The sequence below is a fragment of the uncultured Pseudoteredinibacter sp. genome (assembly GCF_947502065.1).
GTDB lineage: Bacteria > Pseudomonadota > Gammaproteobacteria > Pseudomonadales > Cellvibrionaceae > Pseudoteredinibacter.
Map to the genome: position 1 here is coordinate 288357 of NZ_CANMYE010000005.1, position 103244 is coordinate 391600.

The following is a 103244-nucleotide window of genomic DNA, read 5'->3' on the forward strand; positions in this document are numbered from 1 at the left end:
GCGGCGATAATGGGGCAACCCCGACATATGGGATGCTAAATGTCTTGCGCTTATTTTGGCCCAGCTTGGGTGGGGTAGCTCTTTGAAGTAACTGTTGAGTGGGGCATCCAAATTCAGTTTGCCTTGGGCCACAAGGCGGGCAAGTGCAGTGGCTGTTAGAGCCTTTGAGGTGCTGCCAATACGCATGCTGGTTGCTGTGCTCATTGCCACTTTATCTTCGATATCGGCCCAGCCTACACTTGCTGACCAAGCCATTTTGCCATCGATCGCCACGGCTGCGGTGTAACCCGGGGCAGAGACGGCTTTTTGTTGCGCCTTTAGCGCTTTTAGAGCGGCGGTATCAAGCGTGGCAAAGCGAGGCTGGTGTACATTGCTGGTAGCAGGTTGATCTTTTGGCCAATCAATATAGTTGAAGGCCAACATTGGTGCCTTACCGCGATGGGATAAACCTTGGTATACCGGTAGGGCGGTATAGATAAAGGCTGTAATCAGAATGGCAACAAGGCCGAGAATCAGTTTTTTCACGTAATGCTCCAGCGAAGAAAAGCGCTTATTTCACTGGATTTAGGGCTTCACTGCTTTGCAGAATTGAAAATACCCGCAAATTTTTAAAATTGATCACGATATTGTTTGGGGGTAAGACCCATTTGAGCCTTAAAGGCCCGATTGAAAGGTGCGATAGAGCCATAGCCAGCTTCTAAGGCGATGCTTAAAACAGGCAAGCTATTGCTAGGGTCACTTAGCTGTTGGCAAACCCAGGGGATGCGATAGCTGTTTAGGTATTGAGAGAAGTTGTTATAGCCCAGCTCCTGATTGATTAAGCGGCGCAGTTGATGGGCGGGTAATTGCATTTGTTCGGCCAGCTTGCCAATACTGAGCTCGGCTTGCAAAAAAGCGTCCTGCTCCATGAGCTGTTTTAGCTTATCCAGTTGTTGCTTGTTGGCCTGTTCTGACTTGTGCTTGGCATCGCGCTTTTGCTGGTCAGGGTTGCTATCAGGGCCGCTATCTTCTTCATCTTCTTCATCTTCTTCATCTTCTTCGTAGCTGATTTTTTTGAGGCTGTTTGGCTTGGGGGCAAACATAACAAAGGCACAAATGCCTTGAGTGATGATAAAGATAAACAGCGCGTTCGATAGGCTAAATTGCCATGAGTTGCGAATATCGCGATCCATAAATTCAAAGCTCACCAAGCCCGCCATATACAGCGAGCAAAATGCCACCAGCAATATACGGGTGCGACGGCGGTGGTTATCGAGATCATCTAGAAAGTCGCGCAGGCAGAGATAAACCAAAGCCAGTAGCAAGACGATCCCTAAGCCGTGGTTAACATCATGTAAGACGTGCTTGCCTTCGAAACCTAAAAACAATATGCATAGGGCAATAAACCAAGCGGCAGTTGCGAGTAAAACGCTTTTGGGTAGTTGCTGTAGTGTAAAGCCTGCATCTAGCTGCCTTAAGGTATACCACAGGGCCATAAATGGAACGATATCGGTTAACAGCAATAAAACATTGCGACTAAAGCCATAGTGGTGATTTTCGATGGGGGCGGTAAGGGCAATATAGGCGATTATTGAAAGGCACAAGCCAAGCTTTTCCGGTGCTTTAAGGCCATATTGCTTAATAAGATAAAGGAGCAATAAACACAGCTGCCCGATGGCGGCAAAGCGCAGGGCGAGATCAAGTAGTTGGACAGCGGATACCGAAATGGTCATTGCATTTTCTTTGTTTGGTGAGCTCGGATTGTCTCATATGTTCAAGGTGAGCACATGCCATTTGCAAGCTTGGTGAAAGCAGGCCTTCCAGCTCCCTGAGGTTTCTGTGCTTTATCAGCCGCTAGATTGTCAGATTAGTCTATGCTGAAAATATAGCTGCTTTTTCAGGGTAGCTTTGCGTGTAGTTCTCGTTGTGCTTATAGGCATAGCCTTGGTTGTGGTATTGAGTGTAGTGAAATGTTGAAGCTTGTAAGTGTATTAGGCCTCTTCTGTGTATCGCTTTTCACATTCGCCGAAAAGGTGAGTTTGGTGCAATTTAATATCGAATATCCGCCACTTCAGCAAAACATTAATGGCAAGTTAGATGGCCCGGACCTGCAGCTAAGTATCGAAGCCTTTCGGCGAATGCCGAGTTTTGAGCTGGAAGTGGTACAAATGTCCATAGCTCGGGCGATGAGGGATTATCGTCTGGGAAAACTGGATTTATTTTTTAATTACAGCAATAAAGAGTTTCAGGATTACTCGCTGTATCCAGATTATCCCTTACGCTGGGCTGAGTATCGTTTGCTGGTTTTGGCGGGAAAGGGTTTTAAATATGAGTCTTTGCTAGATCTGCGAGGCAAGCGAATAGGTTTAATCAATGTGGTTCCATTAGGAGAGGAGCTACAAGCAGCAAAAGATAAAAACTATATCGAAGTCAGTAGAATTGCCAGTCATCGCCAAGTGTTGGAGATGTTAAAGCGCGGGCGAGTAGACGCTATATTTATGTATACCGATGTTGCATTGCACTACGCCGATGAAGTGGGGGTGGAGATTGAGGTGATGAATCCTGGTCCATACTCTCGACGAGGCTTTTATCCGTCAATTAGCTTGCGCTCTCCCATAAGGAATCATGCTTTACTGCAAAAAGAACTATCGGAAGCTTTGGGATCAATGTATCGAGATGGCACGCATAAAGCTATTCTGCGGCGTTTTGGTGTTGCCAGTGTTGTTAAAGTTGGTGGGAAAGAAGATTAGCCGTGTCGCATAAGTATGACACGGCTAACGTTTTAAGTCGGTTTTAAGTAAAAGCGATTACTTAAAACAATACACGACAGCGCATAGTGCCTTCGATGCTCTTAAGCTGTTGCAGGGCAACGTCGCTGTATTCGGCATCGATATCGACAACCACATAACCTACCGATTCATTGGTCTGCAGGTACTGGCCGAGAATGTTGATATTGTTTTCAGAAAATACCGAGTTAATAGCCGACATCACACCCGGCACGTTTTTGTGAACGTGCAATAGGCGGTGTACATCCGAATGTGCTGGCAGCGCAACTTCCGGGAAGTTTACGGCGGTGATGGTGGTACCGTTATCCGAGTACTTCACTAATTTCTCGGCAACTTCTAGGCCGATGTTTTCCTGGGCTTCTTGGGTAGAGCCGCCGATGTGTGGTGTCAGTAAGGCGTTATCAATGCCGCGCAATGGGCTTTGGAATTCGTCATCGTTACCACGTGGCTCTACTGGGAACACGTCAATCGCTGTGCCGCCAACTTTGCCAGCCTTAAGGGCTTCAGCAAGAGCTTCGATATCTACCACGGTACCGCGTGAGGCGTTCAGCAATATGGCTTTATCTTTCATCTGGGCAATTTCTTCTGCGCCCATCATCATTTTGGTAGATGCGGTTTCAGGCACGTGCAAACTAACAATATCAGAGCGATTCAATAGCTCATTTAGATTGCGAACCTGGCTGGCATTACCCAAAGGCAGCTTGGTAACCACATCAAAGAAGATAACCTTCATGCCCAGGGATTCGGCCAGTACACTCACCTGGGTACCGATAGAACCGTAACCGATAATGCCTAGGGTCTTGCCACGAATCTCATAGGAATCTACGGCTGATTTCATCCAGCCACCACGGTGACAAACCGCGTTTTTCTCTGGAATGCCGCGCAATAACAAAATAGCTTCGGCGATCACCAGCTCGGCAACTGAGCGAGTATTGGAGTAGGGTGCGTTAAACACCACCACGCCTAGCTCTTCAGCGGCTTTTAAATCGACCTGATTGGTGCCAATACAAAAGCAGCCTACAGCGATTAGCTTAGGCGCCGCTTCTAGCACCTTGCGGGTCAGCTGGGTACGCGAGCGAATGCCAACAAAATGGGCATCGGCTAACTTTTCGATCAGCTCGGCTTCGGGCAGGGAAGTCTTGAGATATTCGATATTGGTGTAGCCCGCCGCCGTTAGGGTATCAATGGCGGATTGGTGAACACCTTCTAGGAGCAGGAATTTAATCTTGCTTTTTTCCAGGGAAATACTGGCCATGGGAAACTCGTTACTTGCTATGGGTCGTCTTTTGGGCTCTTTACGCATGCGTCGGCCCTGTTTTAAGGCGCGCTATGATAGCATATGCAGCCCGTGGTGCTATTGATTTGGAGTTCTAAGCTTATGGCCGTTGAAATTACGCTGGATGGTCAGCCTTTCGCCCCTTGTGTTGACCGAGGTGTTGGTAAAATAGTCTGTGTTGGACGCAATTACGCGGCGCATGCGGCCGAGCTCAATAATCCTGTGCCCGACGAGCCTATCTTGTTTATGAAGCCACCCACGGCGGTGAGCCGCATCAGCCCGTATTTCAGCATTCCGGTGAATCGCGGTAGTTGTCATATCGAAACCGAAATCGCCATTTTGATCGGTGCCGAGATCGCCCGCGCTACTGATTTTCAGGCCAATATCGCCATCGCTGGTGTGGGGATCGGCTTGGATTTAACGCTTAGGGATGTGCAAAGTGAGCTAAAAGAGAAGGGCCTGCCTTGGGAGAAGTCCAAAGCCTTTGATGGCAGCTGCCCGGTTTCAGGTTTTGTCAGCCCCGAAAAGGATGAAGACTGGTCCGCCATTGAGCTGCGTATGACGCGCAATCACCTGCTACAACAAGAAGGCCGCAGCAGTGACATGCTTACTGGCATTCTGCCGTTGATTGGTCATATCACCGAGCACTTTACCCTAATGCCGGGCGATATCGTACTAACCGGCACCCCCGCAGGTGTCGGCCCCATCGAGCCAGGCGATCAGCTGCAGTTTGAGCTAAAGACCCAAAGCAACAATATCGACTTAGCTGCAGAAGTGGTGGCTAGGACTTATTAAGCGCGGGTTTTGCCGGGGCTCCAGCTACGGTGCCCCGAACCCGGGGTCAGATCCCGTCTAGATTATGCCGCAAAAAGCCATCAGCCCCCGCTTTCTTAAAAGAAGTGGGATCTGACCCCTAAATGGGTTGGCTATGTTTCAGGGAGAGTGCCTTCGATCCGGGGTCAGACCCCGTCTCGATTAGGTCGCTAAGAGTTATCAGCTTCCGCTTTCTTAAATAATGTGGGGTCTGACCCCTTTTTAGTGGTGCGAGATCGAATTCCAGCTATCAGCTACCCGCAGCAAAATAACCCTGCTCGGTGATAATCGCGCTCAGAGGGATATCCCAGCTTTCAATCGGCAGCTGTTCTACCTCTTGCAGGCTGTGGGCTACCCCAATCAAGGTCGGTTTGCTAAGGCTATGCGCTTTAAAGGCAAAGGCGCGATCATAAAAGCCGCCGCCCATACCTAAGCGGCCGCCATCTCGGCTAAAGCCCACCAGGGGCAGTAAGACCAAATCCAATTGCTCGGGTGATATCAATATCGCCTTATTGCTGGGCTCGGCAATACCATAGCGATTATTCTGCAGCTCACTGTCTTGCCGGTAGCCGCGAAACTCCATTTGGCTTGCGCTGGTTACTCTTGGTAGATAGCACTGTTTGCCTTGTCCCCAGATCAACTCGATGCAGGGGCTTAAATCTAACTCGCCATCGCTGGCTAGGTAAGCGGCGATATTCTGGCTTTCGGCAAGCTCGGGCAGCTGCGCAAAATGCAGACTTAGCTTTTCGGCTGCGGCTTGCTGTTGTTGGGCACTCAGCGATTGACGCTGTTGGCGCAAATGCTGGCGTAGCTGTTTTCGTAAAGTAGTTTTATCGGCTGTCATGGCGGGAGTGTGCGATAGCTGTCTAGGAAAGACAATAGCAGGATAAGGCCCCAGGGCGCCGCGGTCGACTTGGCCTTGAACCCGACGGTTCAAGGTGGGAATTTCTGCGCTGTATTAGGCTTTCCATCGTGTGGACATGCACACCAACAGCGGCGAGAAAAACCCGGTTTCTTCATTATCGGCTCGAGGACTCGTCAACAGGGCGAACACCTCAGGGTTAAGCGAAGTATAGCCCAAGGGAATGGCCATACACAGGGCTTTTTGACTAAGCTTTAGAATTAAAACGCTTGTATGGGGCTATTTTATACAAATTGTTTATGGGCGAATCGAGGCGGGGAATTATTGCCCAGAGCAGCCAGCGGATGCTGGCCGGGAAAATTATTTCAGTGCTTTATCAAGCTTCTCTGCAAGACGATTAAGCAGCTCTTCATCCAAGCCAGCTTCGGCATCCGCATGACGCGTTTGCAGACTTAGTAATTCGTGGCTTAGGTTCAAGGCAACCATCACCGCGATACGCTCAAGACCAATCACATTGCCGTTGGTGCGTACATCGCGCATTCTGGCATCCAAGTTGCGGGCAGCCTGCATTAAAGCGTCGCGCTCTTCGGGCGGACAGGCGACCTGATACTCTTTGTCGAGTATTTTGACAAACTCTGTTGGGGTTGTGTTGCTCACTGTCCGCTCTCCTTGGGCCGACATCGGTTGGGCACTCATGACCAATATCTTTTACCTGTCTTAAACTCTATGTGTTAGACGCTTAATTAGCGCCAGCTTCCAACTCTTTTAACCGGCCAATCATGGCCTCGACCCGGGTGCGGGCCAGCTCATTCTTTTCAATCAGGCGCGATTTATCGCTTTGCCACTGCTGGCGTTCCTGCTTTAGGACGTCATTTTCCTGCTGTAACAAATGACAGCGCTGGATGAGCAAGTCCAGTTTCTCTTCCAATTGTTTTAGGTCTGTCATAGCTATAATTGGCCTAGTTGAACATGGCTACTATATTGCGCCCGTGGCAGCGGGTCAATCAGTTAAAGCAGTTTGTTAACAGTTTAGTCTATCTTCATAAACTGGCGCACTTTTTTGCGATCAAGTGCCCTGTTATCGGCTTAGTAATCACTAGCCCTGTAAGCCGCAAATCACTTGCCGCGCCGACAAGCGTGCTAGAATGACGCCGTTTTTTAATCGGTATTAGAGAGTTTATGTCCCAGTTATTGAGTTTTGATGAATATTGCGACCTATTGGCCCCCGTTGGCGCCTTAAACAGCCCAGCGGAATTGCACGGCATGCTATGTGGCCAGCTAAGTGGTGGCGCTCGCCCGGGTTTGGCTAAATGGCAGGCCATGGCTTTAGAGTTTCTTGATTTGGTCGATCTCGATGCTGAGCTAATTAGTGCACAATTGCGCCAAGCGATTGCCCAGATGTATACCGGTACGCTGCTGGCCCTAGAAGATGAGGCCATGGGCTTTAGCCTAATACTGCCCGATGAAGATACCGATATGGGCCAGCGTTTGCAGGCCTTGGCCCAGTGGTGCCACGGCTTTCTAACGGGCTTTGGCAGCTCGGGACTATCGGGTGATCAGAGCTTTAGCCCAGAATCGGCCGAAGCGCTGCGCGATTTCGCCGCGATTGTACAAATCGGTACCGATGAAGAAGATAATGAGCAATCTGAAGCCGATCTTTTTGAGGTCAGTGAGTATGTTCGAATCGCAGCGATCAATCTTTTTCTAGAATTTTCACCAGCAAGCCAGAATGAGCAAGCCAAGCCTGGGCCTGGCGGTATGATTCATTAACGCTGTGCTTTGTTTAGGTGATGCGCCTTGTTAAGAGCGCGCACTAAACCTAGCTTATCGAAACAGTAATCAGCCCCAGCTAATAAAGTAGAAGGAAGTTATGGCAATTAGCCTAGAGGAATATGGCCGTCGTCGTCAGCGTTTAATGGAGCTGATGGAGCCTGATAGTATCGCAATCATCGCGGCGGCCAGTGAGCAGCTGCGTTCTAACGATACCTATTTTCCGTTTCGACAAAACAGCGATTTTTATTATCTGAGTGGCTTTAATGAGCCGGATGCGGTGTTGGCCTTAATCCCAGGGCGCAGCCAGGGCGAATTTGTCATGTTTTGCCGCGATAAGCATCCTGAAAAAGAAATATGGGATGGCTTTCGCTATGGTCCAGAAGGTGTGTGCAAGCATTTTGAAGCCGATGATGCTTTTCCGATTGATGATATCGACGATATTTTGCCGGGCCTAATAGAAGGGCGCACGCGTATTTATTACGCCATGGGGCGCGATACTAATTTTGATCGTCATGTTATGGATTGGGTGAACACCATCCGCTGTAGTCAATCATCAGGTGCAACTCCGCCTGGAGAGTTTCAAGAGCTTGATCATTTATTGCATGAGCTGCGGCTATACAAAAGTGCGGCAGAAATTAAAGTCATGCAAAAAGCCGCTAGCATATCGGCCGAGGCTCATCGCGAAGCCATGATGGCCTGTCGCCCGGAGATGTTTGAGTATCAACTAGAAGCTGTATTGCATCACCGCTTTGCCCAGGAGGGCGCTCGCTTTCCGGCTTATACCAGTATTGTAGGCAGCGGTGCCAATGCCTGTGTTTTGCACTATGTGGAAAACCAGAAAAAAATGAAAGCTGGTGAGTTGGTGCTAATTGATGCGGGTTGCGAATTTCAAAATTACGCCGCCGATATTACCCGCACCTTTCCAGTAAGTGGCTGCTTTAGCCCAGAGCAGCAAGCCATTTACGAAATTGTATTGGCCGCCAATGAAGCCGCCATTGCTGAGGCCAAACCGGGAAATCATTGGGATAAGCCCCATGAGGTTTCGGTAGAAATTATTACCCAAGGTTTATTGGATTTAGGCTTGCTACAAGGCGAGCTAAGCGAGCTCATAGAAACCGCTGCTTATCGTCGCTTTTATATGCATCGCGTTGGCCATTGGTTAGGTTTGGATGTGCACGATGTGGGCGACTACCGCGTTGATGATCAGTGGCGTTTGCTAGAGCCCGGCATGGTGATGACGATCGAGCCTGGTATTTATATATCGCCAAGCGATCAACAAGTTGATGAAAAATGGCGCGGCATTGGCGTGCGAATTGAAGACGATGTGGCGATCACTAAAAATCACTGCACCGTTTTAAGTGCCGATGCGCCAAAATCCATAATGGATATTGAAGCCTTAATGGCAGGGCATATGTTGTAGATGGCAGCTTATCGGCTGACAAGAAGAGAAAAATGGCAACACAAGACAATCAAGCAGAGCCTAAAAAACAATACGATATTGTGATCGTTGGTGGTGGCATGGTGGGCATAAGCCAGGCTTTGCTGCTATCAGCGCAAAACCCACATTGGAAGATCGCTTTGATCGAGCGTTTTGCTTTTTCAAAAAGCAGCGCTGAAGCACTTTATCAGCCCAGCTTTGATGCCCGCGCCACCGCTTTATCCTTAGGTACCGTACAGGTCTTTCAAGCTTTAGGTTTATGGTCGCAATTGGCCGAGCACCACACTGCCATTAAAACGGTTCATGTTTCTGATCGTGGGCACATCGCCGGCACAGAAATTTGCCACCAAAAACAAGGCGTAAATCTATTGGGCGCAGTAGTCGAAAACGCCTGGTTGGGCCGGGTGCTTTTGTCGGCGCTGCGCGCGCAAAGCAATATTGAAGTGCTTGATAACTGCGAAGTGAATAGCGCTCAAATGCTAGTCGATGGAGCACTGCTAACAGTAAGTCCTAATCAGCTTGAAAACGACAAGCAAGCCGAAAATAAAAGCCAGCAAGAAAATGACAAAGCTATAAGTATTCACTGCCAATTACTCTGTCTGGCCGATGGGGGTGATTCTGCATTAGCAAAGCAGTTGGGTCTGTATCGCCAGGTGCAAGATTATCAACAGGCCGCCATTATCGCCACGGTGGAGGCCAGCAAAGCGCATCAAGGCGTGGCTTATGAGCGCTTTACCGATCAAGGCCCAATGGCGCTATTGCCCTTAGGTGAAAGTGATAGCGCCAAGCGCTGCGCATTAGTGTGGACATTGCCCGAAAATGATTTAGAGGCGACACTGGCTTTAAGCGATGTAGAGATATTAGAAAAATTACAACAGCGCTTTGGCTATCGCCTGGGTAAGTTTTGCAAAATTGGCAAACGCCAAAGTTACCCCTTGCAGCTGCAAATGATTAATGAGCAGCTGCGCAGCTCATTGGTAGTATTAGGCAATGCGGCTCATTATTTACATCCGGTAGCTGGGCAAGGTTTTAATTTAGCACTGCGCGATTGTGTGGCATTAGCGGAAGCTTTAAAGCAGGCTAACGAGCAACAACAATCGCTGGGTGATTTATCGGTATTGCAGCGCTATTTACAAATGCAGCAGCAAGATCAAGATTTAACCGTGAATTTTAGCGATCAAATAGTCAAAGTATTTAGCAGCCAGCAACTGCCAAAACAGCTATTTCGCAGCGCAGGTTTTATCGCCTTGGCATTGTTTCCAGAAGCAAAAGAGTTTTTAGCAAAGCAAACCATGGGTTTGGCGGGGCGCTTATCAAAGCTTAATGCGATAAATAAAGGAGTGGCCTAAATGAGCGACGTTTACGATATCGCGATTGTTGGTGCAGGCCTAGTTGGCAGTACCGCAGCGGCCGCATTGGCCGAAGCTGTTCCCTCATTAAAACTGATCATGCTAGATGCCGGGCCAGCACCAGTAACGTTGGCTAAACACAAAGCCGCCACAGGCGTTGACGATTTTGATCCCCGTGTTGTGGCTCTTACTCGCGATTCTCAAACGCTACTGCACAGCATAGGTGCCTGGCAGCGTGTTGCCGAAAAGCGCCTGTGCCCCTACAGCGACATGGAAGTGTGGGATGCCGATGGCACAGCGCGCATAAATTTTGATAGCAGTGAAATACAAGAACCAAATCTTGGCCACATCGTAGAAAACAAACTACTGGTATCCGCCCTAGCTGAGCAGCTCGCAACATACAGCAATGTTGAAACTTGGAACGGCTGCACAGTAAGCAATGTAATTGAACATGAAGGGCAGCAAATCCTAGTTGTGAACAAAAGGCCGCTTGATGATAAAGCAAGCAATAAAGATCAAGCGCAGCCAGTAGAGGTGAAAACAAAACTGATCCTAGCCTGCGATGGAGCGCAATCACCACTGCGTCAAATTAAAAACATCGCCACCCGCGAATGGGATTATGGGCACGATGCAATCGTAACTACTGTAGAAACCAGTAAGCCGCACCAGGGCTGTGCCAGGCAGCGTTTTATTTCCACCGGCCCATTGGCGTATTTACCACTGGCCAGAGATAAGGCTGCACAAAGCAATAATGAACACTATTGCTCGATCGTTTGGTCCTGCCTGCCCGAGCGCGCCGAAGAGCTAATGGCGCTAGATGGCGATAGCTTTGCTAAGGCCCTAGGCGAAGCGCTGGAGTTAGAGCTAGGCGAAGTAAAGGCGGTAGCTAAGCGCTTTAGAATTCCGCTGCGCCAGCGCCACGCCAAAAAATACATCCAAGCTGGCTTTGCCCTAGCCGGTGATGCCGCCCACACTATTCACCCGCTAGCAGGCCAAGGGGTAAACCTAGGCTTAAAAGACGTTGCTGCATTTGTAGAGCAAATACAATACGCCAGCAAGCGCGGAGTGCCACTAAACAATTACTCCATTCTAAGGCGTTACCAACGCCAGCGCATGGGCGATAACCTAAGCATGATGGCCACCATGGAGGGCTTTAAGCGATTATTCGGCAGTAATGACATTAGCGTACGCTGGCTGCGCAACGAAGGCATGCGCAGCTTAAATAATGTATCCATGTTAAAGAACAAAATCGTCAGGCAAGCAATGGGCTTGTAAGCAAGCCAAAAGGGGCTTTAACAATTCTTAAGGGCAGTGCCTGAAAAAATACGTTATAAAGTAAGGCACTAAAGATCTGTACAAAATAATACTGAGGTGCCCACCATGAACACACTAACTCGAATTGCCTTGTTAATACTGTGCTTCTTCGCTGCTATCGCCTGTTATGTATTCGGCATTCCAGCCGGTGGTGCCGTATTTCTAGTGCTGGGTATCGTCTTTGAAGGCCTATTCTGGATGGGGCTCTTCTCAGGAAAGAAAAAAGCCTAAAGCAATATGCCAAAGGCCTTTTACCGTCAGTGAAAGGCTTTTGAGGAAGTTCAACTGGGTTTTTTCCTTACTTCACCTTCACACATTCCTGTAAATCTCTTTACGCTACTATTTTGCTCAAGCATTTTCCGTCCTCCTCCAGCGGCTTGAGCGCAATCTATTGGCTTATTGGGGCTTCTCTTTAGTCGCAGTATTTATGCTTTTCCCCCTTGGTGTAGGTAAGAGCTTGATCGTTTTTAGATCAAGGCTGTAATCTTATACAGGTATAATAAATTTCGGCCGAAATACAGCCATTCCGCATAATTCGGGAATTAACAATTCATAAAAGACAAATGCTATACAAAACAAAAACCTACGCGCAAAAAACGTCTTCCACAAAAAAGTTGCTCACGAGAAAAAGCAAAATTAAGGCCAATAAATAAAGCTCTAAGCGCCAGGTCTCGTGATTTTGGTATGAATTTTTAAGGCTTGTAAAAACAATTTAAAAACAATAAATTAGAGTTTTAGACAAAGGAATGCAGCCAGGTATTTAAACGGACACCATCCTATTATTTCTGATATCCCCGAATTATTAAGACGCGTCCGCTTTTTGGTTTTATTTACACCTGTCTGTTGAGTAAGCTGTTGCGGTGTACCGTAACGAATAATTTTTCTACTGCAGTGTAACATGGAAACTTACAATTACTGTATATTTAAACAGTATATGTAAATTCGTTTTAATCGCAAGAAAAACTAATAAGGAAATTGACGTTGCGACTCACAATCCTTACCGTAAAGCCCCTAAGGGGGCCCGTAAAACCGGCTGGATTTTTACAGGGACACCTTAGGGGCTTTACGGTTAGGCCCGCAAAATCAAAACTTTTTTTAATTATTCGTTACTGGATAAAGTCGCTAAATCAAATGAATCATTTTGTTTTAAAAGACAAACAAAACGAGCTTTATCGCGACCACGCAACAAGACCCAGCTCAAGACGTCGCAAAAAACCGCGACGCATGAGTGGTAGGCGTTATGTGTCATCCGAGAATAAAGCAAACGAGATAATATGAGCGATTTTAAACTCACGAAAGAACAGGCGTTTTTAGCAATGTACTCATTTCTAGATGAGTACTACCAGCTTACTCAGTCTGACGACGTTGGAGGTTTACTCGGTAGCTTGTCATTGTTTCTTGACGGAGGCTTTGCAGATCCTGGAGTGCAGGAAGAGTGGAACGAAGCTGTTGAAAAGGCAATGAATGGTAAAGTCTATGCTGATCTGCAAATTGCAAACACATAACAAGAGCATGTTGTCGCCCTTCGGGCTGGGACGGCTTACACTGCGCTTCAGCCGCCCCAAATGCGGGCGTTATGTCTTCTAGGGGGTTAAGAAATGATTAATGCTGATCTATTCAAGAAATACATACAAGATCCAGGCTTAAAGTCTCACTATATCGATGGAATGGATAGCAAGAATTTTGCCGGAAGCATAGTTCCCAAGGAAATTATAGACAAAGGTTATGTCGATAAAAGAACAAAGCTGCAAAAGTACTTTATTGAACACCAGCTAGAATTAGAGAAAATGAAACTCAAGGAGCAATATAAAAATGAACGCTTGGCTATGATTTTGTCTGTAGTATTGGTGTTAGTAACAATACTAACCGTTTTTCTCGCGCCAGAAGGAAAAGAGATAATATCATATTGGGTAGGTGGAGCATTAATTTTGGTTATTGCAGGTATTCTGGGGTATACAAAATTATCAATACGATCAGGTGAAACAAAAATAGCAGCAAATAAAGCATAACAAGCCGCAGCTATTGCTCCCGTTGGTCGCTGGGATAGCCAAAACGCTGCGCTTTTTTGTCGTCCCCTGTGCGAGGCGTTAAAGTCTCTAAGTATCGAGAAATATATGAAGCTAAAAACAATAATCACTCTAATAAAGAGCAGCTTACTTTACATTGCCTCATTCGTGGTCTTGGGGATAGTTCTCTTTGTTATCGCTGCTCAGATTGAGACGGATCACAAAGTGATCTCTACAATATTAAACTCTTGTGGCGCAACGCTGATTACTATTGGCGTTCTATCTTCTTGGATTGAGATCCTAAATGCAGGAAAACTCATAGATATGATTAGCCTATTTGGGGATCATAAAGATGAAGGGATAGTTAGGCTGTTTCCTATTAAAAATCCTGAATATAAAGAGTTAAGGTCATCTCTACTTCAAACTTGCAAAAGCTACAAGGCTACATCCCTAGTTGGTCGCCAATATATCGATGGACCAAAAGAAGTAGAAGAGACTATTGAGCTCGCCAGAAGATGTAGCGAGTTTGAGTTGCTGTTTATGGATTCTTCGACTGAAGGTTACAAATACCGTTACGCACACCAAGAGAAAGAAACTCCAAATGTAATTGGTCGAAGTGAAGAGAAGCAGGGGGAAATAAGGAGGGCCCAAGACCAGATTAAAGAGAGTATAAAGGGTGAGGCGAAAAAGAGCGTCAAGCATTACAAAACATTGTCACCTTTTAACTTCGAGATGATTGATGATTTTCTTTTTGTATCGTTTTATGGCAACAAGGCAGTTGAGGCTAGCTCACCCATCCTTCTTCTCAAGAAAAGCAAAGGTAGTAAGTCTTTTCAATATTTCATTAATCAATATGATTATCTTGCTAGGGAATCTACGTAGACACCCCAGCTTTAACAAGCGCATGCCAGTCGGACTGGTTCTCCGCTGCGCTCCAAACCAGCCATAAAAATGCGGGCGTTAGGCAACCGAGTTACCCAAAACTAGTAGACACCCTGTATAATTGAAATCTATATGAAGGTGCTCAAATGGCACGTAAGAAAAGGGCTCAAGCCTACACCGAAGAATTTAGAAGAGAAGCGCTAATACAGAGTTTTTGTGCCAAAGTGAAGGCTCAGCCCAAGAAGATAATGTGGTCATGCTCTGGCTCGAAGGTGTACCACTGAATGAGAACCAAATATCATCTTTCTTCAAAGAGCTAGCAGCTTGGGAAACAAAGCAAGGGTTCAAGTTTAGAATTTATATGGCTTATAAATGCTTGTCTGCATTTGTAAATTAATTAAGCTTGCCACAGTGTGCAAGTCACACCATACAAGGCGTGGCAGCAAGGTTGCTTCGAGCCGGGGGAGGGCGTTCAAGGATATGAAACGAAAATGAATTCATTAGTTATACTTTTTATATGCAAGCTTTTGTCTTTAATAGGGGCAGTTTTAAATACGGTTGGGTTTCTAACCTTTTTCTTTTGGGAGTCTCTTGAATCCTATCGCTGGGAGATGATTGCCGGAGGTTTGATACTTATCGTTATTTCGGAGCTGGTGGCTTATTTGCTCGCAAAAAAGATGGCGAATACCCCTGAGTTAGAGGAAGATGATTAATCTATAGCTGTAAAGTCTTCTCATTGAGATCTCAGGGCAATATACCTAGCTTGATCAAGCCGGAAACTGGATTATTGCTATTGCCCTGCTTGCAGACAGTACTTTCTACGGTCTTACTGGTCTAAGTTGCAAGGCTTTTTTAAAACAAGCTATACAACTTATACAAGCCAAGACAAGAAACCAAAACCACCACAAAGCCGCCTAGGCAGTTGGCTAGTGTGCCGTTTTTATAGCTACCCAGTAATTTCTCTTGGTTCATGGCGAGCAATAAAAAGATCGCAATTAATGGCAGTAGTAATCCATTGGCCGCTTGGGCAAAAATAATTGCTGCTAGTGGTTTGGTGCCGGCGATAGCGAATATGGCACCGGTTAGCAATACCACAAACCATACGGCGCGAAAGCGCAGATTGTTAAACTCCGTCGACCAGCCCAATGCGCCACATACGGCAAAAGCGGCGGCTAGTGGCGCGGCAATGGCGCTGGTTAAACCTGCGGCCAGCATGCCAATGGCAAAGCAATATTTTGCGGCAGGGCCCAGTAAGGGTTCTAGTTGTTGGGCTAGTTGCGCGGCTTGAAAGCTATCGCTTTGGCCAAAGAAGGCTGTTGCAGAAGTGGCGATAATCGCTAAAGTTATCAAGCCACCAAAGCCAATGGATAGCCCGGTATCCCAGCGGCTATTGCTCAGTGCTGCGTCTATATCTTGCTCGCCAGATTCCTGAAAGGATTTGCTGACGCTGCTGGCGTGCAAGAATAAATTGTAGGGCACTACGGTGGTGCCAATCAGAGCGATTACCAATAGTACGCTGCCATCTGGAATGCTAGGGGTAAACAGGCCCTTTAATATGCCAGCCCAATCTGGGCCGACCCAAATTAAAGTTAGCAAGAAAACAAAGCTCATTAAAACGACTAATGCAATGAGCGATTTTTCTATAAGCTTGTATTGCCCGCTGGCTAGCAAGGCAAAAGCCAACAAGGCAATAATGGCAGCGGCGGCTTGGTTGGAAAGTTCAATCGCGCTATTAATGCCCAGCGCGGCACCAGCGATATTGCCGGTTTGATAGGCCGCATTGCCAAGGCCAATCGCAGCTACAATAAGAAATATACTCAGGTTTTTTAGCTCAGGGCTTTTAAAGCTAGAGCGCACCGCCTCGGCTAGGCCTTTGCCAGTTACCAGGCCTAATCTCGCCGCCATCTCTTGCAATACGATGGTAGCGAATACGGAAAACAGCAATGCCCATAATAAGGCAAAGCCAAAACCTGCACCGGCCTTGCTGGCGGTGGCTACCGTACCAGGGCCGATAAAGGCAGCGGCGACTAATAAGCCGGGTCCGAATTTTTTCATAAGCTGATGTAACCTTATTATTTTCTATTGCTCACGCCTTGGGTGGACTCTGAGATTCTTTCAGTGGGAATTTTGCACGAGTCGAATTATCCCCACAGAGTATTGACTGGCTATGTGACCATATTCAGCAGAATGTGGCAAACAAAAATGGCACCCTCTGTAGGAAAGACCGTTTTATAGCCTGAGTGCACCTATAGATATAGTTCCTAATAAAAGGGGTTGCTAGAGTTTGCGAGCAGTACAAAGGAACAGCTTCTACGGATTGTCACTATGAATAAGAATAAAATCGCTTTTGCGGCACTGCTCTTACTTTCTTTCAATGCTGATGCGCAGATTGTTATCGGGCCACCCGGAGGAGCCGCGGCCGCTGAGGGCATTCCTACGATAAGCACGCCCATTCTTTTATGCTTGGGTGCATTTCTGGCCTATATGGCGCATCGATTTAAGCTTCAAGGTAAAGGTAATTTACCTACTGTGTTATGGCTTGTTGGGGCAATTAGCTGCTTTTCTACAGTTGCTGGTATCACCTTGGTTGAGAAAAGCCAGGCTGGTATGTCTGGTGCTGATATCAGAATCAGCACGCAAACTGAGAATAGCTACCCGATTGAAGATGGCGAGTTTAACTATTATGAAAACAATAGTGGTATCGAGCTTGAGGTGAAAAGTATTCAGTATCCGGGTTCATGTCGTAACTTGGAAGACCCTGAGCAAGAATCAGAAAATGAATTTCGTTGCGCGGCCGCATTGCGCCTTGGTGATAATCAAGCTTGCCATATTATCTGTTAGTTGAATAAAACTAAGCTGCCTAATGGCCTTGCTTAGGTTAAACCGAAAAACATAAAGAGTAGGCTTTATGTTTTTCGGAATGCTCTTGCGAGAACTATCTTATTAGATGCAATCGATATAGCAGGTGTTACCGTCAGGAATTAAGGTATTAGCTGAACACTGTTGAAAATTTGTCGGGTCTGGGGTGCGGGCATTGTCAGGGCAGCTTCCAGGTAACTGAATACTTTTAATTTCTAAAGTGATGCCGCTGTCATTTTGGTATTCATTGTTAGTGTTATTAATGATGGTATGGCTGGCCTCCGTGCGGGCATTGATAGCGATAAAGTTGCCACTGGCTTGACTGCTTTCGATTAAGCTGATTCCGCTGCCTGCGCCAAACAGAATTAGGGATCCAGCTGCTAGCAAACCAACATGCAGTTGCGCACGCCCCTTGGCTTTAAAGCGATAGGCTACATAGCCGAGTAAGCCACCCAAAAGCAACAGCAGTGGAGCGCCAAAAATGGGGACTTCTTGCGGGCTTGGCGGGCCAATAACAATCTGTGCATGGCTGGCCTGGCTAAACAGGAAAAGAGCAGCAATGCTGCCTAAAGCTCGAAGTTTCATAACTCACCTTATGATTTTAGTTTTTGCCCAGCCTTGCTGGGTGCATATATTGAATTTGGAATTGCTACACTAACTACAGAGTTACAGGCAATCGATACGACAGCGTTCGCTAGCCGGAATTAGAACCCCGACTGCGCATTGTTGTACGCCTGGAAGGCTGGGTATGGGGTTGTTGGGGCAGTTGCTGCTCGGCAAGTTTATGCTTTTAACTTCAAGCGTGATGCCGGTATCGTTTCTGTAATCGTTAAGATCACTTGGCAGAATGTTGTAGCTATTGTCACCTTGTAGAGTGATGACCACAAAGTTTCCAGTCGTCGCTTCAGAGTACTGCACGAACCCGATTCCGCCGCCTAAGGACAGCAACGCTGTGGCTCCAGCTAGCAATAAGCCGCTTTTTAGTCGGCTAAGCTTTGGTCCGCGAAAGCGATAAGCAATATAGCCTAAGAGGCCGCCCAGAAGGATTAATAGTGGGGCTCCCATGATGGGCACTTCTTGGGCAGCCGGGGCGCCAATGACAATTTGGGCTGAGGCGAGCTGTGAAAACAGGCTAAGACATAGAATAGAAAAGCACAGGGAAAGAATGCGCATCTGCAGAACCTCTAAGACATTAGTGTTAGTTATTGTTGTTATTTTGGACTCTAACAGATGATCTGAAGGCTGTCGATACAGGTGACATTAGAAGTCGTGAGGCCTGGCTTTCTTCTGGCTCTCTTAGGTATTCCAGCCCTAATTGACGGCTGTCCAAATCGTCCTTGGGTAGTCTTTTCGCCGTTCTAAACAGGTGGTCATAGATGGACAAAATAGTTCCGTAATTGCTGTCGGTATAATGCCGCTCACTGAGGTGATGCACTCGGTGGAAGTTGGGGGTTGCGATAACGCTTGCCAGGATCTTATCTAGCCAATCGGGTAGTAGGGTGTTGGAATGATTAAAGGCGATGAGCAGCATTCGAATAACCGGGTGCCATACCGCTACCATAATAGGTACGCCAATAATGACCATAAACGGAGCCCCTAAAAAGCTATTCACGATAAGCTCTAGGGGGTGATGGCGATGTGCGGTGGTGGCATCAATTTTGGTATCAGAATGATGAGTGGCATGCAGGCGCCATAGCAGCGGAATGCGATGAGCAAACCTGTGCAGCATGTAGTCAATTAACTCATAGGCTAAAACACCAGGAATAAAATAATAAATCCAGTGCCTGTCGGTTTTGCTTAACGGCGCTGCCCAGCTAAACGCTTCTTGCAGCCATTGCCCAATGGCTTGGCTAAAAGGAAGTAAAACCGGCTCCAAAGCGTAAACAACTAGCAAGGTGTTTAGTGTGGCTAGGAATAAATTCCCTGGCCAACGTTGCTGGATATTTTGAGTACTGCCAGATCTTTTGTTGATATCGTCCCAAAGCAAAAACAACATCATGCTGATGATGGTGCCAGCGATAATGACTAGCTTGGAATTGTGAAAAAGAAAATCAGACAAGGCTGGCTCCGCAACAGGTAGTACTAATGGCCTTAATGGCTGTTGTTGCGGAAGAATACCGATTTTAGCCAGCCAAGGGTACTGTTATCACGCATTACCCAGCGGTCGAGGTCTTGTTGATTTTGTTGGTAAAAGTCGCCGTCTTGAAACATCAGCTCGCGTTTCAGCATGCGGCGATTAGGGTTGAGCGTTTTTATTACCTTGGCGGGGTTACCACCAACCACCACGTTATCGGGCACGTCTTTTACCACAACTGAGCCTGCGGCAACCACAGAGTTTTCTCCAATGGTGACCCCTTTGCCCACTTTAGCGCCGTGGCCAATCCAAACATTGTCTTTCAATACAATGGGCTTGCTGCAGCGAAATGGACGTAGACGATTGTATAGGCCGTGCCAGTCACTATCCGCAATATAGCAATCGGCTGCGAACATACAGTTATCGCCGATGGTAATGGAAACCGCCGAGGTAATGGTTGTGCCAGGGGACAGCAGGCAGTAATTACCTATTTTGATTTCACCATCAAGGTTCTTACCACTCCATGAGGTTAGGCGTACAGGGTTGTAACTAGAACTGATAATGTGCGGGTAATCTCCAACGTGAATATTGCGGCCAAACACTTCCACAGTTCTGGGTTTTAAAATAGCAGCGCCTTTGCCAAGGTGATCGAACTGCGGGCGCAGAAACCTTTCAATCCACCAAGCTTCAAATCGGCTGACGATATTTTTTAACCAAAAGGGGCGATGTTCTTGTCTCACGGTGTTTTTCCAGTTTTTTATATGTCTTAAGCATATCAGTTTGGCTGGCGTTGGTATGTGGTGTATTTGCACAAATTCAGCGCGTATAAGCTGTTTTTTTGAGCGTTCCTGCGATCTACTGGTGCGCAAATTGCGGGCCTTAGCGCTGTGATCCGCAAGGATTATGAGTTGGCTAATTGGCATACATCTTGAAATATAGCTTACAGAATATGTAAGAAAAGGTGTCCAATGAAGTACTTAAATCGTCGCGCTGTAAAACATGCTGACTTAAACCCTGCGGCCAAATTATTTGGTGGTGCATTATTAGCTTGGATTGATGAAGAGGCGGGAATCTACGCAAGTTGCCAGTTAAGCACTAAGCGATTAGTTACCAAGTATATGTCCGAGATTAATTTTTTATCATCGGCAGTTTTGGGTGATATTGTTGAAATCGGGATTGAAACAGTGGCGGTGGGGCGAACGTCGATTACTCTAGCCTGTGAGGTAAGAAATAAAGAAAGCAAGCAGGGGATTATTCGGGTGGAGCAGATTGTGATGGTGGCTGTAGATGCCCAAGGAAAACCTTGGGCTCATGAGCTCAATCAAATGCAATCTTAGTCGCAATCAATTTGGCAGCTACCGCTTGCTGCGATGCGAAGGCCTACGGTGCAAGTTGCTGGGCAGCTGTGGCTGCCTATAGATTTCACTTCCAAAGTGATGCCGCTATTGTTGGTATAAACATTGGTTACACCGGAATCAATGGGGTATGAGGTGTCATTAGTGTTGGTCATGAAGTGCTGACCTGTTGGGACGCCGGCTTCTACATCAGAAACAAATTGTAGGCCGCCAATACCGCCACATACGCCAATTGCGAGCAGTGCGCCTAATACACGATTTTTATTACTGCTTAACAATCCAAATTTATAAGCCAGCAATGTTAAAAATCCGCCTAAAGCGATCAGCAAGGGGGCGCCAAAAACAGGCACTTCTTGCGCAGCTACTGGGCCAATAACGATTTGGGCATTGGCGGCATGGGTAGCCAAAGACAAGCTAATTAAAGCAACAAGTTTAAAAAGACCACTGCGATACATCAAAGAATCCTCCTGGATTTCTTTTTCAGGTTAGTTTTATTGGAATTTAAGTGCTTACTTCGAAGATATTTCCAGGTCGAAGAGCGGTAGGAATACTGGCACGTAAAGCATTATTAGTCCAGTGCATGAATTGGCGTTTTTGGACATTGCTTTACCTCGGCTTTCGCTATTAAATGCCTAGCTTCGTAAAGCGGTTAGGCTATTTTTAGGAGCAGGCATGAGCATTGAGCTACCCATCGATATTGATCAAATTAAGGGCTTTTTAGCCGAAGATGAAGGGGAGGCGCTGTTCAATTTTGCCCAGCAATCGGCGCAGCTAGGCCCGGTACTGGAAGTAGGCAGCTACTGTGGTAAATCGACGGTTTATTTAGGTGAGGCCTGCAAGGGAAGCCCCAATGTCGTCTATGCGGTTGATCATCATCGCGGCTCTGAAGAGCACCAATTGGGTGAGGAATACCACGACCCAGACCTTTACGATAGCAGCGTCGAGTTAATGGACAGTTTTAAAGCTTTTCGCTCCACCATGCGTGCGGCTGGTTTAGAAGATACCGTGGTGCCGATTGTGGCAAGTTCGGCTTTGGCATCCAAAGGTTGGAACACGCCTCTTGGTATGGTGTTTATCGATGGTGGTCACAGTGAAGAAGCGGCTCAAACGGATTATCGCAGCTGGGTATCTCATATTAAGCCCGGCGGTATCTTGGCGATTCACGATATTTTCCCGAATCCAGCAGATGGCGGTCAGGCGCCATACAATATTTGGAAGCTTGCTAAGGCCTCTGGTTTATTTGAAGAGTTGCCGATGGTAAATACTCTGGGCTTGTTCCGCCGTAAGTAATCGCCTGCTGTTTTAAGGCAGCCAGCCGGCTGCCATTTTCCTTTTTTACTCATCCAAATTCGCGTAGAAGATAAAATCCATTGAAATATATTAGCGCTAATATATTATGCTCTGATGAATAATAAAACCCCCTTAGCCTCAGAGCTTGGCCTAGGTCAGGCTTTGCGCCGTCTGCTTGATCTTAGTGACAATGATATGGACAGTTGGTATCAGCAACTGTCTTTCCCCTATCGGGCGCGTTATACGCCCCTATTAAGGTTACTTGCCAATGGCCCGCAGATGGTGGGGCAGTTGAGTGAACAGCTGGCTGTTACCCAAGGTGCAGTTAGCCAAACGGTTCGCCTTATGCTGGACGATGGTTTGATCGAAAAATCTGCCGGTAAGGATGCTCGCCAGAGTGTGATATCTCTTAGTGCATCCGGTAAAGAGGCTTTGGAGATATTGCAGCCCCATTGGCAGGCAATGCTGCGAGCTGTGGATCAATTGGAATCTGAGCTTGGCTGCCCCTTGCGCGATAATTTAAGCGCTGCGGCTGAAGCTTTGGAATTGGAATCCTTCAGTGATCGAGTAGAGCGACAAAAGACGGAGCCTACAGAAAAGCTATTAGCAGGTACCGGTCAACAGAACCCCTTTTCGATTGCCTCTGCAGAATATCAAAAATTTCGTCCCAGCTACCCAGAGCAGTTAGGGCAAGCCCTGGCTGAGTTGTGTGGGGGCAATGATGTGGCTGTTGATGTTGGCTGTGGTAATGGCCAGTTAAGTACGGTGCTGGCGGCTTATTTTAAAAAGGTCATTGCTGTAGATAATAGCGCGGAGCAAATCCGGCATTCCCAGCAGCAAGACAATATTACTTACCAAGTAGGCTCTGCGGAATCTTTAGGGGGCGATATTCATGGTGCAGATCTGATTGTTGCAGCCCAAGCCGCCCATTGGTTTGATCTAAATAGCTTTTACGACGAAGCTCGCCGTGTTGCTAAACCCAATGCAAGCATCGCTTTAATTAGCTATGGCGTGCCCTATATAGAAGGCCCGTTAAACGCGATTTTTCAGCAGGGCTACTGGCAAGATTGTTTTTCTTATTGGCCTAAGCAGCGTCGCCCTGTCGAAAACGGTTATGCAGATTTGTATTTTCCTTTCGAAGAAACAAGCTTGCCCAATGTGAGTATTGAGCAAGAGATGAGCTTTGAAGAATTACTTGGCTATATATCCACCTGGTCGGCTTATAAAGCGGCGCAGCAAAAAGATGAGCTGGCGGTGTTTCACAGCTGGTTTGAGCGATTGCAGAAGCAGTGGGGTGATGAGCCAAAGAAAAAAGTGCTTTGGCCTATCGCAGCGAGAATTGGCAAGTTAAGCTAGTTTGGATTTCTCAGCTTAGCTTTTATCTTAAAAAATGTGCCGATTAGGCTTTTCGTGCCGCCTGTTTTTCGCCAAGTGATTTTTCATTACTTTTACAATCATAGCGTTGAAACTGGCAGCACTGAAAAATATCCCATGCGGCGGTGTGCTGGGTTAGCGCATCGGCCGCAAGCAAAATGGCGCCTGCTGTCCAGGTGGTTTTTTCTTCTGGCCAGATGATTTTTTCTTTGTATTGATAGCCTGTCCAATAAGCGCCGTCGTTATTGTCGCGCCATTGATGTAACCAGCTGTAAACCTGCACCGCTTTTGCATGTTCGTCTGCCGCTAACAAGGCCATGGTTAGCTCGCAAGATTCGGCGATGGTTACCCAAGGTTCATCGCTCACACACAAGCAGCCCATATTGTCCCGTACAAAGGTATCCCAACGCTCGGCAATACGTTTTTTAGCAGCCTCACCAGTAATGGCACCTGCAAGAATGGGGTAAAACCAATCCATCGAAAAGCGCTCTTTACTCTCCCAGGTGCGGTCGAAATACTCAGGGTGATCGGCTAATGCCGCGCCAAGCTTTTCATAGGCTTGTAGATAGCTGCTGTAGTCTTCACCAAGTTCTTCGGCGATGGCGATGGCACATTCAATACTTTTGTAAACCGAAGAGCAGCCCGTAACAAGTGCATCTTTAAAGGCGCTGCCGTCGGGTTCTATAGCCCAGTAGATTTCACCGGTGGGTGCTTGCAAAGATACGACAAGATCAATCGCTTTCTTAACGGCCGGGTACATGCGCAGCAAAAAATCCCGGTTCTGGCTGATGCGGTAATGGTGCCAAACGCCAGTTGCGATATAAGCAATAAAATTGGTTTCGCGCTTCTCTTTGTAGACTTCTTTGCCGTCTAGATAATTAGCGTACCAGCTGCCATCGTCTAGCTGATTATCAGCTAACCATTGATAGGCTTTTTCGGCCGCCTCATATTCACCCGCGATAGATAAGCCCATGGCAGCTTCGCTGTGATCCCAAGGGTCGGCCTTGTGGCCTTCAAACCAAGGGATTAAGCCGTCTTCAAGTTGTTGGCTAAGAATATAGTCAACGGTTTTGCGAAGAAACTGTTCGGGGAATAAACCCTTGCTTAGCAATAAACCGTCCATCTTATTCGCCTGTTGCTGTGGCAGCTGTTGTTGCGGTGGTCGCCGCCGTTGGGTCTTTCTTAAAATACATCACGATACTCTTACCCATAATAGGGTTTAAGATCTTATCTAAAACCTTGGTGAGTAATGGCCGCTGCATTAAATCCCAAACTAAAAACTTATGATAATGGCGCAACGCCCACACTTGATCATCTTCTTGGCCCCAGTATTTACACTTCAGCCACCAGTAAGGAACGTGCAGAGCGTGTGCCCAGTGGCGGTAATAGCGTGACCAACCTAGGTCTTCTACCTCCTGGCGCAAATGCATGGCATTAAAAATTCGGATGTGGCCACCGGGTGTGCGGTGATAATCTTCGCTTAAGCGCCAGCAGATATCTTCCGGCCAAGCGCGTGGTACGCTGATAGCAATTACACCATCGTCTTTTACGACTCGCTGAAGCTCTTTTAATACGCCTTGGAAATCTGGAATGTGTTCAAGCACTTCAGAGCAAATCACTTTATCGAAGCTGTTGTCTTCAAACGGCAGCTCTAGGGCATTGGCGGTTTGAAAGTGCAGGCTACGATTTTTGTTTTCTGGGTCCACAAATTGTTCGGCTCGCTCACCTGCGGTGGCCAAATCTTTTTCGCTGAGATCAACACCAATCGCTTCTACATCGGCATGCAAGTATGCCCCGATGGTGTGACGTCCTTCGCCGCAACCGACATCTAAAAATCGTTCGCCGTTTTTTAATTCAAGGCGATCAAAATTAATGGTTTGCATATATCCTATTTCCGTTCGGCCAGCATCTGTTGGTAGTATTGGCCGAACTGTTCTGCGGCAACCTTCCAGCTAAATTTTTCTTCTATTCGTTCGCGACAACGCAAGCCCATCTCTTGTCGGCGCTCAGGGTCTTGCAGCAACTCAGCAATGGCCTTGCTCAGGGCCTCGGCATTACCGGCGGGCACTACCACGCCAACATCACCAACAATTTCAGGTAGGGCGCCACCGTCACTGGATATTACCGCAGTGCCACAGGCCATGGCTTCGCCTGCCGGTAGGCCAAAGCCTTCATATAAAGAAGGCGAAACGGCGATGCTGGAGGCGTTGTAATGTTGCACTAGTTCTTCGGTACTGATACCCGATACAAAACGTACCTGCTGCTCTAGCTTCAGCTTCTTTAACTGCTTAGCGGTATCGCCATCTTCACGCAGTTTTCCGACCACAAGTAATTGCAGCTCAGGAAAATCCTCACGCAAATTCGCCATTGCATCCAACAAATAACGCAGGCCCTTAAGGGGCTGGTCGGCAGAAGCTGTGGTGATGAGCTGCAGAGGTTTTTTCTCAATATCGCTGCGTGGTCGAAAGGTTTCGGTATCGATACCGTTATAGACCAAGCTAATGTCGTCGCTGCTAATATCAAAGGCATCAGCAATATCATGGCGTGATTGCTCAGATACTGTAACGATATGGTTAAGCTTTTGAACTACGCGCTTTTGCATTCTTAAAAAAGAATGCCAGCGTTTTACTAATAGGCGATCTTTCCAGCCTTGGGCGGCATTCAGTGCCAGCTGGCGATCCCGGGTAATCGGATGATGCACAGTGGCGACTACCGGTAGGCCGCGCTTTTGAATGCTCAGCAGTCCCCAGCCTAGGCACTGATTGTCATGCACCAGATCATAGCGGTGGCCGTGTATTTTTAAATACTTAGCAACGCGGCGACTAAAGGTATAAGGCTCAGCAAAGCCACCAGTTAACATGCTCCACCATTCAAAGGTGTCACTGAAAGATTTCAGATGCTTTGGGCGTAAAGCAGTGACATGGTTGGGGGCACTAAATAGATCCAAACTGGGCATTTCGATCAGCTTAACCCGTGGGTCTAGATCAGGATACGGAGGCCCGGATATCACATCCACTTGATGCCCAGCGTCCACCAAGGCCTTACTGAGATACTTGATATAAATGCCCTGGCCGCCAACGAAGGGCGCACTGCGGTAGCCCAACAGGCAAATTCTGAGGGAGCGTTGTGCGTCGGTATCGGCACGGTTATTGGCATTGCTATCGGCAATGTTTTGGCTAAAGCTGTTCACGATGGATAAATGCTGCTTTTTTGGCTGCTAATTGCGCTCATTGTTAGCTCGCTGTGCGGTAACAATGGCTCTGTGAAATTGCCGCACAGTGTGACACAGCCTATAATCCCTCGGCAATTCCCTCATAGGTAATGACGATTGTCTTAGCTTAGGGAGCTCATTCCTAAAGGTAGTGCTGCTAGGGCAGCTGGGGGAAACATTGAGCCAAGACGAGCTCTCAGATAAATCCGAGTTAGACGATCAGCCGCAAGAGGCCGCGTTTGGGCGCATGCTTAAATTTTGGCGCTCCCAAAGTGGTTTATCGCAAGCCCAGCTTTCCGCACGCTTAGGTACCTCTAGCCGCCACATTAGCTTTCTTGAAACCGGTCGCAGCCGGCCCAGTCGCGCTATGGTCCAGCGCTTGCAGCAAGAGTTTAAGTTATCTTCACGCGAGGGCAATTTGCTGCTGCAGTCGGCGGGCTTTTTGCCCAATAGTGTCGCGAGCAGGCAAGTTTTAGGTGAACGCTTAAAGCGCCAAATGGGCTGGATGTTAGAAAAGCATGAGCCTTACCCAGCATTTATTGTGAATGATCTGGGCGATGTGCTGCTGTTTAATCGCGCCTGGCTAAACCTTATGCAGCAGGCGGGTTTGAAAGCGGGTTGTGAAGCCAGCGCTATTCAGATGAATATGTACCATCTGTTTTTCTCAGAAGAAGGCATGCGCTATGTGATTGATGGTTGGGAAGATTTTAGTTGCGCTTTATTAATGCAGGTAAAAGAACAACAGTTACTGACCAATGACAGCAAGCTTAACGAATTGATGGAATGGTTAGAGGCTTACCCTGGCATACCAAAGAATTGGCCAGAAATAGCAAGGCAGGTGCGCTTTGATTCAAGCTACGATATTCGTGTGACCTTGCCGCAAAGCGATTACTCAATGAAAACGGTAGTCACCGCCATTGAGCCCATCACTTTAAGTGCAAATGGAACTTTTAAACTGCACAGTTTCTTTCCGGGCGATATAGCAACGCAGCAGTGGTGGCAATCGGCGGCGACTCGCAAGGCTTATGGCGAGCTAAAACATCCGCTTCTAGCAACTGCCACCTAGACAGCAGTAAAACTTGGGGCCCAATTAGTGTTAACAGGCCCTAGTGATCGCCGTGATCTACACGCTCATCAATGGCATAAGCCAACAAAGCACCGACAGTCAAAATCGCAAAGATTCCCGCCATGAAAACGATCATTACAGCAGCGGTTACAGTCATTGTCTTGTCCTCAACAGGTAGTTAATGGGTTTTCTGTATGGCTAAGACTACGCCTGTGTAGGGTTGGGCTTATTGATTCACGTCAACAATTGTTCCGCTATATTGGTTTTTGCTAATTTACGTGTAAGCCTTTATTTTAAGTGCTTTTGAATAATCTGTGGCGCTGGTGTTTGACCCCGGCAGGGCGGCCTCATAGACTGGTGCCCGCATGCCCATACTGGTCACTTAAAATAAGAATTTAATATGTCCCTAGCCGAGTTACTTCCCCGTATTGAAACTGCTTTAAATCAATTTGCCGATGCTATGTGGAGCACACCGTTGGTAGTGCTATTGGTCGGTGGCGGTTTGTTTTTCGCTATTTATTCCAGGTTGCAGCCATATCGTCACCTTGGTCATAGTGTTGCGGTATTGCGAGGGCGCTACGATGACCCGAATGCGCCGGGGCAGGTTTCCCACTCGCAGGCCTTGTCGACGGCTTTGGCCGGCACCATGGGGCTGGGTAATATCTCCGGAGTTGCTATCGCTATTGCGCTAGGTGGACCGGGTGCAATATTTTGGATGTGGGTCACCGCAGTTATTGGTGTGGCGACAAAATTTTATACGGCCTCACTGGCGGTAATGTTTCGCGGTAAAGACAGTTTAGGGGAAACCCAGGGCGGCCCGATGTATGTCATTCGAGAAGCCTTGCCTAAGGGCTTCTTACCGTTGGCCTATTTATTTTGTTTAGCGGGAATGATCGGTACTCTGCCGGTGTTTCAAGCCAATCAGTTTATCCAGCTGCTGCGTGATGCGGTTGCGATTCCTGCGGGCTGGACTACGGCTGAGAGCCATATTGGTTTCGATCTAATCGCCAGTAGCTGCGTCGCTTTGTTAACGGTGGTGGTAATCATTGGCAAAATCCAGCGGATTGGTCGCTTAACCGTACGCTTGGTGCCGGCAATGGTGGTGCTCTATCTACTCTTTACTGCAGTGGTGCTGTTTCAATATATCGATCAAATTCCAGCGATGTTGGCGTTGATCGTAAGCGATGCTTTCACTGGGCAAGCTGCTGCCGGTGGTGCCCTAGGCACAGTGATTATGATTGGTGTACGCCGAGGGGCATTCTCTAACGAGGCGGGTATTGGTACGGAATCGATGGCCCATGGTGCGGCAAAAACCGATGAGCCTATTCGTGAAGGCGTGGTAGCAATGATTGGCCCTGTGGTTGATACCTTGGTGGTTTGTACTTGTACGGCGCTGATTATTTTACTGACTGGCGTGTGGCAAGATCCGTCAGCCGGGGCGGGAGTGACTATGACGGCAAGCGCAATCGATAAGGTGTTTCCTGGCGGTGGAATCTATTTGTTGCTGGTGATGGTGGCTTTATTGAGCTTTAGTACCATTGTTACTTATTGGTTCTATGGTGCTAAGTGTTTGGGCTTTTTAATAGGAGCTCAGAGGCAACATTATTATACGCCCTGCTACATTTTCTTGATTGTGCTCGGTGCTGTCGTTTCGCTAGACGTGGTGAATGGATTGCTGGTTGGGGTTTATGCCATCATGGCGATTCCAACCATGATTTCTAGCTTTATATTGGCGCCGAAGGTGAATGCGGCCGCTAAAGATTATTTCCGACGCTTGAAGCATGGAGAATTCAATTAGCCGTCTGTCATATACTGTAAGGAAACTTACTTGATCTGTAAGGCGTCTATCACTACATTGGACCTCTAGTACAAGGAGGTATTCTGATGGATTTGGTATTTCAAGCAAGCTGGCCAGCCCTTTGGGCAGCTTTGCTAAGCCCGCAAGGCATTATTGCGAGCTGTTTATTTTGTATAGGTGTGTTGGGTTTTCTGCTGTTTCAAGATATGGGAGAAAACTTGCGCTCATCCTTGCTGTCGCTAGCACTTTTCGGCTTGCTTGCGCTGGCCTATTCTTATTTGCAGTTTAGTCAGCCGGCGATCCCTCTGGCCCAGACCAGCGCCCCTGTAATAGCGGCGACTCCTCAAGTTAATAACAGCGCGATTATTACTCGCGGTGAAGGTGATTTAACGTCGGATGAGGCAGGCTACATCTATATTGGGCGATACCATAAGAAGAGTTGGCAAAGCGCTTTGTTTGATGGCCCCGAAGGGCCGCTGCGAACCGGAGATGTTTTGCAGTTAAACACGAACCGCGAGATGTTTGCCTGCGCCCCATATCGCAAGAAGATGCTGGATTTGCGCTTTACCTATTGCAAAGAGGTTATCGGGCAAGCCCAAGCCGAAGACAATGTGCGGGTCGCAAGGCCACCTATTATTGTGGGCTTGAGCAATGTTTGGGTTTACGTCACCAAGGTAAGCGGTTAGTGCCGTTAGCAGTCTGTGCCGGTGCAAGTTAGTAAGTAAGGGGCCCTAATAGAGCCGCCTAGACTTGCGTTGGCTTCATCTGAGTAGCCACCAATTTCCATAAGCCATAACCAAGAGTGCACACGCCAACCTTCTGGGTCACGTGGTAAATCTAGCTTCTTTTGCTCCATTGTGTCGAAGATACAGGTTAAATTGTCTTTAGTGATATGTAGCCGAAAGAACTGTTCTTTGCTGAAAGGCTTATCGCTGAAGCTGTTGCTATAAATAGATTTTTCAAAAAAACGACATTGTTCATTACTGTCTTCAGCTGCAAGAAGTGGTGCGGAGACAAAAGCTGAATATCCATCGTGAGCACTGAAGGAGGGGTAGACTCCGCGCATGTCGTACAAGTTGGCTAAAACACCGATGATTTGTCCGCTATCGCTCTGTAAATAAACCACCATAGAGGATTGTCCAATGGCTTTTCCATTGGGTGAATTGGCATCGCGATAAAACTGCGGCAGGCGATGGAAAAACTGAAATGTCAGGCTCCAGTCTGCCTCATTGCTCCAAGGCCTAGGCGCGCCTTCGATGTCATAAAGGTATTGGTAAGCACAGTGCGGGCCGCCGCCATTTATAGCCTGCCAGTCAAATTGCCAAGTATTAATCATACAGCCTGCCTGGTAACCGTGCAGTTGGATGGCGCTGCTCCCGGTTGGTGGGGCTAGGTCAAACTCACCAAACTGGTTTTCGACGTCGGTATGAAACCCAGTGTAATAACCGACATCATAGCTAATATTTTGTTCGGCAGCGTTTGGGCCTAAATGTCTGATAAAAAGCTGTGGCTTATTAGTTTCAAAAGGTTCAACAGTAATTAAGCCGTTTTGAACAACGATATGATCTTCTGGTTGACTAATGAATTGTGGGCTGGTGAAAATTTGTCCGATTTGCGCGTGGGCGTGATTAATGGCAAGTCCAGACACTAGAAGAGAAGCAAGTGCAGATCTAAAAAACATTACTTTGGTGTCCATTCCAGATTAAGTGTTTCCGATAGTTTACATCCGACTGCAGAATATTCTCTGTAGTTGGACATAAACGGTAATTTTGAGAGGGTGAGCGCAGCTTTCTTTATGTTTGTTCTTGTTGATATTGAAACACTTCCTCTAAAGGGCGCTGAAAGACCGCCGCAATTTTAAAGGCCACTTCCAGCGAAGGAGAGTAGCGCTCAGCCTCTATGGCCAATATGGTTTGTCTTGTTACCCCAACAGCCGTGGCGAGCGCTTGTTGGGTCATTTCATCATGTTCAAACCGCAGGCGGCGTATTTGATTGCTAATTTGGCATTTGCTCATGTCACTTCCCGCTGTGGTTAGATACCACGATATAGATAATAAAGCTGGCGTCCGGCGTTTGTTAACTCGGCCAAGATTAATCCGATTAATAACAATAAAAGTGGGTGGGCTAGGCTTAATTCGCTGCGGTCGCCACCAAATTGTACGGTTAAGCCAAATTGCACTAGGGCCAGTACGATGGTGGTTTGGCTGATGGTTGCAGACCAATAAGCGCCAAGCTGGGCTGCCTGCTGCTCTCGTTCGTCGCGCTCCTCTTCCGCGTCTTTATTCGCGACGATGGCGATTGCGATATGGCAGAGTATATAAGCGATAACAGCCATAAAGAGCACGCTAGCAACCACCTCATAGGCTTGTTCAATATTAAATAAGGCCCCATTACCCGCTAAGATCAATTGCTTAACGGTATACCCGATTAAGCCCAACATAATTAGGGCATCAACCCACAGCACTTGTTCGCGATAAGCCATTACTGCCTCCTTGGTATAATTTGATTAACCTGGTGTTAAAAATGTTTGACATGGCAAATCCTAGTTTGGCTTTAGCATCATGTCAAATATATTTGACATGATGTTTGTAGAACTTAACAAATGCCATTGTATTTATGGTGAGACGTGAGACGTGAGACGTGAGAGGGGGCTAGAAGAGCTAAGCTGATCTAGAGGTGTAAAAAGGCCCACCGTAGCGGGCCTTGTGGGGGATTTAGCGCTGCGCTATAAGGGCTAGTGCGCGTCCTGCGGCTTGGCGAACCTGATTTGGGGCGGTGCCGCCAATGTGATTGCGAGCGGCAACCGAGCCTTCAAGAGTTAGAACTTGGAAGACATCATCGCTGATTTGGCCGCTAAATTGCTGTAGCTCTTCTAGGCTCATATCAGATAGATCCTTACCGGTTTCTAAACCGTAGGCGACAGATTTACCCACAATCTCGTGCGCATCGCGAAAAGGCACGCCTTTGCAAACGAGGTAATCCGCTAAATCTGTAGCGGTAGAGAAGCCACGCTTAGCGGCTTCCAGCATGGCCGCTGGTTTAGATTCAATGGCAGGAATCATATCGGCGAAAGCACGTAGACAGTCTTTGACGGTATCCACTGCATCGAATAATGGCTCTTTATCTTCCTGATTGTCCTTGTTGTACGCCAGTGGCTGGGATTTCATCAAGGTTAGCAGGCTGATCAAATGACCATTCACGCGGCCTGTTTTACCACGTACCAGTTCTGGCACATCCGGGTTCTTCTTTTGGGGCATGATGGAAGAGCCGGTGCAGAAACGATCTGGCAAATCAATAAAATTAAACTGCGCTGAAGTCCACAATACCAACTCCTCAGACATGCGTGACATGTGGGTCAGCAGCAAGCTGGCAAAGGCGCAGAATTCGATGGCGAAGTCGCGATCGGATACTGAGTCCAAGCTATTCTCAGTTGGCTTGTTAAAGCCCAGCAACTCGGCTGTCATATCTCGCTGAATGGCGTAGCTGGTGCCAGCTAAGGCTGCGGCGCCTAGCGGCGATTGGTTTAAGCGTTTACGGCAATCGACTAAGCGACCAAAGTCACGCTCTAGCATCTCGTTCCAAGCCAATAGGTGATGACCGAAAGTTACTGGCTGGGCTGTTTGCAGGTGCGTGAAGCCTGGCATGATGGTGTCGGCTTCGCCTTCGGCCAGTTTGATTAGACCGTCTTGCAGGCGTGTCATTTCAAGGCTGATCAAGTCAATCTCGTCGCGTAGCCACAGGCGAATATCGGTAGCTACCTGATCGTTGCGAGAACGGCCGGTGTGGAGTTTTTTACCGGTAATGCCAATGGCTTTGGTTAGCGCTGATTCGATGTTCATATGAACATCTTCAAGGGGAATAGACCAGTCAAAGCGTCCGGCTTCAATATCCGCTTGCACGGTCTGCAAGCCCTGGATGATGGCATTTCGCTCTTCTTGGTTAAGCACGCCTGCTTCGGCCAGCATGGTGGCGTGGGCGACGGAGCCCTGAATATCTTGTTTGTACATGCGCTGGTCAAATTGCACCGAGGCTGTAAAACGTTGTACAAAGGCGTCAGTTGCCTCACTAAAGCGACCGCCCCATTGCTGATTGGTGGCGTCGTTTTGGCTATCGCTCATGGTTACATCCTGCTTTTTTAATCTTAAAGTATTGGTTTGCTATTGCGCCTAAATAGGCAGCGCCCACCTAAGGGTGTGGCATTATAGTGCTTCATGCCGCCTAAGGTAACTGATCAACCTTTTGGCCTTGTGGTGTCGGTGCATCGAAGCGCGAAGCCGTACAATTCAGCACTGTTTTATCACCACCGTTTTTATATGCTCCCTAGGAGAGGCTTTGTTTAATAGAAATAGTAAAAAGCGCCAATTAGAACAAGGAGTTAATGAAACTCTGAATATTCAGGGGGATTTCCTACCCGATCTGAAAAAACCATCTGTAGCTTTGGTGGTGGTCTTGGTTTGTGAGCTATTGGCGATCACCTTGAGTTTGTCGGCCTTTGGTTTAGAAGGCTTCGATTGGCAGGGCTTTGGCATGGTCTCCTTCGCGGTACAGTGGGTCGCGCTGGCATCGCTGCTGTTTTTGGCTTTGATGTCGGGCTGGCTCAATAAGCGCCACCCGGCTGTAGCAGGCCTGAGTTGTTTCGCCGTAGTTCAGCTGATGACGCTATGCTTGTTCAGCGTGGTTATCTCTCAATATGGCGATATGCTGCAGTTAAATTATTGGAGCCTCGGGCAGTTTTTGCTGATTTCCATGATTATTTCAGGCATCGGCCTGCGCTATATGTACTTACAACAACAAGTGCGTAACCAACAGCAGGCGCATTTGCACTCTCAGCTTCAGGCGCTGCAATCGAGGATTCAGCCCCATTTCTTGTTCAACTGTATGAATACGATTGCCTGTTTAATCGAGGTAGATCCGCAAAAGGCTGAGCAGGCGATTGAAGATCTTAGTGAGCTGTTTCGTGCCAGTCTGGCTGAGCCCAAATTGGTTACTCTAAGGGATGAGGTCACTTTATGTGAGCGTTACCTGGCGATGGAAAAGTTGCGCATGGGTGAGCGCTTACATACTGATTGGCAGGTGACTGATGATGCTTGGAATATGCCAATCCCGAGCTTAGTACTGCAGCCTTTATTAGAAAATGCCATTAAGCATGGCGTGCACCACTTGCCCCAGGGTGGCACTATTCGAATAAAGGTGCTTAAACAGAATGACGAGCTACACTTAGTAGTAAGTAACCCTCTGGTACAAGAGGCCCGCAGTTCTGGGAATCAACTGGCACTGAACAATGTACTGGCCCGCCTAAAGGGGCATTTTGGCGAGAAGGTTAAGTGGAATATCGAGCAGAATGACGAACTTTACACAATTAATATTCGTTACCAATTGAAGAAATTATGAGCTGCTGCCGATAGCAATGATTCAACACAGTAAAAAACAAGTGAGATCTAAGTAATGAGCACAATCATGGATGTTTTGGTCGTCGATGATGAGGCGCTAGCCAGAGAGCGGCTGGTTCGAATGATTTCCCGCATGGATGAGTGTGAGGTTGTGGCGCAGGCTGCTGGTGCCGATGAGGCTATGCAAGCTATTCAGTCGTCTGGTCCAGATGTGGTATTGATGGATATTTCCATGCCGGGTGAAGATGGCCTATCGGCGGCTAGACGAATTTCTACGATGGAAGACCCACCAGCGGTGGTGTTTTGCACGGCCTATGATAAGCACGCCGTTGAAGCTTTTGAGGCTCAGGCGGTTGGTTATCTACTTAAGCCAGTTAGGCAAGAGCAGCTAGAGCAAGTTTTACATAATGCTCGTAAACTTAATCGTATGCAGTTGGCTGCCTTAGATGATATGGGCAAAACTGATCGCCCTAACGCGCGTAAACATATTAGTGCGAAAACTCGCCGTGGCGTCGAGCTGATCCCATTAGAAGATGTATTTTATTTTCTGGCCGATCAAAAATATGTGACAGTTTACCATCGTGGGGGTGAAACCTTGATCGATGATACGCTAAAAGAGTTAGAGTCTGAATTTGAAGCCAGTTTTGTGCGTGTTCACAGAAATGCATTAGTTGCTCGCAGCTATATTGAAGGTATGGAAAGAGCTGCAGAAGGACACTATGTTATGCGCTTGCGTGATAGCGATGAAAAGCCAGTGGTAAGTCGTCGGCATGTAAGTCGTATTCGAGCAATGCTAGCTGAAATGTAAATTGCGTTTCTTTTTTTATCAAAGCCTCGATAGTATCGGGGCTTTTTTATTTGTGTGCAGAAAAGCAACTCGCCACTCGCATTTTCGTCGAAAATAAATTTTCAAATTTGAAAAAATTGCATATTGATTTAATTGATGATGTTCTATTAATTGAAACGTTTTGTGGTTTTATCTATTCATAAATGACAGCTTACTCGCGGTATATTTCTTTTAGTATATTTCTCTTATAGCTGCGAGTTACATTTGTCTTATATTTTTGAAAAAAAGCTCTTTATCCCTGATTTGAGGTAATGTTTCGTCTAAATCCTTGTGCTACTATCCGTGCCAACAATTACTTCGACAGGGAGCTCGAAACCAAATGGCACGTCCCAGTGTTAAAGCGGAACGCACAGAAGAAATACTCGATGCATTCGAGAGATGTGTTGCTCGACTGGGTGTTGAGGGCACAACCTTAGAAAGGATTGCCGAAGAGTCTGGTCTGCGACGAAGCTTGTTGCGTTACCACATTGGCAACCGCGCCGAAATGGTGCAAGCCTTAGCGGATCGATACATCAAATCCTCCAGAACCGAAGCCTGCAAAATGCTTGCTTCAATGCCTGAATCAGAAACTAGTTCGCCACTGCTTGATTATTTATTTATCGATATTGATGAAGATCAACGTAGAAAAATTTTAGTGGCGGAAGCTTTGGTTTCTGGTGCGGATCTCTATCCAGAAATAAAACAGCGAATGAACGAGTGGTACAGCAATTTCGTCATGATATTGTGCCGCATAATCAATGTTGATTACCCAGATGCAGATGCGACAGCGCAGCGTGAAGTTGCCTGGGGCTTAATCAGCTTGGTGTTCAATGTTCAGATGATGGCTGCTTTAGGTGGTGGGGACTCTGTTCTCAAAGATAGTCGACGCGCAGCAGAGCGTTTGCTATTGAGTTTAAATGGGCACAGATCAAAACCTGAGCCCGAAGCAAAGCTTGAAGCTTCAGAAGAGTTGTTGGCTTAATCTTGTAAAGCCGCCAGAAATGATCTGCCTGGTTGTTTTTTGAGCGGCGCTTGCCTGAGCTAAAACATAGGAGCAGGTTCTCTGCTCTGTTATTATGTGCGCTTGATTTATTGATTAAGTGTTCATCATGTCCCGATCTATTCGTATCGCCACACGTAAGAGTGCTCTCGCCTTATGGCAGGCTGAGTATGTTAAAGCTGAGCTAGAGCGTCATCACCCAGGCTTAGAGGTAAGTTTGGTGCCCATGGTCAGCAAGGGCGATAAAATTCTAGATGTGCCGCTCGCCAAGGTGGGTGGCAAAGGTCTCTTCGTAAAAGAGCTTGAGCACGCGCTATTGGAAAAGCGCGCTGATATCGCCGTTCATTCCATGAAAGATGTGCCGATGGAGTTTCCCGAAGGTCTGGGCTTAGAGGTTATCTGCCCAAGGGAAGATCCACGCGATGCATTTGTATCCAATGAATTTGCCTCCCTGGATGAACTGCCAGAAGGGGCCGTCGTGGGGACTTCTAGCTTGCGTCGCCAGTGCCAGCTTTTGGCGTCTCGCCCTGATCTTGATATTCGATTTCTGCGTGGCAATGTTAATACCCGTTTGGCGAAGCTGGATGCCGGTGAATATCAGGCTATTATACTTGCGGCCGCTGGGCTTATTCGCTTAGAAATGGCCGATCGTATTCGCGATTTTATCGCCCCAGAGCTTAGTTTGCCTGCCGGTGGCCAAGGGGCTGTGGGTATTGAGTGCCGAGTGGATGACGAAGCCTGCAAAGAACTTTTGGCGCCGCTGCATGATAATGAGACTGCCCGGGCCGTGGTGGCCGAGCGTGCTATGAATCGTCGCTTAGAAGGTGGCTGCCAAGTGCCTATTGCAAGCTACGCGATAGAGCGAGATGGTAAGTTGTGGTTGCGCGGCTTGGTTGGCGATCCAGATGGTAGCACTTTGTTATTTGAAGAAGCCGAAGGCGGCTTAGATAGCGGCGAAAGTATGGGCATAGCAATGGCAGAGCGCTTACTCGAAGCTGGTGCCAAAGAGATTTTAGATAAGGTCTACGGCAATACGCCCTAATTCAGCTTAGGTTTAAAGGTGATGAGCACAATGAACTTAACTGGGCTTAATGTGCTCCTATGTCGGCCGGAGCAGGCGAATACCCGCCTGCAGGATAAAATTGTAGCGGCAGGGGGGCGATGTTTGCATATCCCCTGTATGGAAATTGCCCAATTGGAAGAGGCGGCGGCCATTGCCGCGATCAAGGCTGGAGTTATGAACCTTGATCAATACGCGTTTGTGATCTTTATTAGCCAAAACGCCGTCAAATACGCAGAGCCTTGGATTGATCAGTATTGGCCCCAGTTACCTATGGGGCAGCAATATCTGGCAATTGGAGCAGCCACTGCGGCGGCGGCTCGGGGTATGGCGTTTGCTGAGTTAAGCTCGGCCGAGGGCGCCATGGACAGTGAGGCACTTCTGGAACTGAAACAGCTGCAGGATTTAAGCGACAAAAAAGTCCTTATTTTCCGTGGCAAGGGTGGCCGAGAGCAACTGGCGCAAACATTAAGCCAGCGAGGTGCTAAAGTTGACTATTGCGAGCTCTACCGTCGTATTCGACCGGCTACGCTGAGTGCTGCCTTAGCTGGCAGCCAATTTTCTGATTTGCCAGGGCGAAAAGTGATTTTGGTGCACAGTGGCGAGTCCTTAGAAAACTTGCACCATGGAATAGAAGAAGCCGGGCTTGGTGCCTGGTTAAGTTACCGATTGATTTGCCCAAGCTTACGCGTTGCTGAAATGGCGAAAAGCTTAGGGTTTAAACAGGTCTTAGTTGCCAGTAATGCCGGTGAGCCCGCCATGCTGGAAGCCTTAACTAGATTGGCCAGCTAAGCCCAAATAGAATTTAATTTAAAACCCCGCTGCTAGGGTGACCTTGCACAAATGGAGTTCACATGAGCAATACCGATAACAAAGATCAGCTGCCTGCCGACGATAAGGCAAAACAAGAGCAGCAAAAACCTGAGCAAAAACAGTCAGAATCAAAAACCGCCAGCGCCGCTAAGCCAGCTGAAAAAGCCGCTAGCAAAAAAGCCCCTGCTGCTAAAGAAAAAAGCTCGGGTGCCGGCTTCTTTATTTGGTTTGTAGTGCTACTGCTATGCGCTGCGGTTGGCGCCGGCGGATATTTTGGCTGGCAGTTCTGGCAGCAAGATAAAGCTCGCCAGGCGCGTGAAGCTGAAATGGCGGCGTTAATTGAAAGTCAGAATCAACAAATTCTGAAACTCGCCAGTGAGCAGCAAACGGTATCAGCTTCGGTAGCGGGCACTGATGAAGTGGCTCAAACCGTGCAGGGATCATTGCAAGCGGTGCATCAACGTTTAGATGCTCATAATAAGCGCTTGATCAGCATTTCCTCTACCAGTCGTGATGATTGGCTATTGGCCGAAGCGGAATACCTATTGCGTTTAGCGAACCAACGTTTGCTAACCGAGCGTGCCACTAAAGGTTCACAGGGCTTGCTAGAAACCGCCGATAAAATTTTGGCGGAAATGGATGACGTAGATCTATTCCCAATTCGTCAGGCTATCGGTGAGGATCTCGCCGCATTAAAGCTAGCGCCAAAAGTTGATCGTGATGGTTTGTTTTTACGAATGGCAGGCTTAGCTAAGCAGATTGATAATTTGCCGACCTTACCTAAGCGGGTGCCGATGGCTGAGCGCAACCATTCTATGGAAGAGCCGGTATTACCTGAAAACGTTACTTGGCAGCATCGTATGCAGGGTTGGGCGACTTCGGTTTTCAATTATCTAAAAGGCTTTGTGCATATTCGTCGCAATCAACCGGTAAATGCGCTGTTGCCACCTGAAGCGCAGGCTTATGTGAAGCTTAATTTACGTTTTATGATTGAGCGTGCGCAGCTGGCGATGTTGCGTGAGGAAAAAGTAATTTACGAAACTTCTATTCAACAAGCTCGTGAGTGGCTACAAAATCAATTTCCACCAAATAGCCAAATCGAAGCTTTTATATTGGAATTAGATGATCTAGAAGGCCAGGAAATTATTGTTCCGCTCCCAGATATAACTTCATCGCTTGAGCAGTTGCGTGTGTACATAGAGCGTTTGCATAAAGTGAAATCGACCCAGCCACAGCCTAATACTCAGTCTCCGCAAGCAAGTGCGAGCGAGGAGGCTTAATAATGAAATTTCGTTGGAAGTTCAAATTATTGGTTTTACTGGCAATAATTGCCGGTGTTTTCTATCTCGATTATTTAGTGCAACACGATAGTGGCTATGTACTGATCGCCTTCGGTAACATCAGTATCGAGATGAGCTTTTGGTTTACCGTCATTTTAGTCGTGGCGGCTCTTTTGCTTGCGCGTTGGACTGCAAAGTTATCAAAAGGAAGTGTAAGTCTCGTCAAAAAAAGCACCGGCTTTATTCTCTTTGGTAGCGCCGCTGCAGCCCAAAAGCGTGCCGAGAAAGGCTTGGTAGAATTCATCGAAGGCGATTTTAAATCTGCCCGTAAAGATCTATTGAAATCAGCCCACAATGTTCAAGCCCCTGTACTTAATTATTTGGCGGCCGCGCGCAGTGCTCATGAGTTAGGTGATGAGAATCAAGCGAACGAGCTTCTGCTAAAAGCCGAAGAAGTGGCTTCAGAAGATAGCTTGGCTATTATCATCACTCAGGCGCGCATTCAGTTCTCAGCTAAGAAGTATGAGCAGTGTGTGGCGACTTTAGAGAAGGCTCGCAAGATTTCACCGAAAAATGTTTTGGTGCTGGAATACCTTCGAAATGTCTACACAGAATTGGAAGATTGGGAGTCTCTAGAGCGCCTATTGCCAGAATTAAATCGCCATAAGGTGGGCAGTGAAGAAGAACGTTTGGCTTTGTCGGATAAATTGTATTTAGCGTTGATTGATTTGGCCGGTGAGCAAGCAAGCCGTATGCAAACCAAAAACGCCATCGCTAAATTGCAGGAAGTTTGGGAAGACCTGCCTAAGGATGTAAAGAAGCGTCCGGCGATGGTTATGGCTTATACCCAGCAGTTGCGGCGCTACGATGGCGATGCGATTGCCGAAAACTTGTTGCGCCGTCATTTGCAGAAAGATTGGCAGAGTAATCTTATCTCCCTCTATGGTTTGCTAGCCGGCGAAGATTTGGATCGTCAGCTTATACAGGCCGAAAACTGGCTAAAGCAACGCCCTGCAGATGCGGCTTTGTTGCTAAGCTGTGCGCGCCTAAGCTTGCGCAATGAGCTGTGGGGCAAGGCGAAAGAGTATTACCAAAATTCCATCAAGCAAAAACCAAGCGCAGAAGCCTGTGCGGAGCTTGGTCGTCTATTGGCTGCAATGGGTGAACATGAGCTGAGCACTCAGTATTATCAGCAGGGCTTAAAAAGCGCTGCTAATGTGCAATCTCAGCTTCCCCTCCCTAAGCCAGCTTAATGTCATAATTGGGTGGCCGATTGGCCACCCAAGCCTAAATTGTTCTTTTCTGACGTAAATATTTTCTTTTTTGCAGATCTTGGCGTATGTTTAATACTAAGCCTTCGTTGATTTCGTTTGTTTAAAACGAAGGTGTTGCTTTGGTTTTCTGAGCGCTGATTTGCATTATGTTAAGACCTTTAGCCAGTGGTATCTTATGCTTCCTGATTGGGATTATATGGGGAGGGAGCGTTCATGCTGAGAGTTTGACAGAGTTAATTGAGCGTTTAGAAGTGAGGCGTTTGCAGATGGATTTTGACGCTGATGTTCGAATTCAGCTTGAGTCAAAATTTGATGAATACCCTCAGTTGCCATCTGCCAAGCAGGCGCATTATCTATTACTTTTGCAAGATTCCCAGCTCCGCTCTGGTGAAATTAAACAGTCTCTAAGTACTCGTGAAAAGATCAAGCCTCTAGAGCAGTTGTTTCCATCCAAACACTTTACTCTTTATAGCCTGATGCTTGAAGGCATCGCAAAGGCCTATCTCAATGAAACATCTCAAGCACAGAAGATTTACGAAAGTTTGGCTGTAGAATCAAAAAATGAAGGCGATTACCTATTGTACTTTCATAGCCGCTTATCCCTAGGTGATTTGTTTACTGGCTTGAGAGAATTTAGCCAAGCCCTACTGCAATATAGTGAAGCTCAAAAAGTACTTGTTGAAACCCTTTTGCCTACGCTTGAGGACAAAGAGCGTTATAGCAAAGAGGGTGAGATGAACTATCGCATTGGTTATGTCTATGGGCGAATGTTGCGGCATCAAGAGGCAATAGACTTTATCAGTGAGGCCTTGCGTTTAGACACTCTGGCAGGCAATCAGCGCAATGTCCGCTTTGATCTTTTTCGTCTAGCAGAAGAAAACCGTCAACTGGGAAAAACAGATGAGGCCAAAGCTTATTACAATAAATTATTGCTTGCTGCGTTAGCTGGACCACACCCAGATGTCTATAGAGTGTTCGCGGCGAAAGTTGGCTTGGCGCGATTGTATATTGAAGAGGGTAATTCTCAGCAAGCGGCTATAAGTCTTGATGAGGCCTCAGATTACATGGAGGGGGTGGAGAATCGCCCGCTACTAATGCGCTATCACCTTGCCCGCGCTCAACTGGCTTTATTACAAGGGCGACATGAAGATGCTGTGAAGGCGGCTGATTTATTTATAGATGTTGCTGGAACGGAGCAGTGGGACGATTTGGGGATAGCCGTTTACGAGGTGCTTGGGGCAGCTTACGAAGCCTTGGATCGACATCCAGAGTCATTATCATCGTTTCAAAAAATGCATGAGCTCTATAGGAAAAGAAGTGATTATGCCCGGGTCATGGCCGCAGAGGTTGAGCGGGCACGTTTCGATTTTGAGCGTCGAGAATTAGAATTAAAAAGCCTATCTAGAGATAAAAAGATTGCTGAATTAAAGCTACAGTCTGCAGAAGTAAGGGCTGAGCTCGGGCGGGGTAGGCTGATAACGGCTGTGCTATTGATAGCCTCATTGTTGCTCCTAATTTTGATCTTGGTGTCAGGGCGCCGCCGCTTTAAGCGGCTGGCAGAGTGCGATGCCTTGACGGGGGTGAAGAATAGACGAGCTATTTTTGAATATGGAGAGAAGGCTTTTACTTCTCGTGGCCTGTTAAGCATCCTATTGATCGATATAGATTTTTTTAAGAGGATCAATGATAGCTTTGGTCATGGCTATGGGGATGAAATTCTTTGTGCAGTGGCCGAAATAGCTCGTGAACTTTGCGAACAGAATGTCGAATTCGGAAGGGTCGGTGGTGAAGAGTTTCTGTTTGTTTTGCCGCGCAGGGGTCCAAGTGAGGTGAATGTCTTCGCTGAATTATTTATGAGCAAAATTCGGATGCTGAGATTACCTGATGGAAGTTCATTAAGCTGCAGCGTGGGTATTAGTCAGTCAGGTGGTGAGATAAATGGCTTTATGGGGCTTATCGAGAAGGCTGATATCGCACTTTATAGTGCAAAACGAGCGGGTCGTGATCGAATTGTTAATTATTCATCTGAACTGAATAGCTAGCTGTTCAAAAACTAGCTCTTTTAGACGGGTTTGAAGTTCATCTCTCGCGCTCAGTTCCTTGGAACTTTTTTGTTACTTTCTTTTGCGTTCTCTTGCCCATTTCTAAGCCTTTGTTCTGTATTGCGTTTCTCCTTCAGCTAAGTGCTTGCCACTTTCTTTCCTATAGGCTTAAGTTTAAGGGTGTAAGCCCAAGATAGCCTGTTCATTCCAATGACTTAGGCGTGAAGAGGCTTACGTAGAGCTGGCCGTTGAGTCATTCTTCGCTTAAAAACCTGAAAGCTGGATTGCGAGATGAGTTTTTATCTTTCAAGACAAGTTCTTTGTCTAATATTCCCCTTGCTCTTATCGTTATCGTCAATGGCCGAGACTCTATCGGAGGTAGTGGCTCGCCTAGAGGCAAAGCGCCTTGATATGAGCTTTGAAGATGAAGAGCGCGTTCTGCTTGAATCTTTTGGCGATCAATATGAACAACTCCCCATTAAAGAGCAGCTAAATTACCTAGTTCTCTTGCAGGATGCTCAAGCTCGCTCCAGTGAGGTGTCTAAATCCTTAATTACTCGTGAGCTTTTTAAACAGAAAAGCAGAGGTGTTGAAGGTGTAGAAGATTTGAAACGCTACAGTTTGCACTGCGAGACAATAGCCTACGCTTACTTACAGAAAATTGATAAGACCATTGCGCTGGTTAACCAACTAATTGAAATTTCTCGAGCGCAGGGTGATCCCTTGCTGGAATTTCACGGTTTGTTAAAACTTGGCGATAACTACGCCGGTGAAGGAAAGTTTAGTAAAGCCTTAAAGCAATTTTCATTGGCAAAAGAGGTTTATAGTAAGCAGCTCGCATCGACACTGAGTGAGCGACATCGAAATAGTAAAGCCGGCGAATTAAGTTACAGGGTAGGGCATATATACGGACGCATGCTGCGTCACAATGAGGCAATAGTATATATAAAGGAAGCTCTGCGTTTAGATACTCTGGCAGGGAATCAAAGAAATATACGATTTGATTATTTTCGCCTCGCAGAGGAATACTATTTGCTTGGAGAATACGAAATTTCAGGCGCTTATTTTAATAAGCTTATTCAAGCATCGACCAACTTAATTGAAATTGATGTCTACAAGTTGTTTGCAGCACAGGTCGGCTTGGCGAGAGTTTATATCGCTCAGAAGGATTATGACTCAGCTCAAAGTTATTTGGATTTGGCAACGCAGAGACTTGCTAGGATAGAAGATCGAACTTGGCTAATGCGCTACTACATAGCGACAGCTAACTTGTCCTTGAGTCAGGGGGATTTTAAAGAAGCTTTGCACCAGATAGATCATTTGGATAGCTTAAGTGAGTCTATTTACTGGTTCAATATTGGTGCCAAGCGCCGGGAAATTGAGGCGCAAGCCTATGCTGGCTTGGGAATGCATAAAGAGTCGGCACTGGCTTATCAGAAGGTCGTTGAGCTAGAGAGGCAGAGGAACAATTATTTACGATTAATCAATGCGGAAGTTGAGAAAGCTCGTTTTGATTTTGAGTTGACCTCACTAAAAGTTGAAAGCCTTTCTAGAAAAAGCCAACTGACTGAGCTAAAACTGGAAGCTACGGAAGCGCGAGCCTCGAAATCGAGGGATCGTTTAGTTACTGCAATGTTGTTAATTGTATCGCTTTTAGTCATTGTGCTTATCTTGGTTGTTGGTCGCAGAAGATTGCGTCGCTTGGCTGATTATGATGCCCTGACAAGAGTACGCAATCGACGCGCCATAATGCGAGTGGCTGACGAAGCCATTGCTAAATTCGATGTATTGAGTGTACTAATAGTTGATGTGGATTTTTTTAAATTAATCAATGATAAGTACGGTCATGGACAAGGAGATAGGGTGCTTTTGGAGGTCGCAGCCATCGCTAAAAGACACTGCAACAAAGAGCAATATTTTGGTCGAATTGGCGGCGAAGAGTTCCTCTTTATCTTGCCGAAGCTCGCCTTGGCCGAAGCCTCTTTTTTTGCGCAAGAGTTTTCGGAAAAACTTAAGCAAATTACTTTACCAGATGGAGGTAAAGTTACGGCCAGTGTAGGGGTGTCGCAGTCTCATGGGCGGGGTGATAATTACAAGAGGCTTTTGGAGCAAGCGGATTTGGCACTCTATCGGGCAAAAGAAATGGGCCGCAACCAAGTCTGTATTCAGCGCAGCCCAGATCAGCCAACCTTAGTATCGGCTGTGTGATTTTGTTAAATAAGTTTGTTGTCGCTTTCTGGTAGACGAATGCCAAGCTCATCCCACATGGCATCCACCTTATCTTTCACGGCTTGATCCATAGTAATGCTTACACCCCATTCACGATCGGTTTCACCGGGCCATTTATTGGTCGCATCCATGCCCATTTTTGAACCTAAGCCTGAAACCGGCGAGGCAAAGTCCAAATAATCAATCGGCGTGTTTTCAACCATAGTGGTATCGCGTATAGGGTCCATACGAGTGGTCATTGCCCAAATTACATCTTTCCAATCTCGAGCATTAACATCATCGTCGGTAACGATCACAAACTTGGTGTACATAAACTGGCGCAAGAAAGACCAGACCCCCATCATCACGCGCTTGGCATGACCAGGGTATTGCTTCTTCATCGTCACTACCGCTAGACGATAAGAACAGCCTTCTGGTGGCAAATAGAAATCGACTATTTCTGGAAACTGCTTTTGTAAAATAGGCACAAAAACTTCGTTCAGCGCCACTCCTAAAACGGCTGGCTCATCGGGTGGGCGGCCGGTGTAAGTGCTGTGGTAAATCGGATCTTTACGATGAGTAATCGTTTCTACCGTAAATACCGGGAAGCGATCGACTTCATTGTAATAACCCGTATGATCACCATAGGGCCCTTCATCGGCCATATCATCGGGATAGATAAACCCTTCAAGTACATATTCAGCACTGGCGGGAACCTGCAAATCATTACTGATGGATTTACAGACTTCCGTTTTATCGTCCCGCAGCAAGCCCGCAAATGCATACTCACTCAAAGTATCGGGTACCGGCGTTACTGCACCTAGAATCGTCGCAGGATCGGCGCCAAGGGCAACGCTGACCGGATAAGGCTCGCCCGGGTGCTTCTCTTGCCATTCGCGAAAATCTAAAGCACCACCGCGATGGCTCAACCAACGCATAATCAAACGGTTTTTACTCAGCTTTTGCATGCGGTAAATACCCAGGTTCTGACGCTCTTTATTGGGGCCGCGAGTAATCACCAAAGGCCAAGTAATTAACGGCGCCGCATCGCCAGGCCAGCAAGTTTGAATAGGAATCTCGTCAAGATTAACTTCATCACCTTGCTTAACAACTTGTTGGCAAGCGGCCTTACTCAACACCTTCGGCCCCATATTGAGTACCTTTTTGAAGATGGGCATCTTACTCCAAGCATCTTTCAAACCCTTGGGTGGCTCGGGCTCTTTCAAAAAGGCCAGCAATTTGCCGACTTCTCTAAGGGCGTCAACACTTTCCTCGCCCATCCCCAAGGCAACCCGCTCAGGAGTACCAAATAGATTGGCCAAAACCGGAGTATCAAAACCTACCGGGTTTTCAAATAGCAGAGCTGGACCGCCGGCTCGCAAAGTGCGATCGCAAATCTCAGTCATTTCCAGATTAGGGTCTACCGGCGTATGGATGCGCTTAAGCTCGCCGCGTTTCTCCAGCAGCTTTATAAAATCGCGCAGGTCTTTGTATTTCATGGTGTTACCGCAGTTAAAAGGCGTTAGAGAGGCCAGAAAAAGCTAACTTTAACATGAAAGGCGCCTCTGTTAAGGTTTGTAGACTCTTTGCTGCACTGTCTTCTTGCAAGCGCAGTGGTAGTCAGTAGGGCCTAAGCAAACAATAACAACAAAGGTAACTCTGCGATGAAAAAAGTCCTAATGGCCAGTGTCGTAGCTGGCATCATCATGTTCTTCTGGGGTTTCGTATCTTGGACCGTACTCAGCTGGCACCAAGATGCCTCCCACCGCTTTAGCGACGAAGCTGCCATGGAAGCCAGCATCAAAGCCCAGGCACCAGAGGCTGGAATCTACTTCTTGCCCTTCGAAGAAGAAGGTTTCAAAGAAGGCGGCGCCTCAATGTTTGCCAGCATCGTCCCCGAATACCACCTCAACATGCCCGTCACACTAGGTGTTGGCCTATTGTGCTACATAGTCTCGGCCTTTCTTGTCTGCCTAGCCCTAAACATGACCTCAGGCCTCAGCTACGGGCAACGACTCGGCTACATCTGCCTAATAGGCCTAATCATCGGCTTCGTTGGTCACTTTCCGTACTGGAACTGGATGAACTTCTCCACCCCTTATGTGCTGGTCATGATTGTCGATTCGGTAATCAGTTGGTTACTGGCTGGGCTGGTGATAGCTAAGTGGGTCGAGGGTAGGGTTCAAGAATAATTAGCTAATAAGTTTAACAGCCGTTCTGTAAAAGGAGAGCTTAGAATTACAGCATGCAGTTTGTAGATTTTAGTGAGGGCGGCTATTAGTCAGGAACCGTAGAGTGTCATGGACGACACGACTCGAGCGCCCTCGGATGGTTTAAGCGCGTTCCAGACTAATAGCCGCCCTCGCTAAAATCGGCCCGAACCTACTGTCTCAATCGCAAATAACGACTATTCACCACCAAACTTGCCGAAGACGGCAGCAACAATCACAATAGAGGGCTAAACAAAACAAACATAAAGTAAGCATTGGAGTTTACATGAAGCCCGAAACCATAGCATTGCACGGCGGATACGAAGGCGATCCAACCACCAACTCAGCCACCACCCCAATTTACCAAACAACCTCATACACCTTCGACAGCACCCAACATGGTGCCGACTTATTCGACCTGAAGGTACCGGGTAACATCTACACCCGCATCATGAACCCAACCACCGACGTCCTAGAAAAACGCCTAGCGGCACTAGAAGGTGGAATTGGCGCATTGGCCGTAGCATCCGGCATGGCAGCCATCCGCTACGCCATCGAAGCGATCGCCGAAGTGGGCAGCAACATCGTAAGTACCTCACAGCTCTATGGTGGCACCTACAACCTATTTGCCCACACCTTCCCACGCCAAGGAATCGAAACCCGATTCGTCGATGCCGACGACTTCGACGCAATAGCAGGCCTAATTGACGAAAACACCAAAGCACTGTTTTGCGAATCCATCGGCAACCCAGCCGGTAACGTCGTAAACCTAAAGCGCTGGGCCGAAATTGCCGAAGCCCATGGCGTGCCACTGATTGTCGATAACACCGTAGCGAGCCCGAGCCTATGTCGCCCATTCGAGTTGGGCGCCCACATCGTTGTGCACTCATTAACCAAATATATTGGCGGTCACGGAACAACCATTGGTGGTGCCATTATCGATTCTGGTAAATTTGATTGGGCCAAGCACAAAGATCGCTTTCCAGTCATGAACACACCTGATCCTTCATACCACGGCGTGGTTTATACCGAAGCCTTAGGCGAAGCCGCCTATATAGGACGCTGTCGTGTAGTGCCATTGCGTAACACCGGTGCAGCCATCTCCCCGCACAGCGCCTTCCTAATTATGCAAGGCCTAGAAACCCTATCTTTGCGTATGGAGCGTCACTGTGAAAACGCCCAAAAAGCAGCCGAGTTTTTACAGCAACACCCATCCGTAAGTTGGGTAAACTATGCTGGCCTAAGCGATAGCCCGCACCATGCAAACTGCCAAGAAATCTGCGGCGGTCGCGCATCAGGTATCCTTAGTTTTGGAATTAAAGGCGGAAGCGAAGCGGGCGGCAAATTTATCGATGCCCTGCAAATGATATTGCGCCTAGTAAACATTGGTGATGCCAAGTCCCTAGCTTGTCACCCAGCCAGCACCACACACCGCCAGCTATCTCCAGAAGAATTAAAATCGGCCGGCGTAAGTGAAGAAATGGTTCGCCTATCGATTGGTATCGAACATATCGATGATATTATTGCCGATATCGATCAGGCTCTAAAAGCGGCCAGCTAAGCTAAACCGGCTAAAAGATAGCAAAACTGTTATATGGACATGTTATGGAAAAACTGCAATCACTTTTAGCCGAAATTCCAGGCTTGCTATTACCACTGCTGCCGCTCTTGGCGGTAGTGGCTTTTGCAAGCTTGGTTTTATATTACCTAAGTAAGAAAGGGCGCGAACCTTCAGAAGGTGCTCGTTATCGTAGCCAGTGGATGACACTGCTAGTGGTACTGGTTGCCTTATGTGCCGCTATCATCGTGCTGCCGGTAAGTGATAGCCTGCAAGGCAATCTTCTTACCATGCTGGGTTTATTACTCACCGCTATTATTACCTTATCTTCCACTACCATTGCAGCAAATGCGATGGCGGGCTTAATGATTCGCTCATTAGAAAACTTTAAGCCAGGTGATTTTATTCAAGTGAATAATCACTTTGGTCGTGTTACCGAACAAGACTTATTTCATATCGAAATCCAAACTGAAGATCGTGATTTACTCACCTTACCTAATGTTTATGTGGCGGCTAACCCAGTAAAAGTGGTGCATGCCAGTGGCACAGTAGTAACTGCTGAAGTCACTTTAGGTTATGAGCTTGATCATCATGATATAGAGAAGCTACTCAAGCAAGCCGCGGAAGATGCCGGTTTATCGGAACCCTTTGTCTATGTGATGGACTTAGGCGATTTTTCAGTGTGCTATCGCGTGGCTGGATTTCTAGAAAATGTGCGCACACTGCTTTCAGCGCGCAGCAAATTACGTCGCCATATGTTGGATAAGTTGCACGGTGCCGATGTAGAAATTGTATCGCCGAATTTTATGAATCAGCGTCAAGTCGCTGATCAAACTTTTATCCCTCAACCGCAATATCGCCCGAGGCTAGCTGAAGAGAAGGCGCCAGAAGCTATCGTTTTTGATAAAGCGGAAAAGGCTCAATCGCTGCAAGAACTAAAGGATGATTATGAAGAGCTTAAGCAAGAAGTTGCCAAGCTAGAGGCTGAGAAAGACACGGATAACAAAGCTAAGATTGAGAAGAAGCGCCGTAGTCAAAAAGCTATTCGCCTAATGATACAGCGCTTGGAAGAGCGCAAAGAGTCTTAAGTTCTTATAGCTTTAATAAATTGGCCAGTAATAAAGTCATTGCGTAGCCTGCAGTATAGGCAATGGCCAAGGCTGGAAAGTAACGTAGATAACTGACAAAACTCAAACTCTGCACTTTACTCATGGCAATAATTCCTGCAGCAGATCCAATTGCTAGCAGGGAACCACCCACGCCGACCGCATAGGTTAAGCCCAGCCAGTTCTCAGTGCTCAACTCAGGTGATGCTTTCAAAAGTGCAGCAGTCAACGGCACATTATCCAACAGGGCTGAGCCAGCACCAGCTACATAATTGGCGTAGTGAGGGTCAAACTCGCGATAAAGTTGGGCCAAATCTTTTAGCACGCCAACTTCTTGCAGCATTCCAACTAATAATAAGATACCTAAGAAGAACAGCAGGGTGTCGTATTCGATCTCTCGGATATATTCCAAAATACGAGTCTGCTCAGCATCAGTTTTGATGCTGCGGCCAACTAAAAACATAAGCGAGAGGCCGCTAAGAAACGTCAGCACTGGCGGTACGCCATAAAATAAATTCAGCAGCATAGTTGCACCAATCGTGGCGAAGAATATGGCGGCAATAACGATGTCGATATTGTGAAAGCTGGCCGCTACCGGGCTGGCAGAAACACGACCCTTAGCTCCAATGCTCAAAAGCATCGCCAGCAATAAAACGCTTAAGCTCGCGGGCAGCAACAGAGTAATAAGCTGCTGCATACTTAAGTGGCCATCAAGAAAGATCATTAGTGTGGTCACATCGCCGGTAATTAATGCCACGCCACCAGAGTTCACAGAGAATACCACCAGAGCGGCTAATTTGATTTGCTGTTTGGCTTCGAGCTTAAAGGCTTGCAATAAACCAAGACTGACCAAAGTGGCCGTTACATTATCGCAGATGGCTGAGAGCAGCAGCGCAAATAAAGCCACGATAAACATCAAGGCTCGTAGACTTAATTCTTGGGGCACAATCTTTTGCACCACGTTTTGAATTAAACCCTTGGCGTTTAGGTAGGCCACAAAGGTCATGGTGGACATTAAAAACAACCACAGCGTGGCTATTTCTAGCAGGTTTTCATTGAGCTGTTCTTGAACTTGATGGGAAGCTTCTTTTGAATCAGCTGCAATGAATAAAATCAGCCAAGAAAGGCAGCCAAAAAACAAAGTGGTTTTGGCTTTGTTAACGTGAATAACTTCTTCAAATACAATGCCCAATAGGGCAAGCAGGGCAAGTGCCAGCAGGCAATACTCCAGCATGTCGATCTCTCAATAGTCGGTGGAACGGGGGAGGTGTTTATAGACTATTGTTGTACCTCGGCTGGCGCGCATAAGACCACAGATTGAAGAGGGGCGCAATTACCTATTTGTAGTGCCTGTTGATGTTTAGCATTTTGAATCTGGTTGTGAAAGTAAGTGACTTCGATCCGCAACTTGTGTGTTGGGTATGCTTTGCTCCACGAGTGGCGGCCTTCCAGGATACCCTCGTTCCCAAAAAAGCCAAGCAAAAAGACGCTTGTCTTTTTTACTCAGTCGGCGCTCACTCTTTATTGTTCCGCAAAGCACACCCAACACACAAGCTGCTCAGAAAGGCAGTATTAGCGTCGATAGGTGGATTTGCAAAGAGGCTTTTAACGAAGAATGGAAAAATATGAGGGAGATAAAGGGGGAAAGAAGAGGGCTGCAAATACAGCCCCCGGATAATACTTAGTCTACCTTGTGCAAATGTACATCTTGCTGTGGGTATGGGATAGAGATCTTCTTCGCATCGAAGGTCTTCTTCACGGTTTCCTGCATAGCAAAGAACACGCCCCAGTAGTCAGCAGAGTTCACCCAAACACGAACGGTGAAGTTCACGGAGCTATCAGCCAACTCAGCAACCACAATCAAATGGGCTGGATCTTTCAAGATACGATCATCGGCAGCAATGATTTCTTCTAGGGCATCGCGGGCGGCATCGATGTCGTCGTCGTAGCCAATACCAAAGCTCATGTCCACACGGCGAGTGTCTTCGGTGGAGTAGTTAGTGATGCTGCCATTTGAGATTGGGCCATTAGGAATAATGATGGTCTTGTTGTCGCCAGTCTTCATTACGGTATTGAAGATCTGAATAGACTGAACCACACCAGCATGGCCTTGGGCTTCAATAAAATCGCCAACCTTATAAGGCTTGAACAAAATGAGTAGTACGCCACCAGCGAAGTTAGAAAGACTACCTTGCAAAGCCAAACCCACGGCCAAGCCAGCAGCACCCAAAACAGCAACAAAAGAGGTTGTCGCAATGCCTACCATAGAAGCCACGCTGATGATCAACAGGGCTTTCAAACCGATACCGATAATGCTGCTCAAAAAGCGCTGTAAGGTGACGTCTAGCTCATTTTTCTCCATGGTTTTAAGGCTAAGGTTTACCACCTTACCTATCAACCACCAGCCAATAACAAGAACAACGATCGCCATACCCACTTGCGGGGCCCAGGCAGAAACAAACTCGGAAACAGCGTCCATAAAAATCTCCTAAAATGGTCAAACAAAATGCACCGAATCTCTAGCATAGCGCTAACTTAATAGCCTAGCTAGGTTTGCGGGGGAGTATATGGAAAAAGTCTGTACCCAAGCTTAAGCTTGGGTACTTATTAGGGTGAGAACTTAGGAGGAAGAGCTATCTTATTTGCTCAGAAATTCAGCACGGTAGCCAGTGTCGTTCTTAAAACAGCCGCCCAAGGCCAAGGTGCTAGTTTGTGAACTGCTATCCATCACGCCGCGAGATTTTACGCAGTAGTGAGTGGCTTGCATGCTCACGGCAACATTGTCTGTTTCGAGTAGAGTTTGTAGGGCCAATAGAACTTGCTGAGTTAAGCGCTCTTGAACCTGGGGGCGCTTGGCAAAGAAACGTACAATACGATTGATCTTAGAAAGGCCGATAATCTTCTTGTTGGGGATGTAAGCGACCTTGGCTGTCCCATCGATAGTTACAAAGTGATGCTCACAAGTGCTGGTCATATCGATATCACTGACCTTGATCATCTCGTCCACAGCCATCTTGTTTTCGATCAGCGCAATCTTAGGGAAGCTGCTGTAATCCAAGCCAGAAAAAATCTCATGGACATACATCTTAGCGATACGATGCGGGGTTTCGGCAAGGCTGTCATCGCTTAAATCGAGTCCAAGTGTACTGATAACCTCTTCCATAAGCCCTTGAATTCGAAGGTACTTTTCTTCGTTGCTTAACTGGTTGTCTAGCATGGGCGTCTCAAGGCCTGCTGCCACTAAGGCGGCCTTTACGCGCTGAGCTTCTGTGCTGATACTATCGTCTTTTTTAATGGGTGATATCGCTTTGTTCATGGTGTTTCCTAAGGTCTATGGTAGCACAAGCTTAGGGCCACCGAATCGGCGAAGCGCAAAGCGTGGGGTTTATCGATGCAGACTTCAGCATAATCTATGCTGGGGTGCTCACTGCATAATTCCAGTACATCACTAACGAGCTTTTCGAGCAACAAAAACTGACCCTGCTCCACATGTTGGATTATCGCTTTGCAGATAGTTTTGTAGTTAAGAGCGCTATCGACATCATCACTGGCAATGGCTGAGTTGGCTTGGTAGTGAATCTCAGCATTGATCACTACGTCTTGATGTTTTTCCCGTTCCTCGGGGTTAAATCCAATTAGTGTGCGTAATCGTAAATTGCGGATATGTATTTTGGCTAAACGTGTAGTCATTGTTTTCCTTATCATAAGCCCTAGAGCTTTTTACGTTTTGCGGCGCACATTATTCAGAGGTGCCCAAGTAGCCTAACTTTTATACCCACTCAGCTAATGGGGCTTTGCGATTACGAATACAAAAACGGCACCAATAAAGGTGCCGCTCGTTCGCTACTTAAAGATAAACGCTTATTTGCGCTTCATCGATAAGAAGAATTCATCGTTGGTCTTAAAGTCTTTCAGACGATCAACCAAGAATTCAGTTGCCGCAATGTCTTCCATATCGTGTAACAGTTTACGCAATATCCACACGCGCTGCATCTCGTCTTCTTTCATCAGCAAGTCTTCACGACGGGTGCCAGAGCGACGCACATTGATCGCGGGGTAAACGCGCTTTTCGGCCACTTTACGATCCAAGTGCAATTCCTGGTTACCCGTACCTTTAAACTCTTCGTAAATAACTTCGTCCATTTTTGAGCCGGTATCGATCAAAGCGGTAGCGACGATAGACAAGCTGCCACCTTCTTCGATGTTACGTGCAGCACCAAAGAAACGCTTTGGACGCTCAAGAGCGTGGGCATCAACACCACCGGTAAGAACCTTACCAGAGCTTGGAATTACAGTATTGTAAGCACGAGCTAGACGAGTAATGGAGTCCAATAGGATCACTACGTCTTTTTTGTGCTCTACCAGGCGCTTGGCCTTTTCGATCACCATTTCGGCAACCTGTACGTGACGCGAAGGTGGCTCATCAAAGGTAGAGGCAACCACTTCGCCGCGAACAGATCGCTGCATCTCGGTTACTTCTTCCGGGCGCTCATCGATCAATAGAACAATCAAGTGTACTTCTGGATTGTTGCGGGTAATCGCCTGAGCAATGTTTTGCATCATGATGGTTTTACCGGCCTTAGGTGGCGCAACAATTAAGCCACGTTGACCTTTACCGATTGGCGCAACCAAATCGATGATTCGACCGGTTAAATCTTCAGTAGAACCATTACCGGCTTCCAGTGGTAAGCGGTCATCTGGGAAAAGCGGGGTAAGGTTTTCAAACAGAATTTTATTTTTGGTGTTCTCAGGCTTATCAAAGTTGATCTGGCCTACTTTTAACAAAGCAAAATAACGCTCGCCTTCCTTAGGTGGGCGAATTTTACCGGCAATGGTGTCACCGGTGCGTAAGTTAAAGCGACGAATTTGGCTTGGAGATACATAGATATCATCGGGGCCGGCCAAGTAAGAAGAGTCTGCGGAGCGCAGGAAACCGAAACCATCTTGTAGGATCTCAAGTACGCCGTCGCCGTAAATATCTTCACCGCTTTTGGCGTGGCGTTTAAGAATGTTAAAAATAATGTCCTGCTTACGTGAGCGACCCACATTGTCTAGGCCGACTTCTTTGGCAATATTAAGCAGTTCTTCAATAGGTTTGGTTTTTAGGTCTGTTAAATTCATAGAATTAGAATTGGAAAATTTGGCCGGGAAGGAATGGCCAGTGGTGAGTGAACGTTATGTTTAGATCAATATAACTGTAAATTTTAACCTTCGAGCTAAGTAGCAACTCAAAATTAAGGAAATTTGATTGCAGGCTTTGGCGCTTATTGTTGGCTTTGCCGCTACCCGCTAGCGCAGGCCTTCTGGGGGCAATGGCAAAATCTACCTAGTCAGCACAGAAATATCGAAAGGAACAATAGCAATTGCTAAGTTGATTCTAATGGATAGCTGTGGAGATTAATCTATTGGGAAGATTAGCCGCGAAACGCGCTTAACTGACTGGATTATAGCGTACTTTTTACACCATGCAAGGCTTGGGCGGCCAAGAAGGCCGCCATTTGCCCAATTTATAGGCTGCTATCGATGAACTCAACCAATTGAGTCTTAGATAGGGCGCCAACCTTCATGGCGTCCATATTGCCGCCCTTGAAGATCATTAAGGTTGGAATGCCGCGGATGTTGAACTTGGCAGGGGTTTCTTTGTTGCCATCAACGTCCATTTTGCAGATCTTGATCTTGTCGCCGTAATCGCTGGCAAGCTCATCCAGTACTGGAGCGATCATTTTACAAGGGCCGCACCATTCTGCCCAAAAATCAACCAGTACAGGGCCTTCGGCTTGTAAAACGTCAGCTTCGAAGCTGCTATCGGTTACGTGAACAATGCTACTCATGGGTATTCTCCAGAATGTCAGGCGGCAGCTGACTGCCAAAAAAATTTAGCGTAATGATAAGGACTGGCTGGCTGTGAGACAAGGGCTGTAAGCGTCCTGCTGAGTCAATTGCGGCATAAGCTTAGTTCTTGCGCCGCAATATTGCCGATGATTGGCAAAATGCCCATTGGCCAAATAAGGCCACCTTAAAGCTGGCCTAGTGATTCTAGTAGTAATTGTTGTTGGGTTTTATCATCCGGGCTTTGCTTAGCTGCAGGGGCAATATAATTACCTTCGGCATTTAGCTCCCAGCGTCCTTGCGGGCAATCCAAATAGCCCTGTAATTCGGCAATCACCCGCTTGGCCAGATTGGTTTTGGCTATTGGGAAACAAGTTTCTACCCGGCGGTTAAGATTACGCTCCATTAAATCGGCGCTAGCGCAGTAAACCTGGGCCTTGGCATTGGCGAAATAATAGGCGCGGGTGTGCTCCAAGAAGCGACCGATAATGGAATACACTCGAATATTTTCAGAAATTCCAGCAACACCTGGGCGCAAGCTACACATACCACGAATGATCAGGTCTACCTTCACCCCCGCCTGTGAGGCTCGATACAAAGCCTGGATGACTTTGGGTTCGGTAAGGCCATTGGTTTTAAGGATGATATGGCCTTCTTTGCCCTTGCTGGAGGCATCGATTTCATCGTCGATCAGTTTCAACAGCTGCTTCTTTAAGGTAAAAGGTGCATGCAGCAAATGATTTGAGCGCTCAGTTTTACCCATGCCGGTTAGCATCTGGAAGACCTTGTGAACATCTTCGGCGAGCTCGGGGTTGGCCGATAGCAGCGAGTAATCGGTATATAGGCGAGCATTACCACTGTGGTAATTACCAGTGCCAAGATGAATATAGCGCTTGAGCTTATCGCCTTCTTTGCGAACGATGAGCAGCATCTTGGCGTGGGTTTTGTATCCCACTACACCGTAAACTACTACGGCGCCGGCTTCCTGCAAGCGGCTTGCAAGCTCTAGGTTTTCTTCCTCATCAAAGCGAGCACGTAACTCCACTACAGCAGTCACTTCCTTGCCATGGCGCGCCGCTTCAATCAGTGCATCTACCATGGGGCTTTGATCACCGGTGCGATAAAGAGTCTGCTTAATGGCCACAACATTGGGATCTTTAGCGGCTTGGCGCAGTAGATCTACCACCGGGTTAAAGGATTCAAAAGGGTGCAGTAGTAGCTGATCCTTGCTGGCCAGTGCATCAAATAAATTGTCTTTGCGGGTAAGCCCTTTAGGTAAACCAGGGGCAAAGTCTGGGTACAGCAGATCAGGCCGATTGACCATGCCAGGTACACTCATCATGCGCTTAAGGTTTACTGGGCCATTTACACGGTAGAGCTCATCATCACTCAGGCCAACCTCTTTTTGAAGGAAGTCCACCATCTCATCGGGGCAGTTATCGGCGACCTCTAGACGTACAGCGTTGCCAAAGCGACGTGAGTGCAGCTCACCGCGCAATGCCCTGGCCAAGTCTTCCACACCTTCGGTATCGACATCCAAGTCAGCGTTTCGAGTAATACGGAACTGATAGCAGCCTTTCACCTGCATGCCAGGGAAGAGCTCTTCGGCATGGGCATGAATCATAGAGGAAAGAAAAACAAAATTATCGCCGGGTTCGCAAAGCTCATCCGGTAGGCGCACCAGGCGAGGAAGGGAGCGCGGCGCAGGCACAATCGCTAAGCCAGATTCGCGGCCAAAGGCATCTTTACCATCTAACTCAACAATAAAGTTAAGGCTTTTATTTACGAGTCTTGGGAATGGGTGAGCATGATCTAGGCCGATAGGGCTTACCACAGGCAACACTTGCTTATGAACAAAATCAGAGATCCATTCGGCCTGTTGTTCTGTCCACTGGTGGCGGCGCAAGAAGCGAATGTTTTCTTGCTCCATTGCCGGAATCAAAATGTCGTTGAGCGTATCGTATTGCAGTTGTACGGTTTGGTGGCACTCTTGCGCCAATTGATCGAGAATCTGCTGTGGCAATAAGCCATCAGGGCCAGGGTTGTCTCGGCCCAGTTTTAGGCGTTGGTGTAGGCCAGCCACTCTAATCTCGAAGAACTCATCTAAGTTTGAGCTGAATATGAGTAAAAACTTTAAACGCTCCAGCAGTGGGTGGCTCTCATCCAGAGCCTGTGCCAGCACCCGCTGATTAAACTTCAAATGACTCAATTCGCGATTGATGTAATACTCGGCGGCACTTACATCGATATCTTTCGAGTTGTTTGCTTGGCTCTGTTCATTAGTATTGCTTGGCATAGGTCTTCTTTCTTAACTTGGTCTCTGGGGCCAATGGCGCTGTAAATCAGCGTGTGGAGTATAGCCTTGGGAGCGATTGTTACAATAATATGCGATGTCTGTGACACTTTTATGTGATTTAAAAAGTAGGCTAAGGGTTCGATAAACTCTATGTTGATCGTTGTATATTGATAATAAATGACCCTTGGCGTAGAGAAAAAGTATTTAAGGATTTAAAAATGGTTAAAAAAATAGCTATTTTGGCGGTATTGGCCACAGCTATTGCGGTGTTCTATCTAAACGGTGGTGCGCAGTATCTGTCATTGGAGTTTTTCCAACAGATGGTAGCCGAGAAACCCGTCGTCGCCGGTTTACTGTTCTTTCTTATCTATGTGGGTGTAACGGCCGCTTCTTTGCCGGGAGCTGCCTTAATGACATTGATTGCCGGTGCCGTTTTTGGGTTCTCCTGGGGCCTATTGTTGGTTTCTTTCGCTAGCAGTATTGGTGCAACGCTGGCTTTCTTAATTGCTCGTAGTTTGTTGGGTGATTGGGTGCAGAGTAAATTTGGCGATCAACTGCAGACCGTTAATAACGGCCTGGAGAAAGAAGGCGGTTTTTATTTATTCACCTTGCGCCTGATCCCAGTAATTCCATTTTTTGTAATTAATTTGGTTTTTGGTTTAAGCCGAATTAAAGCCTGGACCTTCTATTGGGTTAGTCAGCTAGGCATGCTGGCAGGCACGGCGGTATACGTAAATGCCGGCGCACAACTGGCCAATGTCGAAGAACTGAGCGTCTCTGGTGTATTAACCCCACAAATTATATTGGCCTTTGTTTTACTCGGTGCTTTCCCCTGGCTGGCGAAGTTCATATTGAAAGCCATGGGCAAGGGGAATTCCGAGCAAGAAGATTCTTAAACACCAGTATAAATAAGAGAGTTAAACACGATGTTTTCAGGTAAAAAATACGACACTAATTTGCTGGTGATTGGTGCTGGCAGTGCAGGATTAATTTCTGCCAATATTGCCGCGACCCTTAAAGCGAAGGTGACATTGATTGAACGTCATAAAATGGGTGGTGATTGTTTAAACACAGGTTGTGTGCCCAGTAAGACTCTATTGCGTTCGGCAAAGATTCGTCATCTTATGAACGATTCAGAGCGTTACGGTTTAAAAGCGGCCGATGTGGCGGTGGATTTCCCTGCCGTAATGGGGCGGGTGCAATCGATCATTAAGCACATTGAGCCCAATGATTCTGTCGAGCGTTACACGTCATTGGGGGTGGATTGTATCAGCGGCGATGCCAAGTTGGTTTCTCCCAATGAAGTTTTGGTAAACGGCGAGAAAATTTCAGCACGCCACATTATTCTTGCAATGGGTGCGCGCCCATTTATTCCTGAAATAGCGGGCCTGGATGCTATAGATTATCTAACATCGGATAATATCTGGCAGCTTGAAGAGTTGCCTAAGTCGATGTTGGTCATGGGCTCTGGTGCAATCGCCTGTGAAATGAGTCAGGCTTTTTCTCGGCTGGGTTCTGAAGTCACCATGGTTCAGCGTTCTTCATCCATTTTAAATAAGGAAGAGCCAGAAGTTGGCGAGTTTATGTTGAAGGCTTTTGAGCAAGAAGGCATTCAGGTGAAGCTCAATAGTAAAATTAGCGAGGTGAGAAAGGCCGAAGGGGGCGGTGTTGAAGTTTGTCTGCAAGATGAAAGCGGTGAGCAAAGCTGGCAGTGGTATGAGCAAATACTATTGGCCGTTGGCCGCAAGGCCAATACCGATGGCATGGGCTTGGAAGAAGTAGGTGTTGAGCTCAATGCTGACGGCACAGTAAAAGTTGATGAATATCTGCGCAGTAGTAGCCATCAAAACATTTTAGCCTGTGGTGATGTAGCTGGCCCATATCAGTTTACCCATATGGCATCACATCAAGCTTGGTATGCCACAGTTAACTCCTTGTTTGGCTTTGTGAAAAAGTTTAAGGTCGATTATCGAATTGTTCCCAAAGCGGTGTTTACAGACCCTGAAATTGCCAGTGTTGGTAAATTGGAATCTGAGTTAAAAGCTGAGGGCGTGGCTTTTGAAGCCGTTCACTTCCCGTTAGATGATATGGATCGTGCTTTAGCTGAAGGTGAAGCCAAAGGATTTATCAAGGTGCTGCTCAAAGATGGCAGTGATAAGATACTGGGTGTAACGATTGTGGGGGCTCATGCCGCCGAGTTAATCACCGAGTTTATTCATGTGATAAAAATGGGCAAAGGCCTTAATCATATCCTGGGCACTATTCATATTTACCCAAGCTTTAGCGAGGCCAATAAATACTTGGCCGGACAATGGAAGCGTAAACATGCACCCCAGTGGGCGCTAAAAATACTTCAAAAGCTACACGCTTGGCGCCGATAACTGCAGCCTGTTGCATGCAGGCTATTCGCTATTGCTCATATCCTTTATCCCGATACGATTAAACAACTCAGCAAATGCTTTTATTGTAAGAGGTTTGCTGAGGTGATCGTTTATACCCGCCGTATAGGCATTATCCGTGTGCTCACCCTTTTCATGGGCCGTTAAGGCAATTATCTGGCACGCACGGACATCATTTTCGGATTCAAACTCTCGAATAATATGAGTGGCTTTAATACCGTCCATAATGGGCATCTCGATATCCATGAGAATCAGAGGAAACTTACCTGGGTAGCGCTCGAAAAGCTCAACTGCCTCTAATCCGTTGTTGGCAATCACAGGTTCAATATTAAATTTGGCTAGAATTTTTTGGGCAACGATAATGTTGACACTATTATCGTCTACAAGCATTACATTTAAACCGTCGCTAGCCTGGGGTAGGCTGACGGGTGAGCCTGAATCAACTTTGCCGCCATCCGCGTGATTGGGTAGCACCTCTTTTTCTTCTTCTTGTAGCTGTAGCTGAAAAGTAAACCAAAAAGTAGATCCCTCACCCAGTTCGCTTTCAACCCCAATATCACCATGTGCAATTTGGACAAGGCGCTTACAGATGGCTAGGCCTAAGCCTGAGCCGCCATAACGACGAGTGGTGCTGGTGTCGGCTTGTTTGAAGGGTTCAAATAGATTGGCTATCGAGTTTTCAGTAATACCGATTCCAGTATCGCTAATGGTAAATCGGATCAACACATATTGCTTATCGGTCTTTTCAAGGCGAGCGGATAATATGACTTGGCCACGGTCGGTAAATTTTACTGAGTTGCTTAATAGATTAACGATGACCTGTCTTAATCTAGTGGGGTCACCAACAACCTTGTTGGGTACAGAGGGGTGGCGTACTGTACGGAAATTGAGATCCTTTTGTTGGGCTTGGCGGGTGTAGATTTGGCTACAGTCATCAAGTAAGTCATGCAAGTTAAAAGGGTAGTTTTCAAACACTACCTTATTGGCTTCGATCTTCGAGTAATCTAAAACATCATTTAGAATATGCATCAAGGAATCGCCCGAACGACGCATGATGTTGACATAGTGTTGTTGAGTTTCATCAAGGTCTGTATCGCCCAGTAACTCGGTCATGCCGATGATGCCGTTCATGGGTGTGCGAATTTCATGGCTCATGGCAGCCAAAAAGAAACTTTTTGCCTGGCTCGCACTTTCGGCTTCTTGTTGCTGTTTAATAAAATCCAGTTTTTGTTGTTGCTCATGTACCAGCTGCTGAGACATGCTACGGCGCATCTCGATATCTCGCAGTAGACTAGTACGCATGATGTTGAACCCGCGAACAACATTTCCTAACTCATCATTTTGTTCATTTTTACGTCCCAACTGTAAGGGTTGATTCAAATTGCGAAGGGACAAATTACTAGCGTAATTGGCGATATGAGCCAGATGTCGGGTAAACAGGCTGCGAATCAAAAAGAAGATGGCCAGAGATACCAAAAGCGATTTGGTGAACTGCATGGCAATAATAAATCGCGCCCTTTGCCAAAGCTTAGTGTAAACACTGTCCAGGCTTACCACGATGCTAAGGTCACCAAGATGTTGCTCGTGAGTATTGATGTCGCTATATACCAAGGGGTATACACGGGTCATTTGTCGCTCGCCCATGGGTTCGGCTTGATCGGAGGCGGTTATCGCTCTTGGGTGATCATCCCAATTGGTCCAATTAACGGTAACTTGCACTACATCGTTGACAGCGAGCATGCTGTTAACCTGCAGGCGAAGTTGCTCTTCGTCAAAATTCCATAAGCTTTTCGTGATGCTGGATAAAGTACTGATTCGAATCTGCTCTAACCTTAAGTCCAGCTCTTTGAGGTCATCTTGAAATGAGGTGCGTAACTGAACCACCACAGCGATCAGTGTGATGCCGGAGCTAATAAGCAAAATCCAAGCAAGTAGCCTAACGGTGAGTGAATTTTGATTGGCGCTGTTATTGAGATCCCACATATTAATGAGCTCACGGCTTCCCTATTGATAACGGCTAGTGCAATGATGTTATACGTTATTTTCTAATTGCTGGCTTGCAAAGCTATTACAGATTAATCGACATGACAAAATATGCCAAGTGCTAAAGGCGGCTCTTTCTAAAATGAGCCGCCTAGGCGAAGAGAAGTGTGAGGACTAGTTTGCGCCGCACACTAGTCCGCTGGCAGAAAGCGCGCAATCACATCGTTTAAAAAGCGTTGGCCCAAATCGGTTGGGCTAAGCACGCCGCACGCTATGTTAATAAATCCTTCAGACTCTAACTTTGCAAGCTGCGGCTCTATCACTGAGAGTGGTAAAAAGGTTCGTTGCTCAAAAAGATCCAACTCAAAACCATCGCTTAGGCGCAGCGCGTTCATCATAAATTCTAGAATCAGCTGCTCACCCTGTACTAGCTCTTCGCCAGCGGTGTAGCTACGATGGCTGTCCAAATAGTGGGCAGGTAAGCGAGTTTTCCAATGTCGGTTTACGGTTTGCTGGCGGCTGATTTTTGCATGTGCGCCCGCGCCAATGCCTAGATAATCGCCGAAGGTCCAATAATTAAGGTTGTGTCGGCTTTGTTGGCCTCGGCTATAAGCCGAAATTTCATATTGCTGGTAGCCGTGTTGAGCCAGTAACTCCTGCCCCTGTATCTGAATCTCGGCTAGCTCGTCATCTATCGGCAATAAGGGGGGGCGCTTATAGTATTCGGTATTAGGTTCGATAGTTAACTGATACCAAGATAAATGCTCTGGCTCTAAGGCAATGGCTTTTAGCAAATCCTGTTTGGCTGATTCAACGCTTTGCTGGGGCAGGCCATGCATAAGATCCAAGTTAACGTTATCGAAACCGGCTTTGCGGGCCATCTCCATGGCTTTACTGGCTTGTTCGGCGCTGTGAATTCTTCCCAGGGCCTTAAGTTGTTCGTCACCAAAGCTCTGTACGCCTATTGAAAGGCGATTGATGCCAGCTTGCCGGTAACCTGAAAAGCGTTGTTGCTCTGCGGTTCCGGGATTCGCCTCCATGGTGATTTCGATATCTTGTTCAAAGCCCACTATCTCTTTACAGGCAGTTAAAATGCGTTCAAAGGCATGGGGGCTAAACAGGCTTGGTGTGCCGCCGCCTATAAAGATAGATTGTAATGCGCGGCCCTGGCTCAGTTCTCTGCTTTGTTGCAGGTCTTCTATTAGGCTGTCGCAATAGGCCTGCTCTGGCAACTCTTCATCGGCGCGATGCGAATTAAAGTCGCAGTAAGGACATTTGCGAACACACCAGGGAATGTGGATATATAAAGAAAGAGGAGGGAGTGACTCCCGCACAGGAGTGCTCACCGTTTTTCTTCCATGGCTCGCATCAGCAATGCCAAGGCTTGGCCGCGATGGCTAATCTTATTTTTCAAGCTGCGATCAAGCTCGGCTGAGCTGCATTGTTGCTCTTCTAGCCAAAATAAAGGATCGTAACCGAAGCCTTGTTCACCGCGAGCTTCGTGCAAAATACGACCCTCCCAGCTAGCGTGGCATATCAATGGGGTAGGATCTTTTGCGTGGCGCATATACACCAATACACAATGAAAGCGTGCGCTGCGTTGGCTATCTTCAAGGCCGGTTAATTTTTCCAATAGCAGTGCATTATTTTTTTGATCGGTCGCTTCTGCGCCGCTAAAGCGTGCGGAATAAATTCCAGGCGCACCATCTAAGGCATCGACTTCTAGGCCGGAGTCGTCGGAAATTGCTGGCATGCCGGTAATCGCGCAAGCGTGGCGTGCTTTAATGATGGCGTTCTCAACGAAGCTTAAACCGGTTTCATCGGCGTCTTCTACTCCAAGCTCACGCTGCGGTTTGATATCAATCGCCAAAGGTGAAAACAGTGCTTGGAACTCTTTGAGCTTGCCCTGGTTATTGCTGGCCAGCACGATAGTATTGCTTGTCATATTCTTAATCGGTATTCATTTTACGGTGGAAGCTAAAGCTGTGGCTTTGCTCGGAGCCCTCAGGCGTTACATCGATATGAAAGTGCAAAACTTCTTCATTATCAAAACGTAGTGCTGCCAAGTAATAGGTAGCGTTTTGCTCTTTGATTTCAATAAACTCCAGCTCGCGGGTTTGTTGAATTAAATTCTTGTAGTTGCCGCTAACAGCAGCTTTGCCGCCGCGAATTGTGCCGTTTTTTAACACCGCAATATTAACTAATGCACGATTTGAGCCGCGTACCAAGTTATAGGCTTTGGCAATCTCGGCGGGAATAAAGCTGCTATTAAATACGCTGAAGAATATTTTGTAATCACCAAATTCCTCGTAAGGTTTGCTGAGTTCCCGGGCCTCTTGAGCGAAGCTGCTTATGCTTAAGCTACAAAACAATAAGGCGAGGATGGATTTTATCGAAGACATTTTTCTACCTATCGTTTACGTAGATGATACATGGCAGTGATGCCAAAGAAATTAGGCAAGGCTTGTTTGATCATGCGGCCGCTACCTTGGGTGGTCACTCGGCGGCTGATGATTTCTATCGACAGCTCTTGACACAAGACTTCAAAATCTTTGAAGGTGCAAAAGTGAATATTGGGTGTGTCATACCACTGGTAAGGCAGTAAGTCGGAAACCGGCATGCGGCCCGAAAAAGCCAAGTGCCAGCGTGCACGCCAATGGCCAAAATTAGGGAAGGTAACGATGCACTCTTGTCCAACTCGTAGCATTTCCTGCAATACTAAATGCGGGAAGCGCATGGTTTGTAGTGCCTGAGTCATGACCACCGTATCAAAACTGTTGTCGGCAAAATTGCCCAGACCCTGGTCGAGGTTTTGCTCTACAACATTTACGCCACGGGCAATACAGCGACTAATTTGTTCTGGCCCAATTTCCAGGCCATAACCATTGACGCCTTGTTCCTGTAAGCGCTCCAACAGTGCACCGTCACCACAGGCGAGATCGAGAACTTTTTGCCCGGGCTGGATCCAAGTGCTGATGATGTCAAGATCACTGCGCATTGTTAGGGGCCTCCAATTGCTGGGCAACGCCTTTTAAATAATTTGAAAAGACAGTTTCGTAACGCTGATTGGGAAGCAAAAATGCATCGTGACCGGCGTCAGATTCAATTTCGGCATAGCTCACTGATTTACCCGCCGCCATAAGAGCATCAGCAATTTCACGCGAGCGAGCCGGTGCAAAACGCCAGTCACTGGTAAATGACACCACTAAAAATTTACATTGCGCATGGCTAAAGGCTTTTACTGGGTCGTGATCATACTCGCGCGCTAAATCGAAATAATCCAGCGCTTGGGTCATTAAGATATAGCTATTGGCATCGAAGCTGGTTGAAAATTTTTCGCCCTGATAGCGTAGGTAGCTTTGTATTTGAAATTCCACCGGCTCATCTTGGCCTTGCTCGAAGGTACCTGAGCGCAATTGTCGGCCGAATTTTTCGCCCATGCCATCACCTGATAAATACGTGATGTGGCCGATCATTCGGGCAACCGAAAGGCCGGCGCGGGGAATGATATCTTGTTGCTGATAGTGGCCTTCGGCAAACTCTGGGTCGCTGCATATTGCTTGGCGAGCGGTTTCATTAAAGGCAATGTTCTGCGCGCTAAGCTTCATTGCGGAGGCGATAACAATGCAGTTCTTCACGCGCTCTGGGTATTCCAGCGACCAGCGCATGGCCTGCATGCCGCCAAGGCTGCCGCCAATAATGGCTGCCCAACATTGAATACCAAGCAGATCGGCTAGGCGAGCCTGGCTGTTTACCCAATCGCGAACTCTTAGGCGAGGGAAGTCGGGCCCCCAAGGCTTTTGGGTTTCTGGGTTGATGCTATTGGGGCCGGTTGAGCCATCACAGCCGCCAATATTATTCAGTGACACCACAAAAAATTTGCTGGTATCAATTGGCTTGCCAGGGCCAATATAGGCATCCCACCAGCCTGGTTTGCTGTCTTCATAGCTATGAAAGCCTGCGGCATGGTGATTTCCCGATAGGGCATGGCAAATCAATATGGCATTGCTGGCGTCACTGTTAAGCTCACCGTAGCATTCATACATTAGCTGGTATTGCTCAAGCCTGCGACCAGATGCTAACTCAAGAGCTTCGTTAAATTCAGCGCAGTGAGGTTCTACTAGGCCAACGCTTTGGTCATCAATCTCGGACATCTTCGTTATACACCAAGCACTGTTATACACCAACTACTAGGCTTGCAATGGCGCCGCCAATACCGACTTCATAAGCTAAGCTGCCGAGTAAAATGCCCAAGATCCCTAATACTAAAAAGGCAAAGATTGGGCTGATGTCAAAACCACCAAGATCCGGTACTAGACGACGAAATGGTCGCATCATCGGGGCTAATAATTGATTCAATAACAGCACTGCTGGGTTGGGATTATGTGGCGCTATCCAACCTAGAATGATTGAAATAAATAGGCCCCATTTATAGATGCCTAACGTCAAACCCAATAGGCCAACCATAGACCAGGTCAACACATGGAAGGGGTTCAAAAAGCCAAGGCCAACAACCGCTGCGCAGGCTTCAATAAGTAACCAGTGCAAGGCAATAGCCAGTACGACGCAGGCCATGTCGAGGCCAAATAGGCCAGGAATGATTTTGCGTAATGGTAGCAATAGTGGGTTGGTAGCCTTTACCAAAAACTGTGATACCGGATTATAAAAATCGGCTCTCGCTAGCTGTAACAAAAAGCGAATCACAATCAGCGCGATATATAGGCTGCCAAGTGTTTGTAAAACATAAAGGCCGATTTCATTGAGCGCCCCCATGATGTTCTCCTTAGATAAAAGGGTCTAAAAGCTTTGCAGCGAATTATAGGCTATCGCGCCTCTGCTCGCTGCTGACTTTGCGTTGATTTGCAGTTTAGCCCAGCTCTTTGGCCATCTCGCGGGCGCGATCACTGCAGGCCTGCATAGCGCCGGCAAACAAATCGCGCAGGCCATTATCCTCAAAATGGGCAATCGCCTGTGCTGTGGTGCCGCCAGGCGAGGTAACCCGACGGCGCAATTCGGCAACATCGACATCGCTTTGTTGGGCCAGCGTGGCAGCCCCAAGTACGGTTTGTATGCACAATTGCGCGGAGCTTTCGGCATCAAGGCCTTGGGCAATACCTTCGGCGATCATAGCTTCCATAGCTAGAAAAAAATAAGCTGGCCCACTGCCAGAAACCGCGATGACAGAGTCGATAAGCGCCTCATCATCTAACCATTTGACGATACCTACAGAGGCTTGAATATCATCGGCCAGTTGTTTTTGCTCGTCGCTACAGTTTTCATTGGCATATAAGCCCGCTGCACCAACACCTACCAGTGACGGTGTGTTTGGCATTGAGCGCACAATGGCCAAATCTTCACCTAGCCATTGATTGAGGCTTTGCATTGGAATACCGGCAGCCAGCGAGATGATCAGCGGCTTATGCTGTAAATGGGGTTTAATTTCGCTTGCAAGCTGCTGCAGTACTTGTGGCTTAACGCCCAGTACCACGACATCCGCCGCGCTACAGGCTTGGCAATTATCGTTGTCGGTATGAATGGAGAATTCTTCGCGCAGGGCTTTAAGGTTTTTGTCACTTGGGGCGCAGGCGATTATTTGATCACTGGTGAAGCGGCCTTTTATCATTCCGCCAATAACAGCGCTGGACATATTGCCGGCACCAATAAATGCGATTTTAGCTGACTGCTTATTCATGTATCTACTTTGTCCTATCGGCTTTTCTGTATTTGTGATTAGCGGTGAGTTTTGTGACTAACTGCGGGGGCCAAAAATATCGCTACCTACTCTTAGCATGGTACTGCCGGCCGCTACAGCCGCTGCAAGATCTTGTGACATGCCCATCGATAAGGTGTCTAGCTTAAGTCCCGCCTTATTAAGCTCTTGTTGCAGCTGTCGTAAACGCTGCAGGCTATGAAGCTGCTCTGAATACTCCTGGCGTGGCTTTGGAATCGCCATTAAGCCGCGAAGTTTAAGTTTTGGCAGTTTGCTAATCTCCATCGCCTGTTGTTGCAGTTCCTGTGGGCTAAAGCCAGATTTACTCTCTTCATTATCTAGGTTCACCTGCAGGCAGATGTTCAGCTCTGGCTGTTGCTCGTCGCGTTGCTGAGAAAGGCGCTGTGCGATTTTTAGCCTATCAATGCTGTGCACCCAGCTGAAGTTCTCGGCAATAGCACGCGTTTTATTGGATTGTATAGGGCCAATAAAATGCCAGCAGATATCGTTCGCAGCTTGCGTCTCATCATTGAGCTGGGCCAGTTCTTCTTGCTTTTGTAGAGCTTCTTGCAGGTAGTTCTCGCCAAAATCGATCTGCCCGGCATGATAGGCCTGCAAGATGTCGACCAGCGGTTTGGTTTTGCTAACGGCCAATAGCTGAATGTCGCTGGCCATACGACCACTTTGACTGGCGGCTTCATTAATGCGCGATTGCACTATTTTTAAACGTTCAGCGACGGTTTCGGCAGCTTCGAGCATCTTTTTGCACAAATAGGTGGAAATTAGCGGATGGGTATTTGCTTTTCTTGGGTCTCTAGGTCAAAGTTTACCGTATAGCAAAGAAAAACACCTCAACTATAATTGAGGGTAGCAGCGAAGGGCGATGCAGGGTGTATAGCTTGTTCGACTGCGAAATAAAAACCACCTAAATTCGGCTCGTTGGCTATTGGATGCGGGCTGCGGTGGGGGAAGACACCAGTTTAAGCTGTTTTGAGGCCATTATGGATATTACGGAGCTGTTAGCTTTTAGTTCTAAACAGGGGGCATCTGACCTCCATTTGTCGGCTGGATTGCCACCTATGATTCGTGTTGATGGCGATGTGCGTCGCATCAACCTTCCGCCGATGGAGCATAAGCAGGTTCATGGCCTGATTTATGAAATCATGAACGATAAGCAGCGTAAGGACTTTGAAGAGCATCTAGAAACGGATTTCTCTTTCGAGGTGCCAGGCGTTGCTCGCTTCCGTGTGAACGCCTTTAATCAGAATCGTGGTGCTGGTGCAGTGTTCCGTACCATTCCTTCAAAAGTTTTAACTATGGAAGAGTTGGGCATGGGCCAAGTCTTCCGTGAGATCGCCGCTGTGCCTCGTGGTTTGTGCTTGGTAACAGGGCCAACCGGTTCGGGTAAGTCCACTACCTTGGCGGCGATGATCGATTACATCAATGACAATAAATATGAGCATATTTTGACCATTGAAGATCCGATCGAATTTGTGCACGAATCTAAAAAATGCTTGGTAAACCAGCGTGAGGTGCATCGAGATACCCACAGCTTTAGTGATGCATTGCGCTCGGCCTTGCGTGAAGACCCCGACATCATCCTAGTTGGTGAGATGCGAGATCTGGAAACCATTCGCTTAGCATTAACCGCGGCAGAAACAGGCCACTTGGTATTTGGTACCTTACACACCACCTCAGCGGCGAAAACCATTGACCGTGTGGTTGATGTATTCCCCGCTGAGGAAAAATCCATGGTTCGTTCCATGCTGTCAGAATCCTTGCAGGCGGTGATTTCTCAAACGCTGATGAAGCGCCAAGAAGGTGGGCGTGTTGCGGCGCATGAAATTATGCGTGGTACTTCGGCAATTCGAAATCTTATCCGTGAAGATAAGGTGGCTCAAATGTACTCGGCTATCCAAACCGGTGGCGCCATTGGTATGCAAACCATGGATCAATGTCTATCGGATTTGGTTGAGAAGCGTATTATTTCTCGTGAAGTGGCGCGGGAAAAAGCCCGTATGCCAGAAAACTTCTAAGCTCGTTTGGTTTAAGGAACCGATATGGAATTTGAACGCTTATTGGCGATGATGGTAGAGAAAGGGGCTTCGGATCTTTTTGTTACAGCCGGTGTTCCGCCGTCAATTAAATTACACGGTAAAGTTGTACCCGTTACCACTACGCCTTTGTCGCCAGAGAAAACCCGCGAAGTGGTTTTGGGGGTAATGAACGAGCAGCAGCGCCAAGAGTTTATTCAAACTCACGAGCTAAACTTTGCAATCAGTGCCCGTGGTATTGGTCGATTTCGTGTCAGCGCTTTTTACCAGCGTAACTTGGCTGGTATGGTGTTGCGTAGAATTGAAACTGTTATCCCCAAAATTGATGATCTAGGATTGCCGGCCATTATTAAAGATTTGGCGATGGTAAAGCGCGGTTTGATTATTTATGTGGGGGCGACAGGCACCGGTAAGTCAACTTCCCTTGCCGCAATGATCGGTCATCGCAATGGCAATTCAAAAGGGCATATTATTTCCATTGAGGATCCGATTGAATTTATACACCAGCATCAAGGGTGTATTGTCACCCAGCGTGAAGTGGGTATTGATACGGATTCTTTTGAAGTCGCACTGAAGAACACTCTGCGACAAGCGCCTGATGTGATTATGATTGGTGAGGTGCGAACCCGAGAAACCATGGAGCATGCCATTGCTTTCGCTGAAACTGGGCATTTGTGTTTATGTACCCTGCACGCGAACAATGCTAACCAGGCGTTGGATCGTATTATTCATTTCTTCCCGGCCGATCGTCACAATCAATTGTTGATGGACTTGAGTTTAAACTTGCGTGCTATTGTAGCTCAGCAGCTGATTCCTACGCCGGATGGTAATGGTCGTCGTGCTTGTTTGGAGGTGATGCTGAATTCTCCGTTAGCGGCAGATATGATTCGTAAGGGTGATGTTCATGAGCTCAAAGAGCTGATGAAAAAATCCAATGAATTGGGTATGCAAACCTTCGATCAGGCTTTGTACGAGCTTTATGACTCAGGCGAAATTACCTACGAAGATGCTCTGGCGCACGCCGATTCGCCAAATGATTTACGTTTGATGATTAAGTTGGGCTCAGAAACTGATGCCGATTACCTTAGCAATGTAGCGAATGAACTTTCTTTGCAGGGTGATGATAATGATGACAAGGGCCGCTTGTTCTAAGCGGCTGTTTTAAGGCTGGTCTTGTTTGGTCAGCCAACTTTCCAGTATCAAGCGTGCCGCGATTGAATCGATGGGTTGCTTGGAATAATTACCATACTGCCCCCTTTCGCTGGCTTCTTCTTTTGCTGCAAATGAAGATAGCCGCTCATCCATCATCTCGACTTTAATACCAAAGCGGCCATGAATGCGGTTGCCAAATTTTCTCGCCCTTGCGCTCAGCTCACTTTCGCTGTCATCCATATTGAGAGGCAGGCCGACCACAATTAAATCGGGTTGCCACTCTTTAAGTAGCTTGGCAATTTCATCCCAATTGGGGGTGCCATCTTTTGCTTTCAGTGGTTTTAATTCTTGTGCGGTGCGGCTTAATAAATTGCCTTGGGCCAAGCCAATATTACGCAGGCCGTAATCAAAGGCCAGCACGGTTTTTACTGCGCTCATAGTGAATCCTGTTTAGGCGTGGCCGGCTGTCGATTGCAGTGTGTCTGGATCAAAGCCTAAAGAGGCGACAGCTTTTTGCCATTTCAAGTGGCTGGGGGTTTGAAAAAGAATCTCGCTGTTTGCTGGCGCTGTTAGCCAACTATTGCTTTGAATCTCTTCCTCTAGCTGGTCGGGCGCCCAGCCGGCATAACCCAAGCTAATTAAAAAATGCTGGGGGCCGCTGCCTTTAGCAATGTGCTCTAATAATTCCAGCGACCCTGACAATGCAATGTCATCGCTAATGATGTCTGATTTTGGGTGCGGGCCGTTGTCGGTACTGTGCAAAATAAAGCCTTGCTCTTGCCTTACTGGGCCGCCGTGCAAAACCTTTTGCTGCATTTTTTGGTCGCAGTCGATATCCAGTTGCTCAAGAATTTCATCGAGCTTGGCTTCCGTTTCTTGGTTAATCACTAAACCCATTGCACCTTCGTCATCGTGGTGGCACAAATAAATCAGGCTGCGTTCAAAGTTAGGGTCGTTTAAACCAGGCATGGCAATCAAGAACTGATTGGAAAGATTCATGGTTTGCTTGTGTGTAGACATGGCGGGCCTTTGTTATCGGCTAGTGCTCAAACCGGAAATTTCAAAATGCCAGGTTCGAATAATTTCCAGTTTGTCTGTGGTTTTGCGAATTTCCTGAGGGAAAGGCGCAAATGGTGAGGCTAAATAAACTATTTGCAAGGCAGCGCGATCTAGTAGCTTTTGGCCTGAGGAGTGCAGAATCTCAACTTTATCCACATTGCCATTAGGTAGCAATGTAACGGCGGCGCGTAAGGTGCCGGTAATACCTTGCTGCAGCGCTTCATCTGGGTAGTTGCGGTTGCCGACAAATTCGACCTTGCTAGCCCATTTGCTTAAGTACTCGGCATCAATCGAGGCGCGAGTAGCCACTGAGGTAATGCGGCGAATGCGTGGGCGTTTAGCATAGGCTTGGCGCTGTCGTGCGAGCTTGGCATGCAGGCTGGCAATCTCGGCGCTGTGTAGCAGTTCAACATTAGATTCCCCCTGGCTCTTTTCCTGGCGCTGCTGCTTATCTTGGCTGCTGCTTATTTTTCGGCTTTGCCCTGTGGTAGCTAAGAGTTTCTGTTGCTGCGCGGCTTGCTCACTGCGCAGGCGTTCGCTGGGAGGGGTGATGTCTCTAATTTGGGTGTCGGCAATAGGCGCCTGTTTGTCTACCGTAAGTTCGCGTAACTCATCAATACTGCCGCTAGCTTGCTGATTGTGTTGGGCAAGAAAATCGGCTTTATCAGGTGCTTGAGAATCTTTGTGGGTCGCCAAGGTGATATTTAACGAAGCCGCAGGCTGGGGCTCGAAATCAATATCAAAAGTCAGGCCAAGAATGATAAGCGCGTGCACAGCTACTGCGACAAAGGCAGTAAAATACAAGCGGTCATTGCTGCTTGGGCTTGGTGTGGCGGCTATAGACATAAAGCGATTATAACAGCGCAAGCGGTTAAGCAAACGCTGCTTTAAGCATATTCAAAATTAATTAATACGCTTGGCGATCGCATCCATTAATTGTTGGCCGATATTTGTACCATAAGCGGCATCAATCTCACGCACACAGGTAGGGCTGGTGACATTAATCTCGGTAAGGTAGTCACCAATAACGTCTAGGCCAACAAATAGCAGGCCTTTGTCTTTTAAGGTGGGGGCAATTTGTTCAGCAATCCAGCGATCGCGATCGCTTAATTCTTGAGCGACGCCTCGGCCGCCGGCCGCTAGATTACCGCGAGTTTCCCCTTCGGCGGGAATTCGGGCTAGGCAATAAGGCACAGGCTCACCGTCAACAACCAGAATGCGCTTGTCGCCATTGCTGATATCCGGGATAAATTTCTGAGCCATGATGGTTTCTTGGCCAAAGCGGGTTAGGGTTTCCAGGATGACGCCCACATTGGGGTCATCTTGTTTGCAGCGAAAAATGCCCGCTCCACCCATGCCATCAAGTGGCTTAAAAATGACATCACCGTGCTGCTGATGAAAGTCACGCAGCTGTTGGTCGCTACGGCTAACCAATACCGGTGGGCAGCATTCTGGAAATTGGGTGGCAAAGACCTTCTCATTGCAATCGCGCAGGCTCTGGGGCTTGTTTACGATCAAGCAACCTTCGCGCTCAGCAGCTTCAAGAATATAGCTTGAGTAGATGAATTCAGAGTCAAAAGGAGGATCCTTGCGCATCAAAACAGCGTTTAGCTCAGCAATGGGCTGCTGCACTGTGTCGCCAAGCTCAAACCACTTCTCTGGGTTGGCGAAAACCTGCAAGGGTTTCATATTGGCCATGGCGCGGCCTTGATCCAGGTATAAATCGGCCTGTTCCATATAGTACAGCTCCCAACCCCTTTCGGCGGCTGCTAGCAACAAAGCTAAGCTGGTATCTTTTTTGTACGTAATGGCGGCTATTGGGTCCATAACGACACCAAGTTTTACCTGCATAATCAAGCCTCTTCAAAATAGGTGGGTGGCAAGCATAAGAACTTGTGTGACATTAGGCAAATGCTGTTTTGTGTCAAGGTACTGTAAGGTGAGTGCGGTACATTGGCGGTTAGATCCTCTTGTGGGCAGGGCTGGGCAAATTTTTGCTTAGTGGGCATTCGCAGAGAATCGATTACTTTTTATCTACCTAGGCACAACAATTCCCCTAACTCTGTGAGCCTTTGCTTATCTATTTCAACGGGTTATGGATAAAAGCTAGGAACTGTGTTAAAAATTGGCTGCTTGGCTGTAGCACAGTTGCGCCAAATGCAGGCCAACCGCTTTAGCGAGAATATTCCATGGCTGGACTATATTTGTTGGACGCCAAAGCGAAATTGGGCTTCAAGGTGAGAAGTCAATCATTGAAACAGCCCCGCGTAAGCGGATAATTATTATAGCTACTACTCAAAGGTCACAATCCGATGGATGTAGATTTTGAAAGCCTTACGGTGATGGTCATCGACGATAGTAAAACGATTCGTCGTACGGCTGAGACCCTACTCAAAAAAGTAGGCTGCGCCGTAGTTACGGCGACAGACGGATTCGATGCTCTGGCTAAAATTGCAGATAACAGGCCGGACATTATTTTCGTTGATATCATGATGCCACGTTTGGATGGTTATCAAACCTGTGCATTAATTAAGAATAATAGTCAGTTTAAATCCACTCCGGTGATTATGCTGTCCAGTAAAGACGGCTTGTTCGATAAAGCCAAGGGGCGGATTGTCGGTTCAGATGAATACCTGACCAAACCTTTTAGCAAGAGTGAACTTATCGGCGCGATCGAATCCCAAGTGCGCCTGACTAGTGCTTAAAACTCTAACAACAATAAAGCCAGCATTGGGGGGAATATGGCAACCGTACTTATTATCGATGATTCACCGACAGAGACCCACAAGCTCTCGGGTATGTTAAGTAAGAACGGACATGCAGTGATCACAGCAGACACTGGTGAAGCAGGCATGGATAAAGCCAAAGCGGAACGCCCAGACGTGGTGTTGATGGATATTGTAATGCCTGGTCTAAATGGCTTTCAGGCCACTAGGCAGTTAACCAAAGCTCCTGAGACAGCCAATATCCCAGTGATCATAGTGACCACTAAAGATCAGCAAACCGATAAGGTTTGGGGGATGCGCCAAGGCGCCAAGGCCTACTTAACAAAACCGATTGAAGAAAAGACGCTGTTACAAACCATCAGTGATGTAATGTCTTAAATGGTGACAGCAGTGGAACAGCAGGTATCACTATGAGCACGACGGCTAGCGCTTTTGATGTATTGGCCGAGCTTTCGCTTACGGCTAAGCCTGGTGGTGCCGGTAATAAGCTGGATGCTGAGGCTCAGTTGCAGTGGAGCGGCATTGGCTTTTCTTTGTTTGGAGAGCAATTTATTGCCCCGGTTGGTGAGCTTTCAGAAATGCTCGAGATACCGGCCTCAACCCGTTTACCTGGGGTGCAGCCCTGGGTAGTCGGAGTTGCTAATGTACGCGGTAGATTGCTGCCATTATTTGATATGGCGGCATTCTTTGGCGGCAAGCTGAGCAGCTCAAAAAGACAGCATCGGGTACTTATTTTAGAAAGGGATAGCGTTTACGCCGGCCTGATTGTAGACCAAGTTTTTGGTATGCAACATTTTCCCTTGGAAACATTTCAGGAGCAGGCCAATAGCAAATTGGAGGCAGTAACAAGCTGCTTGTCTGGTTGTTATCAATTAAGCGATAGCAATTGGCAGGTTTTTAGTACTGCTAAATTGATCGAAGATCCAAGATTTGCCAATGCCGCGCTGAGCTAATTTGGTTTTCGCTGTAGCTGGCGAGCCCTTGGAAAATAAACTTAAATGCTAATAGGTCAGGAGCGCCTAGCATGAAAAATGATTCTAAAAGTTTTGCTTTAACCGTACGCAGCAACCCGTTTATGGCGGCGTTGATTGCAGCTCTGGTGGCATCGCTTATCGCAATGGCGGTGAGCTTTTATTTACTCCAGCGCGATGCTGGAAAAGACCAAGAGCAGCTCCAGTTAACCGCTGAATTACGAGCTTTATCGTATCGATTGTCGGCGCTGTCCCGCGAATCTACTTCCGGTGATGAGAAGGCATTCTCTGAGCTGTCTAAAGTAGTTGCTACTATGGACAGTACTTGGCAGGCCGTGCGCACTCAGGATGATAGTAATCGTACCATGATGGCAGCTGAGTATGCGGCCTTTGATAGCGTATGGCAGCGAGTAAAATCAAACTCGCGAACCATTGTTAACAACAAAGACACCATCATCTTTCTAAATGATGTTGCGAATACTCTAAACCAGTCACTGCCAGAACTGCAGGCTGAGCATAACAACATTGTAGAGATTCTTTTGGAAAGTAACGCACCGGCGGATCAGGTGGCGGTAGCCCAGATGCAGTCTTGGCGTGCGGAACGTATCGGTCGAAACGTTGATAAAATGCTACGCGGTGGTTCCGATGCAATGGAATCAGCGGATCAGTTTAACCTCGATGCAAACTTATTTGGTAAGGTTCTTTCGGGCATGAGCGACGGTGACGTTGCTATGAGTATTTCGAAAGTAACTGATACCGATGCCATCGAAAGTTTGGTGGAAATTAAAGAGCTGTTCGACTTTGTAAGCTCCTCGGTAAAAGAAATTTTTGAAGCGTCACCATCACTGTTTAAGGCCCGTCAGGCGGCCGATGCGCTACTGGATGACTCCCCAGTATTGCTAGAGACCTTGAGTGACCTAACCGACGGTATTGCAACCGCATCTGAACAGCGTCAGCCAAACAACACCACCATCGCCGTTATTGCTTTCATCGGCGTTGTGTTGTTGATCGTAATTGGTGCTCAGCTATTGAGCAGCTCTCGTAAACGCTTAGAAGAATCCGCCGCGGCGAACGATCGTAACCAGCAGGCGATTTTGCGACTACTTGATGAACTTGCCGACCTCGCTGATGGTGATTTGACTACCTCGGCAACGGTAACGGAAGACTTCACCGGGGCCATTGCGGACTCGGTTAACTACGCGATTGACCAACTTCGTATTCTAGTATCCCGAATCAATACCACCTCAACCAGTGTATCGTCAGCGGCACAAGGTACACAGCAAACCGCGCTTCACTTAGCAGAAGCATCCGAACACCAGGCGCAGGAAATTGCTGGTGCATCGGCGGCGGTAAATGAGATGGCTGTAACCATTGACCAAGTATCTGTAAACGCCGCCGAATCAGCGGGCGTTGCGGAGCGATCGGTAACGATCGCGAACAATGGTGCGAAGGTGGTACAGAACACCATCACGGGCATGGATACTATTCGTGAGCAGATTCAAGACACCTCAAAACGTATTAAACGACTGGGTGAATCGTCCCAGGAGATTGGTGATATCGTAAGCTTGATTAACGACATTGCTGACCAAACCAACATTCTTGCACTGAACGCCGCAATTCAGGCATCGATGGCGGGTGACGCCGGTCGAGGTTTCGCGGTGGTGGCGGACGAAGTACAGCGATTGGCGGAACGTTCTGCGGCGGCAACCAAGCAGATTGAAGGCCTGGTAAAAGCAATTCAGAACGATACTAACGAAGCGGTAACTTCAATGGAACAAACCACTACCGAGGTGGTTAAGGGTGCGCGCCTAGCACAGGATGCGGGTGTTGCACTGGAAGAAATTGAAAACGTATCGTCTAACTTGGCGGAATTGATTCAAAGCATTTCGAACGCTGCACGTCAGCAGGCTTCATCAGCGGGCCACATTTCAAATACGATGAACGTGATTCAGGAAATTACCTCGCAAACTTCATCGGGTACCAGTGCAACGGCACAATCCATTGGTAACTTGGCTGACATGGCGACCGATCTACAAGATTCGGTTGCGGGCTTTACCTTACCAGAAGGCATGCGCATGGATTCGGCTAACGAAGACGATGTTGTTTTCTCTTCGGCCGAAGATGCTGATGTAGAAATCGGCTTAGATGATGTTGATGACTTAGATGCATCACTTGATGAAGAAGAGCAAACCTTGGAAGTCGCTGGCAATCAGTAAGACGAGTTAGAGGTGAATGAGGTAGCGTAAGATAACTGTTAAATGTCTTGGTCTTTGCAAGTATCCAGCGGATTAAGCGATTTAGAATTTAATCGCTGGCGAAAACTATTAGAAAAAAGAGCAGGGATGGCAGTTGGCGAACAGCTTCGCAGCATGTTGCAGGTGCAGATTAACCAGCGTATGCAGGCGATCGGTTATAGCGACTACTCAGCCTATTATGATTTTGTGCACAGTGGGCTTGGTGGCCGTTTAGAGCAAGCTTTGCTCATAGAAAAGCTGGTGGTTAGCGAAACCAGCTTTTTTAGGCATCGGCCATCATATGATTTTGTGAGCTCTGCATTTGCTCAGTATTTAGAGCGTCGACAGGCCGGCAATACAAAAGCTTGTTTTGATGTATGGAGTATAGGTTGTGCCAGTGGCGAAGAGCCTTACTCTTTGGCCATGGGCTTTGAAGATCTGCTCGCGGATTGTGAATTATACGGCTCTGGGTACTACAGCATTGTAGCTACGGATATTAGTCACAGAGCTATCGCGTTAGCGCGCAAGGGTGAATATGGCCGGGCTAAGTTTGACACCGTGCCGGACGAGCAAAAGCAACATTATTTTGAACAATTAAAAGATGGGCGTTACAAGGTAAAGCCTGCCTTGGCAAAAAGTATCTGTTTTAGTCAGGCTAATATTGTTGATATCGACAATATGCCGGTAGTGAAAATGGATCTCGTGTTTACGCAGAATATGTTGGTGTATTTTCGTAAGCCCCAGCGCCTAAGAATATTAGATTACATCGCCGAGCGCTTAAAGCCAGGTGGCTATTTAGTGCTGGGTTTGGGCGAGGTAACCAAATGGCACAATCCACGCATGCAAATTGTGGATGTGGGTGCCGTGCAAGTTTACCAGCGCAATAAAGAATAATTGGGGATACTTCCTACTATGGAAGAAAAAAGAGACTTAACAGCACTGGATTGGGTGCTCGGTGAAATTTCCGAGTCCCTAAATCAATCCCGGCAAGCACTGGAAGCCTATATGGGCGATGTGCAGGATGCTACCCAGCTGCGATTCTGTCTAACACATTTGCATCAGGTATACGGTAGTTTGCAAATGGTTGAGCTTGAAGGCCCAACCATGTTGGCCCAAGAGATGGAGCTGCTCACCCAAGAAATGCTTAATGGTGCGGTAGCTGCAGATAACACGGTTGCCAATACTCTAATGCGGGCTATTGTGCAGCTGCCATTGTTTTTGCAGCAGATTCAGCGTGGTACGGGTTTCCATTCTTCGGCGGTGTTTCCCCTAGTCAACGAACTGCGTGCCGCACGCGGCGATTCTTTAATTATTGATTCGGTGGGCTTTAAGCCCGACTTGTCTGCGCTGCAGTTACGTTTTGGTACAGCACCTAAACTCTTAGCTGATCAAAATCATTTTTTAGCGGTCGCTAAAAAGCTTCAGCAGATGTTTCAGTTCGCCGCCGCCAGTGTGCTGCGCGGCATGAACCTAAAAGATAATCGTGATTATCTAAATAAAATTTTTCTTCGCTTAAAAGCCATTAGCCAAGCAAGCCCACGATTACAACAGTGGGATATTGCCAAAGCATGGTTGGATAGCTTGAGTAATGAAGACCTTTCCTCGGGCTTAGCGGTACGTGCTTTGATGCGGCATTTGCATCGCGATATCAAGATTATTTCGCAAAAAGGTGTGCCGGCTTTAAGTGTTGCTCCAAACCAGGAGTTGCTACGTACTTTATTGTTTTACGTTGCTTGCAGCACTGAGTCATCAGATGCTATCCGTGCGGTGCGCGAACGTTACGCTTTGGATCGAGCTTTTGGTGGCGATGATCAAGCGGCAATCTCTGCGGTGTCAGAGCCGCAGTTGGATACTATTCGTTCTGTGACTAAAGCTCTGAAAGAAGAGCTGGATGAAATTAAACAAACGCTAGAAAAGTTTAATGAAGATAGCGGTGAGGTTCAGTCCTTAGAGGATATGTTGCCGGTATTCCAGCGCGTAGCCGATACCATGATGGTAATGGGCGTGAACGAGCTGCCCAAGCAGGTCAACCAAATCGAAGAGTCCTTGCGACTCAAATTGCGTGAAGGTGAATTGCACGGCCAGGAGCTGATGAAATTTGCAGAACAAATTCTGCACGTTGAGCATCAGCTTGAGGCAATAGCGAGTTCAGGTCGATTGCAAGAAACGGTCGACAATAAAACACTGGCTGCATTGCGAATCGACGATGCGCAACAAGCCGTGGTGCAAGAATCCTATAGCCGCCTAGAAACCGTTAAGCAATCTATTGTTGAGTATATTGCTTCACAGTGGGATGTTACGCACCTGCAAGAAACCCCAGCTTTACTAAAAGAAATTGCTGGTGGCTTGGCGATCATTCCATTGCAGCGTGCCGCTAATATTCTATACACCGCAGCGCGTTACATTGACGATAAGCTGCTGATAGGCGATGCCGGTGCCCCGCAGTGGGTTGAGTTGGATACTTTGGCAGATGCCATATCCAGTGTTGAGTACTACTTGGAAAAACTACGGTCCGGTGTTGATAACAGTGAAGATCAGTTGCTGGAAGTTGCTGAAGAGAGCTTGGCTAATTTAGGTTACGCCGTTGTTGAAATTCAATATGTCGAGCCAGTAAAAGAAACACCAGCTCAAGAACAAGAACAAGAACAAGAGCAAAATCAAAGCCAGCTTGATATGCCAACGGCCGCTGAAGAAGTTGTTGAAGACCTTACTGCGGCAAATGAAGAAATCGACTTGGCTGATGCAGCTGTATCCGAGATAAGTCTATCTTCTGTACAAGAAGATGAAGATGAGGATGAAGATGAAGATGAAGTTGATAGCGAAATTCGCGAGATCTTCATTGAAGAGGCCGCCGAAGTTATTGAATCTATCGATGATTACTTCCCGCGCTGGGCGATGGATTTCTCTGATCAAGAGTCCTTGGGTGAGTTCAGGCGCGCGTTCCATACCTTAAAGGGCAGTGGCCGATTAGTAAAAGCCTTCAGCATTGGTGAGCTGGCTTGGTCTGTGGAGAATATGCTTAATCGCATTATCGATGGCGCAATCGAGCCGAACGAGCAGCAAGTTAGCCTGATTAATCGTGTTCGATCACATTTGCCGGGTCTAGTCGAAGCCTTTGCTGCAGAAGCTGCGGTAGAAAACGAGGCCGAGTTGCAACAGTTGCAAGAATGGGCCGCGGTGCTGGCTGATGGCGGCAGCGTTATTGGTTTGGATGACAAGCCAGAAGCTGAAGAAAAAACAGAAGAAGATCAGGCGAGTGAATCAATAATTGATGAAGGTGCGGCTGATGCTGAGCCGCTAAGCCAAGAAGACGAAGAGCGCGCCGAGGAATATCAGCTTTGGGATATTTTTGTTTCCGAAGCTGAAGGCCACTTGTATGAAGTGGGCCGCTTTAATGAGCGTATGTTGGCGGCCGCACCTTTATATGAAGCGCCTAGCGACCCAATGCAGCGTGCCTTGCACACCTTAAAAGGCAGCGCCCATATGGCTGGCGTCACCGAGGTGGCGGAAATTGCAACGCCCTTGGAAGGCCTAGCCAAAGAGATGCGTAATTATCAGGTTATTTTAAACCAAGATAGTTTGCAGCTTTTTGTTGATGCTCGTGAATATATTCAAGCAGCCTTAGAGCAAATTAAAGCGCGCCTAGAAATTCAAATTCCAGAAAAAGACATGTTCTTAGCTCGCGTAGCTGAGCAATACGAACTTAATGTTGGTCATCTAATCCACCAAGAGCAGGATTCACCATTAGGCTCGGCAGATCCTAGCAAGCTGACCGCCTTTATGGCTGGCGGTATGGATTTATTGCTCGATGCTGATCGCCTATTAGTCAGTTGGCGTGCGGGTGGCCCTGCTGCCGATGTGGCAACCATCGGTACTGAATTACATGCCTTGCATGAAGCGGCCGAGCAGGCGCGTTTACCGCAAGTGGCGCAACTCAGTGAGCAACTGTTAGCGGTTTACAAACATATTCCAGCAGATGCCGAAACCTTTGATGCCGAAGTTTTAGGGCACCTTGAACAAGGTCATGAGTGCATTCTAGACATGTTGGATGCGGTGGCGGCAACCCAAGAGCTGCCATTGCCAAGTGATGAATTGGTGGCTGCATTAGAAGCTGATGCGCAAAACTTGGCTGTGCCTGAGCTAAGCGAGCATATTGAAGGTGAGGCTGAAGCTGAAGTTGCTGAGCAGGAAGTGGTTGAATCAGAAGCCGCCGAGCTAGAAGCAGCAGAAGAGGTTGGCGAAACGTCAAGCGAAGAGGCTGAAGAAAAAGTCGACAGCGAGCCCGAAAGCGACACTACTGAAGTCGAAGCTGTTGATGAAAGTACTGAAGCTACTTCTGAAGCTTCAGATACCACAGCAACACCAGAAGTTAGCGAGCATGAAACCAGCCAGTACATTAAAGGCTTGTTAGATGCGGCCGCAGCTAAGTCAGAGCCAGCTATTGAAGAGCCGGAAGCTGAAGACGAGGTTGACCCGGAAATTCTAGAGATCTTTTACGAAGAAGCTGAAGAGCAAATCGAAGAGATCGAAGAGGCCGTGCACGATTGGGAAGAAGCACCCAATGATCATCAGCATGCCGATGAGCTTAAGCGTATTCTGCACACCTTGAAAGGTGGCGCACGTTTGGCAGGTTTGTCGACGCTGGGCGATTTAGCGCACGACTTTGAAACCTATCTAATTAATAACACCGATCAAGCCAGCAAAGATCCGCAGTTCTTTATTCAGGTACATGAATACCAAGATCGCCTGATTAGCAAAATTAAATCGACGGGCGAATACACTGGTGCAGCTGACGCTGATGTTGAGCAAGAAGAAGCTGAAGAGCAAGCACCGAAAGAAGTTGCGGTGGTTGAAGCTGAGCAGGTGCAAGTGCAAAGTCAGGCACCGGTGCAAGGTGAGCAAAACAAGCTGCAAGTTCAGCGTAGTGCGCCACAAGAAGTTATTAAGATTCCAGCTGATCTTCTTGAAAGTTTGGTTAACCTCGCTGGTGAGACCTCGATCTCCCGTGGCCGAATGGAGCAGCAGGTTTCCGATTGGGGGCAATCGCTGGATGAAATGAACTCCACCATTGTGCGTTTGCAAGAACAGCTACGCCGTTTGGATATCGAAACCGAAGCACAGATCTTGTTCCGTCAGGAACAGTTGCAGCAGCATGAAGATTTCGATCCGCTGGAAATGGACCGCTACTCACAGTTGCAGCAGCTGTCGCGCTCATTAACCGAGTCGGCGTCTGACTTATTGGATTTGAAACATACGCTGTCTGATAAAGCGCGTGATGCCGAACAATTGCTACTGCAACAGTCGCGCATTAATACCGATTTGCAAGAAGGTTTGATGCGTTCGCGAATGGTGCCTTTCTCTCGCATGGTGCCGCGCTTACGCCGAATTGTCCGTCAGGTATCGACTGAACTTGGCAAGCAAGTAAACTTGCAGATGGAAAACATCGAAGGTGAAATGGATCGCTCGGTACTTGAGCGCATGGTAACACCTTTGGAGCACATGCTGCGTAATGCGGTGGATCACGGTATTGAATCAGCCCAAGAGCGTGCCGCTGAAAACAAAGCGCCCCATGGTCGCATTGTGTTAAGCCTAACCCGTGAGGGTGGTGATGTTCTATTGCGCTTGGCCGATGATGGCCGCGGTATTGATCTAGAGAAGGTTAAGGCCAAGGCAATTGAGCGCGGCATGATGGCCGCCGATGCCCAGCTAAGCGATCGCGACATTATGCAATTTGTTGTGCAGGCGGGTTTCTCAACCGCCGAATCGGTGACGCAAATTTCGGGCCGCGGTGTTGGCCTTGATGTTGTAAGTAGTGAAATTAAACAACTTGGCGGTGCGGTTACGATTAACTCACAGCAGGGTCAGGGTACTGAGTTCTTAATTCGCCTACCGTTTACGGTATCAGTAAACCGCGCCTTGATGGTGCAGATTGGCGACGATTCTTACGCCTTACCATTGAATACCATCGAAGGTATTGTGCGCGTAAGTCCGTTCGAGCTAGAGCATTATTATCAAGATCCGCAAGCACGTTTTGAATATGCTGATGAGAACTATAAGGTTCGTTATCTCGGCGAGATGCTAGGCACTGGCGCTAAGCCAAAACTGGAAGATCAGATTCTACCGCTACCTGTGGTGCTAGTAAGAACCACCGAGCATGTGGTTGCTATTCAAGTAGATGCGCTAATGGGTAGCCGTGAAATTGTGGTGAAAAGTCTTGGGCCGCAATTTGCGGGTGTGCAAGGTTTATCCGGTGCCACCGTTATGGGTGATGGTAGCGTAGTAGTTATTATCGATCCTGTGGCCTTGATTCGTCGCCAAGCGGCCATGAGTTATCAGCCGCATCTGCTAAGTGAAGAGCCTGCTTTACCAAGTCGTGAAAACGATGAAATTACAGTAATGGTGGTGGATGATTCGGTTACAGTACGTAAGGTAGCTGGTCGCTTCCTGGAGCGTCAGGGTTATCGCGTAATTACCGCTAAAGATGGTATGGAAGCGCTGAAAGTTCTGCAGGACGAGATCCCAGCAATCATGTTGCTGGATATCGAAATGCCACGTATGGATGGCTTTGAAGTTGCCAAGAACGTACGTGGTAGTCGTCGCTTGCAAGACCTGCCCATTATTATGATTACCTCTCGAACCGGTGATAAACACCGCGAGCGCGCCATGGAGCTTGGTGTGAACAAATATATGGGTAAGCCGTATCAAGAAGAGGCGCTGCTAGAAAATATTAATGAGTTGATTGGTATTGTTCCGCGAGCGCTTGAGCAAGCCTAACGATGAAGCGAAATTTGCAGGGCTTAAAGCTGGGTGTTATTGCTAATGATGATGCCAGCCTAGAGGGCTTTAAAGATTTGCTGGCCGGTTTAGGCTGCAAGTCTATTTTTGCAGAAACCTTGTTGAATATCGATTGGCAAGGTGACATCAATCAGCTGCAAGCCGATGCTTGGATTGTTTGCGTAAAAGATCACGACGATGATGCATTGGCCGATTGGTTAGCCGAGCAAAATTGTGCATTGATGTTGGCCGATGAAGATATCCCCAAAAAAGATTCAGCGAGCTTTGGCGAGTGGCGTCAGCGTTGGATGCAAAAGCTGCATAAGCTTCGCCAAGGCGAAACCCAAGTAGCCCGTTGGCCAAAGCAACTTTGGATTCTTGGTGCATCAACTGGCGGCCCAGAAGCGGTAAGCGAATTTCTCGCTGCACTGCCCGATGATCTAGATGCAGGCTTTATTTATATACAGCACAGCAGTGTTGCTGGCGTTCCCCTGATTCGGCAAGTGGTGGCAAAGCACAGCCCTTACCCGGTGGAAATAGCCGCCGCGGGTCAAACAGTTGCCGCTGGCAAGGTGCTGATGTTGGGCGCTAAAAAGCGCCTACTATTAAACTCTCAAGGCATGTTAGAGGCCGATGGCCGCGCATGGGCCAGCGATTTTTCACCGAGTATTGATCAGTTTGTGTACTCGGCCGCTACCAAGGTGGCTACTATTAATAACTGTCAGCTAGGTGTGATTATATTTAGTGGTATGGCTGGCGATGGCGCCGAGGCCTGTCGTTTTGCCCAGCAGCGTGGCGCCCAAATATGGGCTCAGAGTATCGACTCTAGTATCAGCCCTTATATGCCAATAGCGGCTGCAGAAATCGCCGAGATCGAATTTAGTGGCAGCCCTAAACAGCTGGCTGAGAAGATTAGTCAGCAGCTAGTAGATACCGAGGTGGAATTACAAGCCGCTGAACAAACAGACGAGCAAACACTAGAAGCAGAATTAGATAAGGTTGCCAGTTAAGATCTGGAGTAATTTTTATGGAACAACTTGCCCAAGAACGCCCTACAGAAGTCCCCAGTCTTGCGGTGCCAGTAGCTGGCTTTACATTATTATTGCCCACCATTTCAGTAGCTGAAATGGTACCGTATCGAAAGTCTCGTTTTATCTCGGCTGAGAAAGAAAGCGTTGGATATATCGGGCGTTATGAGTGGCGAGATCAGCAAGTGCCTTTGCTATCTTTTGAAGAATTAAATGGCTTACCGCGCGGCGAGGTTTCTGGCTATAACCAGGTGGCGATCATCAACGCTACGGGCTTAAGCTCTGAGCTGGCTTATGTGGCGGTGATTGCACAGGGTATTCCCCATGTAGCACGAGTAACTCCCGAAGCGATCCAAGAGTTGCCTGATGCGCCGGATTTTCCCTATGTCAAAATGACCGTTATCGTCGATGGCCAAGAAGCGGCCATTCCTGATGTGCCTGCCCTAGAGGCCATGGCTGCTGAGCTTTAGTTGCCCAGCGCTGAGCTAACTTTTCTTTAGGCCTGCGTGGCAGGCTGTTTACAAATCGCCCCAATGATATTGCAGCAGGCTCAGTGCGGCTAAGGGGGCGGTTTCTGTGCGCATTACCCTTGGCCCAAGGGTAAGGGCCTCAAACTCTACCGCCTTGGCGGCCTCAATCTCCGATTCGCTCAAGCCACCTTCTGGGCCAATTAGCAAGCAAGCGCGTTCAATCGGCTGGCTGGGATCTAAACCTTTGCTATCGCGATGGTGCAATACCCATTTTTGCCCGCTTGGTGCATTTTCTAAGAAAGTGCTAATGCCAACGGCGTTGTTCAAGCGTGGTAGCTGATTGCGTTGGCATTGCTCGCAGGCGCTGATCAGAATCTGCTGCCAGTGCTGCTGTTTTTTCTCTAATCTTGGGCCGTTTAGCTTAACTTCGGTGCGCTCGGTGAAGAGCGGGCTAATTTCTGTCACACCCAGTTCACATGCCTTCTGTAAAACCCAGTCCATGCGGTCACCACGGGAAACTCCAATCGCTAAATGGCTGTGTAATGGGGATTCCCGATCGACCTTGTTATGGTCGGTAATCGTTACTTGAGTGACTTTTTTGCCGACCTCATGAATAATAGCTGAGTATTCACCCCCTAGACCGTTGAATAGGGTTAGTTCACGGCCTGCAGCCATTCGTAAGACTTTGCTGACATGACGTGAAGCAGCCTCTTCTAGGCTGATGGTCTGACCGCTTGATAGTGTTTGTGGGGTGTAGATTCTCGGAATGCGCATGGCGAAGCCGCTAGAGCAAGTGAATGTTAGCGACTAAGCGCCGGTGGCTGCTCATAATAACAGAAGTGAGCAGCCAAACCTAAGATATGGATGTAGTGATGAAAGCCACCTTATTGATCGTAGAAGATTGTGAAGCCACCCGTGAGCGTTTAGAAACCGCCATTATCGAAGGTGGTGAATTTCGCTTGGTGGGCTCGGTGGGTACCTTTAAAGCCGCCGCCGCCATGCTGGAAAACTCATCCCCAGATATCTTACTCACCGATCTAGATCTACCCGACGGCAATGGTATTGATCTGATTAAGATGCTGCGCCAAAGCAAGGTTAGCACCCAGCTGGCTATCGTGATTACTATCTTTGGTGATGAAGCCCACGTGATCAATGCATTGCGTGCGGGTGCATCGGGCTATTTGCTGAAGGACGATGAGTTCTTCGAGATCAATAAAGCCATTAAACAAATGCAAGAGGGCGGCGCCCCTATCAGTCCAGGCGTAGCGCGCTTTTTATTGCAAGAATTTAAACCAGCGCCAGCGCATGAAGAAGATAGCCATAATACATTAAGCGAGCGCGAGCACGAGATCTTATTGCTGGTCAGTAAAGGCTATACTTCTAAAGAGATCGGCAATATGCTAAATGTATCCTTTCATACGGTAAATGCTCACGTTAAGAATATTTATAAAAAGCTGGCGGTTACCAACCGTACTGGGGCCATCTATGAAGCCACCAAGAAAGGCATTATTTAAGAGCCTAACACTGTGAAGCAACACAAGACGACCTTGATATTTCCACTGGCCTTGCTGGCTGCTATGCCGGCTATGGCGATGGATGAATCTCTGGATTTAGATCTACCTGTAGTTATTAGCGCAAGCCGCTTAAACCAATCTATTTTACATAGCCCCTCGGCGGTAACCGTTATCGATAAAAATATGATTGCGGCTTCGGCTTATACGGATATCGCTGATGTGTTGCGCTTAGTGCCAGGGTTTCAAGTGGTGCGCGCCGATGGTCGCACCCATTCGGTTAACTCTCATGGAGGCGGCTGGGAATTCAGCAATCGCCTGCAGGTGTTGGTGAATGGCCGCACTGCATATTTGCCAACTTTATCGGTGGTTGATTGGGATACCTTGGGTGTTCATATCAATGATATCGAGCGTATCGAAGTAGTGCGCGGTCCTTCAGCGTCGGCTTATGGCTCTAACTCCTTTTCGGCGGCTATTAATATTATTACCCGCGAGCCGGGCTTAAGTGAGCCTTACCGTTATTCAGTAAGGGCCGGCAATAAAGGCGAGCGTGAATATCAAGCCAGTTGGTCTGGGCAAAACCAATTAATGGATTATCGCGTTAACCTATGGAAACGCCGCTCGAATGGCTTAGATAACTTTCACGATTTTAAAGATCACGATAATTTTAGTTTTGCCGGTGTGAGTCAGCTATCCGATGGCTCTAAATTAGATCTCGAGTTTAATTTTTATAATGGCAAAACCGGCGCCGCCGAATTTAGAGAGTTTCAGCCAAGAGATCGTAAAGTAAATGGCTTCTCTGCAAAAATTGCCTGGCAAAAAAATTACAGCGCCAATAGCGATTTTGGTATCAAGGCTTATTACAGCGATCGCGATGAAGATGATCTCACTTTTACTATACCGCTTTATGAAATTGTTGGCTTAAGCCCTGAGGTGTTCAGGCTAGTTACCGGATCGGACGATGTATTTTACCGCACCGGCTACAGCACCCATAAAGGCCGACGCGCCGATTTAGAAGGGCAGTACAGCTGGCATGGCGACGGCGGTTTTAAAGCGGTTGTGGGATTGGGTATTCGACAAGATTTCCTAAAAAGCATTTCTTACTTTCCACAAAAAGGTGAGGTTGAAGAGACGAGTTTTCGAAGCTTCGCCAATATTCAGCAGCCTTTGAGCGAAACCGTATTGCTTAACTTGGGCTTACTGTATGAGAACACTGGCGATCAAGGTAATCATTGGTCGCCGCGTTTAAGTTTGAATTGGGAATTTAAACCTCAGCAAAGCTTACGTATTGCAGCCTCCCAGGCTTATCGTCAGCCGTCTTTGTTGGAAGCTAACTTTGATACCAAAACGGTGTTAAGCAATGGCTTTGTGCTGGATCAGCGTTATATCTCTGATGAGAATTTAGAGGCCGAAAAGATCCTCAATCTAAACCTTGCCTACCAAGGGAAATCTGGCTTTTGGCAATGGGAGCTAAGCGCCTACCGTGAGGCCTTAGATAATATGATCGATTATGCATCTGATCGCTCGGTCATTGACCCATTGCGCAATTTTGCGACCCGTATTGGCAACTACGATAGCTACGACAGTCAAGGTGTTGAGGGTGAGATTAGCTATCGCCCGCAATTGGATAAGTTTATAAGGTTTCATTTTAATCGTGGCAGCAGTCACCATTACTCGCTATTGCGAATAAACCCATCTCTGCCAAGAATCTATAAGGATCGTGCACCTAAATGGAGTGCGGGGATTTTTGTGTCTTATCCCATAAATCAGTGGCAAGCAGGCTATTCCATACAATATATGGACGAAGTCTACTGGGATGGTTTTGGAGATCGCGTGAAATCATACACTCGTATGGATCTCTCCCTAGCTAAAACTTGGGATATCGGTGACAAGGAGCTGGAAGTGAAGTTTGGAGCATTGTCGTTTAATAGCTCATACCAAGAATTCAATGAGGATCTATTTATAGAACCTCAGTACTATCTCGGTTTTACTCTGGCCAAGCGCTAGATGACAGCTCGTTATCTACTTTTATTGGCGCTACTATTTGGCAGCCCCCCGGGCTTTGCCGATATACATATCCTTGTGCCTGAGCAAAGTAAATCTTTAAAAGCGGCTGCCGAGCAAATCAAAACTGAAATGCGCAGCCGCGGCATTGCCGAAGATGAACTGTCGATTCGCTATGGGCTGCAAGCACCTTCTGACGGCTTTAAAAAGGCCGATCTATTACTAGCCCTTGGACCAAAGGCCGCTAATTTTGCGTTGCTGCATGGGCAGAAAAATAAGATTGTCTTTAGCTTTGTAGAAGAAGCTTTTATCCGCGAGGCTACCGAAGGGCGCAAAGCCGGCAGCTGGGCAGCCATTGTAATTAATCAGCCATTGCAACGTATGTATGCATTGGCCGAGTTACTGCTGGCAGAGCGCACCAATAAAACGGTACTTGTTCCCAATAGCTTGAACAATGCGCTACTCAATAAACAAGTAGAGGATTTAAGCCAGAGCGAAGCCCTACAACTTATTCACCGCAGCATCGAGCCAAATGCCAGAAATATCTCCCGCTTAGAAGATGAGTTTTACCAAGCGGCTATGATATTGGCGCCACTGGATAATGAATTGTGGCGCGGTAAAAATGCTCGCCTATTATTGCATCAGGCTTATAGCTACCAATTGCCCATCGTTGCCCATAGCCGGGCTTTTACCAAAGCCGGCGCCATGCTTGCCGTTTACCTAAGCAAAGAGCAAGTCGCCAAAGAGACAGCAGATTTAGTAAAAACCTGGCAAGCAGCCGATAGCTTTGCCCAAGATGCCATTGTCTACCCCAAGGCGAACTTAGAAATTAATGACAATATTGCTAGGGCTCTACGTTATAAGCCAGAGCAAATCCGTCAGCAGTTACAGCAGCCAGAGCAAAAGCAAAAAATTCTAGGGAGGCAGAGTCGTGCTCGCTAGAAATATTCGCAGCCAGTTATTGTTTATCGCCATGATGCCGCTGCTGCTGGTGGTGGCTGCGGTGAGTGTCTTTATGCTTTCTGAATCATTAGATGATATCGAGAGCAGCCTAGAGCGCCGCGGCAATGATATTTCAACCCAGGCGGTGTTGATGTCAGAGTTTTATTTTTACACTGGTGATGTGCAGCGCTTAAGTGAAATTGCCGGCATTGTAATCAATATTGATGCGGTAAGCTCGGTTCGTTTTGTGGATGCTAATAATAAAATTTTGGCCGAGCAAAGCAAACACAATAGCGTTATCAATAAAGATCGCTTATTTATTATCCCGATATACAGCAAAGATGTATCACCAGATGAAGTATCTGCCTTGGCGGGCATTGAAGAAAATCAAGAAGAGCGCCTAGGGCAAATCGAAATTGCATTATCCAGAGATGAGCATTCCAGTTTGCGAGAGAAGGCTTATCTTCGCATTATGGTGGTTGCGGTTTCTGCAGTGGCCTTAGGCATCTTTATGGTGTATTTATTTGGTCGCCGTTTAAGTGCTTCGCTTTCCAATATGGCCGCTTCGGCAAAAGAAGTGAAGATGGGTGATCTAAGTAGCCGCAGCCCTGAAGATGGTGAAGGCGAGATTCTAGAGCTACAGCGTTTGTTCAATAGAATGGTGGGCAGCTTGCAAGAAAACGAAGTGCAGCTTCAAAACCGTATTGCCCAAGCGACTAAATCCTTAAATGAATCCGTAGATGAGCTATCGCAAAAAAACACCCAGCTAGAACAGCAGCGCCAAGAAGCCATTGAGCTAGAACGCAGCAAGGCCATCTCTGATGAGCGTGCTCGCATAATGAAAGATATGCACGATGGCATCGGTGGCCAGTTAGTGGCATCCCTGGCCATGATTGAAAAAGAAAAGAATAGCGAGATACGGGATAACATTTCTTCGGCACTGCGAGAATGCCTAGATGATTTTCGTTTAATTATTCTATCTTTGAATGTGAGCGATAGTAATCTACAAGCGCTACTGGCCGACTTTAAATATCGCATTAATAAAAAGCTTGCTAAGTTAGGTGTAGGCTTGCGCTGGCAGGTAGCCACCGAAGTCGATCAAATAAATATCCAGCCCCAGCAAAGCTTGCACTTGCTGCGTATTCTGCAAGAAATATTCGCCAATATTCTAAAGCACAGCGAAGCAAACGAAATTACCTTGAAGGTAAGCTTGAGCGACAAGGAAGTTTTGTTGCAAGTGGATGATAATGGAAGCTTCGATGAACCTGAGCAAGCTGGCGGGCATGGCCTAAAGAATATGCGTTGGCGAGCTGAGGAGCTTAAAGGACATTTTGAGCTGAGCCAAAACGAGCAAGGCGGTGCAAGCGCGAAGCTTTCCTTTCCTGTAGATGCTGCTTCCTAGCTGTTGGTTTATGGATTTGTAGCTTTTAAAAAGCCTATTAAAATCGTTATGTGATCTATGAATTTACTTGAGGAATATATTCCTGATTACTCTGGGCATATTGCAAAGTTAAAGTATATCGTTGAGAAAGAAACACTTGAAATAGTGTTTTTTGATCGGCCTGAAGAATTCAATATTGTTTTGAAACTCGTATTTTATGGTGTCAAGGAGTTGCGTGAGGCCGAGTTCGAAAGGCCTGAGGATAACTGTATTGAGCTAGCGATTGGTTTAGATTCAGTTGTTGGAGGTTACTGTCTCCATACGGACCAGCGCGAAATACATTTTCAAGCAAATAGAGTGGAGTCTTTTAGTGTCGATAGATAGCAAGGCCAATCAATCTCCAGAGCTACACTTTGTTTCATTTTGTAAGCTCCGCTAACGGCATTAAAAGTAATAGAACTATGAGAATACTTGCACTGCTTATACTTTTTTCCGGAGTAGTTTCGGCTGGAGAGATAACTTTACTTAAAGGCCAAGCTTATACTGTACCTGATGGTAAGGTGTGGATTATAGAGAATACTCCGGTTTCAACTTGTCGAGTTTGTACAGCCGACGTATACGTTAAAGGTGAGCTAAATAATATTGAAGCAGCTGGTGTTATATTTAGCGGGGAGTTCAATTTTTCGTTTAGTTCTAATTCAAATGGTCCAATTAGGCTATTTCCAGGTACTAAAGTGACTCTAGGCGATAGTCGTGGGTCGCTAGTTGTCTACGAAGAAGAGCTTTAAGCGTACAGCAGAGCCTTACAACTGATAAGGCGTTAACAAACTGATTAGTTGCGCACGTTGATGAATATCTAGCTTTTGGTAAATGCGGCGAATATGTGTGCGGCAGGTGCTTAAGCTGATGTGTAATTGCTCGGCGATAGCCTGATCAGATAGCGCACCATTTAGTAATTTTAAAACTTCATATTCACGTTGGGTAAGTCCAAACTGTTTAATCAACAGCTGCCCGCTCTTCTTGCTTAGCCTGCGCATGCTATTGCGAAAATGCGGCGCGATAATATCCAGCATATTCAAATCTGTGGTTTCGAAGTTACTGCGTGCTTTGCTGCGCCATATGCGAAAGTCCGCTAGGTTCTCACCGCTTTCATCAAATACATACAGGTTTACCCCATAGTGCATGCCGTCGCGTGCTAAGAAGTCTTGGTAAAATTCGGTCTTTTCAAGATCTTGCTGCTGCATAATCTGATTGACCGATACCGCTTTGCTGCACTGGCGCATCTTGTGGGTAATGGGGTCGTGAAACTGAAAGTAATCCTTGTAGCGGCCAAGGTTGCTGTCATCTAGATTGAGTTGGCAGGGCTCGGCGAATTGTTGCTTATCGTTTTGCCAGATATAGGAGGCAAAGTGATCGGCATTAAGCAGGCGCAATAGTGCATGGCCGCAATCCATGCGTAGCTTATAGGCATCTTCAGCGGCGCTGAAGTGCTCGATCAGCGTTACGGTATCTTGCCATTGTCGTTGAGAAAGCCCCATATTGAGCCCCATCTATTGCTTAATTTGCTGTGTGCCGTAATGTGGCATCCTAATAGCCTGATCATCGGCGATTAGCTCACCATCAGCGATCTAGGCTTGAGGCCTAGTAGGGCGGCTACGTCCTATTTATGGTTATGGAGGTAGGCCAAGGCACAGCTGTTAATAGTAGTGTTGATAGCCCCTTCTAGTCTATGATGAAGTGAATAAAAAATAAACGACAAGCTTTGGGCCGCTGCTATATTAAAGCCCCCATCTTATGCCTGTTAGCCCACTAGGCAGAGTGAATTGTGAGGATAGAGTGAACTTTGAACTTAGCTACGGTAGCCACCTGGCCACCAAATTAGAACGCAGCCAAGGCTATATGCAAAATGCCGGTCTTGAGGCCGTGATGATTGGCTCGGGCGTGCAAGAGCCTATCTTCCAAGATGATTATTACCACCCCTATGTGGTGAACCCGTTTTTTAAAGAGTGGCTGCCACTCTTACAGGTGCCCAACTGCTACCTGCTGATTCGCCAAAGCGGCCGCCCTAGCTTGTTCTTCCATAAGCCGCTTGATATTTGGCATAAGGTATTGGCCATGCCAGATGATTTCTGGACAGCGCATTTTGATATTGTGGAATACGCCGATGCTAATCAGCTGAATAAGCTATTTAGCCCAATTAAAGGCGCGGCGGCCTTTATTGGTTTGCCAGAGGCTATGCCGCAAATCAATGGTATTGAGTGGCAGCTAAACGAGCCAGCTTTGCTGAATCACTTTAAGTTTTACCGTGCCTGCAAAAGCGAATATGAGCAACAGTGTATCGAGCTGGCCAATCAGCAGGCGGCCAAATGCCACACTGCCGCTAAAGAAGCCTTTATGGCCGGCGCCAGCGAGTTTGAAATTAATCAGGCTTATCTCGGCGCCCTAGATTTACGCGAGCAAGATATGCCCTATGGCAATATTATCGCGCTGAATGAAAACGCCGCTATTTTGCATTACACCCACCTGCAAAAGCAGCGCCTAAACCACAGCCGCTCTTTTTTGATCGATGCCGGTTTTAGCGTTAATGGTTACGCGGCCGATATCAGTCGTACCTATTGTCGTGAAGAAAGCGAAATTGGCGTGCAGTTTATGCGCTTAATCAGCGAGCTAGATAAAGCCCAGCTAGCGCTAATTGATGAGCTAAAACCTGGTATGCACTACCTAGATGCCCATAAAGATATGCACCGCCGAGTGGGTGATATTTTACAAACCGCTGGCATTATAAATATCGATGGCGAGGCCGCATTGGCCGAAGGCATTACCAGCAAATTTTTACCCCATGGCCTGGGGCACCTTTTAGGTGTGCAAGTGCATGATCTAGGCGGCTGGCAGCAAGATGAGGCCGGCACCAATCAAGAGCCTCCGGCAAGCCATCCGTATTTGCGCCTAAACCGTAAGCTGCAATCCGATATGGTCATTACCGTAGAGCCCGGCATTTATTTTATCGAGCCATTATTAGCCGAGCTACAAGCCAGCAGTCAAAGTGTTTGTGTTAACTGGCAATTAGTTGATGCCATGCGCCCATTTGGTGGCATACGCATCGAAGATAACGTAGCCATTAAAAAGGCAGGCAACGAAAACTTTACCCGCAAGTACCTGCCGCATTAATAGGCCAGCACACAATGTAAGGGAACATTGGGTGTCTATTGAGTAGAGAAATTAGAAAGAAAGCAGAAAGCGTAAAGAAAATAGAAAAAGAGAAGCGATGATGAAAAAAACAAAACTACTGGCACTGCTAGCCGCTAGCATCAGCATGCCAAGCTTAGCAGATACTCAAATTATTCACGCGGGCACATTATTGGCCGTGCCGGGCGAAAAGCCACTAAGCCAACAGAGCCTAATTATTAAAGATGGCCGCGTGCAAGAAGTAAAAGCCGGCTATATTAATGCGGCCGATGTTGGCGATGATGCAAAAGTTATCGATCTAAAAGATAGCTTCGTAATGCCAGGCCTAATGGATATGCACGTGCATTTGCAAGGCGAGCTAGGCCCCAATAATGATAGCGAACGTTTGCGTATGTCCGATGCTGATGTAGCGATGCAAAGCGCCCATTTTGCTAAAAAAACTTTGATGGCAGGTTTTACCACGGTGCGCGATCTAGGTGCCCAAAGCCCGCAGCATATCTACGCACTGCGTGATGCCATTGCCAAGGGTTGGTTGGATGGCCCGCGTATTGTGGCATCGGGTGGTGTTGCAGTAACCGGTGGCCATGGTGATGTTGATGGTATGCGTCACGATCTATTAGAAAAATACACCTCTAAAACCATTTGTGATGGCCCATACGATTGCCGCCGTGCTACCCGTCGTGCCATTAAGTTTAATGCCGATGTTATTAAAATTACTTCCACCGGTGGCGTGCTATCCGATACCGATACTGGCACCGGCCAACAAATGGCCGATGATGAGCTGCGCGAAGTTGTCGATGCCGCCCATGCTTTAGGTCGCAAAGTTGCCAGCCATGCCCATGCGGCCGAAGGCATTAACGCCGCACTGCGCGCCGGCGTAGATAGTATCGAACACGGCAGCTACGCCGATAAAGAAAGCATCAAGCTGTTTAAGAAAAACGGCGCCTATCTAGTGCCCACACTATTGGCAGGCGATACCGTAAAACAAATGGCCGAGAAATCGAACTTTATGTCGCCCGCTATTAAAGAAAAGGCGATACGCGTTGGCGGCGATATGATGGATAATTTCAGCAAGGCTTACCGCGCTGGCGTTAACATCGCCTTCGGTACTGATTCCGGCGTATCACGCCACGGCATCAATGCCGAAGAAGCCGTGCTAATGACCAAAGCTGGCATGAGCGAAATGGATGTGCTGCAATCGGCCACCGTAAATGCCGCAAAGTTAATCGGCCAAAGCAAAACCCTAGGCACACTAGAGCCAGGTAAATACGCCGATATCATCGCCACCAACGGCAGCCCACTAGCAGATATTAAAGAGCTATTGGATGTCGATTTTGTGATGAAAGCCGGCAAGGTTTATAAGCTGTAGTAAGGCCAGCAGCTTTAAACCTAAGGCAACTCCACACCTAAGGCATATAAAACCCAATAAGGCATTAGCCGCAAGGCTAATGCGCTTTACCCCATTTCAACGACTCGCTTGTAAGCAATCCATTAAAATTTGCTTTGATCAAGTAGAGCAATGCCAATACCGGCCATTGCTTTGTCTGCTGTAACCCAAATAATGAGACTGTATGAAATTTATACCAGTAGCCTGTGCCGCGCTGTTAACCGCATCTTGCGCCTCACAACAAACCTATAAGTTCTACCAAGGCCCCCAAAAGCTGCCAACAGAGCTTTCCACAATCAAGCCCAAACGACCATTTGCCGCGCCAGGCATTTATGTACGATATGTAGACGGAAAATATATATCCGAGTATGAATCAATGGCAGGTTATCCGGCGACGGTTCAAGAGGCTAATATGCTAAAGCCACTGCTTTTTCAGGTAGAGCCAGGCCCGCATCGTTTTAATGTTGGTTTCAGCTATACCGATGTGGCCAACAAATTTGCCACAGTAAGCCAGATGACAAGCACAGCCCTAGCAAGCGGCGTCGCAATCGGATCATCAAAAATCGTAAATTACCGACAATTTGCCGATATAGAAGTAAACACAAAAGCCAACAAAGTTTATCAACTTAACTACCAGTGGGACGAGAAAGCGGGCGTTACCTTTTACGTAGATGAGTGCGATCAACAAGAAAAGGCCTGTAAAAAGATTCCTGCCAAAATAGAAAAACAGGAATACACAATCACCCCAGGCCTGCCTACAGGTTACGATCTGCTAGCAAAGTAGCTAGGCAGTTTGAGTGATATTTGCCTGGTGATGGGTTTGCATCGTAAAAACCAATTGTTACAGTCATATAGCGCATTAGCCAAATGTTAATGCGCTGCTTATCCAAGCTATACCATCAAGCTCCATTTATGGTCTGCCGACAGCTTCTCAATGTGCATTCTCTGCGTGTGCATGGCGCGAAAAGGGCGCCTATACAATATTAATTTTAAAATTCCGAATCCCGGACCTTCTGTTTAACTTGGAAATCAATTGCCAACGATTTAAGACCCACCAGGTAAATAATCATTTACGCGACGTTTGCGGGTTAGCAAGATTCGCCGCTCAAAAGAAAAAGCGAAATATCGCCTAAAAATAGTGATATAGGCGTCAAATTTTTTAATTTGGTATGAATTTTCTTGTACTTGTAAAAGTGAAAATAAAGCAATAAATTAGAGCTTTAGACAAAAGAATGCAGTTAGCTGTTAAAACAGACACCACTCTGTTATTTCTGAAACTCCAAAATTAATAAGACGCGTTCGCTTTTTGGTTGTAATTCTAGCAGTCTGTTTATTTAGCTGTTATAGCGTATATCGCTGAAGTATGGAATTCGAAGAGAAGCTGTACGATTAGATAAGTATCACCCTTTTAAAGGGAGCCCCTGAACAAGTAGTTGCTTTCTGCTTTAATTTAGTTGAAAGCGGTGGAGACTACTCGATAGAATTTTGTTGCTGATAGACTTGATTCAAATGATGTTGACTGGGCGTGAGACGAAGTTTTTGAGACGAAACCTAGAGAGATTGAAATACCTATTTCTATATCGAGTGGTGGTTGGAAGATTTGCTTGGGGAATATGATCCAGAAATACGTACTACCTCAAAAGTTGGGGCAAAAGTGTTAGTAAGTTGTAAGGGTGTAGGAGTAGGGTTTGTAGATGGGAATCTGGAAATTATTAATCGGCCATAAGACGTTACTCAAACATGTTACGTCGTAAAAGCTCGGCCTGCGCGTGACAGTCTACACTACGTCCGGCTGCCCCTTGGCAAAACGTTATACCCCCTAGCCTTTTCGAAGTTTGGATGTGGGAAGGTTTACTTCCATAAGGAGATATCAAGTGAAAAAACTACTATATTTAGTACTTATTTTTATCGCCAACCCTTTTCATGCCGTCGGTAGTGAAATCATAAACGAGCCAGACAAATTTGCTTGGCAATTGTTCATTGAGCTGAATCTGCCCGCAGCCCCAAATAAAAGAGGCGTTGCTGATTCATCTAAGAAACTAGGTGACGAAGGTAATGTGGTGTGGGAAACATGGGCTTTAGCAGATGATGTGTTCACACGCGATGGTTGTAAACCGAGCAGATGGGATGATCTTAAATTAAGATATTCTACTAAATCAGAGCGAATGCGCTCACCAGTATCGAAAGCTGATTTGATATTCAGCCAGCTAAATGAAGATGATTTTCAGGTGAATTTTGATCCTAACGAGCCGTTTTCTGAGACCCGAATGAATCAAGCTGCTTTCGATTTTATAAGAAATGAAGGGCTTTACAATATTGAGGGACAGGAGGCATTCCACACATCTGGAAGATTTATTGATCTTCCAGAAGAAGCCCGCGAGATAAAATCCGCATGGAGGGTGCTAACCAAGGAGGAAATAAAAAGCGGGCGCTATCATATGAACAAAGCGGGGGGAGAGACTTATGGCTTGATTGCACTACACATTATTACTAAAGATATTCCCCAGTGGTTTTGGTCGACGTTTGAGCATGTAGATAATCCTGATATTGATATACGCGACACTGAAAACGATCTGCGATGGTTTGATCGTCACACTAATGGTGGAGAAAAGTCAAGGCTCCCTAAGGAGGTTATTGGTACTAAATGGGAAAACTACAGGCTTAAAGGGACTCAATTGGACTTTGTGACTTTAGACGGGCGTCCTACGATAGTCGCGAATGCCATAATTGAACGCGGCTTCATGGGAAGTTCGTCGTGTGTTAGTTGTCACGCACACGCTACAATTGGAGACCCGATCAACAGGTGTGACCCAACAAAAGATAAATCCTGTAAGGCAGAAGATATACGTGCTAATAGGCTGCCCATTTTCGAAGATATTCGGCGTCAATATTTGGACCCAACCAACCCCAAATCCAAGTCTTCTAGGTTTATTCTTGGATGGACGGGGACACCTAATCCAGAACTTTTCTACGATAAGAACGCAGGGGCATTGATCTCAGAGACCAGAAGCTACACTCAAACTGACTTTATGTGGTCATTTTTTAGGGCGAAGTCTAAGCATTTGTGTAACAAGTAGAGCGAACTAGACAATGAAAGAATTTTACAACCGCAAAAGAATACACACCTCATTAGGGTCTAAGTCTCCTAGTGAGTATGAAAAAATGGCGGCTTAATGAAAATCAAAAGGTGTCCACTTTATGGGGGCGCCTTCCCTCGCTACCGCTCGGCCGGTGTTGGTGGCGTTAGCTTCCCGAGTTACCCAAAACTAGTAGACACTCTGTATAGTTAGAAATCTATATGGAGGTGCTCAAATGGCACGTAAGAAAAGGGCCCAGGCCTACACTGAAGAATTTAGAAGGGAAGCGGTTAAAAGAGCTGAGAAGGAAGGTAATACCACGGCATCCGTTGCTAAGGAGTTGGGGGTTAGCGCTCAGCAGATCTACAATTGGCGACGTCAATTTAATCGCTTATCGGATAAGCAATTTAACTCTATGGATGGCGTGGATTACTCCAAGAAAGAAAGCGAAGAAATTAGGAGGCTGAAGCGAGAAAAAGCCGCTTTAGAGAAGGAGCTTGAGTTCGTAAAAAAGGCAGCTGCGTACTTCGCGAACCACCAAGAGTGAAGTACGCCTTGATTATGGAATATCGGGGCCAGTATACCTTACGTTTGATGTGCAAGGTTTTGGCGGTGTCACGTTCTGGTTTTTACAGGTGGCTGGATCGACCTAAAAGCAAGCGTGCTCAGCACAGGGAGTACATGGAAGCTCAAGTTACTGATATCTACTCGACCTATAAGGCTCGATACGGAGCGCCTAGAATCTCTCAGGAGCTGAAGGCGCTAGGCGTTCCGTGTTCTACCAATACGGTAGCTGATATCCTTCAGAGTCAGGGTTTAAAGGCTAGAAACGGGAAGTCGTTTCGATATGGCAGCCATGCGCTTACGATGAACAATGTATCGGATAACTTGCTGTGGCGAGATTTTAGTTCCAGTAAGCCAAATGAAAAATGGACGTCGGATATTACGTACATTTGGGTGAAAGATCGTTGGTTGTACCTGGCTACTGTTATGGATCTATTCTCTCGGACGATTGTAGGTTGGGCGCTAGATACTTCGATGACGGAGGAACTCGTCACGGAGGCTTTATTGATGGCGTTTAAGCGATGAGAAGTGCAACCGGGGTTGATCATACACTCAGACAGAGGTGTGCAGTATCGTTCTAGAAAATATATAGACTTTATGAAGTCCTGGGGATGTAAGCCCAGTATGAGCCGGAAGGGAAACTGCTGGGATAATGCGCCAATGGAATCATTCTTTAGTAGGTTAAAGGTAGAATTAATTTACGCAGAACAATATGCATCGATAAGCGAAGCTAAATCGGGTATCTTTGAGTATATTGAAGTGTTTTATAATCGTTTAAGAAGGCATTCTGCAATTGGATATATGAGTCCAGTTGAGTATGAAGAGAAAGCAGCGCTGGCTGCATAGTTAGAGTGTCTACTTTTATTGGGTAGGACCAATTTTAAAGGAGGTTTCTAAGTAGATATGTGGGACTTTTTTATTTCGCATGCTAGTGAGGATAAAGATGCTGTTGCTCGACCACTGTATGATGCACTATGCGATCAAGGGTATTCGGTTTGGTTTGATGAGGCTACTCTCTCGCTTGGCGATTCATTGCGTCAAAAGATAGACGAGGGCTTGTCAAAATGTAGTTATGGAATTGTTATTATTAGCAATGATTTTCTGTCTAAGCCCTGGCCGCAACGTGAGTTAGATGCTTTGGTTTCAAGGGAGGATTCCGGATCCAAAGTTATTCTTCCTGTTTGGCATGAGGTTACACATAAAGAAATATCTCTAAAGTCTCCACTTCTTGCAAGTAAGTTGGCGGCAAAAACATCAAGTGGCATAGTTGGAATTGTTAAGGAGGTTGAAAAAGCTTTTAAACCCTCTTCTGATCATATTCATGAGCCGTTATTGGCAAACCTTAATTTTTCTTTGCCAGAAGAGCCGAATCAAGATGCGTATTATAAAGCATGTGAAGAGGAGTCCCTCTTTATAGAGTATTGTAATGATGTGTTGAGTGTTGGGGACTTTCAAATAGGTGTAACAAAACTTCTCCGGGAGGGTGTGGTCGAGACTGGTAAGGTAAACGAAATATTAAATAATTTTACGCAAGTATTTAGCCCTAAGCATTACCGTGTCCTATTTCAGCTTGGTTGCTTGTTATATGACTATGTGGATATCGAGGACAACATATTCGATGTGCTTGGACGAAAAGGTGTAGAGCCAAAGGTTCTTGAGAGTTTAAGTGCATATATACCTAATAAGTCTAGTTACAAGTTGTCTCGAATATTCTTCAACGCTTTCTATGAATTAAAAACGGGGCCTATTGAGTTTGGGTCGGCGTTGAGGTCGGATAGCTTCGCTTTGTATTGCAGTAGAATTGACAATCAAAGAACTCTTCACATACTGCAAAGCTGGAGAAAAGCCTCATGGTTTACTGGTGCTTTGGTAGCTGATGCGGTCTCATGTGTTGTTGATCTCGTTGATAAGTCTGAATCAATAGATGATATCCGCTATATAAAATATGAATTGAAGAATTGGGGAGAGGATGGCCTTCTTGACGAAAACATGAACCCCAAAGATTACGCCTGGGATGGAGTGAGAAGAATTCTTGGGTGGTAAACACAAAAAATCTAACACATATGAGCCATTAACCAGTCAATAGGCAATAAGGTACCCGCCAGTGTTCTGGGTGGAAGTTTTTATATTTTGAATGCCCGTTGCTTCGTTAGTCCTATGAACCGTCATAAAAACGCTTGCGGTAAACACATATTGAGGCTCTCTTATAGGGTCTCACCCAAGCCCAGTCTTTCA

Annotated in this window: 96 protein-coding genes, 1 other RNA gene and 1 pseudogene (1 of these 98 only partly in view); 55 read left to right on the forward strand and 43 right to left on the reverse strand. The window is 47.1% G+C overall.

Annotated features, from left to right (window positions below; translation table 11 throughout):
• Positions 1-525, reverse strand: the start of a protein-coding gene (locus tag Q1A41_RS14685) for a serine hydrolase domain-containing protein (protein ID WP_299980511.1). The gene continues 780 nt to the left of window position 1, outside the view; 525 of the gene's 1305 nt are visible here — the first part of the coding sequence; it begins with the start codon at positions 523-525; its stop codon lies off the left edge, out of view.
• Positions 526-608: 83 nt separating this feature from the next.
• Positions 609-1712 carry an AraC family transcriptional regulator gene (locus tag Q1A41_RS14690; RefSeq protein WP_299980513.1) on the reverse strand — a complete coding sequence of 368 codons (1104 nt, stop codon included), beginning with the start codon at positions 1710-1712 and terminating at the stop codon, positions 609-611.
• A gap of 309 nt (positions 1713-2021) precedes the next feature.
• On the opposite strand from Q1A41_RS14690, the gene Q1A41_RS14695 reads away from it, so the two are divergent.
• Positions 2022-2729, forward strand: a complete 708-nt coding sequence (locus Q1A41_RS14695; RefSeq protein ID WP_299980515.1) for a transporter substrate-binding domain-containing protein — start codon at positions 2022-2024, stop codon at positions 2727-2729.
• A gap of 61 nt (positions 2730-2790) precedes the next feature.
• Here Q1A41_RS14695 and serA read toward each other — a convergent pair whose 3' ends face one another.
• Positions 2791-4020 (reverse strand): phosphoglycerate dehydrogenase, encoded by a 1230-nt coding sequence (serA, locus tag Q1A41_RS14700; RefSeq protein WP_299980517.1) that lies wholly within the window; start codon positions 4018-4020, stop codon positions 2791-2793.
• A gap of 123 nt (positions 4021-4143) precedes the next feature.
• Here serA and Q1A41_RS14705 point away from each other — a divergent pair, with 123 nt between their 5' ends.
• Entirely contained in the window at positions 4144-4836 is a 693-nt protein-coding gene (locus tag Q1A41_RS14705) for a fumarylacetoacetate hydrolase family protein (protein WP_299980519.1), read from the forward strand.
• A 268-nt stretch (positions 4837-5104) separates the two neighbouring features.
• Here Q1A41_RS14705 and Q1A41_RS14710 read toward each other — a convergent pair whose 3' ends face one another.
• The 4 genes from Q1A41_RS14710 to Q1A41_RS14725 form a co-directional block, all read right to left on the reverse strand.
• Positions 5105-5698: a 5-formyltetrahydrofolate cyclo-ligase gene (locus Q1A41_RS14710; protein ID WP_299980521.1), complete on the reverse strand. Its 594-nt coding sequence runs from the start codon at positions 5696-5698 to the stop codon at positions 5105-5107.
• A gap of 43 nt (positions 5699-5741) precedes the next feature.
• Positions 5742-5919: non-coding RNA, 6S RNA (ssrS, locus tag Q1A41_RS14715), on the reverse strand.
• Between the two features lie 157 nt (positions 5920-6076).
• A complete protein-coding gene (locus Q1A41_RS14720) occupies positions 6077-6397 on the reverse strand; it encodes a cell division protein ZapA (protein WP_299980700.1) in 321 nt (106 codons plus the stop codon).
• Positions 6398-6455: 58 nt separating this feature from the next.
• Positions 6456-6662 carry a TIGR02449 family protein gene (locus Q1A41_RS14725; protein WP_299776399.1) on the reverse strand — a complete coding sequence of 69 codons (207 nt, stop codon included), beginning with the start codon at positions 6660-6662 and terminating at the stop codon, positions 6456-6458.
• A gap of 233 nt (positions 6663-6895) precedes the next feature.
• On the opposite strand from Q1A41_RS14725, the gene Q1A41_RS14730 reads away from it, so the two are divergent.
• The 9 genes from Q1A41_RS14730 to Q1A41_RS14770 all read left to right on the forward strand — a co-directional run bounded on the left by Q1A41_RS14730 (position 6896) and on the right by Q1A41_RS14770 (position 15191).
• Positions 6896-7486, forward strand: a complete 591-nt coding sequence (locus Q1A41_RS14730) for a UPF0149 family protein (RefSeq protein ID WP_299980523.1) — start codon at positions 6896-6898, stop codon at positions 7484-7486.
• A 100-nt stretch (positions 7487-7586) separates the two neighbouring features.
• Positions 7587-8909 (forward strand): Xaa-Pro aminopeptidase, encoded by a 1323-nt coding sequence (gene pepP / locus Q1A41_RS14735; protein ID WP_299980525.1) that lies wholly within the window; start codon positions 7587-7589, stop codon positions 8907-8909.
• A gap of 32 nt (positions 8910-8941) precedes the next feature.
• Positions 8942-10276 (forward strand): 2-octaprenyl-6-methoxyphenyl hydroxylase, encoded by a 1335-nt coding sequence (ubiH, locus tag Q1A41_RS14740; protein WP_299980527.1) that lies wholly within the window; start codon positions 8942-8944, stop codon positions 10274-10276.
• The gene (locus Q1A41_RS14745; RefSeq protein ID WP_299980529.1) at positions 10277-11551 is read left to right on the forward strand and encodes an FAD-dependent monooxygenase; all 1275 of its coding nucleotides are present in this window, start codon (positions 10277-10279) and stop codon (positions 11549-11551) included.
• Between the two features lie 105 nt (positions 11552-11656).
• The gene (locus Q1A41_RS14750) at positions 11657-11821 is read left to right on the forward strand and encodes a hypothetical protein (RefSeq protein WP_299776404.1); all 165 of its coding nucleotides are present in this window, start codon (positions 11657-11659) and stop codon (positions 11819-11821) included.
• 1085 nt (positions 11822-12906) lie between these two features.
• Entirely contained in the window at positions 12907-13095 is a 189-nt protein-coding gene (locus tag Q1A41_RS14755) for a hypothetical protein (RefSeq protein ID WP_299980531.1), read from the forward strand.
• Positions 13096-13188: 93 nt separating this feature from the next.
• Entirely contained in the window at positions 13189-13599 is a 411-nt protein-coding gene (locus Q1A41_RS14760) for a hypothetical protein (protein WP_299980533.1), read from the forward strand.
• 105 nt (positions 13600-13704) lie between these two features.
• Positions 13705-14478, forward strand: a complete 774-nt coding sequence (locus Q1A41_RS14765; RefSeq protein WP_299980535.1) for a hypothetical protein — start codon at positions 13705-13707, stop codon at positions 14476-14478.
• A 491-nt stretch (positions 14479-14969) separates the two neighbouring features.
• Positions 14970-15191 (forward strand): hypothetical protein, encoded by a 222-nt coding sequence (locus Q1A41_RS14770; RefSeq protein WP_299980537.1) that lies wholly within the window; start codon positions 14970-14972, stop codon positions 15189-15191.
• A gap of 139 nt (positions 15192-15330) precedes the next feature.
• On the opposite strand, the gene Q1A41_RS14775 is transcribed toward Q1A41_RS14770, so the two are convergent.
• Complete coding sequence (locus tag Q1A41_RS14775) at positions 15331-16533, reverse strand: Nramp family divalent metal transporter (protein WP_299980539.1); 1203 nt, start codon at positions 16531-16533, stop codon at positions 15331-15333.
• 270 nt (positions 16534-16803) lie between these two features.
• Between Q1A41_RS14775 and Q1A41_RS14780 the strand changes: the two genes are divergently transcribed.
• Positions 16804-17319: a hypothetical protein gene (locus Q1A41_RS14780; protein WP_299980541.1), complete on the forward strand. Its 516-nt coding sequence runs from the start codon at positions 16804-16806 to the stop codon at positions 17317-17319.
• A gap of 102 nt (positions 17320-17421) precedes the next feature.
• On the opposite strand, the gene Q1A41_RS14785 is transcribed toward Q1A41_RS14780, so the two are convergent.
• The 4 genes from Q1A41_RS14785 to Q1A41_RS14800 form a co-directional block, all read right to left on the reverse strand.
• Positions 17422-17922 (reverse strand): midcut-by-XrtH protein, encoded by a 501-nt coding sequence (locus tag Q1A41_RS14785; protein ID WP_299980543.1) that lies wholly within the window; start codon positions 17920-17922, stop codon positions 17422-17424.
• Between the two features lie 81 nt (positions 17923-18003).
• The gene (locus Q1A41_RS14790; RefSeq protein ID WP_299980544.1) at positions 18004-18510 is read right to left on the reverse strand and encodes a midcut-by-XrtH protein; all 507 of its coding nucleotides are present in this window, start codon (positions 18508-18510) and stop codon (positions 18004-18006) included.
• A gap of 25 nt (positions 18511-18535) precedes the next feature.
• A complete protein-coding gene (locus Q1A41_RS14795) occupies positions 18536-19396 on the reverse strand; it encodes a sterol desaturase family protein (protein ID WP_299980546.1) in 861 nt (286 codons plus the stop codon).
• A gap of 32 nt (positions 19397-19428) precedes the next feature.
• Positions 19429-20151 (reverse strand): acyltransferase, encoded by a 723-nt coding sequence (locus Q1A41_RS14800; RefSeq protein ID WP_299980548.1) that lies wholly within the window; start codon positions 20149-20151, stop codon positions 19429-19431.
• A gap of 228 nt (positions 20152-20379) precedes the next feature.
• Here Q1A41_RS14800 and Q1A41_RS14805 point away from each other — a divergent pair, with 228 nt between their 5' ends.
• Positions 20380-20748 (forward strand): hotdog domain-containing protein, encoded by a 369-nt coding sequence (locus Q1A41_RS14805; RefSeq protein ID WP_299980550.1) that lies wholly within the window; start codon positions 20380-20382, stop codon positions 20746-20748.
• Here Q1A41_RS14805 and Q1A41_RS14810 read toward each other — a convergent pair.
• Positions 20745-21221 carry a midcut-by-XrtH protein gene (locus Q1A41_RS14810; RefSeq protein WP_299980702.1) on the reverse strand — a complete coding sequence of 159 codons (477 nt, stop codon included), beginning with the start codon at positions 21219-21221 and terminating at the stop codon, positions 20745-20747. The two genes, Q1A41_RS14805 and Q1A41_RS14810, sit on opposite strands and share 4 nt — an antisense overlap.
• 217 nt (positions 21222-21438) lie before the next feature.
• Between Q1A41_RS14810 and Q1A41_RS14815 the strand changes: the two genes are divergently transcribed.
• Complete coding sequence (locus tag Q1A41_RS14815) at positions 21439-22056, forward strand: class I SAM-dependent methyltransferase (protein WP_299980552.1); 618 nt, start codon at positions 21439-21441, stop codon at positions 22054-22056.
• Positions 22057-22170: 114 nt separating this feature from the next.
• A complete protein-coding gene (locus tag Q1A41_RS14820) occupies positions 22171-23412 on the forward strand; it encodes a methyltransferase domain-containing protein (protein ID WP_299980554.1) in 1242 nt (413 codons plus the stop codon).
• Between the two features lie 43 nt (positions 23413-23455).
• Here the strand turns inward: Q1A41_RS14820 and Q1A41_RS14825 are convergent, their stop codons facing one another.
• Genes Q1A41_RS14825 through Q1A41_RS14835 form a run of 3 tightly spaced genes read right to left on the reverse strand, consistent with a single transcriptional unit; the run spans position 23456 to position 26620 of the window.
• Positions 23456-24553, reverse strand: coding sequence for a prenyltransferase/squalene oxidase repeat-containing protein (locus tag Q1A41_RS14825; protein ID WP_299980556.1), 1098 nt, complete (start codon positions 24551-24553; stop codon positions 23456-23458).
• 1 nt (position 24554) lies between these two features.
• A complete protein-coding gene (locus Q1A41_RS14830) occupies positions 24555-25313 on the reverse strand; it encodes a class I SAM-dependent methyltransferase (RefSeq protein WP_299980558.1) in 759 nt (252 codons plus the stop codon).
• A 5-nt stretch (positions 25314-25318) separates the two neighbouring features.
• Entirely contained in the window at positions 25319-26620 is a 1302-nt protein-coding gene (locus Q1A41_RS14835; protein WP_299980560.1) for a glycosyltransferase family 4 protein, read from the reverse strand.
• A 199-nt stretch (positions 26621-26819) separates the two neighbouring features.
• On the opposite strand from Q1A41_RS14835, the gene Q1A41_RS14840 reads away from it, so the two are divergent.
• The 3 genes from Q1A41_RS14840 to Q1A41_RS14850 all read left to right on the forward strand — a co-directional run bounded on the left by Q1A41_RS14840 (position 26820) and on the right by Q1A41_RS14850 (position 30191).
• Positions 26820-27707, forward strand: a complete 888-nt coding sequence (locus Q1A41_RS14840) for a helix-turn-helix domain-containing protein (protein ID WP_299980562.1) — start codon at positions 26820-26822, stop codon at positions 27705-27707.
• 400 nt (positions 27708-28107) lie between these two features.
• Entirely contained in the window at positions 28108-29505 is a 1398-nt protein-coding gene (locus Q1A41_RS14845; RefSeq protein ID WP_299980564.1) for an amino acid carrier protein, read from the forward strand.
• An 86-nt stretch (positions 29506-29591) separates the two neighbouring features.
• On the forward strand, positions 29592-30191 hold the full coding sequence (locus tag Q1A41_RS14850) for a hypothetical protein (protein WP_299980566.1): 600 nt from the start codon (positions 29592-29594) through the stop codon (positions 30189-30191).
• Positions 30192-30196: 5 nt separating this feature from the next.
• On the opposite strand, the gene Q1A41_RS14855 is transcribed toward Q1A41_RS14850, so the two are convergent.
• The 4 genes from Q1A41_RS14855 to argH form a co-directional block, all read right to left on the reverse strand.
• Positions 30197-31186, reverse strand: coding sequence for a hypothetical protein (locus tag Q1A41_RS14855; RefSeq protein ID WP_299980568.1), 990 nt, complete (start codon positions 31184-31186; stop codon positions 30197-30199).
• 112 nt (positions 31187-31298) lie between these two features.
• On the reverse strand, positions 31299-31520 hold the full coding sequence (locus Q1A41_RS14860; RefSeq protein ID WP_299980570.1) for a helix-turn-helix transcriptional regulator: 222 nt from the start codon (positions 31518-31520) through the stop codon (positions 31299-31301).
• A 17-nt stretch (positions 31521-31537) separates the two neighbouring features.
• Positions 31538-31987 (reverse strand): hypothetical protein, encoded by a 450-nt coding sequence (locus Q1A41_RS14865; protein ID WP_299980572.1) that lies wholly within the window; start codon positions 31985-31987, stop codon positions 31538-31540.
• A gap of 232 nt (positions 31988-32219) precedes the next feature.
• Complete coding sequence (gene argH, locus Q1A41_RS14870; RefSeq protein ID WP_299980574.1) at positions 32220-33623, reverse strand: argininosuccinate lyase; 1404 nt, start codon at positions 33621-33623, stop codon at positions 32220-32222.
• A gap of 214 nt (positions 33624-33837) precedes the next feature.
• Between argH and Q1A41_RS14875 the strand changes: the two genes are divergently transcribed.
• From Q1A41_RS14875 to Q1A41_RS14915, 9 genes are all read left to right on the forward strand, one after another.
• The gene (locus tag Q1A41_RS14875; RefSeq protein WP_299980576.1) at positions 33838-34896 is read left to right on the forward strand and encodes a histidine kinase; all 1059 of its coding nucleotides are present in this window, start codon (positions 33838-33840) and stop codon (positions 34894-34896) included.
• Positions 34897-34962: 66 nt separating this feature from the next.
• The gene (locus tag Q1A41_RS14880) at positions 34963-35703 is read left to right on the forward strand and encodes a LytTR family DNA-binding domain-containing protein (protein ID WP_299980704.1); all 741 of its coding nucleotides are present in this window, start codon (positions 34963-34965) and stop codon (positions 35701-35703) included.
• 358 nt (positions 35704-36061) lie between these two features.
• Positions 36062-36703 carry a TetR/AcrR family transcriptional regulator gene (locus Q1A41_RS14885; RefSeq protein ID WP_299980578.1) on the forward strand — a complete coding sequence of 214 codons (642 nt, stop codon included), beginning with the start codon at positions 36062-36064 and terminating at the stop codon, positions 36701-36703.
• Positions 36704-36830: 127 nt separating this feature from the next.
• Positions 36831-37763: a hydroxymethylbilane synthase gene (gene hemC / locus Q1A41_RS14890; protein WP_363322410.1), complete on the forward strand. Its 933-nt coding sequence runs from the start codon at positions 36831-36833 to the stop codon at positions 37761-37763.
• A gap of 21 nt (positions 37764-37784) precedes the next feature.
• Entirely contained in the window at positions 37785-38573 is a 789-nt protein-coding gene (locus Q1A41_RS14895; RefSeq protein ID WP_299980580.1) for a uroporphyrinogen-III synthase, read from the forward strand.
• Positions 38574-38635: 62 nt separating this feature from the next.
• The gene (locus tag Q1A41_RS14900) at positions 38636-39874 is read left to right on the forward strand and encodes a uroporphyrinogen-III C-methyltransferase (protein ID WP_299980582.1); all 1239 of its coding nucleotides are present in this window, start codon (positions 38636-38638) and stop codon (positions 39872-39874) included.
• Between the two features lie 2 nt (positions 39875-39876).
• Positions 39877-41127: a heme biosynthesis HemY N-terminal domain-containing protein gene (locus Q1A41_RS14905; RefSeq protein ID WP_299980584.1), complete on the forward strand. Its 1251-nt coding sequence runs from the start codon at positions 39877-39879 to the stop codon at positions 41125-41127.
• A 245-nt stretch (positions 41128-41372) separates the two neighbouring features.
• Positions 41373-43190 (forward strand): GGDEF domain-containing protein, encoded by a 1818-nt coding sequence (locus Q1A41_RS14910; RefSeq protein WP_299980586.1) that lies wholly within the window; start codon positions 41373-41375, stop codon positions 43188-43190.
• A 291-nt stretch (positions 43191-43481) separates the two neighbouring features.
• Positions 43482-45398, forward strand: a complete 1917-nt coding sequence (locus Q1A41_RS14915; protein ID WP_299980588.1) for a diguanylate cyclase — start codon at positions 43482-43484, stop codon at positions 45396-45398.
• Positions 45399-45403: 5 nt separating this feature from the next.
• Here Q1A41_RS14915 and ubiD read toward each other — a convergent pair whose 3' ends face one another.
• Positions 45404-46897, reverse strand: coding sequence for a 4-hydroxy-3-polyprenylbenzoate decarboxylase (gene ubiD / locus Q1A41_RS14920; RefSeq protein WP_299980590.1), 1494 nt, complete (start codon positions 46895-46897; stop codon positions 45404-45406).
• Positions 46898-47062: 165 nt separating this feature from the next.
• Here ubiD and Q1A41_RS14925 point away from each other — a divergent pair, with 165 nt between their 5' ends.
• The 3 genes from Q1A41_RS14925 to Q1A41_RS14935 all read left to right on the forward strand — a co-directional run bounded on the left by Q1A41_RS14925 (position 47063) and on the right by Q1A41_RS14935 (position 50254).
• A complete protein-coding gene (locus Q1A41_RS14925; protein WP_299980592.1) occupies positions 47063-47590 on the forward strand; it encodes a hypothetical protein in 528 nt (175 codons plus the stop codon).
• Between the two features lie 304 nt (positions 47591-47894).
• The gene (locus Q1A41_RS14930) at positions 47895-49169 is read left to right on the forward strand and encodes an aminotransferase class I/II-fold pyridoxal phosphate-dependent enzyme (protein ID WP_299980594.1); all 1275 of its coding nucleotides are present in this window, start codon (positions 47895-47897) and stop codon (positions 49167-49169) included.
• 44 nt (positions 49170-49213) lie between these two features.
• Positions 49214-50254, forward strand: a complete 1041-nt coding sequence (locus tag Q1A41_RS14935) for a mechanosensitive ion channel domain-containing protein (RefSeq protein WP_299980596.1) — start codon at positions 49214-49216, stop codon at positions 50252-50254.
• Between the two features lie 4 nt (positions 50255-50258).
• Here the strand turns inward: Q1A41_RS14935 and nhaD are convergent, their stop codons facing one another.
• From nhaD to ppk1, 7 genes are all read right to left on the reverse strand, one after another.
• Positions 50259-51506, reverse strand: a complete 1248-nt coding sequence (gene nhaD / locus Q1A41_RS14940; protein WP_299980598.1) for a sodium:proton antiporter NhaD — start codon at positions 51504-51506, stop codon at positions 50259-50261.
• Positions 51507-51953: 447 nt separating this feature from the next.
• The gene (locus Q1A41_RS14945; protein WP_299980601.1) at positions 51954-52751 is read right to left on the reverse strand and encodes a mechanosensitive ion channel domain-containing protein; all 798 of its coding nucleotides are present in this window, start codon (positions 52749-52751) and stop codon (positions 51954-51956) included.
• A gap of 159 nt (positions 52752-52910) precedes the next feature.
• Complete coding sequence (gene folE / locus Q1A41_RS14950; RefSeq protein WP_299980603.1) at positions 52911-53588, reverse strand: GTP cyclohydrolase I FolE; 678 nt, start codon at positions 53586-53588, stop codon at positions 52911-52913.
• A gap of 8 nt (positions 53589-53596) precedes the next feature.
• Entirely contained in the window at positions 53597-53962 is a 366-nt protein-coding gene (gene folX / locus Q1A41_RS14955) for a dihydroneopterin triphosphate 2'-epimerase (protein WP_299980605.1), read from the reverse strand.
• Between the two features lie 171 nt (positions 53963-54133).
• The gene (gene rho, locus Q1A41_RS14960) at positions 54134-55393 is read right to left on the reverse strand and encodes a transcription termination factor Rho (protein ID WP_299980607.1); all 1260 of its coding nucleotides are present in this window, start codon (positions 55391-55393) and stop codon (positions 54134-54136) included.
• A 386-nt stretch (positions 55394-55779) separates the two neighbouring features.
• Positions 55780-56103, reverse strand: a complete 324-nt coding sequence (gene trxA / locus Q1A41_RS14965; RefSeq protein WP_299980609.1) for a thioredoxin TrxA — start codon at positions 56101-56103, stop codon at positions 55780-55782.
• A 185-nt stretch (positions 56104-56288) separates the two neighbouring features.
• Complete coding sequence (gene ppk1 / locus Q1A41_RS14970; RefSeq protein WP_299980611.1) at positions 56289-58397, reverse strand: polyphosphate kinase 1; 2109 nt, start codon at positions 58395-58397, stop codon at positions 56289-56291.
• 218 nt (positions 58398-58615) lie between these two features.
• Between ppk1 and Q1A41_RS14975 the strand changes: the two genes are divergently transcribed.
• Both Q1A41_RS14975 and Q1A41_RS14980 read left to right on the forward strand, forming a co-directional pair.
• Positions 58616-59293, forward strand: a complete 678-nt coding sequence (locus Q1A41_RS14975) for a TVP38/TMEM64 family protein (RefSeq protein ID WP_299980613.1) — start codon at positions 58616-58618, stop codon at positions 59291-59293.
• Between the two features lie 30 nt (positions 59294-59323).
• Positions 59324-60778 (forward strand): FAD-dependent oxidoreductase, encoded by a 1455-nt coding sequence (locus tag Q1A41_RS14980; RefSeq protein WP_299980615.1) that lies wholly within the window; start codon positions 59324-59326, stop codon positions 60776-60778.
• 21 nt (positions 60779-60799) lie between these two features.
• Here the strand turns inward: Q1A41_RS14980 and Q1A41_RS14985 are convergent, their stop codons facing one another.
• The 9 genes from Q1A41_RS14985 to Q1A41_RS15025 form a co-directional block, all read right to left on the reverse strand.
• Complete coding sequence (locus Q1A41_RS14985; RefSeq protein ID WP_299980617.1) at positions 60800-62779, reverse strand: ATP-binding protein; 1980 nt, start codon at positions 62777-62779, stop codon at positions 60800-60802.
• A gap of 191 nt (positions 62780-62970) precedes the next feature.
• Entirely contained in the window at positions 62971-64125 is a 1155-nt protein-coding gene (hemW, locus tag Q1A41_RS14990; protein WP_299980619.1) for a radical SAM family heme chaperone HemW, read from the reverse strand.
• The gene (rdgB, locus tag Q1A41_RS14995) at positions 64122-64724 is read right to left on the reverse strand and encodes an RdgB/HAM1 family non-canonical purine NTP pyrophosphatase (RefSeq protein ID WP_299980621.1); all 603 of its coding nucleotides are present in this window, start codon (positions 64722-64724) and stop codon (positions 64122-64124) included. Before rdgB ends, hemW begins: the two co-directional genes overlap by 4 nt.
• A 4-nt stretch (positions 64725-64728) precedes the next feature.
• On the reverse strand, positions 64729-65181 hold the full coding sequence (locus tag Q1A41_RS15000) for a DUF4426 domain-containing protein (RefSeq protein WP_299980623.1): 453 nt from the start codon (positions 65179-65181) through the stop codon (positions 64729-64731).
• An 8-nt stretch (positions 65182-65189) separates the two neighbouring features.
• Positions 65190-65777: a methionine biosynthesis protein MetW gene (metW, locus tag Q1A41_RS15005; RefSeq protein ID WP_299980625.1), complete on the reverse strand. Its 588-nt coding sequence runs from the start codon at positions 65775-65777 to the stop codon at positions 65190-65192.
• A complete protein-coding gene (locus Q1A41_RS15010; protein ID WP_299980628.1) occupies positions 65767-66933 on the reverse strand; it encodes a homoserine O-acetyltransferase in 1167 nt (388 codons plus the stop codon). Before Q1A41_RS15010 ends, metW begins: the two co-directional genes overlap by 11 nt.
• Positions 66934-66955: 22 nt before the next feature.
• Complete coding sequence (locus tag Q1A41_RS15015) at positions 66956-67552, reverse strand: YggT family protein (protein WP_299980630.1); 597 nt, start codon at positions 67550-67552, stop codon at positions 66956-66958.
• A gap of 94 nt (positions 67553-67646) precedes the next feature.
• Entirely contained in the window at positions 67647-68471 is an 825-nt protein-coding gene (gene proC / locus Q1A41_RS15020; RefSeq protein WP_299980632.1) for a pyrroline-5-carboxylate reductase, read from the reverse strand.
• A 57-nt stretch (positions 68472-68528) separates the two neighbouring features.
• Positions 68529-69248: a YggS family pyridoxal phosphate-dependent enzyme gene (locus tag Q1A41_RS15025; protein ID WP_299980634.1), complete on the reverse strand. Its 720-nt coding sequence runs from the start codon at positions 69246-69248 to the stop codon at positions 68529-68531.
• A gap of 242 nt (positions 69249-69490) precedes the next feature.
• Here Q1A41_RS15025 and Q1A41_RS15030 point away from each other — a divergent pair, with 242 nt between their 5' ends.
• A complete protein-coding gene (locus Q1A41_RS15030) occupies positions 69491-70525 on the forward strand; it encodes a type IV pilus twitching motility protein PilT (protein ID WP_299775842.1) in 1035 nt (344 codons plus the stop codon).
• 24 nt (positions 70526-70549) lie between these two features.
• Positions 70550-71695 (forward strand): PilT/PilU family type 4a pilus ATPase, encoded by a 1146-nt coding sequence (locus Q1A41_RS15035; protein WP_299980636.1) that lies wholly within the window; start codon positions 70550-70552, stop codon positions 71693-71695.
• 9 nt (positions 71696-71704) lie between these two features.
• Here Q1A41_RS15035 and ruvX read toward each other — a convergent pair whose 3' ends face one another.
• The 4 genes from ruvX to gshB are packed head-to-tail and all read right to left on the reverse strand — an operon-like array spanning position 71705 to position 74605.
• Positions 71705-72133, reverse strand: a complete 429-nt coding sequence (gene ruvX, locus Q1A41_RS15040) for a Holliday junction resolvase RuvX (RefSeq protein WP_299980638.1) — start codon at positions 72131-72133, stop codon at positions 71705-71707.
• Positions 72134-72145: 12 nt separating this feature from the next.
• Positions 72146-72715, reverse strand: a complete 570-nt coding sequence (locus Q1A41_RS15045) for a YqgE/AlgH family protein (RefSeq protein ID WP_299980640.1) — start codon at positions 72713-72715, stop codon at positions 72146-72148.
• A gap of 12 nt (positions 72716-72727) precedes the next feature.
• Positions 72728-73600: an energy transducer TonB gene (locus Q1A41_RS15050; RefSeq protein WP_299980642.1), complete on the reverse strand. Its 873-nt coding sequence runs from the start codon at positions 73598-73600 to the stop codon at positions 72728-72730.
• Between the two features lie 57 nt (positions 73601-73657).
• Complete coding sequence (gene gshB, locus Q1A41_RS15055; RefSeq protein ID WP_299980644.1) at positions 73658-74605, reverse strand: glutathione synthase; 948 nt, start codon at positions 74603-74605, stop codon at positions 73658-73660.
• A gap of 461 nt (positions 74606-75066) precedes the next feature.
• Between gshB and pilG the strand changes: the two genes are divergently transcribed.
• The 8 genes from pilG to Q1A41_RS15095 all read left to right on the forward strand — a co-directional run bounded on the left by pilG (position 75067) and on the right by Q1A41_RS15095 (position 86957).
• Positions 75067-75459, forward strand: coding sequence for a twitching motility response regulator PilG (gene pilG / locus Q1A41_RS15060; protein ID WP_166852824.1), 393 nt, complete (start codon positions 75067-75069; stop codon positions 75457-75459).
• 36 nt (positions 75460-75495) lie between these two features.
• Positions 75496-75858: a twitching motility response regulator PilH gene (pilH, locus tag Q1A41_RS15065; RefSeq protein ID WP_299980647.1), complete on the forward strand. Its 363-nt coding sequence runs from the start codon at positions 75496-75498 to the stop codon at positions 75856-75858.
• A gap of 32 nt (positions 75859-75890) precedes the next feature.
• Entirely contained in the window at positions 75891-76433 is a 543-nt protein-coding gene (locus Q1A41_RS15070; protein ID WP_299980649.1) for a chemotaxis protein CheW, read from the forward strand.
• A 71-nt stretch (positions 76434-76504) separates the two neighbouring features.
• Positions 76505-78667: a methyl-accepting chemotaxis protein gene (locus Q1A41_RS15075; RefSeq protein WP_299980651.1), complete on the forward strand. Its 2163-nt coding sequence runs from the start codon at positions 76505-76507 to the stop codon at positions 78665-78667.
• A gap of 42 nt (positions 78668-78709) precedes the next feature.
• A complete protein-coding gene (locus Q1A41_RS15080; protein ID WP_299980653.1) occupies positions 78710-79579 on the forward strand; it encodes a protein-glutamate O-methyltransferase CheR in 870 nt (289 codons plus the stop codon).
• Positions 79580-79597: 18 nt separating this feature from the next.
• Entirely contained in the window at positions 79598-85459 is a 5862-nt protein-coding gene (locus Q1A41_RS15085; protein WP_299980655.1) for an Hpt domain-containing protein, read from the forward strand.
• Between the two features lie 2 nt (positions 85460-85461).
• Complete coding sequence (locus Q1A41_RS15090) at positions 85462-86469, forward strand: chemotaxis protein CheB (RefSeq protein WP_299980657.1); 1008 nt, start codon at positions 85462-85464, stop codon at positions 86467-86469.
• Between the two features lie 17 nt (positions 86470-86486).
• The gene (locus Q1A41_RS15095; RefSeq protein ID WP_299980659.1) at positions 86487-86957 is read left to right on the forward strand and encodes a chemotaxis protein CheW; all 471 of its coding nucleotides are present in this window, start codon (positions 86487-86489) and stop codon (positions 86955-86957) included.
• Between the two features lie 48 nt (positions 86958-87005).
• On the opposite strand, the gene Q1A41_RS15100 is transcribed toward Q1A41_RS15095, so the two are convergent.
• Positions 87006-87731, reverse strand: a complete 726-nt coding sequence (locus Q1A41_RS15100) for a 16S rRNA (uracil(1498)-N(3))-methyltransferase (RefSeq protein ID WP_299980661.1) — start codon at positions 87729-87731, stop codon at positions 87006-87008.
• 98 nt (positions 87732-87829) lie between these two features.
• On the opposite strand from Q1A41_RS15100, the gene Q1A41_RS15105 reads away from it, so the two are divergent.
• The 6 genes from Q1A41_RS15105 to Q1A41_RS15130 all read left to right on the forward strand — a co-directional run bounded on the left by Q1A41_RS15105 (position 87830) and on the right by Q1A41_RS15130 (position 93583).
• A complete protein-coding gene (locus Q1A41_RS15105; protein ID WP_299980663.1) occupies positions 87830-88471 on the forward strand; it encodes a response regulator transcription factor in 642 nt (213 codons plus the stop codon).
• Between the two features lie 12 nt (positions 88472-88483).
• A complete protein-coding gene (locus Q1A41_RS15110) occupies positions 88484-90475 on the forward strand; it encodes a TonB-dependent receptor (protein WP_299980665.1) in 1992 nt (663 codons plus the stop codon).
• Positions 90476-91414, forward strand: a complete 939-nt coding sequence (locus tag Q1A41_RS15115; RefSeq protein ID WP_299980668.1) for a hypothetical protein — start codon at positions 90476-90478, stop codon at positions 91412-91414. It begins immediately after the preceding gene.
• Complete coding sequence (locus tag Q1A41_RS15120) at positions 91404-92816, forward strand: HAMP domain-containing protein (protein WP_299980670.1); 1413 nt, start codon at positions 91404-91406, stop codon at positions 92814-92816. Before Q1A41_RS15115 ends, Q1A41_RS15120 begins: the two co-directional genes overlap by 11 nt.
• A 57-nt stretch (positions 92817-92873) precedes the next feature.
• The gene (locus tag Q1A41_RS15125; RefSeq protein WP_299980672.1) at positions 92874-93179 is read left to right on the forward strand and encodes a hypothetical protein; all 306 of its coding nucleotides are present in this window, start codon (positions 92874-92876) and stop codon (positions 93177-93179) included.
• 77 nt (positions 93180-93256) lie between these two features.
• Positions 93257-93583 carry a hypothetical protein gene (locus Q1A41_RS15130; protein WP_299775881.1) on the forward strand — a complete coding sequence of 109 codons (327 nt, stop codon included), beginning with the start codon at positions 93257-93259 and terminating at the stop codon, positions 93581-93583.
• A 15-nt stretch (positions 93584-93598) separates the two neighbouring features.
• On the opposite strand, the gene Q1A41_RS15135 is transcribed toward Q1A41_RS15130, so the two are convergent.
• Positions 93599-94333 carry a LuxR C-terminal-related transcriptional regulator gene (locus Q1A41_RS15135; RefSeq protein ID WP_299980674.1) on the reverse strand — a complete coding sequence of 245 codons (735 nt, stop codon included), beginning with the start codon at positions 94331-94333 and terminating at the stop codon, positions 93599-93601.
• 298 nt (positions 94334-94631) lie between these two features.
• Between Q1A41_RS15135 and pepQ the strand changes: the two genes are divergently transcribed.
• From pepQ to Q1A41_RS15175, 7 genes and pseudogenes are all read left to right on the forward strand, one after another.
• Positions 94632-95963: a Xaa-Pro dipeptidase gene (gene pepQ / locus Q1A41_RS15140; RefSeq protein ID WP_299980676.1), complete on the forward strand. Its 1332-nt coding sequence runs from the start codon at positions 94632-94634 to the stop codon at positions 95961-95963.
• 97 nt (positions 95964-96060) lie between these two features.
• A complete protein-coding gene (locus Q1A41_RS15145) occupies positions 96061-97350 on the forward strand; it encodes an amidohydrolase family protein (protein ID WP_299980678.1) in 1290 nt (429 codons plus the stop codon).
• Positions 97351-97552: 202 nt separating this feature from the next.
• On the forward strand, positions 97553-98152 hold the full coding sequence (locus tag Q1A41_RS15150) for a hypothetical protein (RefSeq protein WP_299980680.1): 600 nt from the start codon (positions 97553-97555) through the stop codon (positions 98150-98152).
• A 1090-nt stretch (positions 98153-99242) separates the two neighbouring features.
• On the forward strand, positions 99243-100445 hold the full coding sequence (locus Q1A41_RS15155; RefSeq protein ID WP_299980682.1) for a hypothetical protein: 1203 nt from the start codon (positions 99243-99245) through the stop codon (positions 100443-100445).
• A 235-nt stretch (positions 100446-100680) separates the two neighbouring features.
• On the forward strand, positions 100681-100992 hold the full coding sequence (locus Q1A41_RS15160; RefSeq protein WP_299980684.1) for a transposase: 312 nt from the start codon (positions 100681-100683) through the stop codon (positions 100990-100992).
• Positions 100993-101006: 14 nt separating this feature from the next.
• Positions 101007-101855 (forward strand): annotated as a pseudogene (locus tag Q1A41_RS20405) (IS3 family transposase).
• Positions 101856-101912: 57 nt separating this feature from the next.
• Positions 101913-103052: a toll/interleukin-1 receptor domain-containing protein gene (locus Q1A41_RS15175; protein ID WP_299980688.1), complete on the forward strand. Its 1140-nt coding sequence runs from the start codon at positions 101913-101915 to the stop codon at positions 103050-103052.
• Positions 103053-103244 lie beyond the last annotated feature (192 nt).

What these genes read in the sequence shown, in the direction of transcription:
- Q1A41_RS15070 (WP_299980649.1), top strand. Translation starts at nt 75,891, where the DNA reads ATGAGCACGACGGCTAGCGCTTTTGATGTATTGGCCGAGCTTTCGCTT.
- Q1A41_RS15090 (WP_299980657.1), top strand. Translation starts at nt 85,462, where the DNA reads ATGAAGCGAAATTTGCAGGGCTTAAAGCTGGGTGTTATTGCTAATGAT.
- Q1A41_RS14825 (WP_299980556.1), bottom strand. Translation starts at nt 24,553, where the DNA reads ATGGACGGTTTATTGCTAAGCAAGGGTTTATTCCCCGAACAGTTTCTT.
- Q1A41_RS14985 (WP_299980617.1), bottom strand. Translation starts at nt 62,779, where the DNA reads ATGTGGGATCTCAATAACAGCGCCAATCAAAATTCACTCACCGTTAGG.
- Q1A41_RS14895 (WP_299980580.1), top strand. Translation starts at nt 37,785, where the DNA reads ATGAGCACAATGAACTTAACTGGGCTTAATGTGCTCCTATGTCGGCCG.
- Q1A41_RS15010 (WP_299980628.1), bottom strand. Translation starts at nt 66,933, where the DNA reads ATGTCCGAGATTGATGACCAAAGCGTTGGCCTAGTAGAACCTCACTGC.
- Q1A41_RS15095 (WP_299980659.1), top strand. Translation starts at nt 86,487, where the DNA reads ATGGAACAACTTGCCCAAGAACGCCCTACAGAAGTCCCCAGTCTTGCG.
- Q1A41_RS14730 (WP_299980523.1), top strand. Translation starts at nt 6,896, where the DNA reads ATGTCCCAGTTATTGAGTTTTGATGAATATTGCGACCTATTGGCCCCC.
- Q1A41_RS14880 (WP_299980704.1), top strand. Translation starts at nt 34,963, where the DNA reads ATGGATGTTTTGGTCGTCGATGATGAGGCGCTAGCCAGAGAGCGGCTG.
- Q1A41_RS15150 (WP_299980680.1), top strand. Translation starts at nt 97,553, where the DNA reads ATGAAATTTATACCAGTAGCCTGTGCCGCGCTGTTAACCGCATCTTGC.
- proC (WP_299980632.1), bottom strand. Translation starts at nt 68,471, where the DNA reads ATGAATAAGCAGTCAGCTAAAATCGCATTTATTGGTGCCGGCAATATG.
- pilH (WP_299980647.1), top strand. Translation starts at nt 75,496, where the DNA reads ATGGCAACCGTACTTATTATCGATGATTCACCGACAGAGACCCACAAG.
- Q1A41_RS14750 (WP_299776404.1), top strand. Translation starts at nt 11,657, where the DNA reads ATGAACACACTAACTCGAATTGCCTTGTTAATACTGTGCTTCTTCGCT.
- Q1A41_RS14805 (WP_299980550.1), top strand. Translation starts at nt 20,380, where the DNA reads ATGAAGTACTTAAATCGTCGCGCTGTAAAACATGCTGACTTAAACCCT.
- Q1A41_RS14915 (WP_299980588.1), top strand. Translation starts at nt 43,482, where the DNA reads ATGAGTTTTTATCTTTCAAGACAAGTTCTTTGTCTAATATTCCCCTTG.
- Q1A41_RS14930 (WP_299980594.1), top strand. Translation starts at nt 47,895, where the DNA reads ATGAAGCCCGAAACCATAGCATTGCACGGCGGATACGAAGGCGATCCA.
- Q1A41_RS15105 (WP_299980663.1), top strand. Translation starts at nt 87,830, where the DNA reads ATGAAAGCCACCTTATTGATCGTAGAAGATTGTGAAGCCACCCGTGAG.
- Q1A41_RS14945 (WP_299980601.1), bottom strand. Translation starts at nt 52,751, where the DNA reads ATGGACGCTGTTTCCGAGTTTGTTTCTGCCTGGGCCCCGCAAGTGGGT.
- Q1A41_RS14760 (WP_299980533.1), top strand. Translation starts at nt 13,189, where the DNA reads ATGATTAATGCTGATCTATTCAAGAAATACATACAAGATCCAGGCTTA.
- Q1A41_RS15145 (WP_299980678.1), top strand. Translation starts at nt 96,061, where the DNA reads ATGATGAAAAAAACAAAACTACTGGCACTGCTAGCCGCTAGCATCAGC.
- Q1A41_RS15000 (WP_299980623.1), bottom strand. Translation starts at nt 65,181, where the DNA reads ATGTCTTCGATAAAATCCATCCTCGCCTTATTGTTTTGTAGCTTAAGC.
- Q1A41_RS15160 (WP_299980684.1), top strand. Translation starts at nt 100,681, where the DNA reads ATGGCACGTAAGAAAAGGGCCCAGGCCTACACTGAAGAATTTAGAAGG.
- rho (WP_299980607.1), bottom strand. Translation starts at nt 55,393, where the DNA reads ATGAATTTAACAGACCTAAAAACCAAACCTATTGAAGAACTGCTTAAT.
- Q1A41_RS14845 (WP_299980564.1), top strand. Translation starts at nt 28,108, where the DNA reads ATGTCCCTAGCCGAGTTACTTCCCCGTATTGAAACTGCTTTAAATCAA.
- Q1A41_RS14925 (WP_299980592.1), top strand. Translation starts at nt 47,063, where the DNA reads ATGAAAAAAGTCCTAATGGCCAGTGTCGTAGCTGGCATCATCATGTTC.
- Q1A41_RS15025 (WP_299980634.1), bottom strand. Translation starts at nt 69,248, where the DNA reads ATGCTCGAAGCTGCCGAAACCGTCGCTGAACGTTTAAAAATAGTGCAA.
- ppk1 (WP_299980611.1), bottom strand. Translation starts at nt 58,397, where the DNA reads ATGCCAAGCAATACTAATGAACAGAGCCAAGCAAACAACTCGAAAGAT.
- Q1A41_RS14705 (WP_299980519.1), top strand. Translation starts at nt 4,144, where the DNA reads ATGGCCGTTGAAATTACGCTGGATGGTCAGCCTTTCGCCCCTTGTGTT.
- Q1A41_RS14855 (WP_299980568.1), bottom strand. Translation starts at nt 31,186, where the DNA reads ATGTTTTTTAGATCTGCACTTGCTTCTCTTCTAGTGTCTGGACTTGCC.
- Q1A41_RS14900 (WP_299980582.1), top strand. Translation starts at nt 38,636, where the DNA reads ATGAGCAATACCGATAACAAAGATCAGCTGCCTGCCGACGATAAGGCA.
- Q1A41_RS14720 (WP_299980700.1), bottom strand. Translation starts at nt 6,397, where the DNA reads ATGTCGGCCCAAGGAGAGCGGACAGTGAGCAACACAACCCCAACAGAG.
- ruvX (WP_299980638.1), bottom strand. Translation starts at nt 72,133, where the DNA reads ATGAGCGCAGTAAAAACCGTGCTGGCCTTTGATTACGGCCTGCGTAAT.
- Q1A41_RS15030 (WP_299775842.1), top strand. Translation starts at nt 69,491, where the DNA reads ATGGATATTACGGAGCTGTTAGCTTTTAGTTCTAAACAGGGGGCATCT.
- ubiH (WP_299980527.1), top strand. Translation starts at nt 8,942, where the DNA reads ATGGCAACACAAGACAATCAAGCAGAGCCTAAAAAACAATACGATATT.
- folX (WP_299980605.1), bottom strand. Translation starts at nt 53,962, where the DNA reads ATGACTACACGTTTAGCCAAAATACATATCCGCAATTTACGATTACGC.
- Q1A41_RS15115 (WP_299980668.1), top strand. Translation starts at nt 90,476, where the DNA reads ATGACAGCTCGTTATCTACTTTTATTGGCGCTACTATTTGGCAGCCCC.
- Q1A41_RS15050 (WP_299980642.1), bottom strand. Translation starts at nt 73,600, where the DNA reads ATGTCTATAGCCGCCACACCAAGCCCAAGCAGCAATGACCGCTTGTAT.
- Q1A41_RS14770 (WP_299980537.1), top strand. Translation starts at nt 14,970, where the DNA reads ATGAATTCATTAGTTATACTTTTTATATGCAAGCTTTTGTCTTTAATA.
- Q1A41_RS15130 (WP_299775881.1), top strand. Translation starts at nt 93,257, where the DNA reads ATGAGAATACTTGCACTGCTTATACTTTTTTCCGGAGTAGTTTCGGCT.
- Q1A41_RS14775 (WP_299980539.1), bottom strand. Translation starts at nt 16,533, where the DNA reads ATGAAAAAATTCGGACCCGGCTTATTAGTCGCCGCTGCCTTTATCGGC.
- Q1A41_RS14885 (WP_299980578.1), top strand. Translation starts at nt 36,062, where the DNA reads ATGGCACGTCCCAGTGTTAAAGCGGAACGCACAGAAGAAATACTCGAT.
- Q1A41_RS15075 (WP_299980651.1), top strand. Translation starts at nt 76,505, where the DNA reads ATGAAAAATGATTCTAAAAGTTTTGCTTTAACCGTACGCAGCAACCCG.
- trxA (WP_299980609.1), bottom strand. Translation starts at nt 56,103, where the DNA reads ATGAGTAGCATTGTTCACGTAACCGATAGCAGCTTCGAAGCTGACGTT.
- Q1A41_RS14785 (WP_299980543.1), bottom strand. Translation starts at nt 17,922, where the DNA reads ATGAAACTTCGAGCTTTAGGCAGCATTGCTGCTCTTTTCCTGTTTAGC.
- ubiD (WP_299980590.1), bottom strand. Translation starts at nt 46,897, where the DNA reads ATGAAATACAAAGACCTGCGCGATTTTATAAAGCTGCTGGAGAAACGC.
- hemC (WP_363322410.1), top strand. Translation starts at nt 36,831, where the DNA reads ATGTCCCGATCTATTCGTATCGCCACACGTAAGAGTGCTCTCGCCTTA.
- Q1A41_RS14935 (WP_299980596.1), top strand. Translation starts at nt 49,214, where the DNA reads ATGGAAAAACTGCAATCACTTTTAGCCGAAATTCCAGGCTTGCTATTA.
- Q1A41_RS14815 (WP_299980552.1), top strand. Translation starts at nt 21,439, where the DNA reads ATGAGCATTGAGCTACCCATCGATATTGATCAAATTAAGGGCTTTTTA.
- folE (WP_299980603.1), bottom strand. Translation starts at nt 53,588, where the DNA reads ATGAACAAAGCGATATCACCCATTAAAAAAGACGATAGTATCAGCACA.
- Q1A41_RS15015 (WP_299980630.1), bottom strand. Translation starts at nt 67,552, where the DNA reads ATGGGGGCGCTCAATGAAATCGGCCTTTATGTTTTACAAACACTTGGC.
- Q1A41_RS14850 (WP_299980566.1), top strand. Translation starts at nt 29,592, where the DNA reads ATGGATTTGGTATTTCAAGCAAGCTGGCCAGCCCTTTGGGCAGCTTTG.
- metW (WP_299980625.1), bottom strand. Translation starts at nt 65,777, where the DNA reads ATGCGCAGTGATCTTGACATCATCAGCACTTGGATCCAGCCCGGGCAA.
- Q1A41_RS15125 (WP_299980672.1), top strand. Translation starts at nt 92,874, where the DNA reads ATGAATTTACTTGAGGAATATATTCCTGATTACTCTGGGCATATTGCA.
- gshB (WP_299980644.1), bottom strand. Translation starts at nt 74,605, where the DNA reads ATGCAGGTAAAACTTGGTGTCGTTATGGACCCAATAGCCGCCATTACG.
- Q1A41_RS14830 (WP_299980558.1), bottom strand. Translation starts at nt 25,313, where the DNA reads ATGCAAACCATTAATTTTGATCGCCTTGAATTAAAAAACGGCGAACGA.
- Q1A41_RS14810 (WP_299980702.1), bottom strand. Translation starts at nt 21,221, where the DNA reads ATGTATCGCAGTGGTCTTTTTAAACTTGTTGCTTTAATTAGCTTGTCT.
- rdgB (WP_299980621.1), bottom strand. Translation starts at nt 64,724, where the DNA reads ATGACAAGCAATACTATCGTGCTGGCCAGCAATAACCAGGGCAAGCTC.
- Q1A41_RS14820 (WP_299980554.1), top strand. Translation starts at nt 22,171, where the DNA reads ATGAATAATAAAACCCCCTTAGCCTCAGAGCTTGGCCTAGGTCAGGCT.
- Q1A41_RS14975 (WP_299980613.1), top strand. Translation starts at nt 58,616, where the DNA reads ATGGTTAAAAAAATAGCTATTTTGGCGGTATTGGCCACAGCTATTGCG.
- Q1A41_RS14790 (WP_299980544.1), bottom strand. Translation starts at nt 18,510, where the DNA reads ATGCGCATTCTTTCCCTGTGCTTTTCTATTCTATGTCTTAGCCTGTTT.
- Q1A41_RS15135 (WP_299980674.1), bottom strand. Translation starts at nt 94,333, where the DNA reads ATGGGGCTTTCTCAACGACAATGGCAAGATACCGTAACGCTGATCGAG.
- Q1A41_RS15100 (WP_299980661.1), bottom strand. Translation starts at nt 87,731, where the DNA reads ATGCGCATTCCGAGAATCTACACCCCACAAACACTATCAAGCGGTCAG.
- Q1A41_RS14780 (WP_299980541.1), top strand. Translation starts at nt 16,804, where the DNA reads ATGAATAAGAATAAAATCGCTTTTGCGGCACTGCTCTTACTTTCTTTC.
- Q1A41_RS14690 (WP_299980513.1), bottom strand. Translation starts at nt 1,712, where the DNA reads ATGACCATTTCGGTATCCGCTGTCCAACTACTTGATCTCGCCCTGCGC.
- pilG (WP_166852824.1), top strand. Translation starts at nt 75,067, where the DNA reads ATGGATGTAGATTTTGAAAGCCTTACGGTGATGGTCATCGACGATAGT.
- Q1A41_RS14745 (WP_299980529.1), top strand. Translation starts at nt 10,277, where the DNA reads ATGAGCGACGTTTACGATATCGCGATTGTTGGTGCAGGCCTAGTTGGC.
- nhaD (WP_299980598.1), bottom strand. Translation starts at nt 51,506, where the DNA reads ATGCTGGAGTATTGCCTGCTGGCACTTGCCCTGCTTGCCCTATTGGGC.
- Q1A41_RS14980 (WP_299980615.1), top strand. Translation starts at nt 59,324, where the DNA reads ATGTTTTCAGGTAAAAAATACGACACTAATTTGCTGGTGATTGGTGCT.
- Q1A41_RS14725 (WP_299776399.1), bottom strand. Translation starts at nt 6,662, where the DNA reads ATGACAGACCTAAAACAATTGGAAGAGAAACTGGACTTGCTCATCCAG.
- pepP (WP_299980525.1), top strand. Translation starts at nt 7,587, where the DNA reads ATGGCAATTAGCCTAGAGGAATATGGCCGTCGTCGTCAGCGTTTAATG.
- Q1A41_RS14860 (WP_299980570.1), bottom strand. Translation starts at nt 31,520, where the DNA reads ATGAGCAAATGCCAAATTAGCAATCAAATACGCCGCCTGCGGTTTGAA.
- Q1A41_RS15175 (WP_299980688.1), top strand. Translation starts at nt 101,913, where the DNA reads ATGTGGGACTTTTTTATTTCGCATGCTAGTGAGGATAAAGATGCTGTT.
- argH (WP_299980574.1), bottom strand. Translation starts at nt 33,623, where the DNA reads ATGAGCGATAGCCAAAACGACGCCACCAATCAGCAATGGGGCGGTCGC.
- Q1A41_RS14905 (WP_299980584.1), top strand. Translation starts at nt 39,877, where the DNA reads ATGAAATTTCGTTGGAAGTTCAAATTATTGGTTTTACTGGCAATAATT.
- Q1A41_RS14755 (WP_299980531.1), top strand. Translation starts at nt 12,907, where the DNA reads ATGTACTCATTTCTAGATGAGTACTACCAGCTTACTCAGTCTGACGAC.
- Q1A41_RS14865 (WP_299980572.1), bottom strand. Translation starts at nt 31,987, where the DNA reads ATGGCTTATCGCGAACAAGTGCTGTGGGTTGATGCCCTAATTATGTTG.
- Q1A41_RS15080 (WP_299980653.1), top strand. Translation starts at nt 78,710, where the DNA reads ATGTCTTGGTCTTTGCAAGTATCCAGCGGATTAAGCGATTTAGAATTT.
- Q1A41_RS15035 (WP_299980636.1), top strand. Translation starts at nt 70,550, where the DNA reads ATGGAATTTGAACGCTTATTGGCGATGATGGTAGAGAAAGGGGCTTCG.
- Q1A41_RS15045 (WP_299980640.1), bottom strand. Translation starts at nt 72,715, where the DNA reads ATGTCTACACACAAGCAAACCATGAATCTTTCCAATCAGTTCTTGATT.
- Q1A41_RS14765 (WP_299980535.1), top strand. Translation starts at nt 13,705, where the DNA reads ATGAAGCTAAAAACAATAATCACTCTAATAAAGAGCAGCTTACTTTAC.
- Q1A41_RS15085 (WP_299980655.1), top strand. Translation starts at nt 79,598, where the DNA reads ATGGAAGAAAAAAGAGACTTAACAGCACTGGATTGGGTGCTCGGTGAA.
- serA (WP_299980517.1), bottom strand. Translation starts at nt 4,020, where the DNA reads ATGGCCAGTATTTCCCTGGAAAAAAGCAAGATTAAATTCCTGCTCCTA.
- Q1A41_RS14710 (WP_299980521.1), bottom strand. Translation starts at nt 5,698, where the DNA reads ATGACAGCCGATAAAACTACTTTACGAAAACAGCTACGCCAGCATTTG.